Source organism: Nonomuraea sp. NEAU-A123 (assembly GCF_018603905.1).
GTDB lineage: Bacteria > Actinomycetota > Actinomycetes > Streptosporangiales > Streptosporangiaceae > Nonomuraea.
The window spans coordinates 112,872-228,214 of record NZ_JAHFZZ010000011.1 but is presented as its reverse complement, the minus strand read 5'-3'; the positions used below and the strand labels follow the sequence as shown (position 1 = coordinate 228,214).

At 70.4% G+C, this 115,343-nt stretch carries 98 protein-coding genes (1 of these 98 only partly in view); 45 read left to right on the top strand and 53 right to left on the bottom strand.

Annotated elements, in window-relative coordinates; all coding sequences use genetic code 11:
• The first annotated feature begins 33 nt into the window (after window positions 1-33).
• Window positions 34-1,971, top strand: a complete 1,938-nt coding sequence (locus KLK06_RS61790) for an AAA family ATPase (protein WP_214639545.1) — start codon at window positions 34-36, stop codon at window positions 1,969-1,971.
• Here the strand turns inward: KLK06_RS61790 and KLK06_RS32775 are convergent.
• From KLK06_RS32775 to KLK06_RS32740, 8 genes are all read right to left on the bottom strand, one after another.
• Entirely contained in the window at window positions 1,931-3,844 is a 1,914-nt protein-coding gene (locus KLK06_RS32775; protein WP_214639544.1) for an ABC transporter ATP-binding protein, read from the bottom strand. The genes KLK06_RS61790 and KLK06_RS32775 overlap by 41 nt on opposite strands.
• On the bottom strand, window positions 3,841-6,738 hold the full coding sequence (locus KLK06_RS32770; protein WP_214639543.1) for a type 2 lanthipeptide synthetase LanM family protein: 2,898 nt from the start codon (window positions 6,736-6,738) through the stop codon (window positions 3,841-3,843). Before KLK06_RS32770 ends, KLK06_RS32775 begins: the two co-directional genes overlap by 4 nt.
• A 6-nt stretch (window positions 6,739-6,744) precedes the next feature.
• Window positions 6,745-6,987: a DUF6229 family protein gene (locus KLK06_RS32765; protein WP_214639542.1), complete on the bottom strand. Its 243-nt coding sequence runs from the start codon at window positions 6,985-6,987 to the stop codon at window positions 6,745-6,747.
• A gap of 79 nt (window positions 6,988-7,066) precedes the next feature.
• Window positions 7,067-8,254 (bottom strand): 4-carboxymuconolactone decarboxylase, encoded by a 1,188-nt coding sequence (gene pcaC / locus KLK06_RS32760; RefSeq protein WP_214639541.1) that lies wholly within the window; start codon window positions 8,252-8,254, stop codon window positions 7,067-7,069.
• A complete protein-coding gene (locus tag KLK06_RS32755; protein ID WP_250906356.1) occupies window positions 8,251-9,579 on the bottom strand; it encodes a lyase family protein in 1,329 nt (442 codons plus the stop codon). The genes pcaC and KLK06_RS32755 overlap by 4 nt, the downstream gene beginning before the upstream one ends.
• The gene (gene pcaG / locus KLK06_RS32750; RefSeq protein WP_214639539.1) at window positions 9,569-10,060 is read right to left on the bottom strand and encodes a protocatechuate 3,4-dioxygenase subunit alpha; all 492 of its coding nucleotides are present in this window, start codon (window positions 10,058-10,060) and stop codon (window positions 9,569-9,571) included. The genes KLK06_RS32755 and pcaG overlap by 11 nt, the downstream gene beginning before the upstream one ends.
• Complete coding sequence (gene pcaH / locus KLK06_RS32745) at window positions 10,057-10,725, bottom strand: protocatechuate 3,4-dioxygenase subunit beta (protein ID WP_214639538.1); 669 nt, start codon at window positions 10,723-10,725, stop codon at window positions 10,057-10,059. Before pcaH ends, pcaG begins: the two co-directional genes overlap by 4 nt.
• A gap of 19 nt (window positions 10,726-10,744) precedes the next feature.
• Window positions 10,745-11,899 carry a 4-hydroxybenzoate 3-monooxygenase gene (locus KLK06_RS32740; RefSeq protein ID WP_214639537.1) on the bottom strand — a complete coding sequence of 385 codons (1,155 nt, stop codon included), beginning with the start codon at window positions 11,897-11,899 and terminating at the stop codon, window positions 10,745-10,747.
• Between the two features lie 79 nt (window positions 11,900-11,978).
• Between KLK06_RS32740 and KLK06_RS32735 the strand changes: the two genes are divergently transcribed.
• The 4 genes from KLK06_RS32735 (at window position 11,979) to KLK06_RS32720 (ending at window position 15,738) form a co-directional block, all read left to right on the top strand.
• The gene (locus KLK06_RS32735; RefSeq protein ID WP_214639536.1) at window positions 11,979-12,734 is read left to right on the top strand and encodes an IclR family transcriptional regulator; all 756 of its coding nucleotides are present in this window, start codon (window positions 11,979-11,981) and stop codon (window positions 12,732-12,734) included.
• 66 nt (window positions 12,735-12,800) lie between these two features.
• Complete coding sequence (locus KLK06_RS32730) at window positions 12,801-13,883, top strand: Gfo/Idh/MocA family protein (RefSeq protein ID WP_214639535.1); 1,083 nt, start codon at window positions 12,801-12,803, stop codon at window positions 13,881-13,883.
• Complete coding sequence (locus KLK06_RS32725) at window positions 13,880-14,749, top strand: PmoA family protein (RefSeq protein WP_214639534.1); 870 nt, start codon at window positions 13,880-13,882, stop codon at window positions 14,747-14,749. The genes KLK06_RS32730 and KLK06_RS32725 overlap by 4 nt, the downstream gene beginning before the upstream one ends.
• A 92-nt stretch (window positions 14,750-14,841) precedes the next feature.
• Window positions 14,842-15,738 carry an SDR family oxidoreductase gene (locus KLK06_RS32720; RefSeq protein ID WP_214639533.1) on the top strand — a complete coding sequence of 299 codons (897 nt, stop codon included), beginning with the start codon at window positions 14,842-14,844 and terminating at the stop codon, window positions 15,736-15,738.
• Here the strand turns inward: KLK06_RS32720 and KLK06_RS32715 are convergent.
• A complete protein-coding gene (locus KLK06_RS32715) occupies window positions 15,735-16,892 on the bottom strand; it encodes a DNA polymerase domain-containing protein (RefSeq protein WP_214639532.1) in 1,158 nt (385 codons plus the stop codon). The two genes, KLK06_RS32720 and KLK06_RS32715, sit on opposite strands and share 4 nt — an antisense overlap.
• Window positions 16,893-16,922: 30 nt before the next feature.
• Entirely contained in the window at window positions 16,923-20,186 is a 3,264-nt protein-coding gene (locus tag KLK06_RS32710) for a BTAD domain-containing putative transcriptional regulator (RefSeq protein ID WP_308168550.1), read from the bottom strand.
• Between the two features lie 55 nt (window positions 20,187-20,241).
• Here KLK06_RS32710 and KLK06_RS32705 point away from each other — a divergent pair, with 55 nt between their 5' ends.
• A complete protein-coding gene (locus KLK06_RS32705; protein WP_214639530.1) occupies window positions 20,242-21,513 on the top strand; it encodes an FAD-binding oxidoreductase in 1,272 nt (423 codons plus the stop codon).
• A 14-nt stretch (window positions 21,514-21,527) separates the two neighbouring features.
• Here KLK06_RS32705 and KLK06_RS32700 read toward each other — a convergent pair whose 3' ends face one another.
• Together KLK06_RS32700 and KLK06_RS32695 are read right to left on the bottom strand one after the other, a co-directional pair.
• The gene (locus KLK06_RS32700; protein ID WP_214639529.1) at window positions 21,528-22,268 is read right to left on the bottom strand and encodes a crotonase/enoyl-CoA hydratase family protein; all 741 of its coding nucleotides are present in this window, start codon (window positions 22,266-22,268) and stop codon (window positions 21,528-21,530) included.
• Between the two features lie 55 nt (window positions 22,269-22,323).
• Window positions 22,324-23,976: an acyl-CoA dehydrogenase family protein gene (locus KLK06_RS32695; RefSeq protein WP_214639528.1), complete on the bottom strand. Its 1,653-nt coding sequence runs from the start codon at window positions 23,974-23,976 to the stop codon at window positions 22,324-22,326.
• Window positions 23,977-24,006: 30 nt separating this feature from the next.
• Between KLK06_RS32695 and KLK06_RS32690 the strand changes: the two genes are divergently transcribed.
• Window positions 24,007-24,723: a PaaX family transcriptional regulator C-terminal domain-containing protein gene (locus tag KLK06_RS32690; RefSeq protein WP_214639527.1), complete on the top strand. Its 717-nt coding sequence runs from the start codon at window positions 24,007-24,009 to the stop codon at window positions 24,721-24,723.
• Here the strand turns inward: KLK06_RS32690 and KLK06_RS32685 are convergent.
• The 3 genes from KLK06_RS32685 to KLK06_RS32675 form a co-directional block, all read right to left on the bottom strand.
• Window positions 24,713-25,729 carry a hypothetical protein gene (locus tag KLK06_RS32685; RefSeq protein WP_214639526.1) on the bottom strand — a complete coding sequence of 339 codons (1,017 nt, stop codon included), beginning with the start codon at window positions 25,727-25,729 and terminating at the stop codon, window positions 24,713-24,715. The two genes, KLK06_RS32690 and KLK06_RS32685, sit on opposite strands and share 11 nt — an antisense overlap.
• 78 nt (window positions 25,730-25,807) lie before the next feature.
• On the bottom strand, window positions 25,808-27,205 hold the full coding sequence (locus tag KLK06_RS32680) for a glutamate--cysteine ligase (protein WP_250906354.1): 1,398 nt from the start codon (window positions 27,203-27,205) through the stop codon (window positions 25,808-25,810).
• 35 nt (window positions 27,206-27,240) lie between these two features.
• Window positions 27,241-27,951, bottom strand: coding sequence for an SDR family oxidoreductase (locus KLK06_RS32675; protein ID WP_214639525.1), 711 nt, complete (start codon window positions 27,949-27,951; stop codon window positions 27,241-27,243).
• A 112-nt stretch (window positions 27,952-28,063) separates the two neighbouring features.
• On the opposite strand from KLK06_RS32675, the gene KLK06_RS32670 reads away from it, so the two are divergent.
• From KLK06_RS32670 to KLK06_RS32660, 3 genes are all read left to right on the top strand, one after another.
• Window positions 28,064-28,894 (top strand): helix-turn-helix transcriptional regulator, encoded by an 831-nt coding sequence (locus KLK06_RS32670; protein ID WP_214639524.1) that lies wholly within the window; start codon window positions 28,064-28,066, stop codon window positions 28,892-28,894.
• 1 nt (window position 28,895) lies between these two features.
• A complete protein-coding gene (locus KLK06_RS32665; RefSeq protein WP_214639523.1) occupies window positions 28,896-29,933 on the top strand; it encodes a zinc-dependent alcohol dehydrogenase family protein in 1,038 nt (345 codons plus the stop codon).
• Window positions 29,934-30,065: 132 nt separating this feature from the next.
• Window positions 30,066-30,683, top strand: coding sequence for a DNA-binding response regulator (locus KLK06_RS32660; protein ID WP_374197167.1), 618 nt, complete (start codon window positions 30,066-30,068; stop codon window positions 30,681-30,683).
• A gap of 8 nt (window positions 30,684-30,691) precedes the next feature.
• On the opposite strand, the gene KLK06_RS32655 is transcribed toward KLK06_RS32660, so the two are convergent.
• From KLK06_RS32655 to KLK06_RS32630, 6 genes are all read right to left on the bottom strand, one after another.
• Complete coding sequence (locus KLK06_RS32655; RefSeq protein WP_214639521.1) at window positions 30,692-32,692, bottom strand: prolyl oligopeptidase family protein; 2,001 nt, start codon at window positions 32,690-32,692, stop codon at window positions 30,692-30,694.
• Window positions 32,689-34,401 carry an ABC transporter ATP-binding protein gene (locus tag KLK06_RS32650; RefSeq protein ID WP_214639520.1) on the bottom strand — a complete coding sequence of 571 codons (1,713 nt, stop codon included), beginning with the start codon at window positions 34,399-34,401 and terminating at the stop codon, window positions 32,689-32,691. The genes KLK06_RS32655 and KLK06_RS32650 overlap by 4 nt, the downstream gene beginning before the upstream one ends.
• On the bottom strand, window positions 34,398-36,164 hold the full coding sequence (locus KLK06_RS32645; protein WP_250906352.1) for an ABC transporter ATP-binding protein: 1,767 nt from the start codon (window positions 36,162-36,164) through the stop codon (window positions 34,398-34,400). The genes KLK06_RS32650 and KLK06_RS32645 overlap by 4 nt, the downstream gene beginning before the upstream one ends.
• Before the next feature lie 91 nt (window positions 36,165-36,255).
• Entirely contained in the window at window positions 36,256-36,387 is a 132-nt protein-coding gene (locus KLK06_RS32640; RefSeq protein ID WP_214639519.1) for a SapB/AmfS family lanthipeptide, read from the bottom strand.
• Window positions 36,388-36,390: 3 nt separating this feature from the next.
• On the bottom strand, window positions 36,391-38,949 hold the full coding sequence (lanKC, locus tag KLK06_RS32635; RefSeq protein ID WP_214639518.1) for a class III lanthionine synthetase LanKC: 2,559 nt from the start codon (window positions 38,947-38,949) through the stop codon (window positions 36,391-36,393).
• Window positions 38,950-39,022: 73 nt separating this feature from the next.
• A complete protein-coding gene (locus tag KLK06_RS32630; protein WP_214639517.1) occupies window positions 39,023-40,126 on the bottom strand; it encodes a sensor histidine kinase in 1,104 nt (367 codons plus the stop codon).
• A gap of 212 nt (window positions 40,127-40,338) precedes the next feature.
• Between KLK06_RS32630 and KLK06_RS32625 the strand changes: the two genes are divergently transcribed.
• Window positions 40,339-41,334: an aldo/keto reductase gene (locus KLK06_RS32625; RefSeq protein WP_214639516.1), complete on the top strand. Its 996-nt coding sequence runs from the start codon at window positions 40,339-40,341 to the stop codon at window positions 41,332-41,334.
• A 338-nt stretch (window positions 41,335-41,672) separates the two neighbouring features.
• Window positions 41,673-43,355 (top strand): DNA polymerase/3'-5' exonuclease PolX, encoded by a 1,683-nt coding sequence (polX, locus tag KLK06_RS32620; protein ID WP_214639515.1) that lies wholly within the window; start codon window positions 41,673-41,675, stop codon window positions 43,353-43,355.
• A gap of 60 nt (window positions 43,356-43,415) precedes the next feature.
• On the opposite strand, the gene KLK06_RS32615 is transcribed toward polX, so the two are convergent.
• Window positions 43,416-44,009, bottom strand: coding sequence for a dihydrofolate reductase family protein (locus KLK06_RS32615; RefSeq protein WP_214639514.1), 594 nt, complete (start codon window positions 44,007-44,009; stop codon window positions 43,416-43,418).
• Window positions 44,010-44,474: 465 nt separating this feature from the next.
• On the opposite strand from KLK06_RS32615, the gene KLK06_RS32610 reads away from it, so the two are divergent.
• Window positions 44,475-45,215, top strand: coding sequence for a hypothetical protein (locus KLK06_RS32610; protein ID WP_214639513.1), 741 nt, complete (start codon window positions 44,475-44,477; stop codon window positions 45,213-45,215).
• Between the two features lie 870 nt (window positions 45,216-46,085).
• Complete coding sequence (locus tag KLK06_RS32605) at window positions 46,086-46,721, top strand: hypothetical protein (RefSeq protein WP_214639512.1); 636 nt, start codon at window positions 46,086-46,088, stop codon at window positions 46,719-46,721.
• A 73-nt stretch (window positions 46,722-46,794) separates the two neighbouring features.
• On the opposite strand, the gene KLK06_RS32600 is transcribed toward KLK06_RS32605, so the two are convergent.
• Window positions 46,795-47,412: a hypothetical protein gene (locus KLK06_RS32600; RefSeq protein WP_214639511.1), complete on the bottom strand. Its 618-nt coding sequence runs from the start codon at window positions 47,410-47,412 to the stop codon at window positions 46,795-46,797.
• A gap of 535 nt (window positions 47,413-47,947) precedes the next feature.
• Here KLK06_RS32600 and KLK06_RS32595 point away from each other — a divergent pair.
• On the top strand, window positions 47,948-48,994 hold the full coding sequence (locus KLK06_RS32595; protein WP_214639510.1) for a sulfite oxidase: 1,047 nt from the start codon (window positions 47,948-47,950) through the stop codon (window positions 48,992-48,994).
• Between the two features lie 142 nt (window positions 48,995-49,136).
• On the top strand, window positions 49,137-50,705 hold the full coding sequence (locus KLK06_RS32590; RefSeq protein WP_214639509.1) for a wax ester/triacylglycerol synthase family O-acyltransferase: 1,569 nt from the start codon (window positions 49,137-49,139) through the stop codon (window positions 50,703-50,705).
• Here the strand turns inward: KLK06_RS32590 and KLK06_RS32585 are convergent.
• Both KLK06_RS32585 and KLK06_RS32580 read right to left on the bottom strand, forming a co-directional pair.
• The gene (locus KLK06_RS32585) at window positions 50,643-51,188 is read right to left on the bottom strand and encodes a TetR/AcrR family transcriptional regulator (protein ID WP_214639508.1); all 546 of its coding nucleotides are present in this window, start codon (window positions 51,186-51,188) and stop codon (window positions 50,643-50,645) included. The two genes, KLK06_RS32590 and KLK06_RS32585, sit on opposite strands and share 63 nt — an antisense overlap.
• Before the next feature lie 70 nt (window positions 51,189-51,258).
• Entirely contained in the window at window positions 51,259-52,221 is a 963-nt protein-coding gene (locus tag KLK06_RS32580) for an alpha/beta hydrolase family protein (protein WP_214639507.1), read from the bottom strand.
• A 37-nt stretch (window positions 52,222-52,258) separates the two neighbouring features.
• On the opposite strand from KLK06_RS32580, the gene KLK06_RS32575 reads away from it, so the two are divergent.
• From KLK06_RS32575 to KLK06_RS32565, 3 genes are all read left to right on the top strand, one after another.
• The gene (locus tag KLK06_RS32575) at window positions 52,259-53,188 is read left to right on the top strand and encodes an aldo/keto reductase (RefSeq protein WP_214639506.1); all 930 of its coding nucleotides are present in this window, start codon (window positions 52,259-52,261) and stop codon (window positions 53,186-53,188) included.
• A 142-nt stretch (window positions 53,189-53,330) separates the two neighbouring features.
• Window positions 53,331-54,704, top strand: coding sequence for a cytochrome P450 (locus KLK06_RS32570; RefSeq protein WP_214639505.1), 1,374 nt, complete (start codon window positions 53,331-53,333; stop codon window positions 54,702-54,704).
• Window positions 54,701-56,203, top strand: coding sequence for a prenyltransferase/squalene oxidase repeat-containing protein (locus KLK06_RS32565; RefSeq protein WP_308168549.1), 1,503 nt, complete (start codon window positions 54,701-54,703; stop codon window positions 56,201-56,203). The genes KLK06_RS32570 and KLK06_RS32565 overlap by 4 nt, the downstream gene beginning before the upstream one ends.
• Here KLK06_RS32565 and KLK06_RS32560 read toward each other — a convergent pair.
• The gene (locus KLK06_RS32560; protein WP_214639504.1) at window positions 56,200-57,240 is read right to left on the bottom strand and encodes a terpene synthase family protein; all 1,041 of its coding nucleotides are present in this window, start codon (window positions 57,238-57,240) and stop codon (window positions 56,200-56,202) included. The two genes, KLK06_RS32565 and KLK06_RS32560, sit on opposite strands and share 4 nt — an antisense overlap.
• A 274-nt stretch (window positions 57,241-57,514) precedes the next feature.
• Between KLK06_RS32560 and KLK06_RS32555 the strand changes: the two genes are divergently transcribed.
• From KLK06_RS32555 to KLK06_RS32535, 5 genes are read left to right on the top strand one after another with little or no spacing between them, the layout of a single operon-like run.
• Window positions 57,515-59,740 carry a nitrate- and nitrite sensing domain-containing protein gene (locus KLK06_RS32555; protein ID WP_308168548.1) on the top strand — a complete coding sequence of 742 codons (2,226 nt, stop codon included), beginning with the start codon at window positions 57,515-57,517 and terminating at the stop codon, window positions 59,738-59,740.
• Window positions 59,737-60,153 carry a roadblock/LC7 domain-containing protein gene (locus tag KLK06_RS32550; RefSeq protein WP_214639503.1) on the top strand — a complete coding sequence of 139 codons (417 nt, stop codon included), beginning with the start codon at window positions 59,737-59,739 and terminating at the stop codon, window positions 60,151-60,153. The genes KLK06_RS32555 and KLK06_RS32550 overlap by 4 nt, the downstream gene beginning before the upstream one ends.
• Window positions 60,150-60,542, top strand: coding sequence for a DUF742 domain-containing protein (locus tag KLK06_RS32545; RefSeq protein WP_308168547.1), 393 nt, complete (start codon window positions 60,150-60,152; stop codon window positions 60,540-60,542). The genes KLK06_RS32550 and KLK06_RS32545 overlap by 4 nt, the downstream gene beginning before the upstream one ends.
• Window positions 60,523-61,110 (top strand): ATP/GTP-binding protein, encoded by a 588-nt coding sequence (locus tag KLK06_RS32540; protein WP_214639502.1) that lies wholly within the window; start codon window positions 60,523-60,525, stop codon window positions 61,108-61,110. The genes KLK06_RS32545 and KLK06_RS32540 overlap by 20 nt, the downstream gene beginning before the upstream one ends.
• 55 nt (window positions 61,111-61,165) lie before the next feature.
• Entirely contained in the window at window positions 61,166-62,665 is a 1,500-nt protein-coding gene (locus tag KLK06_RS32535) for an APC family permease (RefSeq protein ID WP_214639501.1), read from the top strand.
• 24 nt (window positions 62,666-62,689) lie between these two features.
• Here the strand turns inward: KLK06_RS32535 and KLK06_RS32530 are convergent, their stop codons facing one another.
• Both KLK06_RS32530 and KLK06_RS32525 read right to left on the bottom strand, forming a co-directional pair.
• Window positions 62,690-64,300, bottom strand: coding sequence for a cation acetate symporter (locus KLK06_RS32530; RefSeq protein WP_214639500.1), 1,611 nt, complete (start codon window positions 64,298-64,300; stop codon window positions 62,690-62,692).
• Entirely contained in the window at window positions 64,297-64,626 is a 330-nt protein-coding gene (locus KLK06_RS32525) for a DUF485 domain-containing protein (protein WP_214639499.1), read from the bottom strand. Before KLK06_RS32525 ends, KLK06_RS32530 begins: the two co-directional genes overlap by 4 nt.
• Before the next feature lie 259 nt (window positions 64,627-64,885).
• On the opposite strand from KLK06_RS32525, the gene KLK06_RS62560 reads away from it, so the two are divergent.
• Window positions 64,886-65,983, top strand: a complete 1,098-nt coding sequence (locus tag KLK06_RS62560; RefSeq protein ID WP_214639498.1) for a helix-turn-helix transcriptional regulator — start codon at window positions 64,886-64,888, stop codon at window positions 65,981-65,983.
• Here the strand turns inward: KLK06_RS62560 and KLK06_RS32515 are convergent, their stop codons facing one another.
• Genes KLK06_RS32515 through KLK06_RS32500 form a run of 4 tightly spaced genes read right to left on the bottom strand, consistent with a single transcriptional unit; the run spans window position 65,984 to window position 70,146 of the window.
• A complete protein-coding gene (locus KLK06_RS32515) occupies window positions 65,984-66,799 on the bottom strand; it encodes a carbohydrate ABC transporter permease (RefSeq protein WP_214639497.1) in 816 nt (271 codons plus the stop codon).
• On the bottom strand, window positions 66,796-67,698 hold the full coding sequence (locus KLK06_RS32510; RefSeq protein WP_214639496.1) for a carbohydrate ABC transporter permease: 903 nt from the start codon (window positions 67,696-67,698) through the stop codon (window positions 66,796-66,798). Before KLK06_RS32510 ends, KLK06_RS32515 begins: the two co-directional genes overlap by 4 nt.
• Complete coding sequence (locus KLK06_RS32505; protein WP_214639495.1) at window positions 67,695-68,948, bottom strand: sugar ABC transporter substrate-binding protein; 1,254 nt, start codon at window positions 68,946-68,948, stop codon at window positions 67,695-67,697. The genes KLK06_RS32510 and KLK06_RS32505 overlap by 4 nt, the downstream gene beginning before the upstream one ends.
• 34 nt (window positions 68,949-68,982) lie before the next feature.
• Window positions 68,983-70,146 (bottom strand): PLP-dependent aspartate aminotransferase family protein, encoded by a 1,164-nt coding sequence (locus KLK06_RS32500; protein WP_214639494.1) that lies wholly within the window; start codon window positions 70,144-70,146, stop codon window positions 68,983-68,985.
• A 161-nt stretch (window positions 70,147-70,307) separates the two neighbouring features.
• Between KLK06_RS32500 and KLK06_RS32495 the strand changes: the two genes are divergently transcribed.
• The gene (locus tag KLK06_RS32495) at window positions 70,308-71,276 is read left to right on the top strand and encodes a LacI family DNA-binding transcriptional regulator (RefSeq protein ID WP_214639493.1); all 969 of its coding nucleotides are present in this window, start codon (window positions 70,308-70,310) and stop codon (window positions 71,274-71,276) included.
• A 9-nt stretch (window positions 71,277-71,285) separates the two neighbouring features.
• On the opposite strand, the gene KLK06_RS32490 is transcribed toward KLK06_RS32495, so the two are convergent.
• Genes KLK06_RS32490 through KLK06_RS32475 form a run of 4 tightly spaced genes read right to left on the bottom strand, consistent with a single transcriptional unit; the run spans window position 71,286 to window position 75,141 of the window.
• Complete coding sequence (locus KLK06_RS32490; RefSeq protein WP_214639492.1) at window positions 71,286-72,773, bottom strand: cation acetate symporter; 1,488 nt, start codon at window positions 72,771-72,773, stop codon at window positions 71,286-71,288.
• Window positions 72,770-73,183 (bottom strand): hypothetical protein, encoded by a 414-nt coding sequence (locus KLK06_RS32485; RefSeq protein ID WP_250906351.1) that lies wholly within the window; start codon window positions 73,181-73,183, stop codon window positions 72,770-72,772. Before KLK06_RS32485 ends, KLK06_RS32490 begins: the two co-directional genes overlap by 4 nt.
• Complete coding sequence (locus tag KLK06_RS32480) at window positions 73,180-73,929, bottom strand: LytTR family DNA-binding domain-containing protein (protein WP_214639491.1); 750 nt, start codon at window positions 73,927-73,929, stop codon at window positions 73,180-73,182. Before KLK06_RS32480 ends, KLK06_RS32485 begins: the two co-directional genes overlap by 4 nt.
• Window positions 73,930-73,962: 33 nt before the next feature.
• Complete coding sequence (locus KLK06_RS32475; protein ID WP_214639490.1) at window positions 73,963-75,141, bottom strand: sensor histidine kinase; 1,179 nt, start codon at window positions 75,139-75,141, stop codon at window positions 73,963-73,965.
• A gap of 77 nt (window positions 75,142-75,218) precedes the next feature.
• On the opposite strand from KLK06_RS32475, the gene KLK06_RS32470 reads away from it, so the two are divergent.
• Both KLK06_RS32470 and KLK06_RS32465 read left to right on the top strand, forming a co-directional pair.
• Window positions 75,219-77,408: an FdhF/YdeP family oxidoreductase gene (locus KLK06_RS32470; protein WP_214639489.1), complete on the top strand. Its 2,190-nt coding sequence runs from the start codon at window positions 75,219-75,221 to the stop codon at window positions 77,406-77,408.
• Window positions 77,405-78,628 carry an OFA family MFS transporter gene (locus tag KLK06_RS32465; protein ID WP_214639488.1) on the top strand — a complete coding sequence of 408 codons (1,224 nt, stop codon included), beginning with the start codon at window positions 77,405-77,407 and terminating at the stop codon, window positions 78,626-78,628. Before KLK06_RS32470 ends, KLK06_RS32465 begins: the two co-directional genes overlap by 4 nt.
• On the opposite strand, the gene KLK06_RS32460 is transcribed toward KLK06_RS32465, so the two are convergent.
• The 6 genes from KLK06_RS32460 to KLK06_RS32435 all read right to left on the bottom strand — a co-directional run bounded on the left by KLK06_RS32460 (window position 78,606) and on the right by KLK06_RS32435 (window position 82,252).
• Window positions 78,606-79,019, bottom strand: coding sequence for an HIT family protein (locus tag KLK06_RS32460; protein ID WP_214639487.1), 414 nt, complete (start codon window positions 79,017-79,019; stop codon window positions 78,606-78,608). The genes KLK06_RS32465 and KLK06_RS32460 overlap by 23 nt on opposite strands.
• Before the next feature lie 31 nt (window positions 79,020-79,050).
• Entirely contained in the window at window positions 79,051-79,749 is a 699-nt protein-coding gene (locus KLK06_RS32455) for a DUF1838 family protein (protein ID WP_250906389.1), read from the bottom strand.
• 29 nt (window positions 79,750-79,778) lie between these two features.
• Window positions 79,779-80,225 (bottom strand): protease inhibitor I42 family protein, encoded by a 447-nt coding sequence (locus tag KLK06_RS32450; RefSeq protein ID WP_308168546.1) that lies wholly within the window; start codon window positions 80,223-80,225, stop codon window positions 79,779-79,781.
• A gap of 26 nt (window positions 80,226-80,251) precedes the next feature.
• A complete protein-coding gene (locus KLK06_RS32445; protein WP_214639485.1) occupies window positions 80,252-81,004 on the bottom strand; it encodes a DUF3618 domain-containing protein in 753 nt (250 codons plus the stop codon).
• On the bottom strand, window positions 81,001-81,381 hold the full coding sequence (locus KLK06_RS32440; RefSeq protein ID WP_214639484.1) for a phage holin family protein: 381 nt from the start codon (window positions 81,379-81,381) through the stop codon (window positions 81,001-81,003). Before KLK06_RS32440 ends, KLK06_RS32445 begins: the two co-directional genes overlap by 4 nt.
• A gap of 304 nt (window positions 81,382-81,685) precedes the next feature.
• The gene (locus KLK06_RS32435) at window positions 81,686-82,252 is read right to left on the bottom strand and encodes an LUD domain-containing protein (protein WP_308168545.1); all 567 of its coding nucleotides are present in this window, start codon (window positions 82,250-82,252) and stop codon (window positions 81,686-81,688) included.
• A 209-nt stretch (window positions 82,253-82,461) separates the two neighbouring features.
• Here KLK06_RS32435 and sigJ point away from each other — a divergent pair, with 209 nt between their 5' ends.
• Window positions 82,462-83,400: an RNA polymerase sigma factor SigJ gene (gene sigJ, locus KLK06_RS32430; RefSeq protein ID WP_214639482.1), complete on the top strand. Its 939-nt coding sequence runs from the start codon at window positions 82,462-82,464 to the stop codon at window positions 83,398-83,400.
• A gap of 40 nt (window positions 83,401-83,440) precedes the next feature.
• On the opposite strand, the gene KLK06_RS32425 is transcribed toward sigJ, so the two are convergent.
• On the bottom strand, window positions 83,441-84,208 hold the full coding sequence (locus KLK06_RS32425; RefSeq protein ID WP_214639481.1) for a bifunctional 2-polyprenyl-6-hydroxyphenol methylase/3-demethylubiquinol 3-O-methyltransferase UbiG: 768 nt from the start codon (window positions 84,206-84,208) through the stop codon (window positions 83,441-83,443).
• A gap of 66 nt (window positions 84,209-84,274) precedes the next feature.
• Between KLK06_RS32425 and KLK06_RS32420 the strand changes: the two genes are divergently transcribed.
• The 4 genes from KLK06_RS32420 (at window position 84,275) to KLK06_RS32405 (ending at window position 89,637) form a co-directional block, all read left to right on the top strand.
• The gene (locus KLK06_RS32420; RefSeq protein WP_214639480.1) at window positions 84,275-84,949 is read left to right on the top strand and encodes a Uma2 family endonuclease; all 675 of its coding nucleotides are present in this window, start codon (window positions 84,275-84,277) and stop codon (window positions 84,947-84,949) included.
• Window positions 84,950-85,017: 68 nt separating this feature from the next.
• Entirely contained in the window at window positions 85,018-85,671 is a 654-nt protein-coding gene (locus KLK06_RS32415; RefSeq protein ID WP_214639479.1) for a Uma2 family endonuclease, read from the top strand.
• Between the two features lie 18 nt (window positions 85,672-85,689).
• Entirely contained in the window at window positions 85,690-88,875 is a 3,186-nt protein-coding gene (locus KLK06_RS32410; protein ID WP_214639478.1) for a DEAD/DEAH box helicase, read from the top strand.
• Window positions 88,876-89,637, top strand: coding sequence for an SWIM zinc finger family protein (locus tag KLK06_RS32405; protein WP_214639477.1), 762 nt, complete (start codon window positions 88,876-88,878; stop codon window positions 89,635-89,637).
• A 261-nt stretch (window positions 89,638-89,898) separates the two neighbouring features.
• Here KLK06_RS32405 and KLK06_RS32400 read toward each other — a convergent pair whose 3' ends face one another.
• From KLK06_RS32400 to ctaD, 8 genes are all read right to left on the bottom strand, one after another.
• Window positions 89,899-90,837 (bottom strand): diacylglycerol kinase family protein, encoded by a 939-nt coding sequence (locus KLK06_RS32400; protein WP_214639476.1) that lies wholly within the window; start codon window positions 90,835-90,837, stop codon window positions 89,899-89,901.
• Window positions 90,838-90,914: 77 nt separating this feature from the next.
• Window positions 90,915-93,659 (bottom strand): immune inhibitor A domain-containing protein, encoded by a 2,745-nt coding sequence (locus tag KLK06_RS32395; RefSeq protein ID WP_214639475.1) that lies wholly within the window; start codon window positions 93,657-93,659, stop codon window positions 90,915-90,917.
• A 110-nt stretch (window positions 93,660-93,769) separates the two neighbouring features.
• Entirely contained in the window at window positions 93,770-94,111 is a 342-nt protein-coding gene (frdD, locus tag KLK06_RS32390) for a fumarate reductase subunit FrdD (RefSeq protein WP_214639474.1), read from the bottom strand.
• Window positions 94,108-94,491 carry a hypothetical protein gene (locus tag KLK06_RS32385; protein ID WP_214639473.1) on the bottom strand — a complete coding sequence of 128 codons (384 nt, stop codon included), beginning with the start codon at window positions 94,489-94,491 and terminating at the stop codon, window positions 94,108-94,110. The genes frdD and KLK06_RS32385 overlap by 4 nt, the downstream gene beginning before the upstream one ends.
• A gap of 22 nt (window positions 94,492-94,513) precedes the next feature.
• On the bottom strand, window positions 94,514-95,275 hold the full coding sequence (gene sdhB / locus KLK06_RS32380) for a succinate dehydrogenase iron-sulfur subunit (protein ID WP_214639472.1): 762 nt from the start codon (window positions 95,273-95,275) through the stop codon (window positions 94,514-94,516).
• Complete coding sequence (gene frdA / locus KLK06_RS32375; RefSeq protein ID WP_214639471.1) at window positions 95,268-97,004, bottom strand: fumarate reductase (quinol) flavoprotein subunit; 1,737 nt, start codon at window positions 97,002-97,004, stop codon at window positions 95,268-95,270. Before frdA ends, sdhB begins: the two co-directional genes overlap by 8 nt.
• 6 nt (window positions 97,005-97,010) lie before the next feature.
• Window positions 97,011-97,244 (bottom strand): hypothetical protein, encoded by a 234-nt coding sequence (locus KLK06_RS32370; protein ID WP_214639470.1) that lies wholly within the window; start codon window positions 97,242-97,244, stop codon window positions 97,011-97,013.
• A gap of 94 nt (window positions 97,245-97,338) precedes the next feature.
• Window positions 97,339-99,039: a cytochrome c oxidase subunit I gene (gene ctaD, locus KLK06_RS32365; protein ID WP_214639469.1), complete on the bottom strand. Its 1,701-nt coding sequence runs from the start codon at window positions 99,037-99,039 to the stop codon at window positions 97,339-97,341.
• A gap of 210 nt (window positions 99,040-99,249) precedes the next feature.
• Here ctaD and KLK06_RS32360 point away from each other — a divergent pair, with 210 nt between their 5' ends.
• From KLK06_RS32360 to KLK06_RS32350, 3 genes are read left to right on the top strand one after another with little or no spacing between them, the layout of a single operon-like run.
• Window positions 99,250-100,077 carry a TIGR03619 family F420-dependent LLM class oxidoreductase gene (locus KLK06_RS32360; protein WP_214639468.1) on the top strand — a complete coding sequence of 276 codons (828 nt, stop codon included), beginning with the start codon at window positions 99,250-99,252 and terminating at the stop codon, window positions 100,075-100,077.
• Between the two features lie 60 nt (window positions 100,078-100,137).
• Window positions 100,138-100,737: a hypothetical protein gene (locus KLK06_RS32355; protein ID WP_214639467.1), complete on the top strand. Its 600-nt coding sequence runs from the start codon at window positions 100,138-100,140 to the stop codon at window positions 100,735-100,737.
• A gap of 45 nt (window positions 100,738-100,782) precedes the next feature.
• Complete coding sequence (locus tag KLK06_RS32350; protein ID WP_214639466.1) at window positions 100,783-101,988, top strand: aminotransferase class I/II-fold pyridoxal phosphate-dependent enzyme; 1,206 nt, start codon at window positions 100,783-100,785, stop codon at window positions 101,986-101,988.
• 42 nt (window positions 101,989-102,030) lie between these two features.
• Here the strand turns inward: KLK06_RS32350 and KLK06_RS32345 are convergent, their stop codons facing one another.
• A complete protein-coding gene (locus KLK06_RS32345) occupies window positions 102,031-102,552 on the bottom strand; it encodes a hypothetical protein (protein ID WP_214639571.1) in 522 nt (173 codons plus the stop codon).
• Between the two features lie 112 nt (window positions 102,553-102,664).
• Between KLK06_RS32345 and KLK06_RS32340 the strand changes: the two genes are divergently transcribed.
• From KLK06_RS32340 to KLK06_RS32305, 9 genes are all read left to right on the top strand, one after another.
• Entirely contained in the window at window positions 102,665-104,026 is a 1,362-nt protein-coding gene (locus KLK06_RS32340; protein WP_308168544.1) for an FAD-linked oxidase C-terminal domain-containing protein, read from the top strand.
• A 173-nt stretch (window positions 104,027-104,199) separates the two neighbouring features.
• Window positions 104,200-106,497 (top strand): protein kinase, encoded by a 2,298-nt coding sequence (locus KLK06_RS32335; protein ID WP_308168543.1) that lies wholly within the window; start codon window positions 104,200-104,202, stop codon window positions 106,495-106,497.
• 84 nt (window positions 106,498-106,581) lie between these two features.
• Window positions 106,582-107,214, top strand: a complete 633-nt coding sequence (locus KLK06_RS32330) for a TetR/AcrR family transcriptional regulator (RefSeq protein WP_214639464.1) — start codon at window positions 106,582-106,584, stop codon at window positions 107,212-107,214.
• A gap of 53 nt (window positions 107,215-107,267) precedes the next feature.
• Entirely contained in the window at window positions 107,268-108,800 is a 1,533-nt protein-coding gene (locus KLK06_RS32325) for an acyl-CoA carboxylase subunit beta (RefSeq protein ID WP_214639561.1), read from the top strand.
• Window positions 108,797-110,653 (top strand): biotin carboxylase N-terminal domain-containing protein, encoded by a 1,857-nt coding sequence (locus KLK06_RS32320; protein ID WP_214639463.1) that lies wholly within the window; start codon window positions 108,797-108,799, stop codon window positions 110,651-110,653. Before KLK06_RS32325 ends, KLK06_RS32320 begins: the two co-directional genes overlap by 4 nt.
• Complete coding sequence (locus KLK06_RS32315) at window positions 110,650-111,429, top strand: enoyl-CoA hydratase-related protein (protein ID WP_214639462.1); 780 nt, start codon at window positions 110,650-110,652, stop codon at window positions 111,427-111,429. Before KLK06_RS32320 ends, KLK06_RS32315 begins: the two co-directional genes overlap by 4 nt.
• Window positions 111,426-113,198 (top strand): acyclic terpene utilization AtuA family protein, encoded by a 1,773-nt coding sequence (locus KLK06_RS32310; RefSeq protein WP_214639461.1) that lies wholly within the window; start codon window positions 111,426-111,428, stop codon window positions 113,196-113,198. Before KLK06_RS32315 ends, KLK06_RS32310 begins: the two co-directional genes overlap by 4 nt.
• Before the next feature lie 80 nt (window positions 113,199-113,278).
• Window positions 113,279-113,407: a hypothetical protein gene (locus KLK06_RS61785; protein WP_284735196.1), complete on the top strand. Its 129-nt coding sequence runs from the start codon at window positions 113,279-113,281 to the stop codon at window positions 113,405-113,407.
• Window positions 113,404-114,531 (top strand): methyltransferase domain-containing protein, encoded by a 1,128-nt coding sequence (locus KLK06_RS32305; protein WP_214639460.1) that lies wholly within the window; start codon window positions 113,404-113,406, stop codon window positions 114,529-114,531. The genes KLK06_RS61785 and KLK06_RS32305 overlap by 4 nt, the downstream gene beginning before the upstream one ends.
• Before the next feature lie 66 nt (window positions 114,532-114,597).
• Here KLK06_RS32305 and KLK06_RS32300 read toward each other — a convergent pair whose 3' ends face one another.
• Window positions 114,598-115,343 carry the 3' portion of an ROK family protein gene (locus tag KLK06_RS32300; protein WP_214639459.1) on the bottom strand. 217 nt of this gene lie beyond the right edge of the window, so the window shows 746 of its 963 coding nt (coding positions 218-963); the start codon falls outside the window, past its right edge — the gene reads right to left on this strand; its stop codon occupies window positions 114,598-114,600.

Below are 115,343 nucleotides of genomic sequence, written 5' to 3'. Positions count from 1 at the left end.
CTAGGTGGGGGGACGGGAGGCGGCGGGAACACCATGATCGATGGGACAGGCGGACGCGAGAGCAGAGTGCTGATCCGGCTGGTGGGGTCGTTCGCGGTTGAGCGGGATGGCCTGCGCGGGACGGTCGGCGGCCGGGCCAGGACGCTGCTGAAACTGCTCGCGGTCGAGCGCGGCCACGCCGTGCCCACCGACCGCGTCGTGGAGGCGCTGTGGGGCGACCGCCCACCGAAGCGGCCGGTGGAGAACGTCGCCACGCTGGTGAGCCGGCTGCGCAGGACACTCGGCCCGGAGGCCGTGACGGGCGGCAGGCGGTGCTACCGGCTCGGCGATCCGCCGGCGGTGAGCGTGGACCTCGACGAGGCCACCGCGCTGGTCGCGGAGGCGGAGGGCCGGCTGGCGGTGGACGAGGCGGCCGTGGCCGTCGCCGCGGCGACGCGGGCGATCGAACTGCTCGACGGCGGTGCCGTACTGGATGGGGAATCCGACGCGCCTTGGGCGGCGGCGGCGCGGGGCGAGGCGGCCGGGCTGCTCCGGCAGGCGCGCCACGCGGCGGCCACGGCGGCGCTCCGGATCGCCGAGCCGGGGCGGGCGCGGCGGGCGGCCGAGGCGGCGGTGGCCGCGGACCCGTTCGACGAGGCCGCGCAGCGCCTGCTGATGCGGGCGCATGCCACGGCGGGCGAGCCCGCGCGGGCGTTGCTGGCCTACGAGCGGCTGCGCGACATCCTGGCGGCCGAGCTGGGCACGGATCCGGCGGCCGAGACGCGGGCGGTGCACCTGGCGATCCTGCGCGAGCAGCCGGTCGCTCCCCTGAACGGGGCCGCGAGGGAAGGGGGCTCTACGCTGCCGGGGCGGGCGGCGGAGGTGGCCGGGATCTCCCGGTCCTGGGCGGCGTCCGTGGCGGGGCGGAGCGCCGTGCTGCTGATCGTGGGCGAGGCGGGCATCGGCAAGTCCCGGCTGGCCGACGAGGCGGTACGGGTCGCGCGGGCCACCGGCGGGATCGTCCTGTGGGCGCAGTGCCACGAGATCGAGCGTTCGCTCTTCCTCCAGCCGTTCGCCGACGCGTTGGCGCCGCAGGTCGCCCGGCTCGCCGGGCCGGTGCTCCGCGACATGGTGGGTGATGGGGCGGAGGCGCTGGCCAGGCTGATCCCGGAGGCGGCGCCGGCGCTGCGGCAGGGACGCGACGGGCCGGGCGGGGAGGCCGGGCGCCGGTCCGCGTACGAGGCGGTGGTCGCGTTCCTGCGGGCCCTGGCGGCCCGTAAGCCAGTCCTGCTGGTGCTGGAGGACCTGCATCTCGCCGGAACGGCGACCGTCGAGCTCGTGCACTACCTGGCCCGCCGGGTCTCCGGCGCCCGCCTGCTGGTCGTCGCGACGGCGCGCCCAACAGAGGGCACAGCGGAGGGCACAGAGGAGGGCACGGCGGCGATGGACGCGCTCGGGCGCGCGGCCGTCCGGCTGGAGCTGGGGCCGCTGCCCGCGCAGGCGGTCGCGCGGCTGGCCGCGGAGGCCGGCCAGGGTGGCTGGGCCGACGAGGTCTTCCAGCGGACGCGCGGCCATCCGCTGTTCGTCGTCGAGATGCTGCGCGGCCTGGCGGCGGGCGAGCGCGGGGTGCCGGAGGCGCTGCGCGCGGCGGTGCTCGCGCGGGTCCGCCGGATGGGCCCGCTGGTGGAGCGGCTGCTGCGGGCCGCCTCCGTGCTCCACTGCGCCTTCGATCCGGCGCTGCTGGGCGAACTGCTCGGCCTCCCGCCGCAGGTGGCGGCCGAGCAGTGCGAGCGCGCGCTGAGGGTGGGGCTGCTCGTAGTGGTGGGCAGCAGGTACGAGTTCGCCAACGAGCTGACGCGGGAGGCCCTGTACTCCGCCACACCCGCCCCGACCCGGCTGGTCTACCGCCGCCGGGCCACCGAGCTGCTCGGCGGGCGCGCTCGGCCGGCGTTCAACGGCCGGAGCCGCCGCCCCGAGCCCGACCGGCGCTGAGGGGGAGTTCGTCGGCGTACATCCGGGCCTGCAGCTCGTACAGCTCGGCGTACCGGCCGGATCGGGCGATCAGCTCGTCGTGCGTCCCCTGCTCCGCCACCTCGCCTTCGTGCAGGAGGTAGATCCGGTCGGAGTTGCGCACGCTGGCCAGCCGGTGCGTGATCAGGATGACGATCCGGCCGGTGGCCAGGCGGCGCAGCGACTCGTACACGGCGAACTCGGCCTTGGCGTCCAGCGGCGCGGTCGGCTCGTCCCAGATCAGCACGGGCGCGTCGCGGAAGACGCCGCGGGCGACGGCCAGCCGCTGCCACTGCCCGCCCGACAGTTCCCGGCCGCCGCGGAAGTACTTCGACAGCAGCGTTTCCCAGCCGTGGGGCAGGTCCGCCACCACGGTGTCGGCGCCCGCCAGCTCGGCGGCGGCACGCAGCGCCAGGTCGCCGGGGTCGTCGCGGTCGTGCCGACCGGCTCTGACGTTGGCGCGGGCGGTGTGCGGCCAGCGGATCGGGTCCTGGAGCACCATCATGATCCGGTCGCCGACGCTGTGCGGGTCCAGCTCGCGGATGTCCACGCCGTCCCAGCTCACCTGCCCGCCCGTGGGCTCGTAGAGGCCCGCCATGATCTTGGCGAGCGTGGTCTTGCCGGAGCCGTTCTCGCCGACCAGGGCGATGGTCTGGCCCGCGCGTACGGTGAGGTCGATGCCGCGCAGCGCGTCGCCGGTGCCGCCCGGGTAGCCGAACTCGACGCCGCTCAGCGTGATCACCTGCGGCGCGGCGGGCGCCGGCCGGGTGGTCGCCGCGGGGCTCCTGGAGGCGGCGTCGTCGACGAACTCCTGGTAGTCCGCCACGTACATGCCCTGCTCCAGCAGTTGGTGCGCCGAGTGGACCAGCCGGCTGAGCGCGGCGTTCGCGGTCCGCACGGCGATCACCGCCCCGCCGGCCACCGCCAGCGGGATCCAGCCCGCCTGGAGCAGCAGGCCGAGCACGGTGAACGTGATGCCGGCCATGAGCCCGGTCAGCGCCCGGCCGACGGTGCCGACGCGCACCTGGCCGGTCTGCACGCGTACCTCCTGGTCGCGCAGGGGGTCGGCCACCTCGGCGTACTCCCGCAGCAGGAAGTCCTGGGCCTGGCAGGCGCGGATCTCCGGGGCGGGCTCGCGCTGCGTGCCCAGCTCGGTGATCATCTGGACCCGGCGGTTCAGGGTCACCGTGCGGGTCATGTGCGCGTACGCCAGCCGGGCCGAGCGCTGCACCGTCCAGGCGGCCGGGAACACGCCCAGCACCAGCACCGGGAGCAGGGCGGCGTGCAGGACGGCCAGGCCGGTGAACGCGGCGGCGAACGCCAGCGCCGCGCCGATGAGGTCGACCAGGTTGTCCACGGCCCGCGCGAGATGGAACAGGCCGCGGTCGCGGGCCCGCTGCATCCGGTCGTAGAAACCGGCGTCGTCGTAGGCGGCCAGCTCCACGCGGAGTCCGGCCGCGAACAGCTCACCCTCCGCCATCCGGCGCACCGCGGGCGTCAGCCGGGCGTATGCGGCCGCGATGGCCGTCTCGACCGCGCCCCGCAGCACGTACGCGCCCGCGACGAGCACGAGCATGGGCAGCGCGGCCGCCACCACATCCACGGTGGGGCCGGCGGCGAGCAGCCGTTCCAGCGCCCCCGTGGTGGCGAGCAGGCCGAAGGCCGTGGCGGCGCCCGACACGAGCTGGAGCAGCACGACCGTGACGGCCTGCCGGGGCGCCGCCCGCGCCACGATCGCGAGCACCGCCCGGCTGGTGGCCGGCAGCCGCCGGCACATCCGCCAGACGCCCATGTCGCCGGCGTCGTCGAGCTGCCAGTACGGCGACACCATCTGGACATCGGCGGATGCGCTCAAGACGCTTTCACCGGACCGGGATCGGGCAGCAGCACCGATGGCAGCGTGCATTCGGGATTCATGCGGAGCAACTGGTACGCGACCCCGCCGAGGCCCGGCATCAGCCCCGGGACGAAGGCGTCCCGGGCGAACCCGCTGACCGGCCCGTGCTCCTCGACGCTGCCGAGCAGGTGGGCCTCCAGCCGGGGCCGGTCCAGCCCGCCCGCGCCGAGCCCGGCGGTGACGGCGAGGTCCAGCACCTCCCAGGCCCCGAAGTCGCCGTGGCACAGGGTGTGGTTCCAGCCGATGCCGTCGGCCTGGCTGGCCTGCGCCGCGCGCCGCAGCAGGTCACGCAGCGACTCGGGGTCGCCGCGGCCCGCCATGAGCCGGTCGGCCGCGACGGCCGCGATCCCGACGGAGCCGTGGCACCACGCCGCCCCGATCTGGTCCGGCCCGCGCAGGTCGCGCCAGCTTCCGGTCTCCGGGACGTACAGGGTCTCCTCGTAGGCGAAGGCGGCCTCGGCGACGGTGGCGCAGTCGGTGTCGCCGGTGGCCGCTGCCAGCCGGTCCAGCGCCCAGCCGATGCCGGTCGCCCCGTGCGCCAGGCCGCCGATCCCGTCCGGGAAGCCGTCGATCGTCCAGCACGCGGTGTCGCCGCGTACTCGTGCCGCCGACACCAGTTCGCGGCCGATCTTCCCGGCCAGTTCCCCCGCGTCGGCGTCGCCCGCGCTCTCGTGCAGCCGCAGCAGCGGCACCACCGCTCCGGCCATGCCGCGTACCAGGTCGAGTGACGGGTCGGAGTCCAGTGCCGCGGGCAGCTCGCGGACCAGGTCGGCCGACCGCGTGAACGCCTCGGCCGGCTCGATCACGCCGAGCCGGACCAGCAGCAGCCAGCCCCAGATCCGCGACGCGAGGCCGAGGTAGCCGCCGGCGGGCGCGGGCCGTCGCGTCCGGATCTTCGCCCGGTCCTTCGCCCACTGCTCCTCAGCCATCCGTATCGTCCGCAGCACGTCGGCCAGCAGCGGCCCGGCCTCCGGCACCGGGTCGGCCCGGCCCGCCCCCATCTCGCGCAGGTAGCCCGCCAGCAGCACGGCGATGCCCGCCGCGCCGCCGTACATGTCGAGGCCGAGCGGCATCACGGCCCATCCGGTCGGGTTGAGCACCGGCGCAATCCACGTGACCGTGCCGTCCTCGGCGCGTACGGCGGCGTCGGACAGCGAGCGCATGATGTCGGCCGCCAGCGCCCGCCGCCTGCGGTCCAGGTTCTCGGTGTCCAGGCGGGCCGGGAGCAGGCGCCGCTGGTCGGGTACGCCGCCTTCGTTCAGGTACGCGCTGACCAGGGCGGACTGGATCACCTGCCGCTCCAGCGCGAGGTCGGCCGACCGCCACCGGCGCAGCGTCCCGGCGATCAGGTCCTGGGCGGGGCCCCACAGGGTGCCGCGGGGCCCGGCGAGCCGGCCGCGGCGCGGCGTGGTGGCGAAGAACGGCACGTCGCCGTCCAGCAGCTCCTCGACCTCCGCCTCGATCACCACGGAGTCGTCCGGCCGGCCGGGCGCGTTGGCCGCCTGCTTGGCGAGCAGGTCCGCCGCGCGCCTCCGGGCGGCGGGCTCGTCGTGCAGCGCCTGCGGGTGCCAGAGCATCCGCTGCAGCTCGGCGTAGCTCTCGGTGGACCTGAGCACCACCCGGATCGGCAGGTCGGCGAACTCCGCGAGCTGCCCCTCCAGCTCGCCGCCTTCGTCGATCTTCCTGAGCCGCCCGGTCAGTTGCGCGAACCCGTCCACCACCAGGTCCCAGTGCTTGCTCAGCACGGGTTCCGGGCTCGGGTGGTTGAGCGCCAGCGGGACGCGTACGGGCGCGAGGCCGATCCGCGCCTCGTCGGTGCCGACGCCGAGGATGACGGGCAGCTCCGTGACCGGTTGCTGGCCGGGCAGCGAGCCGATGGCCGACATGTCGACGCCGCGCCAGCCGAGCGCCAGCCCCCGGCCCGGCAGCAGCCCGGTGCCCAGCACCGAACCGCCGATCAGCGCCCCCGCGTGGTCCGGCGCGAGCCCGTACCCGGAGACGCGCGTCGGCGGCTGGGGCGTGAACAGCGTCTCGCAGTCCACGACGGTCGGGATCGGGCCCACGGCGATCAGGTTCTCGGCGTGCAGGTCGGTGCCGCCGACCAACCGCATCACGGCCAGCCAGTGCCCCAGGTTGCGGTAGAAGCAGCGCATCTCCTCGTCGTCGGCGCAGTACCGGTGGGCGACGTGCTCGGTCCAGCCGTAACCGTCGCCGTTCACCACGTCGGGGACCCTGATCCGCGTGTCGGCGGGCTCGTCGGCCAGCAGCCGGTTCAGCAGCCGCGCCGCGGCCAGGTCCACGGCGACGGACCGCGGCTTGTAGACGACCTTGCCCGCGGCGCAGCTCAGGATCGCCACGCTCTGCCCGCCGCGATGGCTGTCCCCCGCGCCGAACTCGACGCTCACCAGCTCCCCCGGCTCATCCCCCTCGAACGGCCGGAGCAGTGTCGTGAGCAGCGGCCGGTCGGCGGCGAAGCGGCGGGCCAGGCTCATCGCCGCGGCGCACCTGTTGCCGATCAGCCGGCGCAGACGCGGGAGCAGGGTCGGATAGTGGCGGCCCAGCGACTCCCAGAACTCCTGGTTCGCCGCCTGGGACTCCCAGTCCCGCCACCTGGCCTCCGGGTCGTCGCCCGTGAGCCTGCCGGTGATCCTGGCCGCGTTCAGCTCCAGGAGCAGCACCCGGTTGGTCCTCAGGCGGACGGTGTCCAGCAGCGCCTTGGCGGCGCCCGCGTGCACGGCCCGGCGTTCCGTCTCCGCCAGGCCCGCGACTGACCCGAGCCGGGCCGCCAGCCGCTCCAGGGATGGTTCGAGCAGGCGGTCCAGCACGGTGTCGCTTACGGTGTACTCCCCCATGTCAGGTCAGCAGCACAAACGCCCGGCGGATGCGCTGCACGCCGTACCGCAGCCGCCCTCGGTGAGCGGAGGGGGAGGCGGGTTGCAGCCCGACGCGGCGAGGATGGATTCGAGGGTGATGTCCGCTTCCGCGTACTCACCGCTGGCGAACAGCGGGCCCGCCGGGTTATCCCAGCCTTCGACGAGCTCGGTGCCGCTTCGCCAGCCGGCCACGATCCGGTCGGCCTGTTCCTGGGTCAGTTTGGGCATGAGATCGATCCTTTTCTTGAGCCGGACAATTCGCTCAAGATGCTGCCAAGCGGCATTGCAAATCCGTTGCAGCCGGGGATCAGCCTTGGGAGAGGACGCGCTGGGCGACGGCGAAGGCGGCGTTGGCGGCCGGGACCCCACAGTAGATCGCCGTCTGCAGCAGCACCTCGCCGATCTCGTCGGGCGTCAGGCCGTTGCGCAGAGCCGCGCGTACGTGCATGGCCAGCTCGTCGAGCTGGCCGCGGGCGACCAGCGCGGTGAGGGTGACGCAGCTACGGGTACGGCGGTCGAGGCCGGGCCGGTTCCAGATCTCGTCCCAGGCGTAGCGGGTGATGAGGTGCTGGAAGTCGCGGGTGAAGCCGGTGGTGGCGGCGACGGCGCGGTCGACGTGGGCGTCGCCGAGCACCTCACGCCGGGTACGCATCCCGGCCGCGTGACTCGAATCGCCGCCCAGGTGCTGGACGATCGCGGGCGTGACGGCGTCGGCCCGCTCCACGCTGGCCAGGTGCGCCGCCCCGGGCACCACGCGCAGCAGCGCCCCCGGGATGCCTTGGGCCAGCGTGAGAGCCTGGTCGAGCGGGGTGGCCGGGTCGTCGGCCCCGGCGACGATCAGGGTGGGGGCGGTGATGGCGGGCAGGCGTCCGGTCAGGTCGCAGGACGCGATGGCCTCGCAGCAGGCGGCGTACGACTCGGCGTCCACGCCTTCCAGCATGTCCGTCACCCAGCGGCCGTCGTAGCCGGCGGTGAACCAGCGGGCCGCCAGAGCTGGGGCGAGCTGGGCCACGCCGGAGGCACGCACCAGCGCCGCCCGCTCCAGCCACGGCCCCGGCTCACCGAACCGGGCCGACGTACAGCACAGCACCAGACTGCGCACCCGGCGTCGCGCTCCCGCCGCCTGCTGTCCTGCTTGCTGTCCTGCTTGCTGTCCTGCTTGCTGTCCTGCTTGCTGTCCTTGCTGTCCTGCGGCGATTGCGGTGGCGATCGCGCCGCCGAGCGAGATCCCGCCGACCGCGAACTCGTCGTCGTCCATCGGGTCGTCGTCCACCAGATCGAGTACGGCCTGCGCCAGGTCGTCGATCGTCAGCCCGGAGGCGGCGGGGGCCGAGCCACCATGGCCCGGCAGGTCGTACCGCAGCACCCGCCACGACTCGGTGAGCGCGCTCAGCTGCGGCTCCCAGATGTCGAGCGTGGTGCCGAGCGACGGCCCGAGCACCAGCAGCGGCGCTCCGGCGGGACCGTCGACGCGGTGATGCAGCTTCATGCTCATGATCGCTTCCGGTAGTCGGCGAGGATGCGGTCGACGAGTTCCGGCGCGGCGCCCAGATAACCCTCGGGGTCGAGGAGCTCGTCCGGCCCCTCCAGCGGGCCCGGACGGCTCAGCGCCTCGTCGAGGGCGGCGCGGCCGAGGTGGACCGCGAGCCGTTCCGACACGATGCGCCCGCCGGTCAGGCCGGCGTTGTCCCGCATCCTCTCGGGGAACACCTGGAGCCCGGCGACCAGCTCGGCCGCCGTCTCCGCCGCGCCTCCGGTCAGCCGGAGACATTCGCGCAGCGGCAGCCACTCCGCCTGCCACGCGCCCGCCGCCCGCTCGTGCTCCCCCGCCTGTCCCAGGAGCTGGGCGTAGGCGGGCACCTGGAGCGCCGCCGACCGGATCAGCACCGACAGGGCGGGGTTGCGCTTCTGCGGCATGGCCGAGGAGTTGCCTCGAGACGACTCGGCCACCTCGCCGACCTCGGTCTGAGCCATGAGGATCACGTCGGTCGCCACCTTGCCGAGCGCACCCGCCGTACCGGCCAGGGCCGCACCCAGCTCGGCGACCACGGACCGCTCGGCATGCCACGGCACGAGCGGGGCGACCAGCCCGAGCTCCTCGGCATACAACTCGACCAGCCGAAGCACCCGCACCTGCGCACTCTCACCCTCGACAACCACCTCACCCCCAACCGATCCGGCGGGCTTGGCGTCGGTGGAGCGGGCGGTTTCGACGAGGGCGGCGAGAGTGCCTGCCGCGCCGCCGAGTTGGGCGGGGAGTCGCAGGGCGCGCAGGCGGTCGCGGGCCCGCAGGAGGCCGGACAGCCAGCCGGCCGCCTTCAGCCCGAACGTCGTCGGCACCGCCTGCTGGCCCAGCGTGCGAGCCGCCATCAGCGTGTCGCGATGCCGCTCCGCCAGCCCCGCCAGCACGCCCATGACCGTGTCCAGATCGGCGGTGATCAGGCTGACGGCACGCGCGGCGACCAGCATGGCCGCCGTGTCGAAGATGTCCTGGCTGGTGGCTCCACGATGGACGAATTCGGCGGTGGCTCCGGGAGCGGCGGCGGTGACGGCCTTTCGTAGGTCGGCGACCAGCGGGACGACGGGGTTGGCGGCTTGCCGGGCGCGCTGGGCCAGGTCCGGTAGGTCGGCGGTGAAGCCCGAGGCCACCCGGTCGATCAGCGCGGCCGCCGCGCCGGGGATCAGCCCGGCGCGGCCCTGCGCGCGGGCCAGCGCCGCCTCGGCGTCCACCATGGCCCGCAGCCAGGCCGCGTCCGAGGTCGCCGCCTCCACCCGGGTGCCCGCCCGCACCGGCGCCAGCAGCCCGCTGTCAGAAGTCAAGGAACACCGTCTCCCCATCCCCCTGCAGCCGCACGTCGAACTCGTACCGCTCCCCCGACCCGGTCGCGATCAGTGTCCCCCGTCGTGCCGGCTCCAAGCCGTCCAGCAGCGGATCAGGCCGATCCTCCAGGTAGACGCGGGTCAGCAACGACCGCAGCAACCCCCGGGCGAACACCTGCAACGACAGGTAAGCCCCCTCAGGCCGCACCGTACGAAAGGTAAACGAACCATCCGGAGCCGTGGCGCAGCGTCCGAAGCCGGACACCTGCCCGTCGCCGCGCAGCAGCGCGCCGCGGTCGCCGGCGCGCCCCAGCCAGAGCTCCAGCAGCGCGTCCGGCACCGGCTCGCCGGCGCCGTCCAGGACGCGCCCGGTCAGCGTGATCGCGCCCGGGTGCCCGGGAGGAACCAGTTCCCAGTCGTGCGGGTACGGCAGCGCGTGGCTGAAGAACGGCCCCACGGTCTGTGAGGGGGTGAGCTTCATGATGACTCCATCGGGGTGCTGCCGAGCACGATGTCGAAGGAGTAGCCCAGCGCCCATTCGGGTTCGGTCAGCTCCATGGAGAAGGCCGAGACGAGCCGTTGCCTGGCCGACTCGTTGGGGACCGACTGAAGGATCGGGTCGAAGGGCATCAGCGGGTCGCCGGGGAAGTACATCTGGGTGACGAGCCGCTCGGTGAACGCCCGCCCGAACACGGAGAAATGCAGGTGCGCCGGCCGCCACGCGTTGTGGTGGTTGCGCCAGGGGTAGGCGCCGGGCTTGATCGTGACGAACCGGTAGCGGCCGTCCTCGTCGGTGAGGCAGCGGCCGGCGCCGGTGAAGTTCGGGTCGAGGGGGGCGGGGTGCTGGTCGCGTTCGTGGGCGTAGCGGCCGGCGGCGTTGGCCTGCCAGAGCTCCACCAGCGTGTCGCGGATCGGCCTGCCGGAGGAGTCCAGGATGCGGCCCGTGACGGAGATGCGTTCGCCGAGCGGCTCCCCGGCGTGCTGCCTGGTCAGGTCGGCGTCGAGCGCGCCGACCTCGTGGTGGCCGAAGACCGGGCCGGTCAGCTCGATCGCGTCGGGATCGGTCTTGAACGCCACCGGCGGCTGCGCGGGCGCGCGCAGGACCGTGCTGCGGTAGCCGGGGCTCAGGTAGGGAGGATGGGTCATGGCCGTCCTTCGAAGTTGATCATTGCAGTCCCACGTAGTTCTCCGCCAGCGTCGTCGCGGCCGCCTCAGAGGAGGTCACGTAGTCCAGGTAGGACAGCTGCAGCCGCCTGCCGTACGCGTCGTCGGAGTCGAACGTGTGCAGCAGGGTCGTCATCCACCAGGAGAAGTGCTGAGCCCGCCAGACCCGCTTCAGGCAGGACTCGGAGTAGGAGTCGAGCAGGTCGGCCGCGCCGGTGGAGAAGAACCGGTCCAGCGCCTCGGTCAGGACGCGCACGTCGGCCACGGCCAGGTTCAGCCCTTTGGCTCCGGTGGGCGGGACGATGTGGGCGGCGTCGCCGGCGAGGTAGAGGCGGCCGTACTGCATGGGCTCGGCGACGAAGGCCCGCATCGGCGTGACGCCCTTCTCGAAGATCTCGCCGGTCTCCAGCGTGAAGCCGGGGACGGTCTCCAGCCGCGCCTTCAGCTCGGCCCAGATCCGCTCGTCGGGCCACTCGTCCGCACTGGCGTCGGGCGGGACCTGCAAGTAGAAGCGGCTGACCGTGGGCGAGCGCATGCTGTGCAGCGCGAAGCCGCGCTCGGTCCTGGCGTAGATGAGCTCCTCGGACGAGGGCGCCACCCTGGCCAGGACGCCGAGCCAGGCGAAGGGATAATCCCGCTCGAACACCTGCAGCACGCCCGGCGGGATCGACGGCCTGGACACGCCGTGGAAGCCGTCGCAACCGGCGATCACGTCGCAGTCGAGCCGTTCGCCGCCGAACGTCAGGTACGGCTCGGCCTCCAGCGAGTGCGCGGCCACGTCCTCGATCTCGAACCGCACGTCACCGCCCGCCTCCAGCCTGGCGGCGATCAGGTCCTTGACCACCTCCTGCTGGCCGTACACGGTGATGGACCGGCCGGGCACCAGCTTCTCGAAGGCGATGCGGTGGCTCTGCCCGTCGTACCTGAGCTCGATGCCCTGGTGCGGCAGGCCCTCGCGCAGCAGCCTCGCACCCACGCCGGCCTCGACCAGCGTGTCCACCGTCCCTTGCTCCAGCACACCGGCGCGCACGCGGCGCTCCACGTAGGCGCGGCTGCGTCTCTCCAGCACCACCGAGGAGATGCCGCGCAGATGGAGCAGATGGGACAGGAGCAAGCCGGCGGGGCCCGCCCCGATGATCCCTACCTGAGTGCGCATGACGGAAGCATCCTGCTTAGGCGGCCGATTATCCGAGCTATCCCTTCCACTCAGCGGAAGAATTATGCAAGATTGCGGCATGGCAGGCGGATCCCGCGAGGCGGGACGAACGGTGACGTCCAAGGTGCTCGCCATCCTGGGCGCGTTCGACGCCGGGCACCAGCAGCTCACGCTGACCGACCTGGCCAGGCGCAGCGGCGTGCCCCTGAGCACGGTGCACCGGCTGGTCGGCGAGCTGGAGGAGTGGCAGGCGCTGAGCCGCGCGCCCGACGGGCGGCTCCGCATCGGGCTGCGGCTGTGGGAGCTCGGCCAGCTCGCCCCCGCCAAGCTCCAGGACCTGGCCCATCCCTGGCTGCAGGAGCTGTTCGCGAGCACCGGCGAGAACGTCCACCTGGCCGTCCGCGACGGCCTGGAGGTCCTGTACGTGGACAAGGTGGCCGGCCGGCGGGCCGTGCCGATCGTGTCCAGGACGGGCGGGCGGCTGCCCATGCATCCGACGGGCGTCGGCAAGGCCCTGCTCGCCTTCGAGCCGGACTGGTTCGTCCGCTCCTACCTGGACCGCGTGCTCGAACGGCCGACCCCGCACACGATCACCGAGCCGGGACGGCTGGCCCGCGAGCTGGCCACCGTACGCGCTCAGGGGTACGCGCTGACGTACGAGGAGATGACCCTCGGCTCCTGCTCGGCCGCGGCCCCGATCCTGGTCGGCGGCCGGGCCGTCGCCGCACTCGGTATCGTGCTGGCCGCGAGGCGCGCCCGCGAGCTCCCCCGGCTGGTCGAGCCCCTGCTCAACGCCGCGAACGGGATCGGCAGGGCCTGCGCCGCGGCGGCGTAGCCCTTGCCCAAGGGTAGCCTCGCACCATAACGTGCTCCGGTAAGCGCTTTCCAAAGGAGGCAGTCCGTGCCGTCCCCCCTCCGCGTCGCCGTCGTCGGCGGTGGCGCGATCGCGAGCTCCGCGCACATGCCCGCGTTCCAGGCGCTGCCTGACGAGATCGAGGTGGTCGCCGTCGTGGACGGGACCGCCGAGCTGGCCCAGGCGTTCGCCGACCGGTTCGGCCTGGCGTACGCCTCGGACGATCTCGAAGGCATGCTCGCCGAGGTACGCCCCGACCTGGTCGCCGTCTGCAGCCCGCCCTCGCTGCACGCCGCCCAGGTGGCGGCCGCGCTGCGCGCGGGCGCGTGGGTGTGGTGCGAGAAGCCGCCGTGCCTGTCGCTGGCCGAGTACGACGCCATGACCGCGGCCGAGCGGGAGGGCGGGCCGTACGCGGCGATCGTGTTCCAGCAGCGCTTCGGCTCCGGCGCGCAGCACCTGCGGCAACTGATCGCCAAGGGCGCGCTGGGCACACCGTACGTCGCGCACTGCCAGACCACCTGGTTCCGCGACGACGCCTACTACGCCGTGCCCTGGCGCGGCCGCTGGGAGACCGAGGGCGGCGGACCCGCCATGGGCCACGGCATCCACCAGATCGACCTGCTGCTGGAGCTGCTCGGCGAGTGGAGCGAGGTACGCGCCATGGCGGCCAGGCTGGCCCGGGACGTCGAGACCGACGACGTCACGACCGCGCTGGTCCGCTTCGAGTCGGGCGCCCTGGCCACGGTGGTCAACAGCGTGCTGTCGCCGCGGCAGGTCAGCCACCTGCGCATCGACCTCGCCGACGCCACGCTGGAGCTGACCCACCTGTACGGCTACGCCAACGACGACTGGACCTGCACCCCGGCCGAGCACGCCGGCGAGATCGACTGGCCGCCCGCCGAGGACGTGCCCACCTCGCACCTGAAGCAGCTACGCGACCTGGTCGCGGACCGGCGGGCCGGCCGGCGGCCCCGGGCCAGCGGGCGGGACGGGCGCCGGTCGCTGGAGCTGATCACCGCCATGTACAAGGCGGCGCTGACCGGCGGCACGGTACGCGCGGGCGAGGTGGCCCCCGGCGATCCCTTCTACCGCAGCCTGCACGGCGACACCCCCGGCTGGAGCCCCTCATGAGCGCGATCACCTTCGAGGCGCACGGCGTGGAGCTGATGCGCTACGTCCACGAGCCCGACCCGCAGCCGTTCGAGGCGCCCAAGCCGTACATCCACCCGCTGCGTACGCTGGCCGGTGACGTGGTGACCTCCTACCGGCCGCACGACCACCGCTGGCACAAGGGCCTGCAACTGACCGCCTCACACGTGTCCGGCCAGAACTTCTGGGGCGGCGGCACGTACGTCCGCGAAGAGCAGCGCTACATCGACCTCGACAACAACGGCACGATGCGCCACGACACCCTGGACGTCCGCCACGACGGCCTGTCGGGGAAGCTGACCTGGCGCAGCTCGCGTGGCGAGCCCTGGGTGGAGGAGCGGCGCGAGCTCACCGTCGAGGCGGTCGATCCGGCGAACGGCTCCTGGGAGCTGGTCTGGCACACGACGCTCACCGGCCTGCGTGACGAACCCCTGCGCTTCGGCAGCCCCACCACGCACGGCCGTCCCCTCGCCGGCTACAGCGGCCTGTTCTGGCGCGGCCCGCGCTCGTTCACCGGCGGTGAGGTGGTCGGCCCCGATGGGCTCGGCGGCGAGGAGATGATGGGCCAGCGGGCCCGCTGGCTGGCCTTCCAGGGGCGGCACGACGAGGTGGACCGGTCCTCCACGCTGGTGTTCGTGCCGGAGCCGGGGCCGGAGTCGCACTGGTTCGTGCGCAGTGGCCCGTTCGCGGCCGTCAACCCGTCATGGGCGTTCCACCGGGAGTTCGAGCTGGCGCGCGGCGAGACGATCGCCCGCAGGTACCGGATCGTGCTGGCGACCGGCTGGTGGGGCACCGAGCGGATCGAGGAGCACCTGGCCAGTCGCCGAGCCGCTGAATCCGGTTCTTGAACAGGGTGACGGAGACAGACCCTTTGACCAAGCATGCGATGAATTTCATTGTCAATTCGGGAGAATGCCCAGGCTGAGGGTATGGGCCGGGAATGCACATTCTGGTCACGGGGGCGACCGGCACTCTGGGCAGAGCCGTGGTGCCCACACTCGTCAGGACAGGGCACTCGGTGCGCGCGTTCAGCCGCGAATCGCACCCAGGCCAGGACGTCGAATGGGTGTGGGGCGACCTGGCCTGGGGTAAAGGCGTGCACGGCGCCGTGCGGGGCGTCGATGCGATCATCCACCTCGCCACGTTCGCCCGCAAGAGCCACCGGACTGATTCCGTCGACATCACGGGCACCCAGTGGCTGCTCGACGCGGCCGCGGACGCCGGCGTGCCGCACCTCGTGTACGTCTCGATCGTCGGCGTCGACCAGGCCGCGACCGGATACCTGGAGGACAAGCTCGAAGCCGAGCGGCTGGTCAGGGAGAGCGGGATCGGCTGGACGATCCTCCGCTCCACGACGTTCCACCAGCACCTCGACGAGCTGCTCCAGGAACTGGCCTCCTTCCCCGCGATCCCGGTGGACCGCTCCATCCCCTGGCAGCCGGTCTGCACCTCCGAGGTCGCCGCGTACCTGACCGACCTGGTCGCCGCGGGTCCGGAGCGGGGCGTGCTCGAGTATGGGGGGCCCGAGGTGATCGGCATGGACGACGTGATCAAGCCCTGGCTGCAAGCCAGGCACCTGCGCCGCATGCTGCTGCCGGTGCGTTATCCGGGCGGCAGGTGGGCCGCCCAGCGGGCCGGCTGGCACACCACGGACGCCACGCCGCTGGGGCGGATCAGCTGGCGCAAGCACCTCTTCCCCGACCCGCCCGAGCCGTCGGACGACTTCGCCATCGAGCACACCGCCTCGCCGACCAGCCCGGCCACCCAGCCGGACCTCGACCCGAACTCGCACGTGTACGGAGGCGACGAGGGCTACGAACGCCCCACCCGCCTCTAGGTCCAGGGGTCGTAGTCGACCTCCAGCGGCTCCTGGCCGGGCCGCTGGGCCTCCGGGACGTGCTGAAGGTTGACCCGGATGCGGTACCACACACTGCTGCGCCCGCGCATGCCGTCGACCAGCACGTCAGCGGGCTGGAGACAGGCGGCCACCTCGGGATGCCGGGCCTTCCACCGCTCGAACCCCGCCTGCGCCTCCTCCTTGTGCTGCGCCCTGGCGATCTCGACGACGGGCAGGTCTTCGCGCTCGGGGGCGGGCCCCTGCGACTCGGCCAGCTCCAGCAGCGACTCCAGGCCGCCCACGTGCAGGTCCATGTCCTCCCACGGGTCGCCGAGCTCGGCGAACCGCTTGGGCACCGTGTCGATCGTATGGTCGGCCGGCCGGCAGCCCGGCACCTCGTCCCAGGTCAGCGGCGTGGAGACGCGCGCGTCGGCGACCGGCCTGACCGAGTAGGCGGAGGCGACCGTACGGTCATAGGCATTCTGGTTGTAGTCGACGAAAACGCCGTGCCGCTGCTCCTTCCACCACCGGCTGGTGGCCACCTCGGGGGCACGCCGCTCGACCTCGCGGGCCACGGCCTCGGCCGCCCGGCGCACCTCGGCGAACGTCCAGCGCGGCTCGATGCGGGCGTACACATGGAAGCCCCGTGATCCCGACGTCTTCGGCCAGGCGGTCAGGCCGTGGTCGGCCAGCACCTCGCGGGAGACCTGCGCCGTGCGCAGCACGTCGCCCCATCGCACGCCCGGCACCGGGTCGAGGTCGATGCGCAGCTCGTCGGGGTGGGCCAGGTCGGTGGCCCGCACCGGGTGCGGGTTGAGGTCGACGCACCCCAGGTTGACCGCCCACACGACGTGGGCCAGCTCGGTCGCGACGACCTCCTCGGCGCTGCTCCCGGAGCGGTAGCGGAGCTCGGCCACCTCGATCCAGTCGGGTCGCTTGGCCGGGGCGCGCTTCTGGAAGAACGCCTCCTCCTCGATGCCGTGCACGAACCGCTTGAGCACCATCGGCCGCCCGAGGACGCCGCGCAGCGCGCCCGCGCCGACCGCCTGGTAATAGCGGATCAGGTCGAGCTTGGTGTGCCCGCTGCCGGGGAACACCACCTTGTCAGGGTTGGTGATGCGCACGTCGCGCCCCGCGACCTCGATATCAGGCATGAGGTCACGATACGCGGGGCCTCCGACACTTCACGTGAGGCTCCTGGCCTCCCAAAAGGCCAGGCCGAGCCGCCGGTACGTGGCGATCGCCACCCGCCGGTGCTCGTCCGCCTCCCCGGTACGGCCCAGCCGGGCGGCCAGCGCCGCGAGGACGTCGCGGACCGAGCCCCAGGCGCCGCTGCCCATGCCCATGACGATGAACTGGTCGGCTACCGGCAGCAGCCGCTCGTACAGCTCTTCCGGGTCCGGTGTGCCGAGCCGGGCGGCGATGAGGCCCCAGATCGGGAACAGGAAGCCCCCCGACCAGTCGTCCCGCGGCTCCGTGCCCCAGCGCGCGATCAGCGCCCTGGCCAGTTCCTCCTTGCCCACGTCGAGGGCGGCCAGGATGGCGAGCGGCCGCATCGGGAGCATCTGCGGGAGGTCGCTCGCGGCGATGAGGTCGTCGACGATCTCGGCCACCCGGCCCTGGCCGCGTCTGCAGGTGTAGAGCGTGGTCAGTCTGCGGGCCTCCGCGCCCCACGGGCTGGCGCCGTACTTGAGGTCGGGGAAGTCGGCGACCAGCGCCTCCGCCTCGGCCCAGCGGCCGTGCAGGGTGTGTCCGCCCGTCTGCGCGACCCGGATCATGGCTTCCAGCTCGGGGCGGCGTGCCTCCTCCAGGACCCGCTCGCAGCGGGCGAGCTCACGCTCCCACTCGGCCAGGTCTCCCGCGCGGAGCAGGCAGGACATCCGCAGCCCCCCTGCCACCAGCCGGGCCTCCCTGGTCAGCCCCGGTATGGCCAGCATCTCGTCGGCGGCACGCAGCCGCTCGGGGTTGCGGCTCATGACGAACCCGGCGATCAGGTAGTTGTTCAGCGTCCTGGCCAGCAGCGCCGGGTCGCCCAGCGCGCGGGCCAGCTCCACGGCGTCCGCGGCGAGCAGCTCGCCCTCGGCGCGGCGGGGGCCGTAGTGGAGCTCGACGCCGAGCGTACCCAGCAGCGTGGCCCTGGCGTGGTCGTCGAGCGGGCCCGCCAGCAGGTCCTCCAGGACGGACACCATCTCCTCATCCACCACGCCGTACGGCCGCCAGTTCCACACCGCCAGCCCGCCGAACGCCGAGACCGCCGTCACCAGCGCGTCGCGGTCGCCGAGCCGCTTGGCCGCCGCGATCGCCTCCGTCAGGTCGTGCAGGGCGCCGTCGGCGTCGCCCACGGTACGGCGGGCCTGGCCGAGCTCGGTCAGCAGGTGGCAGCGGTCGGCCGAGTCGCCGGGCGGCAGGTGCGCGACCGCCAGCTCCCAGAACGTGACCGACTCGGTGTAGCCGTGACGGGCGACCGCCTCCCGAGCCGCGGCGACGGCGTAGGCCGCCGCCCGGTCCGCGCCGCCCAGCTTCGCGGCCGCGGCGAAATGGCCGGCGAGCAGGGCGGGGTCGGTGCCCGGAACCGTCTCCAGATACGTGCCGGCCCGCAGGTGCAGCCTGGCCCTGGCCAGCTGGGTGAGCCCCGCGTCCAGCGCCTGCCGTACGAGGGCGTGCGAGAACCGGTAGTCGCCGAGCCGGCCGGTTTCGGTCAGCAGGCCGACGGCCAGGGCGGGCTCGGTCAGGACCATGACCTCCTCGACCGGCCGCTCGGTCAGCGCGGCCAGCAGGTCCAGCGCCACCTCCCTGCCCGCCACCGCGGCGGCTCGGAGCAGGTCCTGCGTGGCGGCGGGCAGCCGGGCGAGCCGCCGGTCGATGACGTCGCGGGCGCCGGCCGGGACCAGGTCGCGCTCGCTGTCCGGCAGGCGGAGCAGCTCGGTCAGGTAGAACGGGTTACCGCCCGAGCGGTCGAGCATCGCCAGCGGATCCGCGTTCACCTGGCGCAGGCGCAGGTAGTCGCGCACCTCGGCGGCGTCGAACGGGGCCAGCGGCACCCGGTGGCTCTCCCGGGCCAGCGCGCCCATCGTCTCGCGCAGTTGCTCGGGGTGTTCGCCCGGCTCGGGCCGGAGCGTGACGACGACGAGCGCGGACGTACGGGCGAGCTCACCGGCGACGTGGCCGAGCAGCTTCAGCGACGAGACGTCGGCCCAGTGCACGTCCTCCAGCACCAGCAGGAGCGGGCCGCCGCGCAGCCGCGACACCACGCCGTCGTACAGGTCGAACAGCTCGGCCTGCGGTTGCGCGGGGATCAGCCCCGCCTGGGTCCAGGGCCAGAAGGACGGGGCCGTCTCGCCGTCCAGGCAGCGTCCCCAGGCGGTCTGGAAGCCGCGCGCGGCGGCCACCTCGGCGGCGGCCCGCGCCAGGCTCGTCTTGCCGATGCCCGCCTCACCGGTCACCAGCAGCAGGCCGCCGCTCCCCCGGCGGGCCGCGGACAACAGCTCCTCGACCAGCCGCAACTGACCGTCCCGCGCGACGAGCCGCTCACCCGTACCGTGACCGCCTAACGACCCATCCGCTGATGTACCGGTTCGAGCGGCGGCGAGTGCCGAGCCCGATGTGTCACTTCGAGCGGCGGCGCCCCATGAGTCGGGTGCCGGGGTGGTGAAGGCGGTCGGAGCGGTGAGGCCGGGTGCAGTAAGAGTCATCAGGTCGGGCGACTGGTCGAACACCGCCTGTTCCAGCCGCTTCAGCTCCGGCCCCGGCTCGATGCCCAGCTCGCCGTCCAGCAGCGACCGTACCCGGCGCAGCGCCCCGAGCGCGTCCGCCTGCCGGCCCGCCCGATAGAGCGCCAGCACCAGCAGCCCCCACGCCCGCTCGCGGTAGGGATAGGCCTCGACCAGCGCCTCCAGGTCCGTCAGCCCGGCCTCGCCGAGCGCCAGCCGCGCCTCGAACCGGTCCTCGGCCGCCCCCAGCCGCAGCTCCTCCAGCCGGTGTACGGCCCGCCGCGCGAAGTCCAGGTCGGCGAACTCCCCCAGCAGCTCCCCCCGCCACAGCCCGAGCCCCCGGTCGAGCACCTCCAGCGCCTCGGCGTACCTGCCGCCCTTCAGCACCCGCCGCCCGTCCTCGGCCAGCGCGGCGAAGCGGCCCGCGTCGACCTGTCCCGGCACGATGTCGAGCAGGTAACCGGGCTCGCGGGTGAGCAGCAGCCGGGGCGGCGTGCGCGGCTTCCTGCCGGGTTCCAGCACCCGGCGCAGGTGGGAGACGTACGCCTGGAGGGTCGCCGTCGCCTTGGCCGGCGCCTCCCCGGCCCACAGCTCCTCGATAAGCCGGTCGAGCGGCACCACGCGCCCCGGCGACAGAGCCAGCACGGCGAGCACGGCCCGCTGCTTGCGTGTGCCGAGATCGAGCCCAACACCATCGGCGGAGTCAACCTCAAGCCGACCGAACAGACGTACTTCCACAAACCCCAAGTCAACCCCAACTCCCCCTCAAATGGGAAAACGCACACTTGACCCCATGAACACCACCAAGTTGCACGGCAAAGTCCTTCTCCCCGGCGACGCGGGCTTCGACGAGGCCCGCAGGCCCTGGAACCTGGCCGTGGACCAGCCGGTACGCGCGGTGATCGAGGCCGCCGACGCCGACGACGTGGCCGCCGCGGTGAGCTACGCCCGGCTCAACGGGCTGGCGGTCACCGCCCAGCCGAGCGGCCACGGCGCCTCCGGCGACACCGACGGGACGATCCTCCTCAAGACCGCACGAATGGCCGACCTGACCGTCGAGGACGGGATCGCGAGGGCCGGCGCGGGCGTGAAGTGGGGCGAGGTCCTGGCCGCCGCGAGCCAGCTCGGCCTCACCGGTCTGGCGGGCAGTTCGCCGGTGGTGAGCGTGACCGGCTACACGCTCGGCGGCGGTTTGAGCTGGTTCGGGCGTAAGTACGGTTTCGCGGCCGACAGTGTGCGGGCCTTCGAAGCGGTCGACGCCACCGGTGACCGCGTCAGGGTGACGGCGGAGTCGGACCCGGAGCTGTTCTGGGGCCTGCGGGGCGGCGGCGGCGACTTCGCGCTGGTCACCTCGGTGGAGTTCGACCTGCGTCCGGCCCCTTTTCTGTACGGCGGGCGGATGATGTGGCCGGTCGAGCGGGCCCCGGAGGTGTTCGGCGCCTTCGTGGAGACCACCGCCGAGGCGCCGGAGGAGTTGACGGTCTGGTTCGACCTGCTGAAGTTCCCCGGCGGACCGGGGTACGTCGCCATCGACTCCACCTTCCTCGGCGAGCACCCCGGCGACCTGCTGCGCCGCTTCGACCGGATCGGCGGGATGATCAGCGACACCCGGCGGCCGATGCCGGTGGCCGAGCTGGGGTCGATCTGCGCCGAGCCCACCGATCCCAGTGCGGGGATGGGGCGGTTCGAGCTGCTCACGGGGCTGGACGGCGTGGCGGACGTGCTGCTCGGCGCGCCGATCGACCCGCTGATCAGCGTCCAGGTCAGGCACCTGGGCGGGGCGCTGGCCCGGCCCGCCGAGGGTGGCGGGGCCGCGGGGTGGCTGGCCGAGCCGTACTCCGTCTATATGTTCGGATTGCCGTCGCGGGAGACGGCCGAGCGCATCGCGGGCCTGACGAGGGCGCTGGTGCCGTACACGAGCGGGCGCAAGCCGTACACGATGCTGGCCCAGGGCGAGCAGGCCGCGTCGGCCTTCCCCGCGAGCACGCTGGCCCGGCTCCGCGACCTCAAGCGGAGCCGCGACCCGCAGGGCGTGATCCGCGCGAACTTCCCCGTGCTGGCATGAAAAGGCGCGGGCCGTCAGAACTCGCCGTGCCGGCCCGCGCCCTCCGCGAAGCGGGCGGCGCCGCTGACGGCGTCGGGCAGCGACACCAGCCCGTGGCGCAGCTCGTTCCTGATCGCGTCCCGCTCCGGCAGCCCGTCCTGCTCCAGCGCCGACAGCCGGTCGCCGCGCAGGCAGGTCTGCGGGAAGCGGGCGATGTCGCCGGCCAGTTCCTCGGCCTGCCGCCTGGCCGCACCGGTCGGGACGACGCGATTGGCCAGGCCCATCTCGTACGCCTCGCGGGCGCCGACCGGACGCCCGGTGAGGATCATGTCCATCGCCCGGGAGGCGCCGATGAGCCGTGGCAGCCGCACGGTGCCGCCGTCGATGAGCGGCACGCCCCAGCGCCGGCAGAACACGCCGAACACCGCGTCCTCCTCGGCCACCCGCAGATCGCACCAGAGCGCCAGCTCCAGCCCACCCGCGACGGCGTGCCCGGCGACGGCGGCGATGACCGGCTTGGACAGGCGCAGCCGGGTCGGGCCCATCGGCCCGTCGCCGTCCTCGCCGACGTGGTTGTCGAGCGTCTTGAGATCGGCGCCCGAACAGAACGTGCCGCCCTCGCCCCAGAGCACCGCCACCGCGGCATCGGACTCCTCGAAAGCCCTGAACGCGTCGATCAGGGCGTCGGCGGTCTTGCGGTCAACCGCGTTGCGGACCTCCGGCCTGCTCAGCACGACGGTCGTGACCTGGCCTGCTCGCTCCATGCGTACGGTCATGTCTGCCTCCGTGATGCGTCGTCGGCGCACCGCGAGCGTACGGCGGCATCGGGGGTCACGCCAGCGTGCCCGCCAGCAGCGTGTCGAAGTGATCACCCGGAGCGGCGTCGATCCCGCGCAGCGGCCCATGGTCGGCCAGGTGCGCCTCGGCGTACAGCCGGGCGACGAGCGACTTGCGTCCGTCGTCGAGCCCCCACGACGCCTGCTCCTCCAGCAGCGCCGCGGCGTAGACATCGGCCATGAACTGGGCCAGCGGATACAGTCGCGCCTCCGCGGTCTCCCGGTCGAGCGCCTGCCAGGCGGCGAGGGCCTTCTCCAGGTCGTCGATGCCGCGCGCGACCAGGTCCGACGTGGCCACCCCGCGGAGCCGGTCGAGGAAGGGCAGGTGGGCCTGCTCCTTCAGCATGGCCCGCCGTACGTCGAGGCAGAGGATGTTGTCGCCACCCTCCCAGATCGGGTTGACCTGGGCGTCGCGCAGCAGCCTGGCCACCGGCCACTGCTCGATGTAGCCGTTGCCGCCGTGCACCTCGATCGCGTCGCTGGCCGCCGTGACGCCGAGCCGGGCCGCCCGTAGCTTGATCAGCGCGGGTGCGATGCGCAGGCGCGGGCCGACGAGGCCGTCGAAGACGAGTGCCTGGGCCGCCTCGACCTCGACGATGAGCTCGGCCAGCTTGCGGCGCATCAGCGGCTGCTCGATGAGCGGCCGGCCGAACGCCTCGCGGGCCCTGGCGTAGCAGAGCGACTCGACCAGCGCGCGTCTGGCCACGCCGACACCCATCATCGCCACGCCGAGCCGGGAGGAGTTGGTGAGCTTCATCATTGTGCCGAGCCCCGAGCCGGAGCCGCTCCCGGCCAGCAGGAACGCCTCCGCGTCGGCGAACTCCACCTCGGCCGACGCGACAGAACGGGTGCCCAGCTTGTCCTTCAGCCGCCTGATCCGCACCCCGTTGCGCGAGCCGTCCCGGCGCTCCCACAGGACCAGCAGCGGCGCGACGGCGCCGTCGGGGAGCCGCGCGAGCACCACGAAGGCAGAGCCGTTGGCGTTCGAGGCGAACCACTTGAACCCGGACACCAGCCAGGAGTCGCCGTCGGGCACGGCCGTCGCCTCCAGCGCGGCCAGGTCGGAGCCGCCGGTCCGCTCGGTGAACATCTGAGCGGCCTCGCCGGAGTAATAACCGTTGGCGAAGATCGCCCGCACCCGTTCGCGTACGTCCTCGGGCGCGTGCCGCTCGGCCAGGGAGACCACCATGTCGCCGCCGGTGCCGAGCGCGCAGCCCATCCCGATGTCGGCCTGGTCGAGCAGGTACGTCCAGGCCGCGGCGAGGGCGGCGGGGTTCGCGCCGTTCGCCCGGGCTTCGTCGGCGAAGGCCGGGGAGGTGAAGTTGTTCGCCATGAGCGCGTCGCGGGCCGTGTGGAAGGAGGGGGGCATGACGACCTCGCTGACGTCCCTGCCCCACTTGTCGTACTTCTCCAGCCGCGGCGGGTTGCGGTCGGTCGCCTCCGCGCATTCGGCGACCGTGCCGCCCATCAGCGCGCCCAGCTTCTCCAGGTACGGCGTGGCCCAGGCGAAGCCGTCGCCCAGGTGGCGCCGCATGAGCAGGTGCAGCGTCGGATCGCAGCTCCACCAGTTACGCCCCGCCGCGCCCTGATAGCGCTCGGTCGCGTAACGGTCACTGCTGTCGAACGATTCGATGAGATAGCGCCCCATGCTTCGGACATTACATATACTCGACACGCGATGGAAGAGCGTAACAACCTCAGTGCTCGGTCGGCCGTGCTGAGCGCGCTGCTCGGCAGCCATCCGCCGCAACTGGCCGCCCGCCATCTGGTGCGCATCGGCGCGCTGTTCGGCATCGCCGAGGGCACCGTGCGGGTGGCGCTGTCGCGCATGGTGGCGGCGGGCGACCTGATCCAGTCGAGCGGCCGCTACACGCTGTCCGAGCGGCTCGTCGAGCGCCAGGGCAGGCAGGACGAGAGCCGCGACCCGCACACCAGGCCGTGGGACGGCACCTGGGAGATCGCCATCGTCACCGCCGAGCGCCGCGCCCCCGCCGACCGGGCCGCGTTCCGGCACACGATGACCGCGCTGCGCCTGGCCGAGCTCCGCGAGGGCAGCTGGCTGCGCCCGGCCAACCTGCTGCGGGAGTGGCCGGAGAGCGTGACCGCGCAGTGCACGCTGATCGACGGCCGCCCGCACGGCGACCCCACGCCGCTGCTGTGGGACCTCGACGGCTGGGCGGCCGAGGCGCGCCGGCTGGAGAGCGCGCTCGACCGGGCCGGGGATCTGAGAGAGGGGTTCCTGCTGTCGGCGGCGGTGGTGCGCCACCTGCTGGCCGACCCGCTGCTGCCCCAGGAGCTGCTGCCCGGCGACTGGCCGGGGGGCCGGCTCCGCGCCCGGTACGACGACTTCGACCGCCGCTACCGCGAACTGCTCTACCAGCACCTCACAGACTGACGGCGAAGATCACCCGCTTGTTCCTGAACTCGGTGACGCTCCACAGCCTGCCGCCCTGGATGGTCAGGTCCTCCGGCCCGATGGGATAGGGCCGGGTGACGAGCTTTCCCGGGGTGCTGACGTGCAGCTTGCCGTTGGTGTTGCCGTCGGCCGCCTGGCTGAGGTACCACGTGTCGCCGGCCGAGACCGCGCCCTGGATCTTCGGCTGGCCCATGACGTAGGCGTCCCTGGGCACGCCGCTGAGCTCCAGGTCCCATCGGGCCACCCGGCCGTTGGGGTCGTTCTCCCGGTATTCGCCGGAGATGAGGGTGTGCGGGGTGGTGCCGCGGTCGATGGAGACGAACGAGAAGGTGGGCCCGCTCGTGACGACCCGCCACGAGTCGCTCTGCGGGATGACGTAGCGGTAGCCGAACGCGTGGTACTTGCCGCCCTGGCGGCCGATACGCTTCGGATCACCCAGGTCGTTCTGGGCGGTGCGCAGGTCGAGCAGGTGCTTGAGGTCGAAGACCCGCAGTCCCTTGGACGTGTCGGCCACGTAGAGCAGGTCGCCGTGCCAGCCCACCCCGCCCGCGTGGATGTTGATCGCCCCGTAGGACCCGTCCGGCTTGGCCTCGACGAGCAGCGCGTGCTGGTACTTGAGCGTCCGCGGGCTGAGGAAGCTCACCCTGATCCCGCGTTCGACCACGGGCGGCTCCGGCTTGAAGTACCAGGTGGCCACGAACACCGGCACCCCCACGGAGCCGGACTCCTCGCCGCAGGTCAGGCCCTGCGGATACCAGTCGGTCGTGTCCTCGTCCTTGGCGTCGAAGGCGTACCAGTCGAGCGGCTTGGGGTTCATCGAGCCCAGCGCCCCCGACGCCCCCTTGCGCACCCCGGTCCTGTTGGCCTGGGCCAGCACCGCCTCCACGGAGACGGCGCCGATGCCGCTGGCCAGCTTGGCCGCCCCCTCGGCTAAGGTGCCCGTGGCCCTGCGTAAGGTGAAGGGCGTCTTGTCGATCGGAACCATCCCCGCTGCAGCCATACCTTCCTCGCTTCTCCGTCTACACGTGGTGTGTTCGACGGACAGGGGGGCGAGAAAGTTTGGCTAACTCCAGGTATGAACGGGTTGCCCCGATAGGGCGAGCTCGCGATAGCGCTGTACGAGTTTCTCCCTATCTCCACCGAACTTGGCCAGCGTTTCACGTTGCCAGACCGATCCGGTACGCCGCAGCCGGGTTCGCTGCCGGATGATGTCGAGCGCGTTGTCGGCGTCGGACGGCGTCACCCCGGCCCCGAGCAGCCCCTCCCTGGCCTCGGGCAGCAGCTCGAGCACCAGGTCGGCGGCCTCGAACTCGCCGTCCCTGCCCGGCCAGGACAGCTTGGCGTCGAGCCCGTGCATGGCGGCGCGGTAGAAGTTCTGGTACGCCTCGCCGAACCGGTATGAGGTGAGATCCCGCTCCGACTGCGCCAGCGTCAGCCCGATGAGGAACGCCGTGTTGGCCGCCATGTCCGCCGACGACGGACCTGCCGGCAGGGCGCGCATCTCGATCCGCAGGTGGCCGCCGTCGGACGGGTCGTAGACGGGCCGGTTCCAGTGCCAGACCGTGCCCTGGTGCAGCCGGAGCTCGGGCACGTCGAGCGGGTCGGTGTTGTCCGTCAGCTCGGGCAGGACCGGGTCGTAGTCCCGTACGTACTGCTCGAACAGCTCGTAGGCCCCCTCGCGCACCCAATCCGACCCGAAGGTGACCCGGCCGTCCTTCCGATAGCGCCGTTCCACGTCCCGGTCGTCGGCCGCCTCCTCCATCAACGCGATCCTGGTCTCCTCCCGCAACTGCCTGCCGAGGAAGAACGGCGAGTTGCCGCAGGCCGCCAGCACGGGCCCGGTGGCCAGCTGCGCCGCGTTGAACAGCCGGGCGAACCGGTCCGGCGGCGTGCGGATGTGCACCTGCCACGAGGTGTTGGCGCTCTCCAGGATGACGTCCTCGACCGCCAGCTCCAGATCGTCGATCTTGACCACGAACGGCTCCAGCCGCAGCCGCCGGAGCCCCCTGCTCATCGCCCGGTAGCGGTTCTGGTCGCTGATGGCCTCTTTGGTGAAGTCGTCGGGGCTCAGCGTGGGCAGGATGCCGATGGGCACCGCGCCGCCGCCCTCGACCGCCCGGTCCACGCTGGTCAGGGTCTCTTGCACCTCCGCCGCCAGCCGCTCGAACGGGCGCCCCGCCAGCGGCAGCGGGGTCAGGTTGACCTCCAGGTTGAAGCGACCGAGCTCCAGCACCACGCGGGGGTCGCCGAGCGCCTCGCGCACCTCCGCGTTGCGCGGCAGCGGGCGGCCCGCCTCGTCGACGAGGAACAGCTCCAGCTCCGCGCCGATCGTCGTCGGCCCCTCACCGAAGCCCGGTCTAGCGAGCAGCTCGCGCAGCACGCCGAGTTGCTCATGGAGACGTTCTCCGAAGCGGGTGTACTCCGCCTCAGAGAATCGCTCTTTGTCCAGATCTTGTCCCATGCCTCCCTACTGACCGGAGACACCCCGTCCACACCTCACCAGCTCAGCGGACCTTCATCATCCAGGTAGGCGCCGGTCGGGCCGTCGGCGTCGAGGGTGGCCAGCCGGACGGCGATCGCCGCGCCCTGCTCGGCCGTACGGTGGCCGGAGTGGCCGTTGAGGTCGGTGGCGCAGTAGCCGGGGTTGGCGGCGTTCACCTTGATGGGCGTGTCCCAGAGCTCCTTGGCGTAGGACACGGTGACCATGTTGAGGGCGCTTTTGGAGGAGTTGTAGGGCATGTAGATGTGCGGCCACATGGGGCCGTCCGGGTCCATCGCCATGGACAGGGAGCCGAGCTCGCTCGACATGTTCACGATCCTGGCCGCCTCGGCCCGGCGCAGCAGGGGCAGCATCGCGTTGGTCACGGTGACCACGCCGAACACGTTGGTCTCGTACACCTCCCTGAGCGTCTCCGCCCCGGTGGCGCTGGGGCGACCGTCCTCCTGCCAGATCACGATCCCCGCGTTGTTGACCAGGATGTCGAGCTTGCCGTACTCCTGCTCGATCCACTTGGCCGCGGCCTGCACGCTGTCGGCGTCGGTCACGTCGATCCGCACGTACGGCTGACCGAGCTTCTCGGCGGCGGCCTTGCCGCGCTCCTCGTCGCGCGCTCCCACGATGGCGGTGACGCCGCGCTCGCCGAGCAGCCGCGCGATCTCGAAGCCGATTCCCTTGTTGGCACCTGTGATGAGGGCTGTTGTCGTCATGCCTCAACCCTCACGCGGGCCGGGCCGGAACGTGAGAGACCTCCCTAACCTGGGATCGGCGGTACCACCCACGGCTCCCGGAGCATGCGGGAACCTGACGGAAGATGAACATATGAACCGCACCGAACTCGCCGAATACCTTCGCAGCAGGCGCGCCCGCGTCACGCCGCAGGACGTCGCGCTGCCGAGTGGCGGTCAGCGCCGTACGCCGGGCCTGCGCAGGCAGGAGGTCGCGCAGCTCGCGGGCATGTCGATCGACTACTACATCCGGCTGGAGCAGGGCCGCGGCCCGCACCCGTCACGTCAGGTGCTGAACGCGCTGGCCAGGGCCCTCATGCTCAGCCACGACGAACGCGTCCACCTGTTCAACCTGGCGGGCCAGGCGCTGGAGACGCCGCGGACGAGGGGCGACGTGCCCGCCGGCGTCCGGCACCTGATCGCCTTCCTGGAGGAGCTGCCCGCCTATGTGGTCGACGTCAAATACGAAATCCTGGTCTGGAACCCGCTCGCGGGCCTGCTCCTGGGCGACCTCGACTCGCGGTCGCGCGACGACCTCAACGTCATCCGCTGGCTGTTCCGCGACCCCGACATCGCCGAGCGCATCATCGATGAGGAGCGAGGCCGTTTCGCCCGCGGCTCCGTGGCCGACCTGCGCGTCGCGGCGGGCCGCTACCCGGACGACCCGGGCATCCAGGCGCTGGTCGCGGAGATGCTGGCGCTGAGCCCCGAGTTCGCCGACCTGTGGGCCAAGCACGAGGTGCAGATCCGCAGGGAACATCGCAAGCGCATCTCCCATCCCGCGGTCGGCGTCATCGAGACGACCTGCCAGGTCCTCTCCATCCCCGACCGCGAGGACCTGCGGCTGATCCTCTACACGACCGAACCCGGTTCCGCCGCCCACCAGGCCTTGCGCGAGTTGCGGCAGTTCACCCTAAGCTCATGAGATGCGAGCCGTTGCGTTTGACCTGTTCGGTGGGGAACTCGACCTACGCGAACTGCCCGACCCGTCGCCGGCGCCGCACGGGGCGGTGATCAGGGTCGAGGCGACGGGCCTGTGCCGCAGCGACTGGCACGGCTGGCAAGGTCACGACCCCGACATCCGCGTCCTGCCCCACGTACCCGGACACGAGCTCGCGGGCGTCGTGGAGGCGGTCGGCGCCGACGTGCGCGACTGGCTGCCCGGCGCCAGGATCACCGTCCCGTTCGTCTGCGCCTGCGGATCCTGTACGGCCTGCGCCGCCGGCGAGCAACAGGTATGCGAGCGGCAGACCCAGCCCGGCTTCACCCACTGGGGCTCCTACGCCGAATACGTGGCGATCGACCACGCCGACGTGAACCTCATCCCGGTCCCCGAGGAGATGGCCTACGTGACCGCGGCCGGTCTCGGCTGCCGCTTCGCCACCGCCTTCCGGGCCGTCACGCAGGTGGGCGCGGTGCGACCGGGCGAATGGGTGGCCGTGCACGGCTGCGGCGGCGTCGGCCTGTCCGCCATCATGATCGCCACCGCGGCCGGGGCGCGCGTGGTGGCCGTCGACATCAGCACCGACGCGCTCCAGCTCGCCGAGCAGGCGGGCGCCACGCACTTCGTCGACGGCTCGGCCGGTGACGCGGGCGCCCAGGTCAGGGAGCTGACCAGGGGTGGGGCGCACCTGTCGCTCGACGCGCTGGGCAGCGCCCAGACCTGCGTGGCCTCGGTCGAGAGCCTGCGCCGCCGCGGCCGGCACGTACAGGTCGGACTGCTGCCCGGCGGGGCGACGCCGGTGCCGATGGACCGGGTGATCGGGTACGAGTTGCGGCTGCTCGGCAGCCACGGCATGGCCGCGCACGCCTACGCGCCGATGATGGAGATGATCAGGGCCGGGATCCTGCACCCCGACCAGCTCATCACCAGGACCATCGGGCTCGCCGACGCGGGCAAGGCCCTAGCCTCGATCGGCACCGTGCCCGGCGTGACGATGATCACCCCCCGCTTCCCCCTCTAGGCCCTATAGGCGGTGCGCGGGACGGCCGTGCTTCGGCATCCCCGTCCGACCGGCCGCTTGGTACGTCGCCAGCCGCTTTGCAGCGAGTGCCGGATAGGTCAGACTTGTGACTCACAGGCTTGCTGGCTGACCGTGAGGACAACGGTGATCCGAACCTTGCTCGCTGAAGACATGCATCTGGTGCGAGGAGCGATCGTGGCGTTGCTGGCCTATGAGGAGGATATCGAGATCGTCGCGGAGGTCGACCGGGGTGATCACATCCTCCGCACCGCCAAGACGGTCCGGCCCGACGTGGCGGTGCTCGACATCGCGCTGCCCGGCAAGGACGGGCTGGAGGCCGCCGGCGAACTGCACGACAATCTGCCGGAGTGCGGCGTGCTCATCCTCACCGGCGTCGGCACTCCCGGGCTGCTGAAGCGGGCCCTGGACGTGCACGTGCGGGGGTTCATGGCCAAGGACGCGCCGCCCGGTCAGCTCGCCGACGCCATCAGGAGGGTGGCCGACGGGGAGCGGGTCATCGACTCCGAGCTGGCGATCGCCGCGATGAGCCCGCCGGAGGCGCCGCTGACGGAGCGCGAGCTGCACGTGATCGAGGCCGCGGCCGAGGGGGCCACGGTGTCCGAGATCGCCGCTTCGCTGTTCCTCGCGGAAGGAACGGTCCGAAACTACCTCTACCGCAGTACGGCGAAGCTGGGGGCGCGCAGCCGGATCGACGCGATCCGCATCGCCCGCGAGTCCGGCTGGATCTGACCGGGGCTTTACCGCGTTGGTTTCAGGCCCGTGTGGGTGGCGGCGAAGGCGAGCACGTCGGCGGCCAGGCTGATCGACCTGCTGACCGACCTGGCGCCATGGCCGACGTCGCGCTCGTGGCGCAGCAGGATCGGCCGTTCTCCCGCCGTCGCCCACTGCAGGGCCGCGCACATCTTGCGGGCGTGCATCGGGTCCACCCGCGAGTCGGCGCCGGAGACGGTGAACAGCGTCGCCGGGTAGCCGACCCCCTGGCGGACGTGGTGATAGGGCGAGTAGCCGAGCAGCCAGCCCAGCTCCCCGGGATGATCGGCGGAACCGTACTCACCGGCCCAGGTCGCCCCGAGCCCGGATCTCTCGTACCGCACCATGTCCAGCAGCCCCGCGGAGCACACGACGGCGGCGAACAGCCCAGGCCGCTGCGTCATGGCGGCCCCGACGAGCAGCCCGCCGTTCGACTCGCCCCAGACGGCCAGTTGGCCGGGCGTCGTCCATCCGTCGGCGATCAGCTTCTCGGCGGCGGCGATGAAGTCCTGGAAGACGTTCTGCTTGCGGTCCAGCATGCCGTCGCGGTGCCACGCCTCGCCTTCCTCCCCGCCCCCGCGCAGGTTGGCCACGGCCAGCACACCGCCGGACTCGACCCAGGCGAGGGAGTCGGCCGCGTACCCGGGGGTGAGCGACATCCCGAAACCGCCGTAACCGGTCAGGATCGTGGGCCGGGGGCCGCCGGAGTGCGGGCCCGCTACGACCACCATGCGGACCCGGGTCCCGTCGGCGGAGTCGTACTCGAGCTGGTGACTCTCCATCCGAGAGCCCTTCCGCACCACACCGCTCACGACCGGCGCCTCGCTGGTGGCGGCCGATGACCAGAGGGTGGTCGTTCCCTCGCGGGCGTCGTAGCGCCAGACCTCCACCGGGGTGGCCGCGTCCGTGTAGGCGAACCACGCCTCGTGACCGCCGCCGGGGCGGGAGGTCAGCGAGGCGATGGAGCCGCTGCCGGGCAGCGGGACCGTGCCCAGGCGTTCGCCGGTGGCGGCGTCGTGCAGCGCGATCTCGCCGACCGCGTGGCGGGTCCTGGCGACGAGCAGCCGGCCTCCGTCGAGCAGCGTGAACGCCCCGAGCACGGCCGCGGGATCCTCGGGAACGAGCTCCTCCCACGCGGCGGGCGTGGCCGGGTCGGCGACGCAGAGCCGGCGCCGGGGCGCGTCGTGGTCCGTGACGATGTACAGGCGGTCGTCCGGCCCCACCGCCGCCGCGCTGCGCGCCGCCACTCCTTCCTGGATCACCTTCTGGTCGAGGTGCTCGGGCGGGCCGGTGGAGAGGTCGGCGAGGTAGAGGTCGTTCCGGGCGGGGGTGCCCGCCGAGATCACCAGCCAGCGCCCGTCCGCGCTGATCTGCAGGCCGTACGAGAGCGCGCCGCGGGTGAAGACCTGGACGTCGCCGTCGGGCCCGCGCAGGTGTACGCCCTGGTGGAAGCGGACGTAGAAGAACTCCCTGCCACCGGGCAGCCAGGCGACCGGTGAGTAGCGGCAGCCGCCGATCGGGCCGTCGACGATCTCGCGGGTGGCGACGTCCATGACGTACAGGTCCGCCCGCTCGTCCCCGCTCCTCGACAACTGGTACGCCAGCAGGCGTCCCTCCCAGTCGGGCTGCCAGTCGTCCAGCGTGGTGAGGCCGGTGGCGTCGAGCTCCATGGGATCGAGCAGGGGCCGGTCGTCGCAGTACAGCACCGGGTGCTCCTGCCCCGCGGACTGGGACAGGTGGAAGCGCCTGTCGCCGCGCCACACCGGCGGGGTGCTCATTCCGGTGACGCTGAGCTCGGTCAGGCGCTTCCGGAAGTGTTCGCGGAGGGGGAGGCGAGTGGCGTGGTGCCGCCAGAGCCGGTCCTGTCCGGCCAGCCAGGTACGGGTGGCGGGATCGGCGGCGTCCTCCAGCCAGCGGTAGGGGTCGGTGACGAGGTGGCCGTGGAGCTCCTCGACGAACGACAGACGCGCTGCGTCCGGATATTTCATGACACGGGCTCCGGTTGCCAGTGGCCGGACAGGTCGGCGTACGTGGATGAGCGACGGACGAGCTCGTCGTGCGTGCCGACCACGGCCTGGCCGGCGTCCATGAGCAGGATGCGGCGGGCGCGCGTGGCCGAGGTGAGGCGGTGGGCGACGACGATCAGCGTGCCACCTCGGCGCGCGAACGCGGCCTCCACCCGCGCCTCGGCCGCGGGGTCGAGATGACAGGTGGCCTCGTCCAGGATGACCAGGCGCGCCGGGGCGAGGTAGGCGCGCACGAGGGCGATCAGCTGCCGCTGCCCGGCGGACAGGGCGCCGGGGTCGAGCTCCGCCGGGCCCGCCATCAGGCCGGTGGCGCCGAGCGCGGTGATGGCGGCCTCGACCTGGTGTGGTGGCGCGTCGCTCAGGTACGTGAGGTTCTCGTGCAGCGAGCCGCGGAAGACGTACGCCTCCTGGGGGATCAGCACCCGCGCGGCGGGAGACACGTCGGCGGCGGGGACTCCGCCGATGCGGACGTCACCGGTGTCCGGCTGGAGAAGGCCGCTGATCAGGGCCGCCAGGGTGGACTTACCGGCCCCGCTCGGCCCGACGACCGCCAGATGGTCACCCTCGGGGATGTCAAGATCGAGACCGTCGACCACCGCCTCGGAGTGCGGTCCGTAGGCGAACGTAACCCCCCTCAACCGCACACCGCCCGCAGCCGACCACCCCTCTCCCGCCGTCCGGGCCTCAGTCGACCGCCCCGAGCCAGCCGAGAGGACCGCTCTCGGGACCGAAGGGCCGGAGGTGGTGATGCGGCGGAGGGTGGCCACCAGGCTGACGCCGCTGACGCCGAGGCCCTGGACGAGGCCGTTCAGGGCGGGGGCCAGGGACTGCGTGACGTAGGCCAGGGCGCCCACCACGACCCCGGCGCCGGCGCCGCCGCTGAGCAGCCAGGGCGTGCCGCCCAGGACGAGCACCACGGGCAGCCAGGCGCCGACGGCGAGCGCGATCGTGCGCGCGGCGGTCACGCGGGCCAGGCCGCGTGCCGCCGACGCCTGCGCCTCGACCCGGTCGGCCAACGCGGCGCCCACGCGGTCCTCGGCGCCGCAGGCCACGATGTCCCGCAGCCCGCCGGCCATGCCCGTCATCGACTCGGCGAGCCGTTCGTCGGCCATCAGGAACGCCCGCTGCCGCCGCGCCAGAGCGGGCAGTGACACCAGGAACAGCCCCAGCCCGGCGGCGAACGGCGGCAACACCAGCAGCGCCGCCTGCGGAGCCAGCGTGAGCAGCCCCAGCACCACGCTCACCACCGTGAACGCGAACCCCCGCACGGTGGTGACCACCGCCGCGAAGGCGTCCCTGGCCAGCTCGACCTGGAGCCCGGCCCGGGTGACGGCGGCGGTGTCCGGGCGGCCGGACATCGAGTGGGCGGCGCGGCGCATGGCCCCGCCGACGACGTGGGCGAGCAGATCGTCCCGGAACGGCTCGGCGACCGCCGCCACGGCGAGGATGACCTGACGGGCGGCGACCGCGGCGACCAGCCACGTACAGCCGAGCGCCGCCAGCCAGGCCAGCCCCACGGAGGGGCGGGCCACCGCGAAGCCGTCCTCGATGGCGCGGGCGATGGCTTGCCCGATGAGGAACGCGGGCCCCGCCTCCAGCACCGACCACAGACAGATGCGCACCAGCGCGTACGGCCGGCGCCGCAACGCCCGCCACAGCAGCGGCCTCATGAGACGTCTCCCTGGAACACGGCCCGGTAGCGCGGGTCCCGCCACAGCTCGTGATGCGGAGCGTGGCCGAGCACCGTGCCGTCCTCCAGCCAGACGACCCGGTCGGCGCGGGACGCCGTGGTCAGCCGGTGGGCCACGATGAGCCGGGTACGTCCCCGGGACTCAGCGGTGAGGGCGTTGCCGACCTGGCGTTCGGTGACGGTGTCGAGGCTGGAGGTGGCGTCGTCGAGCACCAGGAGGCGTTCTCCTTGCGCGAACGCCCTGGCCAGGCCGATCCGCTGCCGTTCGCCGCCCGAAAGCGGGGTGTCCGCGATGGGGGTCGCGTATCCGCCGGGCAGGCGGCGGATGAACCCGTCCGCGCACGCCGCCGTCGCCGCCGCGCTCACGGCCCCGTGGTCGTCCGTGCCGAGTCCGATGGCCTTGCCGACCGTGTCGCCGACCAGGACCGGCCGTTCGAAGGCGTACCCGATGGCCCGCCGCAGCTCGGCGCGGTCCAGTTCCGGCAGCGGTACGCCGTCCAGCAGCACCGTTCCCGCGACGGGGTCGGCCAGGCGCGCCGCTAGGGCGGCGAGCAGCGACTTGCCGGACCCGGAGCGCCCCACCACGGCAGTGACCGAGCCCCCGGCGATCACCAGCTCATCCACGACCAGACCGGCCGCCGTGACCCCCCGAAGCTCCAGAGCGCCTGGCCGCGCATCGGCGACCGGAGCTGCGTGGGGGGCTGAGGTTGCATGGAGGGCCGGAGCTGCGTGGGAGGCGGGGGCCGCGTGGGAGGGCGGGAGGTGGCGGGTGCCGTAGTAGGTGGTGGGCAGGGCGAGGAGTTCGGCGACGCGGGCGGCTGCCGCGCGTGCCCTGGCCAGGCCGCCGATGTGGCCGAGTGAGGTGCTCAGCGCCGCGCCCAGTACCGCGTACCTCGCCGCCGCGTACAGTTCGCCGATCGTGAGGTCGCCAGCGGCCAGCCGGAGCCCGCCCACGGCGAGTACGGCCACCTCCACCAGCGGCACGATGAGGCCCGCCTGGATGCCGGCGGAGGCGTTCGCCCGCCACAGCTCCATGCCGTGGGCCCGCAACCGGTCCAAGGGTCCCAGGACCCGGCGCGTCTCGCGGTCGGCGGTCCCGGCGGCGGCGATCGTACGGGCGCCGCCGAGCGCGTCCACCAGCCGGGCGGCGATCTCGCCCTGGACCTCCTGGTAGCCGCCCGCGATCGTGGTCGTGGCACGCAGGAAGGCCCGCAGCACGAGCAGGATGAGCGCGATCCCGGCGACCAGCGTCGCGGTCAGCGCGGGGTCGATGAGCGTGAGCGCCACCAGCGCGCCCACCGTAGGGACGAGCAGCGCCAGCGCGCCGGTCACGGACTCGGGCGCCCGGCCGGCCTCCTCGGCGTTCAGGCCGGTGCGGGTGACCAGCTCGCCTTCGGGGAAGCGGCGGGTCGCGGCGGGACCGACGCCCAGCACGTGGCGCAGGACCGACAGACGCAGCCGGGCGGCCGCGTACGCGCTGCTCGCGCCGCGTGCCCAGACCCCGGCGCTCTCGCAGAGAATGATCCCGGCGACGATCACCGCGCAGGCCGCCAGCCAGGACGTGGCCTCGGGCCGCGCGGAGACGAAGCCGTCGACGGTCCGGCCGGCCGCGTAGGGCAGTGCCAGCTCTCCGGCCGCTCCCGTGATCGCCGTGACCGCCAGAACGGCGGGCCACGGGCCGCTTCGGCGTACCGCGTCCATCACCAGCCGGTCTCCGGCCCGCACGAGGGTCTCCCTCCACATGAAAAACACCGCATTGGACCGCCAAAGCGATCCCCGCGCCGCAGTGGGCGGCGCGGGGATCGGCGCCTCTGTATCAGTGACAACCTGTGGATCAGTGACAAAGTGCGACACTGAGGTTGCTCGGGTGGCCTGACTGACACGTCAGAGCGGTCAGGGTGCTGCCGCCGCTGGCGACGTCGCTGCTGGCCGGGGTCTCGAGACCCTGCAGGTCGAGAAGTACCATGTTTTACACCTCCTTCTGGGACTGGTTGGAGACAGGCCGCCGTTCGGCGACGGCCTCGAGGAAGGGCAGGCGTCCCGGCTGTTCGCCCATCACTGTGCCGAGGGCGAACAGGACGCCTGCCGTTCCGGTCGCGAAATCCATGGAGAAGCGGAGCAGTTGGTCGCCGGGGAAGGCCAGACCGCCGCCGTACGGCAACGCGTGCCAGCGCATGCCCTTGACCTGGGCGTCGGCCGGGCCGCCAAGCCCGCAGCCGAGCGCGGCGACGATGCCCGCGCGCCCGGTGAACAGCCCCGGCTGGACGAAGAACCCGGAACGCGCGACCAGCCGCAGATCGCGTAGCGCGGTCGCGAACGTCTCGTCCTCCCGGTGCGCCAGGTAGCGGGCGAGCACCAGGCCGATCCCGACGGACCCCTCGTCCAGGTACGGCAGCAGCCGCCAGCCCTGGTTCACCTGGAGTGAGCCGTCCTCGGCCGCGCGGCAGCGGCGCAGGTCCTGCCGGAGCGCGACGGCGGCCAGGTCGAGCAGCGCCGTGTCACCGGTGCGTTCGTAGGCGTGCAGGAACAGGAGGGCGGGTCCGGAAGAGCCGTACATGAGCCCGGCCCGTGGATTCGTGCCGCCGCTGATCTCGGGGACGTCGTCGACGCCGCCGAGCCGGTCCGCGCAGATGTCGACGGCCCGGAGGGCGCTCCGTTCCAGTTCGGGGTCGTTCAGGTGGAAGAGGTTCAGCCCGATGCCGGACAGGCCGGAGAAGAGCGCCGATTCCAGGCGGTCCCACTTCTCGCGCAGGCTGATCTCGATCACGTCGAGCGCGTCCTGCCGGTGGCCGAGCAGGTCGAGTACGTGGGCGATGCCGTGCAGGCCGTCGTAGAAGCCGAGGCCGGAGCCCGGCGCCGGCCGCTTGGCCCGCGAGAGCAGCCAGTTCTCGTACTCGGGTAAGCGGCCGGCTCCGGTCGTCTCCAGGGCGTACAGGACGCCGGCGGCGCCGTAGGCGAGGTTCAGTCCGCCGCCCGGCTGGAACTGGGACACGTCGCCGGGGAAGAGCCGGTCGTCGCGTTCGGGTGTCGCGGACGCCCGGACGGCCCGCCACATGGCGGCACGCAGTTCGGGCCAGGGGGCGCTCCCGGGCAACGGCAGGGCGCGCATCTCGCCGTCGTCGCGCTCGTCGCCCGCGATCGTGGACACCGCCGGCGCGATCTCGGGGGTGAACGTGTCGCCCACGATCTCGCCGAGGTGCCGGACCTTGGCCCGGTGTAACGGCAGCATGATGGTGCACTGCGGGGCGAACAGCCCAAGCCGCAGGCAGGCCATCGCGTACCTGTCGACGTCGACGCCCTGCCGGTCGGCCGGCGCCACGTACGCGGGGTGGGCCAGCGCGGCGCGACTGCCCTCCTCGGCGAGCGTGGCGACCTCATAGTCGATGAGCACGACGCGGCCGCTGTCGGTCAGCAGGATGTTGTCGGGGTGCAGGTCGCCGAAGACCACGCCGCGCTCGTGCAGCGACCCGAGCGCCCGCTCGACCCGGTCCAGGGTGTCGAGGGCCCAGTCCGTGTAGCCGGCGATGTCGTCCGGGGCGCAGGTCGCCCGGGTCATGGGGTACCTGTGCACCAGGCGCCGTTGCAGCGTGGTCCCGTCGACGAACTCCTGCACCAGGAAGTGATGCTCGCCGAGGGTGAAGTAGCCGAGCAGGTCCGGCGCCGCGGGCAGCCCGGCCAGACGGTGCAGTATGTCGCGCTCGTGCGTCAGCCGCGCCACCGCGTCGCGTCCCGCCGTGTCGAGCCCGGCGTGCGGCCTGGCCTCCTTCAGCACGACCCGGTCGCCGGTCCGCTGGTCACGGCCGAGGTAGACGCCGCCGCCGTTGGAGAAGTGCAGCACCTTCTCGATCTCGTACGGCAGGCCGGTCGTGGTCACGGCGTTGCGCGCGGCGAGATGGGGTTCCAGGAACTCGGGCAGCGTCGCCCAGGGCGGCACCGAGAACGTGGCGCCCCGCACGTCGGGCACGAGCTGCCCGTCGCCGTCCTCGACGGCCAGCACCCGCTCGCCGCCGCCGGACAGACAGTGCCGCTCGGCGAAGCCGCCGTAGCGGACGAACAGCGGTCCCTCGCCGTAGCGCAGGTCGCTGAGGATGTACGGGCCGCGCACGTCGCGCAGCAGCTCGTCCAGCTCTTTGAGGACGAGTTCGAGCTGGCCCTCGTCGCGGGGGTAGATCGTGATCAGTTTGCCGCTCGACGCCCGCGAGGCCGCCTTGGAGTTGAGCATGACGTGGACCGGGACACCGCGCAGGAACTTGAACGCGATCCCGCGTGGCATGCAATAGTCCCAGACGGTCTCCACGGCCCGTTCGGCGTCGTCCACACGGGCCGACACGTGGATCTTCCAGCCCTGGGAGGGCAGGGGCGCCACTCCGCCCGGTGCGTAGTAGCACCAGGTCTCGGTCGCCTCGTGCAGCCATCCTTCGGGAACCGGCCGGCGCACGATGGGAAATTCGGCGTCCTCGGCGGTGCTGTGCTCGAGGGTGTCGTAGAAACGACCGTCCGCGAGGCAGTACAGCTCATACTGGTCCATCCGACGCGACCTCCCGTGCGTTGTCAATTAGAGAATGACAACCAGCGAGGAAGGCGTCTAGTAACACACAACATTACTGAGGCGTGCTTATCTCATACGCATTTGTGAGTTTTACATATTTGTTTATCTGCGGGACATAAACCGAAAAGGTGAATTGGTCGCTGCGGACCGCGGTGATCTCCAGCCACCCGCCCAGGCCGGACACCCGTTCGGTGAGGTTCATCAACCCTTGGCCGGACTCTCCCGCCCTGCGTACCGGGCGGACGCCGTCATTCTTGATCGACAGCTGGACGAGCTGGTCGCCTTCGAGCAACTGGATGGCGCAGTGCCGCGCCTCCGCGTGCCGCAGCACGTTGGTCACGCCTTCGCGCAGGGCGTGGGTGAGCGTGTCGGCGACGTCCCCGGGCAGCTCCCGGCACGTCACCCGGATCTGGCACCGGACCCCGACCGACTCCAGCAGGGCGCGGGCCGAGTTCATCTCCCGTTCCAGCGAGGAGCGCCGCTCGCCGTGGGCGACGGCCCGCACGTCCCCGGCCAGGGTGCGCAGCAGTTCCAGCGTCTCACCCACCTCCAGCTTCGCCTTCTCGTTGTCCTCCTCGACCAGCCGCTCGATGAGCTGCGTCTTCAGCACCAGGGCGGTGAGCCGGTGGCCTACCAGGTCGTGCAGGTCCCTGCTGAAGCGGCGTCGTTCCAGCGCCACGGTCGTACGGATGGCGTCGGTCCTGGCGCCGGCCAGTTGCTGCGCCCGCGCGGCCAGACTCACCAGCGCGAACTCCATCAGGCCGAGCACCGGACCGGCCAGCGCCCACCCCCTGTCCGTGAGCGCCTCGCGGGGAGCCGCGAGCAGGACGGGCCCGCAGCACACGGCCAGCGCCACCAGCGCCGTCGACCTGATCCGCTCGGCCACCAGCAGCAGCGCGCCGGCCAGCAGCCCGCACATCGGCGTCCACGCCGCGCCGAACAACGCCAGCGGCAGGTACGTCAGCCACGCCTGCACACCGACCAGCCACCACCCCGCGGACCCGCGCGCCAGAGTCCCCAACACGAACTGGGCGTGGACGGCCAGCAGGACGAGCAATGTCACCGAGGCCGTCAGCGAGAACCCGGAACCGGCCAACCCCCACTGCACCGGAACCGTCAGGGCGAGGAGCCCGGCCGTGAAGGCCAGCCAGGCCATGTTCAGGGGTGACGAGGGAACGATTCCGAGTAAGCGCAGCCGGGGAACCGGCTGACTGCCTGATCCATTCACTCGTCCCCCGATACGCTGCGTCGCGAGCATCTTCTCTTTTCCCACGTGGATTCTGTAAAGCTCCTTGTCTACATCGAGCACCACTCCCTGCCCGCCCCCGCCTGACTTAGGCCGCGCAACGTGGTCCTAGGGTTACCGCTATGGATTACAGACGACTTGGTGACACCGGCTTGCGGGTCTCGCGCATCTGCCTGGGCATGATGAGTTACGGCGATCCGGCCAGGCAGGAATGGGCGCTGCCCGAGGACGAGGCCGAGCCACTCGTCCGCCGGGCCGCCGACGGCGGTGTCACGTTCTTCGACACGGCCGACGTCTACAGCGTCGGCGCGAGTGAGGTCGTGACGGGGAACATCCTGCGCAAGATCTTCCCCAGGCGCGAGGACTATGTGCTGGCCACCAAGGTCTATTTCCCGATGAGCAGGGGAGCCAACGACCGGGGCCTGTCGCGCAAGCACATCCTCGACTCGATCGACGCCTCGCTGCGCCGGCTGGGCACCGACTATGTGGACCTCTACCAGATCCATCGCTGGGACGACGAGACGCCCATCGAGGAGACGATGGAGGCACTGCACGACGTGGTCAGATCGGGCAAAGCCCGCTACATCGGCGCCTCGTCCATGTGGGCGTGGCAGTTCGCCAAGGCGCAGCACGTGGCGCGGGACAACGGGTGGACCAGGTTCGTGTCCATGCAGAACCACTACAACCTGCTGTACCGCGAGGAGGAGCGGGAGATGCTCCCGCTCTGCGCGGACCAGGGCGTGGGCGTGATCCCGTGGAGCCCGCTGGCGCGCGGCGTACTGGCCCGCGCGGGCGCGTCCAAGTCGACGACCGGCGCGGGCGCGCCGGAGTCGACGACGAGGGCGGGCTCCGACGCGCGCATCGACGCCCTCTACGATCCCGAGAACGACGGGCTCATCCTGGACCGGGTGGCGGAGGTCGCGCGTGAGCACGGGCTGCCGGCGGCCCAGATCGCGCTGGCCTGGGTGCTGCGCCAGCCGACCGTCACCGCTCCGATCGTCGGGGCCACCAAGCCGGGCCACGTGGACGACGCGCTCGCCGCGCTGTCCGTGTCGCTCTCCGACAAGAACCTGGCCTCCCTCGCCGACCCATATCGGCCGCGCGAAGTGCGTATGTGAACAGCTTGAGTCTTCTTTACGGCCGGCACGGGAGGGCCCACCCACCCTCCGGTGCTGGGGTCTCTCCAGGGGAACGCTCCTCCGGTGGAGGTGGCCGGGCGCCGTTACGTGCGTGTTCTTGACCATCTGGGTGGTCACTTCGTGGCCACCTGGACGGTCGGTCCAGCGTCCGGTTCCGATGGGCTTCACTGGACACTGTACGCGTCCGATCCGTCACTGTCGCGTATCGCCGCTAATGCCATGAAGAGGGTGAAGGCTTGGACTTCTTGTACGGCTCCGGGACCTCGCGCTGTCTCCCGAGCTCGCCGTTTGTCGGAGTGGATCCCTAAGCTGAGCCCATGGCTAGGGCTAACGATGATGCGGCGGCGGCGCTTACCGAGTACGCGGAGCTGTTCGCGTTGACCGGCGGTGACGCCTTCCGGGTGCGGAGCTATCAGAAGGCCGCCAAGGCGATCGCCGGGTTCCCCGAGGACATCTCGGTGGCCGACGTACGCGGTGTGCCGGGCGTGGGCGAGGCGATCGCCAAGAAGATGGAGGAGTTCCTGCAGCGCGGGAGCTTCCGCCAGCTCGACGACCTGCGCGGCCGGGTGCCCGAAGGGGTGCGGCGGCTGACCCGCGTGCCCACCTTGGGGCCGAAGACGGCGATCATGCTGTTCGAGGACTACGGCATCGACTCCCCCGCCGCACTCGGCGAGGCGATCACCTCCGGGCGGCTCGACGGCGTCAAGGGGCTCGGCCCGAAAACCCTCGCCAACCTGCTCAAGGGCATCGAGCAGCTCGAACAGTCGGGCCGCAGGGTGCACATCGGCGTCGCCATGTCCCTGGCCGAGCAGGTGATGACGTCGCTGAAGGCCGAGCGCATCGCCTACGCCGGGTCGCTGCGGCGGATGAAGGACACGATCGGCGACATCGACATCCTGGCCGTGGCGCCCGAGTCCATCATGACGGAGTTCCGCGCCCAGCCATATGTCGCGGAGATCATCGCGGCGGGCGACAAGAAGACGTCGATACGCACCACGTCCGGCCTCCAGGTGGACCTGCGCGTGGTGCCCGCCGAGTCGTGGGGCGCGGCGATGCAGTACTTCACCGGCTCGAAGGAGCACAACGTCGCCATCCGGGAGATGGCGGTGAAGAAGGGGTGGAAGCTCTCGGAATACGGGCTGTTCGAGGGCGAGAGGGTGATCGCCTCGGAGTCCGAGGAGGACATCTACGCCGCGCTCGGCATGCAGTTCGTACCCCCGCCCATGCGCGAGGACGGCGGCGAGGTGAAGGCGGCGCTCCGCGGCGAGCTGCCGACCCTCGTACAACTCGCCGACCTCAAGGGCGACCTGCACACGCACACCAACCTGACGGACGGCATCGCCTCGCTGGAGGACATGGTGGCGGCGGGCCACGCCCGCGGCTACGTCTACTATGCGGTCACCGACCACGCCCCTGATCTGGCCATGCAGCGGATGACCCTGGACAAGGCGCTGGAGCAGCGGCAGCAGGTGGCGGACCTGCAACAGAAATATCCCGACATGCGGCTCCTGCACGGCACCGAACTCAACATCGCCCCCGACGGCTCCGTCGACTGGCCCGGCGAGATCCTCCGCGAGTTCGACGTGTGCGTGGCCTCGGTCCATTCGCACTTCAGCATGTCCCGGGATGAAATGACCCGCCGCTTCATCGCTGCCTGCGAAAACCCCTACGTCGACATCATCGGCCACCCGACCACCCGCAAGATCGGCAAACGCCCGCAGGTGGACGCCGACTGGGAAGCCGTCTTCCGCGCGGCCGGCCGCACCGGGACGGCCATGGAGATCGACTCCTTCCCAGACAGATCGGACCTGCCCGCCGACCTGGTACGGCTGGCGAAGCACCATGGGGTGAAGTTCTCGATCGACAGCGATTCACACGCCATCCCCCACCTGACGAACCAGCGGTTCGGCGTCGGGATCGCCCAGCGCGCGTGGCTGACCACGGAGGACGTCATCAACACCTGGCCGTTGGAGCGACTGCTCGCATTCCTCGGCCGGTAGGCGCGGCCATCGCCCCGCACGGAATTGACGCGCTTCCCGGGATTCATCCCGGGGAGCGCGTCAATCCTTCGCCACCTCAAACCTCAGGTGCGTGGCGAACGGCGACTCCAGCACCCGGGTCCGCCGCAACCGGACCTGCTCACTCCCGATCTCGAACAACCTGATCCCTGCCCCCAGCAGCACGGGCGCCAGATGGATCTGCAGGTCGTCGACGAGCCCGGCACGGAGAAACTGCCGCCCCACATCGGCCCCGCCACCGATCGCGACGCCCCGATCTCCCGCCACCGCCCGAGCCTGCGCCAACGCGCTCTCAACTCCGTCGGTGACGAACGTGAACGGCGAGCCCTCCCTGACCCACTCCTCCGGCGGCCGATGAGTCATCACGAAACAGGGCAGCCCACCCGGCGAATGACCACCCCAAGCCCCCGACACCTCGAACGTCCTCCGCCCCACGATGATCGCCCCCACCTCAGCGACCAGCTCGCCCAGGACCTCCGCGTCGATCCCCTTCGCCCCGAAGCTGCCCCACTCGCCACCATGCACCCAGTCGTGCAGAACCTCCCCGCCCTCCCCGAGCCCCCACCCAGGCTCGTCGTTCGGCGCGGTGATGAAGCCGTCGAGCGACATCGAAATCGAGAAGATGACCTTTCCCATCAAGCCCCTCCAACCACTCGTGGTCGCGTTCTGTCCGATCGTGTACGTCCGGCTCACGCGCCGGACGCGAAGCCTTCGCCTGGCGCGCCAGCGAACCCAGCCGGTGGCGCGCCGGCGATCCTCGCGCCACCCTGAACGGCCGCCCACACCCTCTGGCTATGAAGACCGCCCGGCGCCTAAGAACTCATCACACGAGGGCCCATCCAGCTACCCACGACGGCGATCCCCCCGAAGGCGATCTCTGAACGACATGCCACCCCGGCCCAACCCACCCGCAGATCATCCCTGGGGATGACCACCCCTGTACGCCGAGATCCAGGCGGCCTACCAGGCGGCCTTCCCTTCCTCACCGAACCGGGTGGTGGGTGGTCATCCCCCAGTATGACCACCCACAGGTTGATGTGGCCGCCAGCGGAATACGAGAAAGTAATCCCCAGCCACCACCCCCACGGAAGGACGGCGATCATGTCACCGGCGCCCAAGCGATCGAGAGCCCGCACGATCTGGACCCGGGCTCTCGCAGCGCTGGCCGTGCTGCTCGTCGCCGCCGTCGCCGGCGTGGCGGTGGCCTACCCGTCCGTGGCCGCCACGACATGCCCCGGCTGCTATGGCCTGACAGAGCTGCGCCCAGGCGTCTACATCGAGCACGACCTATCGCCCCAGCAACGATCACACGTCAGCCAGACGGTCGACGCCGCCACGAAGAGAGTCGACACCTTCTACGGCGGCAGAAAGAGCTCGCCCAGCCTGCTCATCTGCACCACCGAGGAGTGCTACCAGCACATCGGCGGCCACAAGGAGCGTGGCATCGCCGTTCTGGACCGCTCGGTGATGCTGTCGCCCCGCGGCCTCGACACGGTCATCGCTTCACACGAGATGTCCCACGTCGAGCTCCACACCCGCCTCACCTCCGGGGCGGAGGTCCCGCAGTGGTTCGACGAGGGCCTCGCCGTAGTCGTCTCCGACGACTCCCGCTACCTCGCCCCGCGAACGACCGGCGACCGCTGCCTGGTCCCACCGACCGCTCCACTGCCGGTCTCCTTGGACGAGTGGCTGAGTACGGCCAGCAAGGAGGCGGACACGTATGCCAAGGCCGCCTGCCAAGTAGACCGCTGGCTCCGTGCCAACGGGCACCGGCAGGGCTTGGAGTCCCTCATCCAACACCTCAACGCCGGCCAGCCCTTCGACTCACTCGTCCCCAACTGAGCACCCCCGGCTCCTTCGCCCACAACGGAGGACTTCCAGCAACTCGAGGAGCCTCCCGTCGCTCGTCCCCAATCGAGCACCCCCTCCTCCACCCACACCTCGACCTCACCCATCAGCCGACAGCCGCGTGCTGCCAGCCACCTGGGCGAACTTCCCGCCGTCAACGAGCAAATGCGTGTTCTACATGCCACGGACACCCACGCAGCACCCCGCACTTCGGCTTTCGCCCGCTCATGACCGCACTGTCAGCGAACTGACACCTCAGCCACAGAGCCGCACACCGGGAGTCCGCGACACCAGGACATCAGGACATCGGGGCATCGGGGCATCGGGGCATCGGGGCATCGGGGCATCGGGAGCCTGAGCCCGGGGAGCCCGGGACACCAACAGGAACATCCACGGCCTTCGTGCGGACCAGCGGGGCATGATCACCGCACCCGCGACGGCAGCACCGACGACAGCGACCCCCCTAGCCCCCGACCCCAGTCGCAGTCCCAGCTACGTATTGCCGCTGGTCATCACCGAGCACACCAGCTCTAACGAATTAGTCGCACCAGTCGCCCAGGACCGTATGCAGCACCAACCCCTCTCCGCCAGAAAGACATCCTAGAGACCGTTGGATGTGGTTGGATATGCGCATGCTTGACTGGCTCGAGAACCTATCCACCTCGAAAGAACTAGCAGATCTGGGATTTCGCTTTCTCGCCAGACAAAAAATAACAACCCGCCAACAACCAGAATCAAGAATCGCCGACATCGGCGGATCCGACGCCGCACCGTATTACGGAATAAGTCTCATCCACCGCAAGACCGAACCCAACCTCCTCTACGCCAGATTCGCCGAAGACTACGGAGACACGGTCGAAGCAATTGCCGCTCGGCGTGATCCCGGCCGACGACCCCGACAACCCCGAGGAGACCATCGACGACGTGGTGGAGATCGAACGCGGCCTGATCTTCAACCGCTTCCTCACCACCTACCAATGGACGCTGCACAGCGGCAACTACACCACCAACGATGGCGAACCGTTCACCACCCCGTACACCTCCATGGAAACCATCTACTCCCGGTCGTTGATCTCCCTTGACTGCCGCTATTCCCCGGCAGGCTGCCATCTGACCCTGGAGGTCGATTATCCTCCGGAGGAGGACACGGAATCCGTACGCGCGCTCCTGGATTCCCTTTCCGACCACTGGCCGGACAATGACCTCCTGACCGACGACCTGCCATTCGACGTGATCGGCGCCATCGCCGGGCTGGGTATTCAGCTACAGCCCGAGCACAGATTGCGCGGCTGGATCGAAGAGGGTGACGCGAGCACCCTGATAAGCCTGTACTACGTCGTCGCCAACAATGACGCGAACACCCCACAAGAGGCCGACGAACGGGTCCGGGCACTCCTGTCCCCCTACAGCCGCAGCCCCCACGAAGACATCCGGTACATCGTGAAACTGCTCGCCGAACGTCATGACCTCCTCGACCTGGCGGAGGCCACCGAAGCCTGACCGAGAGGGGCGGAATGAAGCCAGGGTCACTTCGGGGACGGGTTCGTCCACGACCAAGAGGATGGCTTCAACCTCAGGCGGTCTGACGAGGCGAGTACAACCACGGGTCGCGCAGGTCGAAGTAGGCGGGCTCGCCCTCGAACAGCCCCTTCCACGCCTCGAAGAGCTCCCGCATCTCGGCCGGGAGCGGCTTGCCCTCGCCTTCTCTGGCCGCCTGCTCGGAGGTGAAGTACGCGACCTCGGTGTATCCGCCGTCCCCGTGCAGGGCGGCGAACCCGCCGATGAGGTCGGGCCGGAACCCGGCCAGGCCCTGCTCGCCCCGGGCGATGACCTCGTGCATCCGCTCCGGATCCCGGATCCGCCCCTGCATCACCTGGACGAATCCCGCCGAATCCGACCCGCCCTCCAGATACGTGTACACCTCGGTGCAGTCGTGAAAGGCCACCTCACCGCTGAAGAGCTTCGCAGTCTCGGCCCACCACTGACCCTGCTCGGGCCGCTCGCTGTTGCGCCATGCGACCTCTTGCGACTCGAACCGCGCCGTGTTCACGAACATGCCGTCGTCCGTCACACCGGCGGTCGTGCCAAGCCAGCCATCCACTCCCGGCGCGAGCTCGGCATGCCAACGGTCCAACGCCGCCCGCATCTCGCCGGCGTCCGTGATCTGTCCCTGAATGACCTGGATGAACATCGCGGCCCCCTCGCTGTGTACCTCAGCACCACGCTAGGAGCCTGCCCGTGAAGGTCGAGATGTCAGGGCCCCATGCCATGTCCAAAACTTGCTGTCGCCCCTTGACCATGGCAATCAGACACCACCCGCCACCCCTTCCTACCGACCACTCAAGAGCCACCCACCGACCAGTCACCTCTTACGGCCTCGCCGACATGCCTCCATGACCCCGCTGTCGTGGCCCCGCTGTCTCGCCGTCATGGCCTCGCCGTCATGGACCCGCCGCCCCCTGTCATGGACCCGCCGTCATGGCGCCGCCGCCCCGCCGTCCGTCGCCTCCCTGTCATGGCCCCGCCGTCATGGCGCCGCCGCCCCGCCGTCCGTCGCCTCCCTGTCATGGCCCCGCCGCCATGGACCCACCGTCATGTGCCGCCGTCGTCATGTGCCGTCGTCTCAAATCTCGGGCATGTTCTCACGGGGACTAGCTGGAGAGAAGCCCCCAGTCGCGATTAAATGGTTTCCCTGTAGGAAATACGGACTATGGAGGTGACGCCCCATGGAGCAAGCCCTGGCGACGATCGTCAAACCGCTGCCCGCCCACCTGTTCAGGGTCCACGACGGCAGCGCCGAGATGCGGTGGGAAGCCATGGCTGGGCAGGGGTACCACACCCCAATAGACCGATTTTTCGTGCGAAATCATACGTACACTCCCAACATCAACCCCACCACCTGGCGGCTCCGGCTCCACGGCCCCGGGCTGCGATGTCCCGGCGAGTACGACTACGACCAGCTTCGTGCCATGCCGTCACGGACCATCAACGCCGCGATCGAGTGCGCCGGAAACGGGCGTCGGCTGTACAGGACGCAGCAGCACAATCCGGCCCCGGGCACGCAGTGGGGACTGGGCGGGATCGGGGTCGCGCGGTGGCGCGGGGTGCCGCTCAGCTACCTGCTCCAGCACGCGGGCCTGCGGCGGGACGCCGTGGATCTGCTGCCGAGCGGCCTCGACGCGCCGTTCGAGGACCACGGGCACGTACGCAGGCCGCTCCCCGTCGGCAAGGCCATGGACGACGTGCTCGTCGCCTACGAGATGAACGGCCGGCCGCTCCCGCTCGACCACGGATTTCCGGCACGCCTGGTGGTGCCGGGATGGGTGGGAATAGCGTCCATCAAATGGCTGGGTGACATCGAAGTAGCAACCCGCGAGCTCACTTCACCGTGGAACACCGTCTTTTACCGCGACGTAACGACCCAGCCGGTGAAGAGCGCTTTCGAGCTCGCCTGGAATGCGCGACTGATGGCCGGGCGGCCGTACATCCTGCACGGCAGGTCGTGGTCGGGACAGGGACGGATCGTCCGGGTCGATGTCAGCAGCGACGGCGGGCGGAGCTGGCACCAGGCCGAACACCACGGCCGGCACCTGGTCAGCGCCTGGTTGCCGTGGCACATCGAGTGGGCGCCCAAGCCGGCGGGGGCGTACGAGCTGATGGCGCGGGCGACCGACGAGACGGGGGTGACGCAGCCGCTGACGACGCCGCACCACCCGTTCGGATATCACTTCGGCGCCGTCGTGCGACACCCTATTTCCGTTGTCCACGGATAGATAATTGTCACCGATCCGGTGTGAGCTGCGCATTGACTAAAGGGTTGTACGGCGCACCTGAATTCATCTGAAAGACTCTCGCGGAAACTTCACGGCAATCCTCGCGTGTGATGGTAGCCACATTCCGAGAAAGGGAGAGCAGATGCGCCAGCTCACCGCCCTCGACGCCCAGTTCCTCAATGTCGAGTCCGCGACCACCGCCGCTCACGTGGCGGGCCTGGCGATCCTTGATCCCGCCGACGGCTACGTGACCCGCGACAACCTCGCGGCCCTGCTACTGGAGCGGCTGCACCTGTCGCCCGCGCTCAGCCTGCGACTGGCGGAGGTGCCGCTCGGGCTCGACCGGCCTTACTGGGTGCCCGACCCCGATTTCGAGATCGGCAACCACCTGTTCGAGATGACGCTGCCCGCGCCCGGCGGTGACCGGCAACTGGCCGAGGCGGTGGCCGCCATCCACGCCCGCCGGCTCGACCGGGCTCATCCGCTGTGGGAGATGCACCTGATCAACGGGTTGGCCGACGGTCTGGTCGGTGTCTACACCAAGGTGCATCACGCGGCCATCGACGGCGTCTCGGGCGCGGAGACACTCGCCACGCTGCTCGACCTCTCCCCCAACACCCGCCATGCGCTCCCGCCCACCTGCAAGTCGAGTCAGACACCAAGCCAGATAAGCCGGATCGGCGAGACGGGCCGGACGAACAAGGTCAAGGCACCGGAGGACGAGGCCCGCCAGACCGCGAAAGACCAGGCCCCCAGCCTGGTGAGCATGCTGGCGGGCGCCGCCGTACAGACCGCCACCCACCCCGTACGCGCCCTCCGCTCGGCCGTCAAGGCGGCCGGTGACCTCGACGCGATCCCCCTGGCCGCCACCATCCCCGGCTCGCGGCTGATCGCCAAGGCGGCCAGGTTCGTCGCCCGCGACGAACAGCGCCGCCCCGAACTCCCCGGCCTGGCCGTCCCGCGCACGCCGTTCAACGGGCCGATCAGCGGGCGCCGGCACCTGTCGTTCGGTTCGGTCTCGCTCAAGGACGTCAAGAGCGTGGCCAAGGCCAACGGGATGAGCGTCAACGACATCGTCATGGCGCTGTGCACGTCGGCGCTGCGGTCGTGGCTGGAGGAGCGTGACGCGCTGCCCGACGAGCCGCTGATCGTCGCGGTCCCCGTCGCGGTCCGTACGTCCGGCGCCGGGGAGGTGGTGGGCAACCAGATCTCCGCCATGATCACCCCGATCCCCACGAACGTCGCCGATCCGGTGCAGCGGCTGCGGACCGTCGGCGCCACCATGAGCACCGCCAAGCGGCGCTTCGCGCTGGCGCCGCCCGCCTGGCTGAACGAGCTCTGCTCACTGCTGCCCGCTCCCATCACCAGCCTGGCGACCCCGGCGATCTTCCGGCTGGCGTCGGTGACGTTCCCGCCGATCAACCTGATCATCAGTAACGTGCCCGGACCGCAGTTCCCGTTGTACCTGTGCGGGGGACGGATCCTGTCGTACTACCCGCTGTCGGTGCTGACCGACCTGAGCGGCGGCGTGAACATCACCTGCTTCTCCTACGACGGCATGCTCGACTTCGGCGTGGTGGCCTGCCCCGAGCGGATGGACGACGTGTGGGGGCTGCTCTCCCACCTGCAGTCGGCCCTCGACGAGCTGTCAGATGAGCGAGTGGGCGATGAGTTCCGCGACCGCGTCGGGATCGATCTGGTGGCCGGTTAGCTGGCAGAGGTTCTCCTGGTAGAGCAGTACGGCCGCGAACGTGGCCGCCGCCACCTCCAGCCGGGCCGCGCCGCCCCGCGCGCCCGGCAGCGCCAGTTCGAGCGCGAACCTGGCCCGGCTGATCAGCTCGCCGTTGAGGCGGCCGAGCCGCTCCTTGACCGAGCCGTGCGTGTCGGCCTCGCGGAACAGGATGCGCCGCATCGCCGGTGAGGCGTGCAGCGGCAGCCTGCGGGCCAGCCGCGACAGCGTGCCCGCCGGGTCTCCGGGCACGGCGTCGACCTCGTGCCCCTCTTCGACCAGTGTGCGCTCGTCAATCAGCGCGACCAGGACGTCGATCTTGCGCGGGAAGTAGTGGAAGATGAGCCCTTTGGGCACGGCGGCCAGCCTGGCGATGAGCGCGGTCGGCGTGGCCTCGTAGCCGCCACCGGCGAAGAGCTCCTCCGCCGCGTCCAGGATGCGCGTCCGCGCGTCGCCGACCTCCACAGCCGCACCCTAGCGTCACCCATAACCCCCCGGTAATGCCGTGAAGGCGAGAGCCTCGTACGCGCGGATCTCATTGAACGCCGATGGCCCGGGTGAGCATGGGGTAGGCCCGGTGCAGCTCCCGCTGCCAGGAGGCGTGGTTGTGCCCGCCGCGGTGGAAGTGCGTACGTACCGGAATCCCCAACCCCGCGAGCCGCCCCGCGAACGCCCGCGCGGCCCGGTTGGCGAGGTCCTCGACCAGGTCGCCTGCGCCCGCGGCCACGTAGAGCTCGACCCCCTTGAGCCTCCCGGCCTGGTCGTAGGGGTTGTGGGCGCGCCACACGGCGCGCTGCTCGGCCGGATCTCCCCAGACGCGCTTCCAGTCGGTGCCGAAGCAGCCGATCGTGGTGCCCGCCATCACGGCCTGCGGCACGCCGGGTTCGAGGATGTGCACGGCTCCGCTGAACGAGGCCGCCGCCTTGAAGTAGCCCTTGGCGGCGTACAGCATGGCGCCCTGGCCGCCCATCGAATAGCCCGCGACGGCCCGCTCCCGCCCGGCGCGGTAGCGGGATTCGAGCAGCGGCAGCAGCTCCTTGAGGTGGTACGTCTCCCAGCGTGGCGGGCCGCCGTCGCCACCGTTCCACCAGTCGGAGTAGCTGCCGCACTTGCCGCCGTCGGGCATCACCACCATCAGCCCGGAGTCCCGGGTGAGCGCGTCGACGTCGGTCTTGGCGGTCCACGTGGCGTAGTCGTCGAGGCCGCCGTGCAGCAGCCAGAGCACCGGCCAGTCACGGCGCGCCTCCCAGCCCGCGGGGAGCAGCAGGCGGACCTTCGTGGTGCCGGCCAGCGCCCGCGACCTGATCGTCAGCTCCATCCTGCGCTCGTCGAGCCGCTTCTCCTCGACCACCTCGGCCGCTCGCGTGCTCCTCGACGGAACCGGCTGAGGGGCGGGCTCGCCGTCACGATGGAGCAGGAGTACGGCCGTCGTGCCCAAGGCGAAAAGGCCGCCGGCGACGACCGCGCCGACCAGGCAGCCGCTTAATCGGGATGCCACCAGAGCCTCCCTTTTCGATGCGCGGATAATAGCGAAGATGAGATCAATCGCCACCACGGATCTGACCGTGTTCCCGATATGCCTTGGCACCAACGTCTTCGGCTGGACCGCCGACAGGGCGGCGTCCTTCGAGGTGCTCGACGCGTACGTCGAGGGCGGCGGCAACTTCATCGACACGGCCGACGTCTACCCGTACTGGGCCACCGGCGAGTCCACCTCCGAGATGATCATCGGTGACTGGCTGGCGGAGCGCGGCAACCGCGACTCGCTCGTGCTGGCCACCAAGGTCGGCATGCTGGCGGGTCTGGAGGGCCTGGCGCCCGCGACCATCCGCACCGCCGTCGAGAACTCTCTGCGCCGGCTGCGTACCGACCGGATCGACCTCTACTGGGCGCACGTCGACGACCGCGACACCCCGCTCGCGGACACGCTGGCCACGTTCGGGGCGCTGGTCGAGGAGGGCAAGATCCGCCACATCGGCGCCTCCAACTACGGCGCCGACCGGCTGGCGGAGGCGTTGCGGGTGGCCGACGACGAGGGCCTGCCCAGGTACGTCGCGCTCCAGCAGCCGTACAACCTGGTCGACCGCGCCTATGAGGGTGAGCTGCGGGACGTGGTGGCCAGGGAGGGGCTGTCCAGCACACCGTACTTCTCGCTGGCCCGCGGCTTCCTGACCGGCAAGTACACCCCGGGGACCACGATCGACAGCCCCCGGGCAGGGCAGGCGGCCTCATACCTGGAGACGGAGCACGGGCCGCGGACGATCGAGGCCCTCGCCAAGGTGGCCGCGGAGCACGACGCCGAACCGGCGGCGGTGGCGCTGGCCTGGCTGGCCGCCCAGCCCACGATCACCGCGCCGATCGCCAGCGCCCGCGACGTCAGGCAGCTCCAGCCGCTCCTCACGGCGGCCGCGCTCACCCTGACCGCCGACGAACTACACCTCCTGGACACGGCCTCCCGCCCCTGACCACGGAGAACTGCGGGATCCAATGGGAGCTCCTACCCAGGTGCGATCTTGAATCCCTACCAAAGATCATGTGATACTCCACAAGAGTTCTTACTCTTGTCAGGAAATGTCCGTCAGGTGAGACGGGCTGTTGGAGGATCGCGTGGCACCCGGACTTCCAACCGACGAACAAGAACCCCAAGTCCTGCCCTTCCACCAAGCCCTCCCCAGGCTGCTGCGAGACCCGGTCACCGAGCTGGCCAAGATGGGCACCGACGCCGGCGGGCGGATCGTCCGGCTGCACATCGGCCCGTTCCGGCCCTACCTGGTCTCCCATCCCGACCACGTCCAGCAGGTGCTCAAGACCGACTGGTCCACCTTCGTACGCGAAGGCATGTTCTGGCGGCCGCTGCGGCGCGTGACCGGCCAGAGCATCCTGGGTGAGGGCGCGGGCTGGGAGTCCAGCAGGAAGGTCCTCCAGCCGCTGTTCACCGCGAGGTACACGGCTTCGCTGGGCGAGGACCTGGCCGACATCATCGCCGGCCGCGTCGCCGAGCTGGACGAGCACGCGCGGACCGGCCGGCCGATCGACGCCGGGCACCAGATGACGGCGATCGTCAACGAGAGCGTCATCAAGGTGCTGTTCGGCGGGCGGATCCCCCGGGATGTCGCCGAGCGGCTGCTGCCCGAGTTCGCCACGTGCGCCACGTCGATCGGCTTCCGGCTGCTCTTCCCCTTCGTGCCCTACTCCGTCAGGGTGCCGGGAGACCGGGCCTTCCTGGCGGCCACGAAGAAGATCGACGAGATCGTCCACCCCTTGATCGAACGGGCTCTCAAGGAGGGCACCGACACCAACGAAGTGGTCTCGGCGCTGCTCAGGGCCAGGATCCGGGAGACGGGCACGGCCGATCTGCGGCAGGTCCGCGACGACCTGGTCAGCGTCTACGGCGCGGCGTCGGAGACCACGGCGGTGTCGCTGACCTGGCTGTGGTCGGTGCTGCACGACTATCCCGACGTGTACGCCAAGCTGCGGGAGGAGATCGGCCAGGTGGTCGGCGACGGCCCGGTCCGGCCGGCCCACGTGGCGAGGCTCAGGTATCTCCGCATGGTCCTGCAAGAGGTGGTGCGCTTGTACCCGCCGGGCTGGATCATCCCCCGCCAGGCCGTGGCGGACACCGAGATCGGCGGTGTCCGGATCAAGGCCGGCTCGCAGGTGCTGGTCAGCCCGTACACGACCCATCGGTTAGCGGAGTTCTGGGACCGGCCGCTGGCGTTCGACCCGGAGCGCTGGGCGCCCGAGCAGACCGAGCGCCGGCATCGCTACGCCTCGATCCCGTTCGGCGCCGGCCCGCACGTGTGCCTGGGCCGGCACCTGTTCTTTCTCAAGGCCCCGCTCGTGATCGCCAACCTGCTGAGCAGGTACCAGCTGACGCTGGCCAACCCGCAGCGGCTCACCCCCGTGCCGGGAGCGTCGGTACGGCCGAAGGAGAAACTCATGCTGAACCTGCTGCCGATCGAGCGGAGCCGTCAGGCGTGAGCGGCGGGGAGGCGGCGGCGTTGCTGACGGATCTCATGTTCCGGCCCTGGGGTCAGGTCTCGTCCTCGGTCTACGAGACGGGCCGGCTGGTCACGCTCGTTCCCTGGCTGGTCGGCCACCAGGAGCGGATCGATTACCTGGTCGCCGCCCAGCGGCAGGACGGCGCCTGGGGGGCGCCCGACGGATACGGGCTGGTGCCGACCCTGAGCGCCACCGAGGCGATCCTGTCCGCGCTGCTGCGCGGGGAGTCCGGCACCGACGGGCAGAGCCTCGGGGAGGCCGCCGAGCACGGCCTGCGCGTGCTGGCCGGCTGGCTGGACGGCCCCCTGGAACTGCCCGACATGCCGGCGATCGAGCACATCGTGCCCTCGCTGGTCGCTCTGATCAATCGGCACCTGGAGAGCCTGGCCGGCCACGGCCCGCTGTCACTGCCCGACGGGATGAGCTACGACGCGCTCGACCGGGTCAGATCGTGGATCGAGTCGGGGGCCGAGGTGCCGGAGAAGCTGCTGCACGCTCTGGAGATCGGCGGCCCGGCGGCCAACGGGGCGCCCGTGGGCCGGCCGACGGCGATCGGCACCGTCGGGGCCTCACCCGCGGCCACCGCCGCCTGGCTCGGCGAGCGGGGCGCGCGCGACGTGCACGACCCGGCCCGCGGGCACCTTGAGGCGGTGGCCAGGCGCCACGGCGGTCCGGTGCCCGTCGGGCTGCCCATCACGGTGTTCGAGCGGGGCTGGGTGCTGAGCTGGTTGATCCGCGCGGGCGTGCCCGTCGAGGTGCCGCCGGAGATGGTGGCCGACCTCAGGGCGGCGATCGGTCCCGCCGGCGCCCCCGCCGGCCCCGGGCTGCCCGCCGACGCCGACACGACCTCTGTGGCGCTGTACGCCCTGGCGCTGCTCGGCATGCCGTACGAGCCGGATTGCCTATGGGCCTTCCGCTCCGGCACGCGCTTCTCCACCTGGCAGGGAGAGCAGGGCACCTCGGTCAGCGTCAACGCGCACGTGCTCGACGCCCTCGGCCAGTACGTCGCCTGCCTGCCCGCCGCCGCCGTCCGCTACCGCGAGACCATCGCCGAGGTGGCCGCCTGGATCCGCGAGCGGCAGGAGCCGGACGGGAGCTGGACCGACAGATGGCATGCTTCGCGCTACTACGCCACGGCGGCCTGCGCGCTGGCGCTGGAGGAGTTCGGCGGCGACCTGTCGGCGGGCGCGGTGGACGCGGCCGTCGGCTGGGTGCTGGGGACCCAGCGGCCGGACGGATCGTGGGGCCGCTGGGCGGGCACCGCGGAGGAGACCGCCTACGCGATGCAGATCCTGCTGCTGACCCGGTGGCGGGCGGACCCGCGATGCGAGCGGGCCGTGGACCGCGGTCACGCGTATCTGACCCGGTCGTCAGGCGAGGAGCATCCTCCCCTGTGGCATGACAAGGACCTTTACACGCCGGTCGCCGTGGTCCGCGCCGCCGTCATCGCCTCGTCGCATCTCGCCCGCCGGATCTAACCCTCATGGGACTCCAGATCTCCGGCCAGTTCCTGAACGGTGTACGCGTGCGTGTCCCTGGCCAGGTACCAGCGGCCGTTGAACGACACGCTCCTGCGCTGCCCCTCCGCGATCTCCGCCAGTTCGGCGGGCAGGTCGGCGAGCGCGGCGCCGAACTCCGTGTCGAGCTCGCCGATGTGCGCCGAGACCTTCGTGAGCGCCCGCGCCGTGCCCGTGCCCGCGTTCTCCAGGATGCTGATGGAGTTGGGCTTGCCCTCGGCCTTCTCCCGCTCGAACGTCCTGATGTCGTTGGCCAGCCGCATGCAGGCCGCGCCGAGATGGGTGGCCGGCTCGATCGACGTCCAGTGGGCGGCCTCGGCGGGGACGGGACCGCGGATCGCCAGGGCGGCGGCCCACCAGGTGGGGTAGAGGATCGTGAGCAGGCCGTTCGCCAGGTAGTCCGCGTACTCCGGCCAGGGAGCCCGGCCCGCCGCCCAGGCGCGCTCGCGGACCATGGCCGCGCCGGCCAGCTCCAGCCGTCGCCCCAGGTTCGGCGCGTGGACCGCCGCGCCTGCGTGCCCGTGGAAGCGGGCGCACCACGCCTGCCAGGCGCCCAGGACCTGCTCGATCGGCCCTTCGGCAGCGGGCGTGGCGGCGAAGGACGTGCCGGTGACCGTGGCGCGGAGCCGGGCGATGAAGGCGGTGAAGTCGCGGTCGGACCACTCTCCGGAGATGCCGTCGGCGATGTCGTCGAGGCCGAACAGGATCGCGGTCAGCGCCCCGAGCTCGGCGATCTGGTCCCGGCGCGCGAGCGGGAACGTGGCCGCGGCGGACAGGCAACTGAAGGCCAGCCGGCTCGCCGAGCTCTCGCCATCGGCGAACAGGACGGGAAAGGGGCGCAGCAGCCCGGCCGCTTCGGGAACGGCATCGAGCGCGGCCCGCAGGACGGCGCCCCGGTCCCCCTCGGGCACGCCCGCCAGTTGATGCGATCCCTTGAGCAACCGGTCCGCGAGATCGTTGCGGATGCCGAAGTACGCGCGGCCGCCCGGGTCACTCACCCGCCGAGGATATCCATTAATACGATATTTGACTAATCGAGTCAGAAAAACGGATATTTCACCGCAAATGAATACGGCCGGTTGAGTCAAGATCGCTCTCTTTGCTAGGGTGCCCACGTCTTCAGCGCCGGTATGCCACTGCATGTCCTGGTGGTCAGCCATTTCAAATGACTTTCACAGGGTAGGTATGATGCGCTTCCGCAATTCACGACTGCGGACCAAGATCATTGCTCTACTGCTCTCCCTTGCGGCGCTTTGGGTGTTCGCCGCCTGGGTGACCCTCCGCGAGGGCGTCAACCTGCTCTGGGTCTCGCAGCTCGACAACGCCGTGGTCAGTCCGAGCGAGCCGCTGCTCGTCGAGCTGCAACGCGAACGCCGGCTGTCGATCATCCAGCTCGGCGACGGGACGTTCCGCTCCCGCAAGGATCTGGAGGCCCAGCGCAAGCAGGCCGACCGAGCGATCGCCACCTTCGAGGAGGCGGCGAGTTCGAGCGTGGTCGACTGGGCGACGGACGACGACGGCGCCAAACGGGTCACCGACGTCTTCCGGCGGCTCGACACGCTCAAGACCACCCGGCAGGCCGTCGACGCGGGCCGCATGAACCGGGTGCAGGCGACCGATGCCTACGCCGACGTCATCGACTCCATCTACCGGCTCTACGGCTCGGTGGCCACCCTCGATGACAAGATCGTCGCCAAGGACATCCGCACGCTCCTCGCGCTGAGCAGGGCGCGCGAGGTTCTCGCCCGGGAGGACGCCCTGCTCGCCGGCGCCCTGGCCGAGGGCCGGCTGACCGCCGCGGAACACACGCAGTTCGCCGAGACCGTGGGCGCCTGGCGCATCCTCGCCGAGCAGGCCGCGGCCGAACTGCCCGACTCCGAGAAGGCCGCCTACGACAAGCTGGCCGCGAGCACCACGTTCAACCGCCTGCGCGAGCTCGAAACCCGGCTCGTCGAGCAGGACGCCAGCATGGAGAGCGTCCCGTTCGGCGCCGACCAGTGGAAGACCGCCTCTGAACGTGCCCTCGCCGACTTCAACGCCCTCGTGCTCAGCGCGGGTGACCGCCTCGTGGACCGCGCGGTGCCGGTCGCGGTCGGCGTGGTCGTACGGCTGCTCCTGGCCGGTGGCCTGGGGCTCATCGCGGTCATCGCGTCGATCGTCCTGTCCATCACCACGGCCCGTACGCTCCTCGCCCAGTTGCAGAAGCTGCGGGACGCCGCGCACGAGCTGTCCAACGAGCGGCTGCCCCGTCTGGTGGAGCGGATCGGTCACGGTGAGGAGGTGGACCTGGCGCGGGAGGCCCCGTCGCTGGACTTCGGCGACGACGAGATCGGGCAGGTCGGCCAGGCGTTCAACACCATGCAGCGCACCGCGGTCAGCGTCGCCGCCGAGCAGGCCGAGCTGCGCCGCAGCATCCGCGACATCCTGCTCAGCCTGGCCCGCAGGACCCAGGGCCTGGTGCACCGGCAGTTGACCGTGCTCGACGTGATGGAGCGGCGTGAGACCGATCCCGAGGAGCTGAAGGAGCTCTTCCGGCTGGACCACCTGGCCATCCGGATGCGGCGCAACGCCGAGAACCTCATCGTGCTCTCCGGCTCCTCACCCGCCCGCACGTGGCGGCGCTCGGTGCCGATGGTCGACGTGGTGCGCGGCGCGCTGGCCGAGGTGGAGGACTACACCCGGGTGACGCTCATGCCGATGGGCGACGTCGTGCTGCTGGGCCGCGCCGTGGGTGACGTCGTCCACCTGCTGGCCGAGCTGATCGAGAACGCGGTCTCCTTCTCCCCGCCCTACACCACCGTCGAGGTCCGCGGGCAACTGGTGGCCAACGGCTACGTGGTCGAGATCGAGGACCGCGGCCTCGGCATGAAGCCGGAGGACCTGGTGGCCGCCAACGAGCGCATCGCCGACCCCCCGGAGTTCCGCATCACCGGCACCGCGCGCCTGGGCCTGTACGTGGTCAGCCGCCTGGCCGGGCGCCATGGGATCCAGGTCGTGCTCAAGTCCTCGCCGTACGGAGGGACCACGGTCGTGGCCCTGCTCCCCCAGCAGCTCGTCCAGCTCGGCGACCAGCCGGAGGAGGGTGATGAGCCGACGCGGCTGCCCCGCAGGAAGGCCGTCGCCACGGCGACGCGGCCGGCCGCGTCGACGACCGTGCGCCGGCTGACCGTGGCCCCGCCCCGCAGGTCCGCCGAACAGGCGCCGGAACGCGAGCGCGTCCTGCCGGAGCCAAGGCGCGCGCGCCCGGAGCCCGCGCCCGCCCCCGAGTACACCCCTTCCGGCCTGCCCTTGCGGGTGCCGCAGGCCAACCTTGCCCCCGCCCTGCGTGACGAGGCGCCCGCCGCGCGGCCGAACCCCGAGGAGGACGATGACGAACGCTCGCCGGAGGAGATCCGCGCGATGATGGGATCTCTGCAGTCGGGCACCAATCTGGGCAGGACCGAAGCGGCCAAAATCATGGACGGGCTCAAGGGCGAGCAACCGGGAGGCGACACGTGACACCTGGTTCCGGCACGGATCTCAACTGGCTGCTCGACGATCTGATCGGCCGGGTCAAGGAGGCCGAGCACGCCATTGTGCTGTCCTCCGACGGATTGCTGATGGGCTCGTCCGCGGCGTTGCAGCGGACCGACGGCGAGCACCTGTCGGCGGTGGCCTCCGGGCTGCAGAGCCTGGCCAAGGGCCTGTCCGAGCACGTGGGCGGCGGCCCGGTCAAGCAGACGGTGGTGGAGTGGCGCTCGCGGTTCCTCATCGTGACCGTGGCGGGTGAGCGGGCGTGCCTGGCCGTGCTGTGCGCGCAGAACGCGGACATCGGCCTGATCGCGTACGAGATGGCCATGCTCGTCGCCCGAGTCGGCCAGTACCTCACCACGGGCGTCCGCGCCGAGGGCGTGGCCAGGGGTGATCGGTGAACACCCCTGACCACGACCCCATGGGCGAGCCTTTGGACGAGCACTGGGTCGATCCGGAGATCATCCGGCCCTACGTGGTGACGCGGGGGCGGACCCAGCCCGCGCACGGCAAGTTCGACCTGATCTCCATGGCCCTGGCCATCGGCCCGCCGCCCGGCCCCGAGGCCGGGCTCGACCCCGAACATCTGTCGATCCTGCGGCTCTGCCGCGAGCCCAAGTCCGTCGCCGAGATCGCCGCCTACCTGGATCTGCCCGCGGGCACGATCCGGGTGCTGCTCGGCGACCTGTTCGACAGGGAACTCGTCTCGGCCCAGGAACCGCAATCCGAGGTGGACATGCACGACATGAACATGTACAGGGCGGTGCTCGATGGCCTTCGATCGCTCTGAACGCCCGCGCCTGCCTACGGCGATCAAGATCCTGGTGGCCGGTGGTTTCGGCGCGGGCAAGACCACGCTGGTCGGCGCGGTCTCCGAGACCCGTCCGCTGCGGACCGAGGAGATCCTGAGCGACCGCGGCGTCGGCATCGACGACATCTCGTCGGTGGAGGCCAAGCGCACGACGACCGTGGCGATGGACTTCGGCCGCATCACGCTCGGCAGCGACTACGTGCTGTACCTGTTCGGCACGCCGGGACAGGAGCGGTTCTGGTTCGTCTGGGACGAGCTGGCCGAGGGCTCGCTGGGCGCGGTCGTCCTGGCCGACACCCGCCGCCTGGCCGACTGCTTCCCTTCGATCGACTACTTCGAGCGCCGCGGCACGCCGTTCGTGGTGGCGGTCAACTGCTTCGAGGGCGCGCGGACGTTCGAGCTCGACGAGGTACGGCTGGCTCTCCAGCTGAACCCGTCGATCCCGATCGTCCTGTGCGATGCCAGGAAGCGCGATTCGAGCAGGGAGGTGCTGATCACCCTGGTAAAGCATTCCGCCAAACTCCGCGTGGAGCCCGTGGCTCCTTGACGCCGGTCGGGGCGCGGCGGATCTTGGCAGGTAGATGCTGCTGAGGGGGCGCCCCATGACGACGTCCGGCGACGACCTGCTGTCCGAGCGGGTGGCGGGCGGGATCCTGCCGAAGGTGCTCACCACGTTCGACATGGTCGCCATCTTCGTGGCGATCGTGCTGTTCATCACGAACGCCGCGGTGATCCAGAGCGCCGGTCCGGCCGCGTTCGGCTGGTGGATCATCGCGTTCGCGCTGTTCCTCATCCCGTGCGCGATCGTGACCGGGCAGCTCGGCGCCATGTTCCCCGGCGAGGGCTCGATCTACCTATGGACCAGCAAGGCTTTCGGACCGTTCTGGGGGTTCTTCGCCGGGTTCTGCGCGTGGTGGCCGGGCGTGCTGGTGATGGTGGCCACGGGCACGCTGACGATCTCGTTCCTCGGCTTCGTCTTCCCCGCCGTGGGCGGCCTGTCGGTGCAGGCACAGGGCGGGCTGATCGTGGCGATCCTGGTGCTGGCCGCCGTGCTGGCCGTGCTGCGGTTCCGGCTGACGCAGAACGTGGTCAACGTCGTCTTCCTCGCGTACGGCCTGGCCATCCTGCTGATCTTCGCGGCCGGAGTCGCCCACCTGCTGAAGGGGAACGCGGCGGCGACGAACCCGTGGGACTTCGCGACCTGGAGCCCGTCGGCCGAGCACGGGATCAACTTCGCCAACTGGAGCTTCTTCGGCCTGGCGGTGCTGGCCCTGCTCGGCGTCGAGGTGCCGCTGAACATGGGCGTGGAGATCCGGCAGGACCGTGCGGTCACCCGCTACCTGCTGTGGGGCTCGCTCGCCGTGATGATCGCCTACCTCGCCGCCACCTGGGGCGTGATGGTCTCGGTCCCGGCGGACAAGTCCGCGCAGATCACCTCGGTGGCGGCCGCGGTCGGCATCGGGCTGGGCGACTGGGCGGGCAAGCTGGTGGCGCTGCTGCTGGCGGCGATGTTCTTCATCATCACGGTCGTCTACAACTACTCCTTCGCCCGCCTGATCTTCGTCTCGGGCCTCGACCGGCGGCTCCCCCAGGCCGTCTCGCACGTCAACGCGCAGAAGGTGCCGGACGTGGCGGTGTGGATCCAGACGGTGCTGGCCGCGCTCTTCACCGTGGTGGCGTTCGTCGTGGTGCCCTTCGCGGCGGCCGCACCGGCCGACGCGCAGACCGAGGTCTACAACGTGCTGCAGGCGGCGGTCACGGTCATCTGGTGCCTGTCGATCGTGGTGCTCTTCATCGACGTGCTCATCATCGTGCGCCGCTACCGGACCCAGTTCGAGGCGCGGCGGCTGGCCTCGCCCGCCGTCTTCTGGGTGGCCTCGATCATCGGCGCCCTGGCCTCGCTCGTGGGGGTGATCTCCACGCTGTCGGGCTCGTGGACGCCGCTGATCTCCAACGAGGCCGGCTCGTTCGTCCTGTTCGGGGCGAGGATCGCCTACGGCACGTGGTTCTGGCTGGTGGGCGGCATCGCCCTGGCCTCGCTCCTGGTGGGCGCCCTGCTGTACCTGCTCGGCGCGGGTGGCAGGCAAAAGGGCCCGGCCTGAGCCGGGCCCCTCGACCTGCGCGTGTCAGTGCTTGGTCGCCTGCTCAGCGCCGACGCCGGTGAGCGAGCGGACCTCGATCTCGGCGTACTTGGCCGCGTTGTACTCCTTGCTCATGATCGTGCCGAGGTAGCCGAACAGGAAGCCCAACGGGATCGAGATGATGCCCGGGTTGCTCAGCGGGAACCAGTTGAAGGCGGCGTCCTTGATCAGGGCAGTCTCCGACCCGGACACCACCGGCGAGAAGATGACCAGCAGGAGGGCGGAGACCAGGCCGCCATAGATGGCGCTGACCGCTCCCGCGGTGTTGAACCTCTTCCAGAACAGGCTGTAGAGGATCGCCGGCAGGTTGCCCGAGGCGGCCACCGCGAACGCCAGCGCCACCAGGAACGCGACGTTCTGCCCCTGGGCCAGGATGCCGAGGCCGATCGCCACCGCGCCGATGACGAACGCCGAGATGCGGGCCACCAGCACCTCTTCGCGCTCGGTGGCGTTGCCGCGCCGAAAGACGTGCGCGTACAGGTCGTGCGCGAAGCTGGAGGAGGAGGCCAGCGTGAGCCCGGCCACCACGGCCAGGATCGTGGCGAAGGCCACCGCGCCGATCAGCGCCAGCAGGATCGTGCCGCCCGCCGAGCCGAGGAAGATCTCGCCGACGGCCTTGGCCAGCAGCGGTGCGGCCGTGTTGCCCGCCTTGTCCGAGGCGGCGATCACCTTGCCGCCGACCAGGGCCGCCGCGCCGAAGCCGAGGACCAGGGTGAGCAGGTAGAACACGCCGATGATGCCGATGCCCCAGAGCACCGACTTGCGGGCGTCCTTGGCGGTCGGGACCGTGTAGAAGCGGATCAGGATGTGCGGCAGTCCCGCCGTGCCGAGGACCAGGGCGAGGCCGAGGCTGATCAGGTCGATCTTGCCGGCCAGGCCCTGTGCCGCCGTGCCGTACTTGAGGCCGGGGATGAGGAAGTTGGCGCCCTTGCCGCTCTTCGCCGCCGCTTCGCCCAGCAGGGACGACAGGTTGAAGCCGTAGTGCGACAGGACCAGGATCGTGATCAGGGCGGCGCCGGTCATCAGCAGCACGGCCTTGACGATCTGCACCCAGGTGGTGCCCTTCATGCCGCCGAACACCACGTACACGATCATCAGGGCGCCCACCCCGACGATCGTCCACGCCTTGCCCGAGGGGCTGGTGATGCCGAGCAGCAGGCCGACCAGCGCGCCCGCGCCGACCATCTGGGCCAGCAGGTAGAAGATGCTGACCGTGATCGTGGACACGCCCGCGGCGGTCCTGACCGGGCGCGGGCTCATCCGGAAGGCCAGCACGTCGGCCATGGTGAACTTGCCGGAGTTACGCATCAGCTCAGCGACCAGCAGCAGCGCGACCAGCCACGCCACCAGGAAGCCGATGGAGTAGAGGAACCCGTCGTAGCCGGACAGGGCGATGATGCCGGCGATGCCGAGGAAGGACGCGGCCGACATGTAGTCGCCGCCGATCGCCAAGCCGTTCTGCACGCCGCTGAACGACCGGCCGCCCGCGTAGTAGTCGGCGGCCGTCTTGGTCTGCCTGCTGGCCCAGAACGTGATGCCCAGCGTCAGCGCGACGAAGGACAGGAACAGGATGGTGGCCAGGGTCTCCGACTTCACTTGATCTTCTCCTCGACCTCGTGGCGGAGCTTGTCGGCGATCGGGTCGAACCGCTTCTCCGCGTGCCTGGAGTAGGCCCACGCGATCGCGAACGTCGACACGAACTGGAGCAGGCCGAAGACCAGCGCCACGTTGATGTTGCCGAACAGCTTGATCCCCATGAAGTCACGTGCCCAGCCGGACAGCACCACATAGAGCAGGTACCACGCCAGGAAGGCCGCGGTCATCGGGAACGTCCACCGCCGGAAGCGCCGCTTCAGGTCCTGGAACTCAGCGCTTGCTTGGATGTCTTCATAGACGGATGCGTCATGTTCTTTAGTCGTCACGAGCCCTCCACTGTGATGCGGATCACGCACAAGATAGGAGCGCAACCTACCCCGCGTGGAGGCCCGGGGACGTGTGGTTCGACGAGCCGCCGCAGCTCAGCGCCTAGTTGGGGCGGGGATGCGATGAAAGGTCCTTTCCACGCGATGAACGGTTCAGGGCTGCGCTGAACCGGGAAATTCTCGCCTTACTCTGCGTACTCAAATGACTACCCTGAGCGGCGATTGTCGTGAGACCTTCCGGCATGCTGATCTGATCCGCGTGATTCCATCGCAGGATCGGCTGGCCCGCGAGCTCTACGCGGCGATGGAGCAGGGAGCAAAGCCGGACGAACTGGGCGAGGCGATCTCGCGCGCCATCTCGAAGTGGGTGAGCCACGACGCGCTGCGGCTGGTGGGCACCAGCCCAGCGACCGGGCTGGGACTCGGGTCCTTCAGCTTCTGGCACCGCTACGACCCAGCGCTCATCGGCGCGCTCGCGATGCACCGCTACCTCGACGGCGATCCGTGCCGCCCGGCCGCGCTCGCCCGCCAGCCGGTGCCGGTGGGCCTGGTGGGCACCGGACACCGCGGCAGTCCCTGCAAGCAGCACGGCGACGGGCCCTGCGACCTGCACGGCGACCGGCTGATCCGGGAGGTGCTGCTGGCGCACGGTGCGGGCTGCGAGCTCCGGCTGCTGCTGCGTGACTCCCACGGCGTATGGGGCCTGCTCGGGCTGATCCGCTCGGAGGGCGGCCGGCCGTTCGGCCTCGAGGACGCCGACCGGGCGCTACGGCTCGGCCCGGCGCTGCTGGCCGCGCTGCGCCGCTACGTGACCGGCGCGCCGCTGACGCCGTCGTTCCCGGCGCTGCCCGCAGGACTGATCGTGGTGGGCCCCGACCACACCGTCCGCGCCGTCTCGCCGCAGGCCCGCGCCTGGCTGGCGCAGATGTGGCGACCCGGCCGGTGCTCCCTGCCCGACTGGCTGGCCGACATGTCGTCGATCGGGCTGTCGCTCGACACGCGGACGTACGCCCGCGACCCGCAGTCCTGGCGGCCGCTCATCTGCGCGCCCCCGGCCAGCTTCGGCCGCTGGACGGCGATCGAGGGCCAGCCCCTCGACCCCGACGGCAGCGGCGACGTGGCCATCGTCATCCAGGCGGCCACCGGCCCGCTGCTGATCCCTTCGTTCTGCGACTGGTACGGCATCACGCCCCGCGAACGGAGCGTCGTCGAGCTCCTGCACGACGGCGCGGCCCCCAAGCAGATCGCCCGCCGCCTGGACCTGTCGGTGCACACGGTCAACGACCACCTGAAGGCGGTCTTCCGCAAGACCGGCGCGAGCGGCAGGGACGAGCTCATGGCCGCGCTCACCGGCTAGTCACCCCTTGACTGCGCCCGCGGTGAGCCCTTCTACGATGTAGCGGCGGATCGCGGCGAACAGCACGAGCGTCGGCAGCACCGAGACCACGGTGGCGGCGGCCATCGAGCCCCAGTCGATGTCGTACTGGGTGATGAAGGAGTTCATGGCGACCGGGATCGTCTTGGCGTCCTCGCTGTCGATGAACGTGATCGCCAGGAACAGCTCGTTCCAGCACTGCACGAACGCGAAGATGAACGTCGCGGCGATGCCCGGCAGCATGACCGGGATCACCACCCGGACCATGGCGACCAGCCGGGACGCGCCGTCGACCTGCGCGGCTTCCTCAAGCGCCACGGGGATGCGCTCGTAGAAGCCGCGCATGATGATCGTGGCGAACGGCACCAGCATGGCGACGTACACCAGCATGAGCCCGGCGAGCCGGTTGAGCAGGTCGAGGTCGGACATCAGCAGATAGAGCGGGCCGAGCGCGATGAACAGCGGGATCATCTGGGTGACCAGGAACGCCAGCATGAGCGCTCCGCGCCCGGGAAAGGTGAAGCGGGCCAGCGTGTAGCCGCCGAGCACGCCGATCATGGTCACCGCCCCGGCGGCCACCAGCGAGACGAGCAGGCTGTTGAGCAGGTACACACCGAAGTCGGCGAAGGAGAACAGGTCCGCGTAGTGCTCGAACGTCACCTTGCCCGGCCAGTACCTGATCGGCAACGAGAAGATCTCGGCCTTGGGCTTGAGCGAGGTGATGACGATCCAGTAGAGGGGGAAGAGCGTGATCAGCAGCCAGACGCCGAGCACGATCGCTTTGGCCAGGCGTCTCATCGGGCCTTCTCGAATCGGGTGGCGTTGAGGTAGAAGACGGTGAAGGCGAGCAGCAGACCGAGGATGAGCATGCCGACCGCGCCCCCTCGGCCGTAGTCGCCGCCGATCACCTGCTGGATGAGGAACGTGGTGATGATGTCGGTGCTCCCCGCGGGCCCGCCGCCGGTCATGGAGTAGATCAGGTCGGGGAAGTTCAGGATCCAGATGATCCGCAGCAGCACGATCAGCGCCAGCGTCGGCCGGATGTGCGGCAGCGTCACGTGCCAGAACTGCCGGATCCGTGACGCCCCGTCCACGTCCGCCGCCTCGTAGAGCTCACGCGGCACCGACTGCAGCGCCGCCATGATCATGATGGCGAAGAACGTCACGCCGTACCAGACGTTGGCGACGATCACCGAGGTCATCGCCCAGCCGGGCGTCGCGAGGAAGCCGATGCGGTGCTCGATGATCCCGGTCCTGAGCAGCAGGTCGTTGATCACGCCGAACTGCCCGTTGAACATCCACCGCCACAGCAGCCCGATCAGGAACCCGGACATCGCCCAGGGGAAGAACACCCACGCCTGATAGAGCCCCCGGCCGCGGAAGTGCCGCCGCAGCAACAGCGCTAACCCGAAGCCGAGGACGAATTGGAAGAACAGCGATACGACCACCCACGTGCCGGTGTTGCGGAGCGCCATCCAGAACCGGTCCTCGGCCAGCACCGCCCGGAAGTTCGCCAGGCCCACGAACGGCGTCGAGGTCAGGTCGAACAGGTTGTACTGCTGGAAGGCGATCACCGCGCCGCGGATCATCGGGTAGTACGTGAAGAGCACCACGAACACCACACCGGGCAGCAGGCACAGCGCGATGAACCTGGCCTTGCGGACGGAGAACGCGGGTCTGGCCGATCCCAGGCTCACGAGACCTTCTTCGCCTGGTCCGTCCAGAACGCGTCCCACGACTTGAGCACCTCGGCCGTGGTCTTCTTTCCGGTGATCAGCGCCTGCACGTCACGGTCGGAGTCGACCAGGAACTGGCTCCAGCCCGGGTAGTCGACCGGCCGGATCGTGATCACCTGCTTGGGGTCCTGCTGCGCCTGGAGGTAGGCCTTCCAGGCGCCCTGGGAGAACTGCGGGTCACTCTGGGCCTGCTTGGAGATCGGGATGAGCGAGTTGCCCTTGGCGAAGGCGATGCTCTGCTTGGCCTCCGACAGGAACTGCACCAGCTTGACCGCCTCCTTCGGGTGCTCGCTGAAGGACGTCACGCCCCAGCCGGCATAGCCGACCGGCTGGAAGGCGTACCCCGACGGGCCCTTGGGTATCGGGGCCGTGGACCAGGCCTTGACCGAGCTCTCCTCGACCGTCTTGATCACCTCGGGGTCCTGGATGAGCATGCCGGTGACGCCCGCGGTGAAGCCCTGGACCATCTCCGGGTAGCCCCACGACACCGAGTCGGGCGGCGACGCCTCCTTGAAGATCTTCACGAACAGGTCCGTGGCCTGGACCGCCTCGGGGGTCGAGAAGATCGTCCGCTTGTCCTTGAGGAAGAAGGACTTCTCGGGGTTCAGGTCCTCGCCGTTGTAGGCGCTGATCATCTGGACCACGTAGTCGGCGCCGCCCTTGCCGCCCCTGAAGGAGTAGCCGAACCTGTCGCCCGAGGTCATCTTCTTGCCGGCCTCGTAGAGCTCCTGCCAGGTCGTGGGCGGCTGGGCCATGCCCCAGTCGGTCCGGTAGAACAGCGTGCGCTCATAGAAGCCGTACGGGATGAGGTACGGCTTGCCGCCGACCTCGACCGCCTTCTTCTGGGCCAGCTCCGTCAGGTCCGACCAGCCCGCCCAGTCCGTGGTCGGCAGCTCGGCCAGCCAGCCGTTGTTGGAGAAGGACTTGACCGTGTGGTCGCGGACCTCCAGCACGTCCAGACCCTTCTTCGTCTGCAGGATCTGGGTGATCTTCTGGTCGGCGCTGTCGAGCGGCGGCGAGATCAGCTCCACCTTGATCTTCGGGTTCGCCTTCTCGAAGTCCGCGATCAAGGTCTTGATCAGCTTCGTACGCTCGGGACTGGTCAGGCTTTCGATCATGCGCAGCCGTACCTCTCCCGAGGACGACCCGGAGCCGCAGCCCGCGAGCATCAGTGTCGCGGCAGCGAAGACCGCAAGCAGGGGGGTTCTCATCTGAGCCTCCAGAGAGGAAAGACAGCGCTGTCAATCACGCTAGGGGACCGACACCCTCCAGCGCTAGACCGAGGTCCTTGATCAACGTGTCGGCGGCCTCCAGCCCGACCGACAGGCGGACCAGCCCGATCGGGATGCCCATGGTCGCTCGTACGCTCTCCTCGGTCGAGAGCGCGGGCGCGTTGACCAGACTCTCAAAACCTCCCCAAGACACCCCGATCCTGAAATATCGCAGCAAATCGAGGAATGCTGCGACCACCGGCCGGGACTCGGTGGCCAGTTCCAGGCTGAACAGGCTTGAGAAGCCGGACATCTGGCGCAGTGCCAGCGCGTGGCCGGGATGTGAGGGCAGCCCCGGATAGTTGACCGTCCGCACCGCCGGATGCTCCGCCAGGAACCCGGCCACCGCCAGCCCCCGCTCCTGGTGCGCCGCCATCCGCACCGGCAGCGTCCGCAGCCCCTTGATCACCTTGGCCGCGTCGTGCGGCGACATGGCCGCCCCGTAGAGCTGGTACTCGGTCAGCGCCAGCGGCCTGATGAGCCGCGACGGCCCGACCACCACGCCGCCGACCAGGTCGCTATGGCCGCCGATGTACTTCGACAGTGAGTGCACGACCAGGTCCACGCCGAGCGTCAGCGGCTTCTGGAAGATCGGCGTGGACCAGGTGTTGTCCATCACGCTCACCAGCCCGCGCTCGCGCGCCCACGCGGTCACTTCGGCGATGTCCACGACCGCGTAGGCCATGTAGGAGGGAGACTCGAAGTAGAGTAGGCGGGTGCTCGCCCTGATAGCGCTGTCACAGCCTTCGAGATCATCGACGTGCGTATGCGTGACGCCGAACTTCTCCAGGTAACGCAGAAACTGCGTGGTGGGCCCATAGACCGCGCCCAGCACCAGCACGTGGTCACCGGCCTTGACCAGCGAGGAGATCGTCGCGGCGATCGCGCCCATGCCGGAGGCGAAGCACTTGGCCCGCTCCCCCCGCTCCAGCGCGGCGAGCTTGCGCTGCGCCAGATCGACCGTCGGGTTGGTGCCCCGCCAGTAGACGTAGCGCTCGTCCTCGTTCTTGATGGCCTCACCCAGCTCACCGGCCGTCTCGAAGGTGAACAGGGAGTTCTCGAACACCGGCGGGTTGACCGCGCCCAGCATCCACGGTTCGTCCTCGCCCAGCCGGCCACAGATCCATTCATCATCCATGGGGGCACCATATGACAGCAGCGAGGGAGCGCCGTCGCCTGGAGGAGGAGCGCCGGGAGCGTAGCGACCAGAGCGACGGGGGAAGGCGGCGGCGTGAGGCGACCGAGCCCGCCTCACGAAGTGAGGCCATAAGCACGGAGCGTAGCCGCCGCCTGCCGACCATGGCAGACGTGGCCAGGCACGCGGGTGTGAGCCTGAAGACCGTCTCGCGGGTGGTCAACCAGGAGCCCCACGTGAGCGCCCCGGTGCAGCAGCGGGTGCAGGCGGCGATCAGCGCGCTCGGCTTCCGCCGCAACGAGGCGGCCAGCCGCCTGGCCCGGCGTGCCACCATGCTGACGCTCGGCCTGATCATGGAGAACATCTCCAACGAGTTCTACTCCCGCCTGGCCAAGGCGGTGGAGGCGGCGGCGGCCGAGCACGAGGCGCTGGTGGTCTTCGGCTCGTACGAGGAACGGCCGGAGCGGGAGCGGATGCTCGTGGAGTCCATGTACGCCCGGGGTGTCGACTCGCTGATCATCGTGCCGTCGGCCGCCGACCACGGCTGGCTCGCCGAGCACGGCGGCCTCACCACGGTGTTCGTGGACCGGGTGCCGCACGGCCTGGAGCAGGCGGACGTGGTGCTGCTGGACGACGTCAGGGGCGGGCGGATCGCGACAGAGCACCTGCTGGCGCGCGGGCACCGGCGCATCGGGCTGATCTCCGACGACGAAGCGTTCAGCTCGGTCCACGACCGCGCCTGCGGCTACCGCGCGGCGCTGCGGGAGGCGGGGGTGCCGGTGGACGAGTCGCTGGTGGTGCGGGGGGTGTTCGACCCATGGCGGGCCGGGCAGGAGGTGACCCGGCTGCTGTCGCTGGCCGACCCGCCGACGGCGTTCTTCGCCACCAACAACCGGGCCGCGATCGGCATCCTCCAGGCGCTGCGCGAGCGGCCCGAACGCCCCGCGTACGTGGGGTTCGACGACTTCGCCCTGGCGGACGTGTTCAACCCGGGGGTGACGGTGGTGCGCTACGACGTGACGCGGCTGGGGCGGAGCGCGGTGGACCTGCTCCTGGACCGCTCGGACACACCGCGGCGGGTCGAGGTCCCGGTCGAGCTGGTCGCCCGCGGCTCCGGCGAGCTGCCCCCTTGAAACGAACCCCTAGGCCGAGCGGGGCCGCCAGTCGCCGCGGTCGAGGTCGAGGTCCTCGGGCGTGTGCAGCCGGACCATGGTCCGCGCCACGCCCGCCGGGACCCGGTGCGGCGTCAGGAACGACACCGACACCATCACCGCGAACGCGATCGGCACCGTCCAGGCGGCCGGCTGGGCCAGCAGCGCGCCGGCGATCCCGTCGTACGGGCCGCCGGTGATCGTGGCCAGCACCGCCGCGCTGGCCAGGCCGCCGCCCACGAACAGTCCGGCCAGCGCGCCCGTGGTGCTGAGCCGGCGCCACCAGATGCCGAGCACGAGCAGCGGGCAGAACGACGAGGCCGCCACCGCGAACGCCAGCCCCACCACGTCCGCCACCGGCAGCGCTCGCGCCCACAGCGCCAGGACCAGCGGCACGGCGACCGCCATCAGCGTCGCGGCCCTGAACGAGCGGACGCCGCCCTTCAGCAGGTCCTGGGCGATCACCCCGGCCACCGACACGGTCAGCCCCGACGAGGTGGACAGGAACGCCGCGAACGCCCCCGCCGTGACCAGCGCGGTCAGCACATCGCCCAGGGTGCCGCCGATCATCCGGCCCGGCAGGGTCAGCACGACCGCGTCGGTCCGCACCAGGTCGGGCGCGTACATCCGGCCCAGCCAGCCGTACAGCGCGGGCAGCAGGTAGAAGGCGCCGAGCAGCGACAGCACCACGAGCGTGGTGCGGCGGGCGGCCCGGCCGTCCGGGTTGGTGTAGAAGCGGACGAGCACGTGCGGCAGGCCCATCGTGCCCAGGAACGTGGCCAGGATCAGCGAGTAGGTCGAGTACAGGCCGTACTCCTTGCCGCCGGCGAGCGGCACCTGCCAGGTCACCGCGTCGGCCACGCTCACCGCGGGCCGCCCGTCGGTGTGCCAGGCCATGAGCAGGAACACCAGCGGCACGGCCAGCGCCGTCAGCTTGAGCCAGTACTGGAAGGCCTGCACGAACGTGATCGACCGCATGCCGCCCGACAGCACGTTGACCGCGACCACGACCGCCACCAGCAGCCCGCCCACCCACACCGGCGCCCCCGTGACCGTCCGCAGCACCAGGCCCGCGCTCTGGAACTGCGGCATCAGGTAGAGCCAGCCGATGAGCACCACCAGCACGCTGGCCGTGCGGCGCACGGTCATCGACTCCAGCCTGGCCTCGGCGAAGTCGGGCAGCGTGTACGCCCCCGAGCGGCGCAGCGGCGCGGACACCAGCACGAGCAGCACGAGGTAGCCGCCGGTCCAGCCGACGGGCAGCCACAGCATGTCGGCGCCGTACGACAGGATCAGCCCCGCCACCCCGAGGAACGACGCCGCCGACAGATACTCGCCGCCGATCGCCGAGGCGTTCCACAACGGGCTGACCGAGCGGGAGGCGACGTAGAAGTCGGAGGTCGTCCGGGAGAACCGGATGCCGAACGCCCCGATGAGCACGGCCGCCACCACCACGACGACGACCGCGATCAGGCTCATGGGCGTTCGACCAGGTCGGCGAAGTGGCGCTCGTTGCGTTCGGCCTGCCGTACGTAGAGCCAGGCGCCCACGACGAAGGCGGGATAGATGAGGCCGGCGAGCACCGCCCACGGGAACGGGATGCCCAGCAGGTCCACCTCGCGCAGCTCCGGGATGGCCAGGAACAGCAGCGGCAGGCCACACACCACGCACCCCAGCACGGTGCAGACGAACAGCGCGAGGCGGAACTGGGTCCGCAGCAGCGAGCGCATGTACACCTCGCCGAGATGCGTCTGCTCGTCGATCTCGCGAGTGGCCGGGAAGCGCGGGCGGCGGGCGGCGGCGGTTCTGGGGCTGGTCACCGTGACCCGGCGGGCCGTGTCGTGGCGGGCGAGCGGCACCCGGCGGGCGGGGCGGGGTTCCGGGCTCACTCCAGCCGTCCTCTCTTGGCTCTGCGGACGAGCAGGTCGCGCAGCTCGCGGGTGTGGCGGCGGCTGACCGGGATCTCGGTGTCGCCCACCCGGACCATGCACTTGCCCGAGTCGATGTGCAGCTCCTCGATGTGCTTGACCGCGACCAGATGGCTGCGGTGCACCCGGACGAACCCGGCCGAGGCCCAGCGCTCCTCCAGCGTGGCCAGCGGGATGCGTACCAGGTGGTTGCCCGTGGCGGTGTGCAGGCGGGCGTAGTCGCCGTGCGCCTCGACGTACACGACGTCGGCGCTGGACACGAACCGGGTCACCCCGCCCAGCTCGACCGGGATCGTGTCGGACTCGCCGAGTTCGACCGGCACGTCGACCGAGACGGCCACCCGCCTGATCGCCTCGGCCAGCCGTTCCGGGCGCACCGGTTTGAGGAGGTAGTCCTCGGCCTTGATCTCGAAGGCGTCGACCGCGTGCTCCTCGTACGCGGTGACGAACACGACCCGCGGCGGGTTGGCGAACTGCGACAGCAGCCGCCCGAGCACCACCCCGTCCAGCCCGCGCATCCGAATGTCGAGGAAGACGGCGTCGATCGGCCGGCCGTCGGCGATGGCACGGTCGAGCAGCCTCAGCGCCGCGGCACCGTCCCTGGCGGTGGCCACCTCCCCGATGCGGGGGTCGGCGCGGAGTAAGTACGACAGGTCTTCCAGAGCGGGTAGCTCGTCGTCAACGGCGAGGACCCGGAGTTGTGCCATAGACAGTGATAAAACAGACAACAAAGATCGAGGTCAACGGGCTGAGACGCCGGGGTGATATTTCGGCAACCTGATGTTGACCTTCGTGCCCGCGCCGGGGCCCGTCTCGACGACCAGCCCGTACTCGTCTCCGTACACCTGGCGGAGCCGCTCGTCCACGTTGGCCAGCCCCACCCCGCCCGTGGGGGCCACCTCACCTGCGAGGATGCGGCGCAGCCGGTCGGGCTCCATGCCGAGGCCGTCGTCCTCGACGCCGATGCGGCACTCGGCTCCGGCGTCCTCGGCGACGATCGTGATGCGGCCGACGCCGTTCTTGCTCTCCAGGCCGTGGCGGACGGCGTTCTCCACCAGCGGCTGCAGGCAGAGGAACGGCACCGCCACGGGCAGCACCTCGGGGGCGATGCGGAGCGTCACCTGGAGCTGGTCGCCGAAGCGGGCGCGCTCGAGGATCAGGTAGCGGTCGATCGAGCGCAGCTCCTCGGCCAGCGTGGTGAACTCACCGTGCCGGCGGAAGGAGTAGCGGGTGAAGTCGGCGAACTCCAGCAGCAGCTCGCGGGCGCGTTCCGGGTCGGTGCGGACGAACGACGCGATCGTGGTGAGCGAGTTGTAGATGAAGTGCGGCGAGATCTGCGCCCGCAGCGCCCGTACCTCCGCCTCCATCAGGAGCGTGCGGGAGCGGTCCAGCTCGGCCAGCTCGAGCTGCGAGTCCACCCAGCCGGCCACCTCCTGGGCGGCCTTGACCAGCCCCGCCGAGGCGTGCGGGCCGTAGGCCGCCAGCGCGCCGACGACCCGGTCGTCGGTGCTGAGCGGCACGACCACGGCGTTCCTGATCGGGCATTCGAGCAGCTCGCACTCGATGGCGAGCACCTGGATGCGGCCGTCCTTCAGCGTCGCTCCCGCGTGCTCGAACGCCTGCCTCGCGTGGTGCTCGCCCGCGCCGTCGTAGACGAGCAGCCGCTCGCCGTCGGTGATCGCCAGCGCCGACGAGCCGAGCAGCGTACGCAGGTGCCGCGAGGCCTTCTGCGCGCCCTCCTCGGTCAGCCCGGCGCGCAGCGGCGGCCCCGCCAGGGACGCGGTGTGCAGGGTCTCGAACGTGGCCCGCTCCGCCGGGCTGGTGCCCAGCTCGCGCCGGCCGCGCAGGACCCGCCAGAGCACGATCGCGGGCACGCCCACGAGCACGGTCACCACGGCGAATCCGACCAGGTATTCCACGCCGCCGGAGCTTAGTGGGCACCTTGACGCTTTCACAGTCCGGATCTACGTTCCGACAAACGGCAAGGAGTTCTGTCATGGGCCTCGATCCGAAGAACTGGGCCGGCCTGAAACCGTTCGGGCTCGGCGAGCAGAAGCCCAACAACTACCTCGAGATCTGGAAGGCCGTCCGCGAGAACCGCGGTCAACGGCGGTATGCCTGGCGGATCCTGCGTGACGGCGCCTGTGACGGCTGCGCGCTCGGCACCACCGGCATGCGCGACTGGACGATGGACGAGGTCCATCTGTGCAACATCCGCCTGCGGCTGCTGCGGCTCAACACGATGCCGCCGCTGGACGGCGGGCTGCTGTCCGACGTGTCGAAGCTGTCGGCCATGAGCAGCGCCGAGTTACGCGACCTGGGCCGGCTGCCGTACCCGATGCTGCGGGAGAGCGGCGAGGCCGGGTTCCGGCGGATCGGCTGGGACGAGGCCCTGGACCTGGCCGCCGACCGGCTCCGGCAGGCCGGCCCGGACAGGTTCGGCCTCTACATGACCAGCCGCGGCGAACCCAACGAGAACTACTTCGCCGCGCAGAAGGCCGTGCGCGCGCTGGGCGGCAACTCGATCGACAACGCGGCCAGGGTCTGCCACTCGCCGTCGACCGTGGCGCTGAAGGGGTCGCTCGGCGTGGCGGCCACCACCTGCTCCTACACGGACTGGATCGGCAGCGACCTGATCGTCTTCATCGGCTCGAACGTGGCCAACAACCAGCCCGTCGCGATGAAGTACCTCTACCACGCCAAGAAGGAGGGCACGAAGGTCGCGGTGGTCAACACCTATCGCGAGCCCGGCATGGACAAGTACTGGGTGCCGTCGAACATCGAGAGCGCCGTCTTCGGCACCAGGATCGCCGACCGGTTCTTCCTGGTGAACGTGGGCGGCGACATCGCGTTCCTGAGCGGCGTGCTCAAGATGATGATCGAGAACAACTGGGTGGACCACGAGTTCGTCGACTCGCACACCGCGGGTTATCCGGAGCTGGCCGAGTCTCTCAGCAAGCGCTCGTTCGAGGAGCTGAGCGCGATCTCCGGGGCGTCGGAAGACGACATGCGCGAGCTGGCCCGGATGCTCTTCGAGGCGAAGACCGCCGTGCTGGTGTGGTCGATGGGCATCACCCAGCACGAGTTCGGCGAGGACAACGTCCGGTCGATCATCAACCTGGGGCTCAGCAAGGGCTTCGTGGGCCGCGAGAAGTCCGGGCTGATGCCGATTCGCGGTCACAGCGGCGTGCAGGGCGGCGCCGAGATGGGCGCCTACAGCACGGCACTGCCGGGCGGCTTGGCCGTCACCCCGGAGAACGCCGCCACGTTCGCGGCACTGTGGGGCTTCGAGGTGCCCTCGTCGCCCGGCCGTACCGCGCCCGAGATGCTGGAGGCCGACCTGGACGTGCTGATCTCCAGCGGCGGCAACTTCCTGGAGGTCCTGCCCGACCCGGCCTCCTGCCGCCAGGCGCTGGCCCGGATCCCGCTGCGGGTGCACATCGACATCTGCCTGTCGAGCCAGATGCTGGTGGAGCCCGGCGCCGCGGTGCTCCTGCTGCCCGCCCAGACCCGGTACGAGATGATCGGCGGGGTCACGGCCACCTCCACGGAGCGGCGGATCATCTTCTCCCCCGAGATCCCCGGCCCGCGCGTCCCGGAAGCGTGGCCGGAGTGGAAGATCACCACCGAACTGGCCGCCCGCACACGTCCCGAAATTTCAGGACAGGTGCGCTATACCGGCACGCCGCAGATCCGCGAGGACATCGCCCGCTCCGTCCCCTCCTACGCCGGCATCGAAGGCCTCAAGGCCAAGGGCGACAACCTCCAGTACGGCGGCCCACTGCTCTGCGTCGGCTGGAAGTTCCCCACCCCCGACGGCCGGGCGCACTTCTCGGTGGTCGAGGTGCCACCGCTGACCCGCCCCGACGGCTCGTTCCTGCTCACCACCCGCAGGGGCAAGCAGTTCAACTCCATGGTGTACGAGAAGCGCGACGCCCTCACCGGCGCCACCCGCGAGGCCGTGCTCATGAACCCGCTCGACGCCGACCGGCTCGGCCTGAAGAACGGCGACCCCGTACGGCTGAGGAGCGAGACCGGCGAGCTGACCGGGCGCGTCGTGCACGCCCCCGTCGCACCGGGCAACCTGCAGGTCCACTGGCCGGAGGGCGAAGTGCTCATCGACCGGCACAAGCGCTCGCCCCAGGCGGGCATCCCCGACTACAACGCGGTGGTGACGGTCGAATGAATCGCTGGTTACTCGCGGGCGCCGCGGTGCTCTTCCAGCTCGCGCTCGGCGCCGTCTACTCCTGGAGCGTGTTCTCCAAGGCGCTCCAGGCCAAGGTGAGCGACTTCGACCTCACCAAGGCCGAGGCCGCGCTGCCGTTCTCGGTGACGATCGGCATGATCTTCCTGGGCACCTACATCGGCGGCCGGATCCAGGACGTACGCGGTCCGCGGCCGGTGGCCATGGCGGGCGGCGTGCTCTACTCGATCGGCATCCTGCTGGCCGGCTTCGCCACCGATCACGCGCGGCTGTGGCTGCTCATCCTCGGCTACGGCGTCATCGCGGGCTTCGGCCTCGGGCTCGGCTACATCGTGCCGATCGCCATGCTGCAGAAGTGGTTCCCGGACAAGCGCGGCCTGATCACCGGGATCGCGGTGGGCGGCTTCGGCTTCGGCGCCGTGGTGACCTCGCCCGTCGCGCAGCGGCTGGTCGAGGCCAACGCGGCGGTGCCGACCAGGGCGTTCCTCACGCTGGGTGTCGCGTACCTGGTGATGACGCTGGTGGGCTCGTTCTTCTTCCGCAATCCGCCGGCCGATTACCAGGTCGCCGCGACCGGGCGGATCGCCGCCAGCGGGCGCGAGTACACGCAGGGTGAGGCGCTGCGTACGCCGCAGTGGTACCTGCTGGCCGCCATCCTCTGCCTCAACGTGACGGCGGGCATCGCGCTCATCTCGGTGATCAGCTCGGCCGCCACGTCCGTCGCCGGCTACACGGCGGCCGCCGCGGCCACGCTGACCGGCGTCATGGGGCTGTTCAACGGCGCCGGGCGGATCTTCTGGGGCTGGCTCTCGGAACGGACCGGGCGGATGCTCGCCTTCGCCGGAATGCTCGGCCTGCAGGGCGTCTGCTTCCTGCTGCTCGGCCACGCCTCGCAGGTGGCCGTGTTCGCTATCCTGTCGGCGGTGGTCTATCTCTGCTACGGCGGCGGGTTCGGCACCATGCCCGCCACCGCGGGCGACTTCTTCGGCCTGCGCAACGCGGGGGCCATCTACGGGCTGATGATCGTGGCGTGGAGCGTCGGCGGGATCGTCGGGCCGCTGCTCGCGGCCACGCTGATCTCGGGCGACAACTACACGACGGCGTTCACCGTGATCGGGATCATGGCGCTGGTGGCCATCGTGCTGCCGCTCGTCACCCGGCCGCCGAAGGCCGAGCAGGTCATCCCGCAGGAAGCGCTTTAGAGATCAGCTCGGCGTAGGAGCCGGCCTCCTCCTCCGAGGCGTACTTGGTGCGTGGCCAGAAGAAACCGCGCAACCCGTCCTTCGGGTTGCGCGGCACCACGTGGACATGCAGATGCGCCACGCTCTGGCTGATCCGGTTGTTCATCGCGACGAACGTGCCCGCCGCCTCCAGCCCCTCCTCGACCGCGCGGGTCACCAACTGGACCCGCTCGAAGAACGGGCCGACGTCGCCGAGGTCGCCGAACGTCTCGACATGGAGCCTCGGTACGACCAGCACGTGGCCCTTGAAGACCGGGCGGGTGTCAAGGAAGGCGACCACAACCTCGTCGGAGTGGACGATGTGGGCGGGCCGCTCGCCCGCGACGATCTCGCAGAACAGGTCGTTGCTCACCGGCCGACCCTATCGGGCCGCCTTCTTCGCTCTATTGGGCGGCCTTCGCGGCGAAAGCGGTCCAGCTCGTCACGTTGGGCGCCGACCACTCCGTGGGTGCGTGCAGGAAGTGCTCGCCCACGTGCGCGCGGAGCCGGTCGGGCACCTCGGCCGTCTTGTGGCCCCGGCAGTGGTACACCAGGCCGCCCTGGCGCTGCCCCATGGCCATCCACGGCAGCCACGGCGAGACCCGGCACCACGAGAACACGCACGGCACGCTCGGCAGATCGGAGTCGAGATCCTTGGCCGAGGCGAAGAACTGGAACAGCTCCAGCGCCCGGTAGGTGTCACTGGCCGAGTTGTCGGGATAGTCGGCGACCTTGAGCGGCGACGGGTAGGCCAGCCGGATGTCGGCGTTGAAGACGACCTGGTCGCCGAGCCTGGTGGTGGGCACGGGGTAGGCGCCGAAGCGCTGGTTGACCGGGTCGTTGAAGACGTGCTGGACCTCGACGGACGCTCCGGTGAACGGGTTGTCCCAGGTGGTGAGGATCTCGCGCGACTTGGGGTCGAGGTAGGCCGCCGCCTCCCTGGTCAGCATCTGCCAGCCGCCGTCGGTCTCGACCGCCCTGGCCACGTTGACGCCCTCGAAGCCGAACAGGTGGTGGGGGCCGTCGTCCTGCTGCCAGCCGTAGACGTCGCCGGTCCACCACGAGATCGTCTCCGCGCCATCGGTGGAGGCGCGTACTCGCATGAATTCCACAGCTCTCCCCAGCGGGTGCCCTATTTGACGATCACTGAGAATATCGCCTCGCCCGACTGCGCCTTGCTCTGGGCGTCGACCGGAGTGGGGCTCGGCGTGGCACTCGGACAGCGCCAGCAGTTGTGCAGCCTGATCTCGGTGCTGCCCGGCTGCTTGCCGTTGAACACGAAGTAGCTGGTGCCGCCCGAGCCCGGCCCGCCGCCCTCGCTGACGTACTCCTTGCTGATGAACGAGGCCACCTTGGCGTCGGGCACCGCCAGGAGGCGCCACTGGTCGCCGGTGGACGGGTTGTCGGCGACGGCCAGCGAGAACCGCTGGCCCGTGCCGACCTCCACGTTGACGGTCGAGCCCTTGGCGCCTTTGAAGATCTGGCCGTAGTCGTTGACGGCCGACCCCGCGCCGCAGCTCGTGCCGATCCCCATCATGAGCAGGGCGAGCAGGGCGGTGGCGGCCGTTCGACGAATCACTGAGGCAGGCTATCGGGCTCTGGGGCTCACTTGGCCCTGTTGCGCCTCATGATCCGGCGCAGGAGCAGGGCCACGATGCCGGCCGCGGCGGCCATGGCCAGCACGGGGCGCTTCCTGGCCTCCGTGGCGACCTTGTCGGCGGCGTCCTTGACCTGGTCGGGCGTGACCTCTCGTACCTTGTCGGCCACTTCGGTGGCCTTGTCCTTCGCGACGTCCACCACCACGGCGGCCTTGTCCTTCGCGACATCCGCCACCACGGCGGCCTTGTCCTTGGCGACCTCGGCCACTTCGGCGGCCTTGTCCTTCGCCAGCTCGGCCACTTCAACCGCCCTGTCCTTGGCGACCTCGGCCACTTCGGCGGCCTTGCCCTTCGCCGCCTCCGCCGCGTCGTTCGCCCGTCCCTTCACGTCCGTCTTGTCGGCCAGAGCCGCCACGGTGTTGCCGAGCTCCTCGCGGGTGTCCCTGATGTTTTTTCGCACGTCGTCCTCTTCCTCGTCGTCGTTGCCCGACCCCGCCCCCAGCGACTCCGCCTCGCCTTCCCGGGCCTGCGTCGCCTCGGTCCGGTCGTCCGCCATGGGAGGTTCGGGGATGAATGTTTCGTGTTCCTGGCGGGCGGCCTCCGCCTTCAGCGCGTTCTCCGCCGCGCCCGGTCTGGTGGGAGGCACGTTGACGGACTCGTGGTCCGTCGGCATGCCGACCGTCGTCCGGCGAGCGCCCACGTCCCCCGCGTGCTGCTCGCTATATCCCTGGTCTCTGTATTCAGGGTTCGTCTCGCTCATCGCCGAGCCCTTTCCTTGACCACGTCGATATCGGCCTTGACGCTGGCGATCGCTTCTTCCGGCAATGGCGGCGTGGCCTGTTTCACCTGGTTTTTGCCGAGGAAACCCAGAAGGGCGGCAACGATGAACAGAACTCCCGCCACGAGAGCGGCAGCCGCCCATGCGGGCATCACCAGAGCGAGAAGCAGAATGACGGTGGCCACCAGGGCTGCGCCACCGAAGAACGCGGCCATTCCCGCCGCCCCGAACAGGCCCGCGCCGAATCCCGCCCGCTTGCTCTTCCGCGTGAGCTCCAGCCGGGCCAGCCGCAATTCGTCCCTGACGAGCCGGGAGACCTGCTCGGAGAGATCATTGACCAGCTTGTGGGTGTCGTTCACGTCGCCTCCTCTGCCGAGGAGGCGACTACCCAGCGAACTGGCTTTCTATCACCGCTTGGCGGCCCGCAGCAGGAAGTCGACGACCGACAGAACCGGAGACTTAGGAACCTCGCACCAGTTATCGGGCTTCTTCGACTTGCTCCACGGGGAGGGCAGCTCACACGAAGGAGCCTGCGGCTTAGGCCGCTCGCACCACGATCCGGGAGGATTCATATTTTTACTCTACAACTTCACCTACGGCTTAGGAGCGCGCGCAGATTGGTGGGCGCGAGGATCATCTGGGCCGGCTGCCCGACGGGTGGGGTCAGAATCCGATGGCTTCGCGGAGCAGCAGGACGGTGCCGCGTCCGGGGTGGGGTTCCGCGTTGAGGACGAGCATGCGGTTGAGGGCACTGGGCACCCCATAGGCCTTCATGGCGCGCTCGTTTTCCAGCGGGAGGCAATGGTCTTCGATGCGGCGCAGCGCGGCGCTCAGGTCAGGGACCACCTTCTGCGCTCCGACGACCCAGATCGCGCGGGCCGCGGCGCCCGCGTAGCCGGCGAGCTGGCTTCCGCTGGCCGAGGCGGCCACAAGGGAGCCGGTCTCGGTGACCGCGGCGACGCTGCCCACAATGACGTCGGGGCAGGCGATCATCCGCCAGATCTCGGCCATTTGGGTGGCGCGGTCCATGGTCACGCTGCGTGCCTTGACGGACTTGTATCGCCCGCTGCGGTTGATGTCCTCATCGATGCCGGACAGGCGGAGGGTCTCGCTGGCCCCGGTGAACACGCTGGCGCCCGCGGGAATCAGCTCTTTGACGCGGGTACGCGCGGCGGCGGCGTCATCGAGGATCTCGACGGCGAAATTGTTCTCCCTCAACGCGGCGGCCACCCGCTCCAAGGTCTGCGCGGGCGCCGGGTCAGTGAGTGATGTCGCTGGAACCGAAGTCGTCATGGTGTCTCCTGGCTGGTGTGTTCGTCTCTTCGGGTACGACAAGACCGCCCCGCGGAATGTGAGGCGGGGCGCCGACCTCACATTCCGGTGCGGTGTCTTGTCGAAGTGGTGAGGGAAGATGAGATCGAGGAGGGTCGGCAACACCCATGACCAACCAGTCCAGGCCAGGACACGGCCGGTCCGATCCAGCTCTGAGCATGATCATCAGTGAGCGGCGGCGGCTGATCAATCTCGCCTACCGGCTGCTCAGCTCGCTGGCCGAGGCCGAGGATGTCGTCCAGGAGACCTACGCTCGCTGGTACGCCATGTCCTGCCAGCAGCGGGACGCCATCGCGTCTCCCGCCGCGTGGCTGACGACGGTCACCAGCCGTATCTGCCTCAACTTGCTCAACTCGGCACGGGCCCGGCGAGAGACCTACGTGGGCGAATGGATCCCCGAGCCGCTGCCCGAGCGTACGGAGTGGGTCACCGGGCAACCGGACGGGACGGCCGTCGACCCGGCCGACCGGGTCACCCTGGATGAGTCGGTCAACCTGGCCTTCCTGGTCGTGCTCGAATCGATGACCCCGGCTGAGCGCGTCGCGTTCATCCTCCACGACGTCTTCCGCTACCCCTTCGCCGAAGTGGCCGACATCGTCGGCCGTACCCCGGCGGCCTGCCGCCAGCTGGCAACCTCCGCCCGCCGCCGCATCCACGCCTCGCAGGCTCCCGCGACTCCCGTGGCCCAGCAGGCCGGCGTCGTCCGGGCCTTCAAAGCGGCGTGGGAGGCCAAGGACATCGATGCCCTGATCGGCCTGCTCGACCCCGACGCCACGGCGATCGCCGACGGCGGCGGCCTCGCCGTCACCTTCCTGCACCCCATCGAAGGCGGCGAGCAGATCGCGCACGCCTGGGTCGAGATCGCCCTCCGGAGGCCCGGCGACATGACGTTCCTGGAGCGTACGGTCAACGGCCGGCCCGGCCTGGTGGCCCAGCAAGACGGCGTCACCGTGACGGTGTTCGCGTTCGACGTCGCGGACGACCGGATCAAGCACATCTGGGTAGTACGCAACCCCGAGAAACTCCGTCACTGGACGACGGGCTGACGCGCGTCTCCCTACCATCGGGTCCGCTCACAGAGGCAAGTTATCCGCCATCCCTGGCATGACCGGCCTGCGCGATGATGTGGGCCAACGGAGCGACCCGCCGATAGGGATCGCTCGCGCCAGCCCGCTCCTCACACTCCAGCAGCAGGTCCAGGTCATCGGGAAGAGGCGCGTCGTCGGCCGCGAGGTCCGTGAACACCCGCACGCCGTACCACTCCAGAACCCCCAGCTCCTGTACGGCCAGGCGCCGCGTCAGGTCGTCGAGCCGGTCCGCCCGCGCCACCACGCCCAGGCGGTTGGTGTAGCCGCTCCCGTCGAACGCCTCCCGGGCCGCCGCCCAGTCCCCCATCAGCCCGGCCCGCATGGCCAGCGCGTCGCCGTTGCGCACAAGCAGTGACAGCAGCCCCCCGGGCGCGAGCAGACCCGCCATGGCCGCCAGGAGCGGGTCGGGGTCGTCGAAGTACATGAGCACGCCGTGACAGAGGACCACGTCGAAGCTCCCCGGCTCGAACAACTCGCTCAGCCGCTCGGCGGGCGCTTGCACGACCTCGATGGCCATCCCCGGCTCGACCTGGTCTTTCAGCAGCCCGAGCAGATCGCCGGAGGCGTCGAGCGCGGTCACGCGATGCCCTAGGGCGGCGACCCTGAGCGCCTGGGTGCCCTGCCCGCAGCCCACGTCCAGCACGCCGGCCGGGGCAGGCGGGAGATGGGCCGCCAGCTGACGGCTCACCAGCTCCTGTCTGACCACGTCACGCAGGCTGCCCAGCCGCTCCCGCCACCTTTTCTCGCCTGCTGAGAACCCCATCATGAGCCCCTTTCATACAGTCAATGAACGGTCACGCAGTGTAGTATTTTCGATGACGCGAGCGAAAGGATGACCGCCGTGGCCACCAGCACGACGCGCAGAAAGTCACGTAGGCGTGCACCCGCGCCTGAGCCCACATGCGACCCCCGACCTTCGTCTCCATGGGGTCCAGGCTGGGGACAGTCCGGACCGACCCAGACCGAGCTCAAGCGCGAACGGCTCTGGCAATCCCTCATCGAAGAGGGTTGGAGAGCCGAGATCATCAGTGGAAGGATTCTAGTGAGCCCCTGGACGAAGAGGCGCCATGCGCAGCTGGTCCATCGCGTTCAGCTGCAGCTCTTCGAGTTCGCGATCGACAAGGGCTGGGAGTTCTATCAGAACTGGGCCGTTCACATCCCACCCCATCGAGGCGACAAACGGATACCCGATCTGCTGATCGCGCCACCGGACAGCCCCGAGTTCGACGACAACCAGGCCTACGGCGACGGCACACTCCTGATCGTCGAGATCACCTCCTCCGACAACCGGGACGACGATCTGAAGGTCAAGCCCGCCGAATACGCCCGGGCGGGCGTACCCATCATGCTGATCGTCGACGAATTCTCCGACCCTCGCACAGTCACCCTGCTGTCGGATCCGCGCGACGGCGAATATCGCAGCATGACCAAGGTGGATGAGGGCGAGCAGGTGAAGCTGCCGGAGCCGTTCGGGATCGCCCTCGACACCGGCCCGATCTTCCTCTAGGCGAGGCGGCCCCCTGCCGGGCCTGAGCAGGAAACGCATTCGATGACGCGAGCGAAAGGATGACCGTTATGGCCACCGGCATCACGCCCGGGCACGGCGCCGCCCTGGGTCCCGAGCACCCGGCGGCCGCCGCACCCACGTGGGGGCCGGGATGGGGGGCTTTGGGACCCACGGACGACGAGCTCCATCGCGAACAGGTGTGGGAGAAACTCGTCGGTCAGGGCCTGAGGCCGGAGATCGTCGGTGGACGGATCTATGTAAGTCCCCGGGCGAAAATGCGGCATTGCGTCTTGGTGGACCGCTTGTCGGACCAGCTCTACGACGTCAAGCGGAAGAACGGCTGGGAGTTCTACCAGACCTGGGCGGTTCACATCCCGCCCCATCGAGGCGACAAACGGCTGCCCGATCTGCTGATCACACCACCGGACAGCCCCGAGTTCGACGACAACCAGGCCTACGGATACGGCACGCTGATGGCCGTCGAAGTGGTGTCGTCCGACAGCCGGGACGACGATCTGGACGTCAAGCCGGCCGAGTATGCCCGGGCGGGCGTCCCGATGATGTTGGTCCTCGACGACTTCTCCACCCCTCCGTCGGTCAGGTTGCTCTACGGACTCGCCGAGGGCGAATACCGGGCCTCGATCGTCGTCAATGCCGGGCTGCCGCTGCTGCTACCGGAGCCGTTCGAGGTCACGCTCGACACCAACCTGATCTTCCGCTAGGCGAGGTACTCTGCCGAGATGCTGGTCGTACACGGGGTCTGGGCAGGAGACGCACTCGCCTTCTGGGCAGAGGACACCGACGGCACCCCGCAGCCTGCCGAAGTCCCGATCACCCCTCCGGTCGTCGGCACGGGTGCTGGAGTCGCACGCCCACATCCGTTCGCGGCTACTGTCGCCGTGCTCATCGACCTGCTCGACCTCGCGCCTGCCTCCGCCGCCGCGCTCGGTGGCCTCGCGCTCTTCTCCGAGGGCATTGTGCGTGACCTGCGGTTGCTGTTGCCCGGCTCTGTCAAGGAGCCTCTGGCCTCGCCTGAGGCTGGGCGTCTGTCCGGGGTTGCCCGGCCGCGTCTGCATCTGTGGCAGGTGCCCGCTGTCGTTCCTGCCACCGGTGACGCGCTGCGGGTGCTCGCCGAACATTCCGGGGCTGCCACCGTCCGGCACTGGGCCGTGGTCTCCGAGTTCGCCCGTGATCTGGTTCGGCGGGGCCGCGTCATCCCTCAGCTCATCTCCCGGGGCGAGCAACCCGTACAGGCCGTGGCCGGTGGGCGTGCGGTGTGGCGGGCGGTGCTGAGCGGGGCTGATGCCGCCTACTTCCGGGACCTCGCTCTCGCCATGCCGCCCGCCTGCCGTACGTCCGAGGTCGAGCGCCCATCGGTGGAGGTGCTCGGGGCGGCGCTCGACGCGTTCACCGACGCGCTCGTCAGGGCGGCGCTCAGTGAGCCGCTCGTCACCAACCCCCGCACCGGCCAGGAGCGGTGGCTGGCGGCGTTGACCGGTGACGACGACACCTGCCCCGACAGCCCGGAGCTGCGCCGCGAGCTGGAGGAGTGGCGGGCTTCCGTGGCCGCCGCAGACGGGGCCGCCCGAGTGTGCTTCCGGCTGCTCGAACCCATCGACGACCTCGCCCGCCCAGACAGCACCGATCTTGCTGACACCCCCCTCGCTGGCACCGACCTTCCCGTCGGCACTGACCTCGATGACGGCCCAGACGGCACTGACCGCACCGGCCACGCTCACAGCCCGGACAGCGCTGACCGCTCCGGCCGCGCGGGGAGCGCGGGGAGCGCCGACAGTGGCGGCAGTGGCGGCAGCGGCCGTGGCTGGCGGGTTGAGCTCGCGTTGCAGGCCGCCGACGACCCCAGCCTCTACGTGACCGCCGAACGGGTGTGGAGCGGCGAGCCGGTGACCGGGCTGCCCAGGAGGCCGGAGCGTGAGCTGCTGGCCGGGCTGGGACGTGCCGTGCGCCTGTACCCAGACCTCGATCGGGCTCTTCGTGTTGCCGAGCCGACCGGGCTGGAGCTCGACACGGCGGGCGCGTTCGGGTTCCTGCGGCAGGCGGCGCCGCTGTTGCAGGCGGCCGGGTTCGGGGTGCAGTTGCCGCGCTGGGCCGGCCGTACCAAGCTGGGGCTGAAGCTGACCACCCGCACCAAGACGCAGAGCGCGGCGACCGCCCAGGGGTTCGGGCTGCGTGAACTGGTGGATTTCCGGATCGACCTGGCGGTGGGCGGGGAGACGATCAGCGAGGAGGAGCTGGCCGAGCTGGCCCGGCTGAAGGTGCCGCTGGTGCGGGTCCGCGGGCAGTGGGTGGAGCTCGACGACCGCCAGTTGAAGGCCGCGCTGAAGGCCGTCGGGGGCGAGCGCAGCGGCGAGTTGCCCGCGGCCGAGCTGCTGCGTCACGTGGTCCAGGGTGACGACGAGCTGCCGCTGCTGGAGGTCGACGCCGACGGCGTGCTCGGCGACCTGCTGTCCGGGCAGGCCGAACGGCGGCTCCAGCCGATGGCCACGCCTGCCGGCCTCGACGCGACGCTCCGGCCGTACCAGGAGCGCGGGCTGGCCTGGCTGAGCTTCCTGTCGGAGCTGGGGCTGGGCGGGGTGCTGGCCGACGACATGGGGCTGGGCAAGACGGTCACCACGCTGGCGCTGCTGGTCCACGAGCGGTCCGAGACGCCGACGCTGCTGGTGTGCCCGATGTCGCTGGTGGGCAACTGGCAGCGGGAGGCGGCCAGGTTCGCGCCGGGGCTGCGGGTTTACGTACACCATGGCAGTGGTCGCGACGCCCAGGCGATCGGCGAGGCCGACCTGGTGATCACCACGTACGGCACGGCCCAGCGGGACCTGGAGACGCTGCGCGGGGTCGAGTGGCGGCGGGTCGTCTGCGACGAGGCTCAGGCGATCAAGAACAGTGGCACCCTGCAGTCCCAGGCGGTTCGGGCGATCCCCACGGGCACGAGGCTGGCCCTGACCGGCACGCCGGTCGAGAACCATCTTGCCGAGCTCTGGTCGATCATGGAGTTCGCCAATCCGGGGCTGCTCGGGTCGCGATCGAGGTTCAGGACCCGGTTCCAGGAGCCGATCGAGGCCCGCCAGGACGAGCAGGCCATGCATGCGCTCAAACGGGCAACCGGCCCGTTCGTACTGCGGCGCGTCAAGACCGACAAGTCCATCATCTCCGACCTGCCGGAGAAGATGGAGGTCAAGGAGTGGTGCGTGCTCACGCCCGAGCAGGCCAGCCTCTATCAGGCCGTCGTCGACGACATGCTGGGCAAGATCGACGACAGTGAGGGCATCGAGCGCCGCGGCCTGGTGCTGGCGGCCATGGCCAAGCTCAAGCAGGTCTGCAACCACCCCGCCCACCTGCTCAAGGACGGCTCGCTCCTGTCGGGCAGGTCGGGCAAGCTGGCCCGGCTGGAGCAGCTCGCGGAGGAGATCGTGGCCGAGGGTGAGAAGGCGCTGGTGTTCACCCAATACGCCGAGTTCGGGACGATGCTCCAGCCCTATCTTGCCCAGCGGCTCGACCGGCCGGTCCTCTGGCTGCACGGCGGGCTGCCCAAGAAGACGCGCGACCGCCTGGTCGACCGGTTCCAGCATGATGACGAGCCGATGCTGTTCCTGCTGTCGCTCAAGGCCGCGGGCGTCGGACTCAACCTGACGGCGGCCAACCACGTGATCCACGTGGACCGCTGGTGGAACCCCGCCGTCGAGGACCAGGCCACCGACCGCGCCTTCCGCATCGGCCAGCGCAAGAACGTACAGGTGCGCAAGCTCATCTGCGCGGGCACGCTGGAGGAACGCGTGGACGAGATGATCGAACGCAAGAAGTCGCTGGCCGAACGCGTGGTCGGCACCGGCGAGGACTGGCTGACCGACCTGTCCACCGGTGAGTTGCGTGAGGTGTTCCGCCTGACCGCCGAGGCGGTGAGCTGAATGGCGTGGTTCGAGGCCGGTAAGCCGATCAGGGTCGAGGGCGGCCTGCGGGCGCGCACGCAGCGCGGCTCGATCGGCTCCACCTGGTGGTCGCGGCGGTTCATCGACATCCTGGAGCGCGTCTGCGACAAGGGCCGCCTCTCTCGGGGCCGCGCCTACGCCCGCGCGGGCCAGGTCCTGTCGATCGACCTCGCCTCCGGCGTGGTGAGGGCGGCCGTTCAGGGCTCGCGGCGGAAGCCGTACTCGATCACGATCGAGATTGAGGCGTACGACGAGGAGCGCTGGACCGCCATCGAGGAGGCGATCGCGGCGCAGGCCGTCTACCGGGCCAAGCTGCTGGCCGGGGAGATGCCGACGGAGATCGAGGAACTGTTCGCCGCGCTGGGCATCGATCTGTTCCCCCGCGACCTGGACATGGAGTGCTCGTGCCCCGACTGGGGGCTGCCGTGCAAGCACCTGTCGGCGGTGCTGTACCTGCTGGCGGAGTCGTTCGACGACGATCCGTTCCTGGTGCTGGCCTGGCGCGGGCGCAGCCGCGACCGGCTGCTCGGGTCCTTGGCCGAGCCGGAGCCGGAGCCGGTTCTGGTGCGGGATGTGCCGTTCGCCGACCGGCTGGCCGACTTCTACGCCCCGGGGGCCACCGCTCATCGGCCCGAACGCCGTTCCGCCGCGGTGGCGTCCGACCTCCTGCCGCGCGTCTTCCCGCCGCCGCGCGACCTGGCGGACCCGCTGCGCGCCGCGTACCGCCGCCTCGGCGAGTGACGGTCGCGGCTCCGCTGGGGCGTGCGATCGTCGGCGTCGGTGCGCTTCCGCACGTCATCACGACTGGCCCATGTTTCCGCGCTCCCCGCCGTACTTCGGCTGGGGTCCTTCTGGGGAGCGGGCGCGCTGGGGTCCTTCGCGGGAGCGCTGGGGTCCTTCTGAGGAGCGGGGGCGCTGGGGGCCTGCTGGGGAGTGGGAGCGGCGATGGCTCGTGGTGTCGGTGATGGGGCGAGGCGTGCGGAGAACGGGGCTGGCTGGGGGCTAGCGGTCGTCGAAGTCGCCGGGGACCATGACGCGGACGCCGTTCGGCACCACGCGGAGGCGGATCGGGGTGAGCAGGCGTACCTCTCCGTCGACGTCGGCCGCCATCGGCGGGTCGGTCTCCAGGAGCATCTCCCTGCCCACCACGAACGGCCCGCCTGCCAGGCTGCGCCAGCGGCCGGTCGTGGCGCGCACCAGCGTCTCGCCGAGCAGCCGCAGCTTCTTGCCCGAGCCGAGCTGGTAGGCGACCAGCATGCCGTTGTCGATGCTGACGTCCTTGGCGAGCTGCCAGCCGCCGTGGAAGCGGCCGTTGGCGATGTTGAGCTGGTGGGTGAACAGCTCGTGGCGCTTGCCGTCGACCGTGATGTAGGCGCGGAACGGCCGGTGGCCGGGCAGAACGCGGAGGGCGGTCAGCGGGTAGGCGGGACGGCCGAGGATGCGCTTGAGCCACGGCTTGACCGTGCCCGCCACCTCGACGGACACGCCGAAGCTGGCCAGGTTGGCGAACGGCCGGTCACCGGCCATGCCGAGGTCGATGTCGGCCACCTTGCCGGTGGCGAACACCCCGATCGCCCCGGCCAGGTCGAGCGGCAGGCCGAGGCTGCGGGCGAAGTTGTTGGTGGTGCCGAGTGGCAGCACGCCGAGCGCCACGTCGCGGTGGGCGACATGGCGGACGGCCGATGACAGAGTGCCGTCGCCGCCGCCGACGATCAACAGATCGGGCTGGGTTTCGAGGGCCTGGTCGAGCAGGTTGCGCAGGCGCTTGGGATTGGAGACCGACAGCTCGGCCATCGGCTCGAAGCCGAGGGCGTGGATCTGGTCGATCACCTCGAAGTAGTGTCGGCGGCCCCGGCGTGAGCGAGTGTTGACCACCACCGCCACCCGGCGGTCCTGGCGGATCGCCTCCGTGTGTGCGGCCTTGGTACGCAGTTCGCTCATGGTCACCAATGTTAGGTGCAGACGACGCTACCTGTGGTCGGCCAAAGGGCCGCCGGGTGGACCGGCGGCCCCTCGGTTCACTTCTTCGGCGGGATCACCTGGACGATGGCGCCCAGGTTGCCGGGCAGCGGCGAGACCAGCTTGAACTGGACGCCGAGCGCCTTGCCCTCGTCACCCGGGTTGCCGGAGCCGGCCACGTGGCCGCCACCCAGGTCCGTGCCGTACAGCTCGGTGGCGGGGGTGCCGTCGAGGTTCACGACGCGGGTGCTGTAGGGCTGGTCGCCCTTGGACGGCACGACCGTCGACGCGTCGAAGTCCCGGTAGAACAGGCTGCCGTTCTGCAGCTCCAGGCCCGGGTACCAGGTCTTGGCGTCGGTGAAGTTCGGCACGCCCTTCAGCGCCGGGATGTCCGTGCAGTACTCGCTGAACGGCTCGTCCGCCGCCTCCAGGCACTCCTTGAGCGGATAGGTCTTGCCGAAGGAGAACGCCGCGTTGGACGTCTGGGTGCGGCCGTCGAGGTTCTTGTGCCTCGACGGGTCCTTCTGCGCGGCGGCGCCGGTGCGGCGCAGCGGATCGAAGTGCGAGTCCACGATCAGCAGGCTGCCCTTCGAGCCGATGCTCGGCGGGAGGCTGAGGTTGTTCGCCAGCGAGTTGTTGGTGAACGTCGAGTCGCGGTACCACACCAGCAGGCCGGGGGCGTTGTACTTGACCTTCTCCACCTTCCACGCCCCGTCACGGGAGTAGTTGGTGTCGTAGGCGTACTGCAGGCCCTTGTCGAAGCCGTCGAAGTTGCGCCACTCGGCCAGGTAGAACCGGGACACCTCGCGCGAGCCGTTGTTGATCGTCCAGCCCTGGCCGCTCGTGTTGGTGAACGTGCCGCCGGTGGCCTTCCAGCCGTTGTCGCCGCCCTCGACGTCGTCGCTCCACACGGCGGTGCCGCCGTTGGTGAGCTGGAAGTCGTCGGCGTGCCAGCCGCGCGGGGTGAAGGCCGCGTCGGTGTTGTACGTGAGCCGCAGCTTGACCGTCTTACCGGCGAACGCGGTCAGGTTGACGTAGTCGTGCCGCCAGCCGTCGGTGTTGCCGGTGAGCCCGTACTTCTTGTCGCCGAACGTCTTGAGGTTCTTGTTCGGGTCCGGGTAGCCGTCGGGGGTCGAGACCTCGTTGCCGGCCTCGTCGTAGACCTTCTGCTGGGCCCAGGTCTCGCCGCCGTCGGTCGACACCTCGACGAAGCCGAAGTCCCAGTCCTGCTCGATCTCGTAGTTGTTCCACATCCAGAACCGCAGGTCGGTCCCGGCGGGCACGGCCACGTCACGGGCCAGGTGGACGTTGGCCCATTCCTGGTCCAGCCCGGTCCACCAGGCGTTGGCGCCGCTGTGCGGGTCGACCATCTTCAGGGGCGTGGAGGCCAGGTTCACCCGGACGCCGTCCTGGGTGAGCTTGGGCGTCCGCGACGACTGGCCGACCGTGACCAGCTTGGCGGCGTCGCCGGGTTCGAACACCTTCGGGTTCGCCCAGCCGAGCACCCACTTGTCCCACAGGCCCATGTGGGTCGGCATGGACTGGAAGATCGGCCCGGAGTGCGAGCCGCTCGACATCAGGTCCCAGAAGTCGACGGCGGAGCTGGCCGCGCCCGAGGTGTCGTACAGGTCGGGCAGACCGAGGTCGTGGCCGTACTCGTGGGCGAAGACGCCGACGCCGGAGTCCTCCGGCTGCACGATGTAGTTGGAGATCTTCTTGTCGCTGCCGGGGATCTTGTAGCCGCCGGCCACGGCGCTGGAGTGCGCCCAGATCGCGTACGTGCTCTCGGCGCCGCCGCCGGAGGACTTGTCCTTGCCTCCGTGCACCAGGACCAGGTGGTCGATGACGCCGTCGGGCTCGCTGAAGTTGCCGTCGCCGTCGGCGTCGGAGACGTCTTCGACGTCGTAGTCGGCCCACGGGAAGTTCGGCTGGCTCTTGGCGAGCGCGTCCACCGTGTCGATGGCGAGCTGGCCCGCGCCGAGCGGGTTGTCCGGGTGGCCGGTCATGTCCTGGGGCGCGCCGCCGCAGGCCGCCGCGCCGTACCAGGCCTCGGAGTGGGGCGCCTTGATCCAGCCGACCGCGGAGCCGGTGACCGAGTAGGCGCCCTTGGACATCTCCTCGTACATCTTCTTCATCGTGAAGCCGGAGATGTCGATGCCGGCGCGGCCGTCGCGCGGGTCCTTCAGGTCGGGACGTACGCGCTCGGTGATGCCCTTGTCGGTGTAGAGCATCGTGTTGAAGTGCGAGGTGCTGAAGTCCTTGACCCAGAAGCTGTTGTTGTCCTTGTGCGGCAACGTCGCGGGGTTGGGGATGTTGTTGTGCAGCGGCCCGTTCTTGACCGTGCCCGCCGGCTCGACCACGCAGTCGTCGGGGGCGCCGTTGACCGTGCGCAGGCGGTTGTAGCCGGAGAAGTCGTCGTTGGCCTGCTCGTTGAACTCGACCAGGACGGTCAGCAGCTTGGCCACGCGGGTCTGCTTGGACTTCTTGAAGATGAAGTCGGCGGGGTTGCGGCCGGTCTTGATCGCCTCGTTCTCGCGGGCCGCCAGCACACGGGCGGCGGCCGGGTTGCCGCTGACGAACTTCCGGTCCGTCTTCTGCGCCGGGTTGAGCGAGCGGGCCTTCTGGTTGGGCAGGAGGGGCTCGTCGGGCGTCTCCTCGACGCTGGGCGGCGCGTAGTTGATGTAGAAGTCGGACGCGCCCGGCTCGTACCTGGCGGCGGAGGCGGGGGCGGCGGGACCGGTCAGCGCGGCGCTGAGAAGGGCGACCGCGGGGAATGCTGCTAACAGGCGCTTTCTGCTGGGCACTGATAACCCTCTCTGCCCGGGATCGCCGGGCGCATTGCCACAGGGTGCAATGCGCGAATTTAGAGGGTGAGTAAAGCCAACGTAAAGAGCCCTGTTGAAATGTGATGAAACTAGAACAAAAGCAATGCGCCGGTAACGCCGCCCACGATCGCCCCGCCATAGCAGAGCACCGCGATGATCAAGTCGTACCTGGCGATGCCGAACAGCTCCTCACTGGTGAAGCGGATCCGGTGCGCCGCGTGGAACAGGCAGAGCACGATGACCACCAGCAGCGCCAGCCGTACCAGGACGTTGTCCAGGAGCGCGCGCAGGTGCCCGACGGTCGGCCAGTCGATCACGCCGAGCGGCATGAGCACGCCGAACAGCAGGACCAGCACGGGCAGCACCAGCGCGGCGGCCACTCCGCCGCCGCTGAAGAGCAGCCACAGGTACGGCTCTATCGTCCGCTTCACGGTGACCTCATGATGAAGTAGGCGATCAGGACGGACAGCGCCAGCCACGCCGAATGGTTGCCGCCCTGGATCATCCAGGCGGGCACCCGCCAGCCGTCGAGCCGCACCACCGTGGCCTTCGGGGCGAGGTTCAGGAACGTGATGGCATGGAAGGCGGTCGCGACCAGGGCGACCACGTTGACGGCGATCATCCAGGGCTGGGCGGCCAGGGCGGTGAAGTCCTGGAAGGTGCCGCCCAGCAGGGCGCCGACCAGCAGGAGCAGGAAGACGATCGTCCACGCGACCAGCACGCTGGTCAGCTCGCGCAGCACGAAGATCGTGTAGTTGCGGGTACGGGCGAACCAGAACGCGTCCCGCGGCGGGCGATATGTGCTCGTCATCGCTGGCTCCAGGGCGGTCTTGTCATCGTTTGCTCCAGGGCAGCACCGAGCGCAGCGCCGCGGTCAGCTTGTAGCGCTGGATGGCCTCGGCCGGGTCCACGTGCTTGGGGCAGGCCCGCGTGCACTCCCCGACGAACGTGCAGCCCCAGACCGCATCCTCCAGGTTGAGCACGTCGAACCGGTCGCCCATGTCCCGGGAGTCGAGGTTGTAGCGCTGCGCCAGCGCGATCGCGGCCGGGCCGAGGAAGTCGGGGTTGAGCACGTAGACCGGGCACGCCGAGTAGCAGAGCATGCAGTTGATGCACATGCTGTACTGCTTGTAGGCCTCGAGCTGCTCGGGCGTCTGCGCGTACTCCGTGGTCAGCGGCAGTTCCTCGCCCTCCCTGATGAGCCACGGCCGCACCGACGACAGCTTGGCCAGGAAGTCGTCGATGTCCACGACCAGGTCCCTGATCACCGGGAAGCCCTTGAGCGGCTCGATCCTGATCGGGCCGTCGCCGTACTCGGTGAGGAAGGTCCCGCAGGTCAGCCGGGGCTCGCCGTTGACGGTCATGCCGCACGAGCCGCAGACGCCCATCCGGCACGACCAGCGGAACGACAGGCTGCCGTCGAGCTGGTCCTTGACGTAGTTCAGGCCGTCGAGCACGGCCCAGTCGGTCGTCAGCGGCACGTCGTAGCCCTGGAACACCGGCTCGCCGTCCTGCCCCGGCCGGTAACGGGCGATCTCCAGCCGGATCGTGCGGGTGACCGCCGCCTGCCGTACGGACTCTTCGGTGTCAGTCACGTCCATAGACCCTTTCCCCCGGAGGCCAGCGGGTGATCGTCACGGGCAGCAGGCCGACCGACGGCGTGCCGTCGGGCGCGCGGTGCACCAGCGAGTGCGCGAGATAGGCCGAGTCGTCCCTGACGGAGAAGTCGGTGCGCTGGTGCGCGCCGCGCGACTCCTTCCGGTTGAGCGCGCAGGCGATGATGGTCTGCGCGACGTCGAGCATGGTGTGCAGTTCCTGCAGGTTGATCAGCTCGGTGTTGAACGTCGTGCTGGAGTCGTCGACGCGCGCCTCTTCCGCGCGTTCGCGCAGGTCGGCGAGGGTGTCGACGGCCGCGGCGAGCACGCCGCCCGTCCGGTAGATCCCGGCCGCGCCCTCCAGCGTGTGCTGCATCTCCTCACGCAGGTCGGCGATCCGTTCGCCCTTGCCCGATCCGTCCCGCACGCGTTCCAGCCGCCGCCGCTCGTCATCACCTTGTGCCTGTACGGCCTGGTGCTCGCTCCGCTCGTGATGCTCTTTCGCGAAGCTCGCGGCGGCCAGGCCCGCCCTTCGGCCGAAGACGAGGATCTCCGGGAGCGAGTTCGAGCCGAGCCGGTTGGCCCCGTTGATGCTGACGCACGCCGTCTCACCGGCCGCGAACAGCCCGGCGACCGGAGTGGCGCCGTCGAGGTCGGTGTGGACGCCGCCCATCATGTAGTGCACGACCGGGCGGACCGGGATGAGGTCAGTGGCCGGGTCGAGGTTCTGGTAGCTCTTGCACAGCTCGCGGACGAACGGGATGCGGGCGTCGATCTTCCGCTCGCCGAGGTGGCGCAGGTCCAGGTACACGACCGGGCCGTAGGGGGTGTCGACCGTGCGGCCCAGCTCCTGCTCGTGCACGAACGCCTGGGAGAGGCGGTCGCGCGGGCCGAGCTCCATGCTGCGTAGCTTGGGCGTCGGGGTGGGCTTGCCCAGGTCGTAGTCCTGAAGGTAGCGGTAGCCGTCCTTGTTGATCAGCCAGCCGCCCTCCGCCCTGGCCGCCTCGGTGATGAGGATGCCGGTGAACGGCAGGCCGGTCGGGTGGTACTGGACGAACTCCATGTCCTTCAGCGGCGCGCCCGCCCGGTAGGCCAGGGCCATGCCGTCGCCGGTCTTGATCGCGGCGTTCGTGGTGAAGGGGAAGACCCGGCCGCAGCCGCCGGTGGCCAGGATGACGGTCCTGGCGGCGATGGTCTCGATGCGGCCGGTCCTGAGCTCGACGGCCACGACGCCGTGGACGCGGCCGTCGTCGACGATGAGCTTGGTGACGTACCACTCGTCGTACCGCACTATGTCCCGATATTTCAGGGTTGTTTGGAACAAGGTGTGGAGAAGGTGGAAACCGGTTTTGTCGGCCGCGTACCAGGTGCGCATCCGCTTCATACCGCCGAACGGACGGACGGCCACCCGGCCGTCGTCCTCGCGGCTCCACGGGCAGCCCCAGTGCTCCAGTTGGATCAGCTCGCGTGGCGCCTCCTCGACGAACGCCTCGACCGCGTCCTGGTCGCAGAGCCAGTCACCGCCGGAGATCGTGTCGTAGCAGTGCTCGTCGAGCGTGTCGCCGACGCCGATCACCGCGGCGGCGCCGCCTTCGGCGGAGACCGTGTGGCTGCGCATCGGGTAGACCTTCGACACGACCGCCACCGTGAGCTCGGGGTCCGTCTCGGCGACCGCGATGGCCGCGCGCAGACCCGCTCCGCCTCCTCCGACGATGAGCACGTCGATCATGTGCGATCAGCTCCCGTGGTCGGGTTGTATCGGGTCCTTCACCCGCTTGCCGTCATGGCGGATGGCGGAGAGATGGATGCTGCCGTCGTGGTACTCGTGGCGGATCCTGCGGCAACCGCAGTCGAAAAGCTGGTCGCGGATCACCAGGCCGTAGCCGTCGTCGTCGACGAAGCGCTCGCCGCCGGACTTCTTGCCGCACGGGGCCGTCTCGGGGGTGAAGGGGGTCTTCGTGCCTGTCATCGCCGATCTCCTTAGATAGGCGAAACGTCATCTCCACACAAGCACCGCGACCTGCTTCGGAGAAGGCCCGCTTTCGGACCTTCGGAGCGGCCGATCAGCCGGGCTCCTCCTCGATCTCCTTCGAGCCCCCTTCTCCGGACTCCTCCTTCTCCAGTTCTTCCCTGGGCACGGGGGGATAGTGCAGATCGAACGCGGGCCGTTCCGACCGGATGGGCGGCAGGAAGGTGAAGTTGTGCCGGGGCGGCGGGCAGGAGGTGGCCCACTCCAGCGAGTTGCCGTAGCCCCACGGGTCGTCGAGCGTCACCTTGGGCGCCCGCCTGGCGGTCTTCCAGACGTTGTAGAGGAACGGCAGCGTGGAAGCGCCGAGCAGGAACGCCCCGATGGACGAGATCTCGTTCATCCGGGTGAAGCCGTCAGCCGCGCTGTAGTCGGCGTACCTCCTGGGCATGCCGATCGCCCCCAGCCAGTGCTGGATCAGGAACGTCATGTGGAACCCGATGAACAGCGTCCAGAAATGCACCTTCCCCAGCCGGTCGTCGAGCATCCGCCCGGTCATCTTCGGCCACCAGAAGTAGAACCCGGAGAACATGGCGAACACCACGGTCCCGAAGACCACGTAGTGGAAGTGCGCGACGACGAAATACGTGTCGCTGATGTGGAAGTCGAGCGGCGGCGACGCCAGGATGACCCCCGTCAGGCCGCCCAGCAGGAACGTCACGAGAAACCCGATCGCGAACAGCATCGGCGTCTCGAAGCTGAGATGGCCGCGCCACATCGTGCCGATCCAGTTGAAGAACTTCACGCCGGTCGGCACCGCGATGAGGAACGTCATGAACGAGAAGAACGGCAGCAACACCTGACCCGTGGGGAACATGTGGTGCGCCCACACGGTCATCGACAACCCGGCGATGGCGATCGTCGCCCCGACCAGCCCCCCGTACCCGAAAATCGGCTTGCGGCTGAACACCGGGATCACCTCGGTGATGATCCCGAAGAACGGCAGCGCGATGATGTACACCTCGGGATGCCCGAAGAACCAGAACAGGTGCTGCCAGATCAACGCCCCGCCGTTGGCGGGGTCGAAGACGTGCGTGCCGAACTTGCGATCCGATTCGAGCACGAGCAGCGCGGCGGCCAGCACGGGGAACGCCATGAGCACGAGCATGCTGGTCAGCAGCGTGTTCCAGGTGAACAGCGGCATCCGGAACATCGTCATGCCCGGCGCCCGCAGCCCGATGATCGTGGTGATGAAGTTGACGGAGCCGAGAATCGTCCCGAGTCCCGACAGCGCGAGCCCCATGATCCACAGATCGCCGCCCATGTGCGGCGTATAAGTGGCGGTGGACAACGGCGTATAGGCGAACCAGCCGAACTCGGCGGCCCCACCCGGCGTGATGAATCCGGCCAGCACGATCAGCCCGCCGAACAGGAACATCCAGTACGCGACCGCATTGAGCCGGGGAAACGCGACGTCAGGCGCGCCGATCTGCAGGGGCATCACCACGTTGGCGAATCCCGCGAACAGCGGCGTGGCGAACAACAACAGCATGATCGTGCCGTGCATGGTGAACAGCTGGTTGTAGAACTGCTGGCTCACCAGTTGCATCTCCGGCTGCGCCAATTCGGCCCTGATCACCATGGCCATGACACCCGCGACGAGGAAGAACCCGAACGAGGTGATCAGATAGAGATACCCGATGACTTTGTGGTCGGTCGTCGTCAGCCAGGACACGATGACGGTCCCGGTCCGCCGGCGTCTGACCTGCTCGATCGAGGTCTCGCGAACAGTCGTCACGAGTGCTCCCTCCTATGCGGAGTGTGGCCTGCCCCCGATCCTCCAATTCCACGCCAACGATTGCCATACGGGAAGCAATTCTTCAACATTTGTCGCACACATCTTTGCCTGGCGCGCTATTTCCGGCCCGTACGGCATGCACGTCACGCATGGAACCCATGCGAGATCGTCGGTGGCGGATCGAGCCCCACTCCCCTACCGTTTCGCAATATGTCCCCCTCTATCGGCCTGCACATGCCGAACGGTTTCGCCGCCGCCGACCGCCAGGGCGCCGCCCGCGTGGCGAAGCTGGCCGAAAGCCTCGGCTACGAGTCGTTGTGGACCGCCGACCACATCGTCCTGCCCAGCCCCCGCGTGGCCGCCTCCCCTCTCGAACCGGACGCCCCGCTCCTGGACGCCGTGGTCTCGCTGGCCTTCCTGGCCGCCCACACCGAGCGCATCCTGCTGGCCACGGGCTGCGTCGTCCTTCCCCAGCGAGACCCGCTGGTCCTGGCCAAGCAACTCGCCAGCGTGGACGTCCTCAGCGGCGGACGGCTGATCTTCGGCGTGGGCGCGGGCTACCTGGAGCCCGAACTGCGCGCCCTGGGCGTCCCCATGCCCGACCGGGGCTCCCGCACCGAGGAGTACCTGGCCGCCATCCGTTCCCTCTGGCAGGACGACAAGCCCGCCTTCGACGGCCGGCACGTCTCCTTCAAGGACGTGGACGCCCACCCCCGCCCCCTCCAGCGCCCGGTCCCCGTCGTCATCGGCGGCCACACCCCGGCCGCCCACCGCCGCGCCGCCGCACTGGCCGACGGCTGGTACGGCTGGATGCTGGGCCTGCGCGCCACGGCCGCCCAACTGGAGTCACTCAGGGCCGTCTCGACCCGACCCCTGCATATCTCGGTGACCCCGGCCCGCCGCCTCGACCCGGCCACCGTCCGGGCGTACGCCGACCTGGGCGTGCACCGCCTCATCGTGGCCACCCCTCCGGGCCTGTCCTTGCCCGAGCTGGAAACCTTCGTCCAGCAAAACGCCCCAGCCGAATTCCTGACATAAGTCCCGAACCTTTCCCCGCGCGCCGCCATCCAACTCCGCATGACCATAAAGAAGATCACCTTGCTGACCGGCGGCGCACTGGTCACGGCCCTGCTGTTTCCGCCGGCGGCGGCACTGGCCGCGCCGTCGATCCCGAAGAACTTCCTCCTGTACGAAAAGGAGGCCCGTAAGGACATCAAGAACGAGCACTGGCTCCTCAACGAGGGCAGCGACCTGATCGAGGTGGAAAACATCGCGTGCTCGAACGCCAAGCTGAAGAAGGACTGGATCGCCCGCCGCGACCTCACCTATGACCCGCGAATGGACGGTGACGAGAAGCACAACGCCGAACGCGGCGAACAGGTCTTCCTCTTCGCGAAGGCTGCCGCCGCCGAGAAACTGATGACCGAGTTCCGCACCCGCCTGACCAGGTGCGGCAAACTCGTCAAGGTAATCGACCCGAAAATCGGTGACGGCTCGGTGGGCGCCTCGAGGGCCGTCAAGTCGACGAAGAGCAATCCCGTGCCCCAGACCCTGCAGTTCGTCGCGGTACGCAAGGGCGCGGCCGTGGCCATTTATTGGGACCGGCACAACGACGCCCCAGCCATCACAACCATGGCCAGGCACAAGTCGGACGCCACCAAGATGGCCGCGAAACTCTGCCGCATCGGCGGCTGCTGACTGCGGCTATCCTTCGTATCGACCCGATCGGAGGAGCAGATACCAGTGAACGCTCAGCGCGACTACGCCGACCTCGTCCAGCGTGGCCTTTCGCTCGACCTGACCCGGGGGAAGCCGTCGCCGCGACAGCTGGATCTCGCCAACGACATGCTCAAACTGCCGACGTCCTACCGGGCGGCCGACGGGACCGACGGGCGTAACTACGGCAACCTGCAGGGGCTGACGGAGCTGCGGGAGCTGTTCGGGCCGCTGCTGCAGGTGCCCGCCGAGCAGCTGGTCGTGGGCGGCAACTCGAGTCTGGCGGTGATGCACGACACGATCGTGCACGCGCTGCTCACCAAGGTCCCCGGGGCTGAGCGGCGGTGGGTGGAGGAGCCGGAGATCACGTTCCTGTGCCCGGTGCCGGGATATGACCGGCATTTCACGATCTGTGAGCGGTTCGGGATCAAGATGGTGCCCGTGCCGATGAACGGCGAAGGACCCGACATGGACGTCGTCGAGCGACTGGTCGCCGAGGACGCGAGTGTCAAGGGCATCTGGTGCGTGCCGAAGTACAGCAACCCGTCCGGTGTCACCTACAGCGACGAGACCGTCCGACGGCTGGCCGCCATGTCCACTGCGGCGCCTGATTTCCGGATTTTCTGGGACAACGCCTATGCGGTCCACCACCTCACCGACGCGCAGGCCGAGCTCGCCGACCTCCTGTCCCTGTGCGCTGAGCACGGCAACACCGACCGGACCTTCGTGTACGGCTCCACGTCCAAGGTCACGATGGCGGGCAGCGGGGTGTCGTTCTTCGGCTCCTCGCCGGCGAACGTCAAGTGGTTCCTGGCCAACACCGCCAAGCAGTCCATCGGGCCCGACAAGCTCAACCAGTTGCGGCACGTGGAGTTCCTGCGCGACGCCGAGGGTGTGGCCGCGCACATGCGCAAGCACGCCGAGCTGGTGTGGCCGAAGTTCGAGCTCGTCGACCGGGTGCTGGCCAAGGAGCTGGGCGACCTCGGCACCTGGACGAGCCCGCAGGGCGGCTACTTCATCAGCCTCGAGGTGTCGCATGCCGGCGAGGTGGTGGCCAGGGCCAAGGCGGCCGGGATCGCGCTGACCCCGGCGGGCGCCACCCACCCCTACGGCCAGGACCCCGACGACCGGACGATCCGGATCGCCCCCACCTATCCCGATCTGGAAGAGCTGGAGCAGGCCATCATCGGCCTGGCCGTCTGCGTCCGCGCCGTGGCCGAAGAGCGCGCCTGACACACCGGCGGATTCCGGTACGGCTGTCGGCCGTACCGGAAGTCACCTGGGGGCGGTGCGGCTCTGGCGGAAGCCGAAGATGTACTCGCGGGTCTCGCTGGGGTGGAACGACACCCCGACCCCCGGCTCGTAGGCCACGTTGTCCCGCGCGCAGTAACACAGGCTCTCCCACACGGCGAGCGCCTGGACCCGGGCCGGGGCCTCCGACATGTCCCGCTTCCGCGCCCCGTACGACCCCAGCACGAACAGCAGCCCGAACCCCCAGAACAACCCGGTCAGGCAGAACGGCGCGAGCAGCACCTCGGTCCAGTTCGCGTCCTTGCCCATCGCGATCACCAGCGCGACCACCAGGTGGACCAGGGCCGCGACGCCGAGCAGGATGTACCCCTGGTTCCTGGTCCACGCCGTGTAGTGGCGGCTGGGGAACGACAGCCAGACCGCCAGCTGCGAACGGCTCATGAGATGTTTCGAGGCGCCGAGCGAGGCCGCCATCGGCAGGTCCACGATGTCGCGGGTGCCGGCCATCCGGACGCGGCCGATCCGGTACATGGTGCCCGCCGCCACCACTCCAGGGACTGCGGAGACCTGGTCAGATTGGCTGCATACCGGGCACATCACTTCCACCTGGGCAGTCTGGCCGTTAGCCGCCGTAGGTGCAAACCGTAAGGTTTCCCATGTGAGACCTATCGATGCCTTGGTGGACGCCCTGCCTGAGGGCCGTGTCCTGACCGACCCCGATGTGATCGACTCCTACGCCCGCGACCGTACGTTCCTGGAACCCGGCAAGCCGCTGGCCGTGGTGCTCGCCACCTCGCGTGACGACGTGGTCACGACGCTCACGTGGGCGACCGAGCACCGGGTCCCCGTGGTACCGCGCGGCGGGGGCACGGGGCTGGCGGGCGCCGCTACCGCCGGCGATGGGTCGGTGATCCTCTCGCTGGCCAGGATGACGGCGATCAGGGAGCTCTCCCCTGCTGACGAGATCGCCGTGGTCGAGCCCGGTGTGATCACCGCCGACCTCGACCGGGCGGCCAGGGAGCACGGGCTGATGTACGCGCCCGACCCGTCGTCGTACGAGATCTCCACGATCGGCGGCAACCTGGCGACCAACGCCGGCGGGCTGCGCTGCGTGAAGTACGGCGTCACCCGCGACTCCACGCTCGGTCTGGAGGTGGTGCTGGCCGACGGCCGGATACTCGAGACGGGCCGGCGCACGATGAAGGGCGTCACCGGGTACGACCTGACCGGGCTGTTCGTCGGCTCGGAAGGCACGCTCGGCGTGATCACCGCGGCGACGGTACGGCTGCGCAGGGCGCCCGCGGCGCCGCCGGCCACGTTCGCGGCGGAGTTCGGCTCGCTGCGCGAGGCGGGTGCGGCCGTGTCGGCGATCATGGCCGCCGGATGCCAGCCGTCGCTGATGGAGCTGCTCGACCGGGCGACGCTGGAGGCGATCGACGACTGGCGCAACATCGGCCTGGAGCCGGGCACGATGGCCATGCTGATCGGCCAGTCCGACGCGTCGGACGGCGCGGCCGTCGTCAAGCGTATGGAGCAGTTGTGCGTCGACAACGGCTCGCCGTTCGTGGCGGTCTCCTCCAGCCCGCAGGAGACCGAGGAGCTCATCGGCCTGCGCAGGATGGCCTACGACGCCAAGGAGCGCCTCGGCGCGTGCCTGGTGGAGGACGTGTGCGTGCCGCGTTCGGTGCTGCCCGACATGATCGAGGCGATCGAGGCGGCCGCCGTACGGCATGGCGTGAAGATCGCCACGGTCGCGCACGCGGGTGACGGGAACCTGCACCCGGTCTTCATCTTCGAGCACGGTATGGCCGAGCCGCCGCCCGAGGTGTGGGCCGCGGCGGACGACGTGTTCAAGCACGCTCTGCGGCTCGGCGGCACGCTGACCGGCGAACACGGGGTCGGCCTGCTCAAGCGGCGCTGGCTCGCACTGGAGACCGGACCGGTGGCCCAGGAGATGCAGCAGGGCATCAAGGCCGTGTTCGATCCGCTCGGCCTGCTCAATCCGGGCAAGGCGATCTGAGTTCACCAAGCCGTGACCTAGAAGGGACAATGTGGACACGACCTGCCCGAAAACACTGACATGTTGCGTCAAAAGGCGAAACATCTGACAGGTCTGGGCCACGCCCCAAGGGTCACGCTGGTAGCTTTTGCCCCATCTATCGTTTTGTTATGCGAGGTCTTTGGGGGTTCGGCGTGAATCAGCACCAGCCGTTGGCGGCGGACGACCCGCGGCGGCTGGGGGCCTATGACCTCGTCGCCCGGCTTGGTGAGGGCGGCCAGGGAATCGTGTACCTCGGCCAAAGCGACAGCGGCGAGCAGGTGGCGGTCAAGCTGCTGCACAACGCGCTGGTGGCCGACGCCGAGGCCAGGACCAGGTTCCTGCGCGAGGTGTCGGTCGCGCAGCGGGTGGCCAGGTTCTGCACGGCTCCGGTGCTGCACGCCGACCTCGAGGGCAGCCGGCCGTACATCGTGAGCGAGTACGTGCCGGGGCCGTCCCTGCGGGAGATGGTCATCAACGAAGGCCCGCGCCGGGGAGCGGCGCTGGAGCGGCTCGCGATCAGTACGGCGACCGCGCTGGCGGCCATTCACCGGGCCGGCATCCTGCACCGCGACTTCAAGCCCGCGAACGTCCTCATGGGGCCCGAGGGTCCGGTCGTGATCGACTTCGGCATCGCAAGGGCACTGGACTCGCCCGGGGCGACGGCGACGGGCATGGCCATGGGGACGCCGTCGTACCTGGCGCCCGAGCAGCTCAGCGGGGCCGCCGTGTCCGAGGCGGCGGACGTGTTCGCCTGGGGCGTCACGATGGTGTTCGCGGCGACGGGCAAGCCCGCCTTCGGCGCCGACTCGATTCCCGTGGTGATGAACCGGATCCTGAACGAGGAGCCGGAGCTGGGCGCGATGGAGGGGGCGCTCGGCGAGCTGGTGGCGGCGTGCCTGTCCAAGGACCCGTCGCAGCGGCCCACCGCGGACGAGCTGATCGTGCGCCTCACGGGGCAGCCGGCGCCTCGGGCGGCCGTGGACCCGCTGACCACGGGTGCCCAGATGGGCGCCGTCGCGGGCACGGGGCCGCAGCCGGGCGCGAACCCGCAGGACTCCTACCCCGGCCCTTGGATGACCGGCGCCACGGCCCAGCCCGGTCAGACGGGTCAGACCGGCCATTTCGGCCACCCCGGCGCGACGAAGAGCGGTGCCCCCGCCCCCATGGCGGCGGCAGGAGGCCCCTCAGCGACCGGTCCCGCCGCTGCGCCTGGAACGCCCCACGGCAACACCCCGGGCAGCCCTGGGATGCCCTTCGGCGGCCCGGGCATGCCCGCTGGTCAGGCTGGGATGCCCGGCAACCCGCCGAGCGGTCAAAGCGGCCCCTACGGTAATGCGCCGAGCGGTCAGAGCGGCCCGCACAGCAACATGCCGGGCGGCCAGGGCATGCCTGTCGGAGGCCAGGGAGCACCCGGCGGTCCGACGATGCGGCAGGGCCCCATGCCCCAGGGAGCGGGCGCTCCGGGGCAGCCCATGGGCGGCGTACCGGCACAGAGCGGCGCTCCGGGGTTCGGCGCGGGCGGCCCGGCATACGGCCCCGGTGGCCCAGGCGGTCGCGGGCCAGGCGCGGGCGGGCCGGGGCAGGGGCCGCAGGCGGGTGACGCCGGTTCGGCGAAGCAGCGCCGTACCCTGACCTTCGCTCTGACCGGCGCAGCCGCAGCGGCCCTGCTGGTCGTGGGTGGCGCGGTGGTGGTGCAGGCCAACAGCGGATCCCCACAAAAAGTGATCAACGTGGACAGCGCATCCCAAGCCACCTCCACCGACGGCGCAGGCGCGGGCCAGCCCGTCGACCCGCCCCTGACGGAGGACAGCCCTGTCGTCTCCCAGCCGGTCCCGAGCGTCGAGGAGCCGAAGCCCACCAAGACCAAGGAGCAGGTGATCCAGGACCCGAGCACCCAGGTCCCGGTCACCGTCCCCACAGTCCCGCAGACGTCGCAGCCTACGACCCACAAGCCGGCGTCGGAGCCCACGACCAAGCCCACCAAGACCAAGCGCACCGACATGGTGGACCCGGACCCCGATCCCTCGAGCGGGCCCACAGAGGACCCGTCCACGAACGCCCCGGTTCCCACGGCCACCAAGACGAAGACCACCCCCAAGCCGACGGTGAAGCCGACCGTCCAGCCCAAGCCCAACCCCTACAGCGCGGCGACGGTGTGCGGCGCCGGCTACAAGGTGATCGACAGCCACGCGCTGGGCGGCAACGCGACGATCTACCTGCTGTACGGCAACGGCAAGAACTGCGTGGTGACGATGTCCAAGCTGGTGTATCCCGCCAAGGTTTCGATGAACGCCACCCTCCAGGTCCAGAACGGCGGCAGCGGCGGCAACCCGGGCAAGTTCACCGCCTACGCGGGCCCGGTCAGGGTCGCGGCCGTCAAGAAGTGCGTGATCTGGGGCGGCTCATGGGGGACCATGTCCTGGAAGTCCGGCTGGAGCCACTGCACCTGATATAGCCCGATCAAGCCCCCCACGACGGAAACCAGCGTCGTGGGGGGCTTTTCGCATGCCAGGCAGCAGGTTAGGCTAGTTGACGTGATCGTCAAGTCCGAGCTCACCGCGCGGGGCCGGCGTACGAGGGACGCGCTCGTGCGGGCGGGCCGGGACGCCTTCGACGAGCACGGCTACGAAACCGTGCGCATCGATGACGTCTGCGTGCGGGCCGGGGTCTCGCATGGCACGTTCTACACCTACTTTGACTCCAAGGAAGCGCTGTTCGGCGAGGTGGCGGCGGCGGTGGTCGGGGAGATGTTCACGGCGAGCGTCGTGGGTCCCGGCGTGCCCGGCGACCCGTACGCGCGGATCGAGGCGGCCAACCGGCTCTACCTGCGCGCCTGGGCGGCCAATTCGCGGCTGGTCAGGATGCTCGAGCAGGCCGCCACCGCCGAGGAGGGCCTGCGCGGGCTGCTTCTGGAGCTGCGCGAGGTGTTCGTCCGGCGCGGCGCCGAGGGGCTCAGGCGGCTGCAGGAGCAGGGTCTGGCCGACCCGGCGCTCGATCCCCGGCTGACGGCCGTCATGCTCGGCGGGATGGTGGAGCACTTCGCCCACGTCTGGCTTGACCTGGGCGAACGCGCGGACGAGCGGACGGCCGTGGAGCTGCTCACCAAGCTCTGGGCCAGGGCCATCGGGTTGACGTCGGCGTCAAGTTGGCAACAGGAGGGCGTGTGATCCGGAGCAGGCTCGATCCCAGCGGCGCCGATTACCAGGAGCGGCGCGCGGCGATGCTGGGCAAGCTGGAAAAGCTCGACGCCGAGCAGGCCAAGGCGGTCGCGGGCGGCGGCGACAAGTATGTGGAACGGCACCGGAAACGGGGCAAGCTGCTGGCCCGCGAGCGGATCGAGCTGCTCGTCGATCCCGACTCGCCGTTCCTGGAGCTGTCACCGCTGGCCGCGTGGGGCAGCGAGTTCCCGGTGGGCGCCAGCGTGGTCACCGGGATCGGGGTGATCGAGGGCGTCGAGTGTGTGATCACCGCGAACGATCCCACCGTCAGAGGTGGCGCGTCGAACCCGTGGACGCTCAAGAAGTCGCTCAGGGCCGCCGACATCGCGCTGAGCAACCGCCTGCCGTACGTCAATCTGGTGGAGAGCGGCGGCGCGGACCTGCCGACGCAAAAGGAGATCTTCATCCCGGGTGGGCGGATATTTCGGGACCTGACGCGCATGTCGGCGGCGGGGGTTCCGACGATCGCGCTCGTGTTCGGCAACTCCACGGCCGGTGGGGCCTATGTGCCCGGGATGAGCGACTACGTGGTGATGGTGAAGGAGCGGGCCAAGGTGTTCCTCGGTGGGCCACCGCTGGTCAAGATGGCGACCGGCGAGGAGTCCGACGACGAGTCGCTCGGCGGGGCCGGCATGCACGCCCGCACCAGCGGCCTGGCCGACTACCTGGCCCTCGACGAGCACGACGCGCTGCGGATCGGGCGGCAGATCATCCGGTCGCTCAACTGGCGCAAGCTCGGCACCGCCCCGCTGACCGTGCAAGAGCCCGGATATCCGGCGGAGGAGCTCCTCGGGATCGTGCCGCAAGACCTGAAGGTGCCGTTCGATCCGCGCGAGGTGATCGCGCGGATCGTGGACGGGAGCGCGTTCGAGGAGTTCAAGCCGCTGTACGGGGCCTCGCTGGTGACGGGGTGGGCGCGGCTGCACGGCTATCCGGTGGGGATTCTGGCCAACGCGCGAGGTGTGCTGTTCAGTGAGGAATCGCAGAAGGCGACCCAGTTCATCCAGCTCGCGAACCAGTCGCGTACTCCGCTGCTGTTCCTCCAGAACACCACCGGTTACATGGTCGGCAAGGACTACGAGCAGGGCGGCATCATCAAGCACGGCGCGATGATGATCAACGCGGTGTCCAACTCGACCGTGCCGCACCTCACCGTGGTGATGGGCGCCTCGTACGGAGCCGGAAACTACGGGATGTGCGGCCGGGCCTACGATCCGCGGTTCCTGTTCGCGTGGCCGAGCGCCAAGTCCGCGGTGATGGGGCCCGCGCAGCTCGCCGGGGTGCTGTCGATCGTCGGGCGGGCCTCCGCCGCGGCCCGCGGTCAGGTGTACGACGAGGAGGGCGACGCGGCCATGCGGGCCATGGTGGAGGCGCAGATCGAGGCCGAGTCGCTGCCGTTCTTCCTGTCGGGGCGGCTCTACGACGACGGGGTGATCGATCCGCGCGACACCAGGACCGTGCTGGGGCTGTGCCTGTCGGCGATCAACAGTGCCGCGGTGCCCGAGGCGGCGGGATTCGGGGTGTTCCGCCCATGATCACCCGCCTGCTCGTCGCGAACCGGGGCGAGATCGCCCGGCGCGTCTTCCGCACCTGCCGGTCGCTCGGCATCGAGACCGTGGCCGTCTTCTCCGACCCCGACGCCGGGTCACCGCACGTGGCCGAGGCCGACTTCGCGGTACGGCTGAGCGGCGCCAAACCCGCGGATACCTACCTGGACATCGAGCGGATCGTGGCGGCCTGCCGGGCGGCGGGCGCCGACGCCGTACACCCGGGATATGGGTTCCTGTCCGAGAACGCGGACTTCGCCCGAGCCGTGCTGGATGCCGGGTTGGTGTGGGTCGGCCCGTCGCCGGAGTCCATCGCGGCCATGGGGTCGAAGATCGAGGCCAAGCGGCTGATGGGCGAGGCCGGGGTGCCGGTGCTGCCGTCGCTCTCGGCGGCCGTCACGGAGTTCCCCGTGCTGGTGAAGGCGTCCGCCGGTGGCGGTGGGCGGGGCATGCGGGTGGTGCGCGACGCCGGCGCGCTTGAGCGGGAGATCGCGTCGGCGCGGCGTGAGTCCGAGGCGGCGTTCGGTGACGGGACCGTGTTCGTCGAGCCGCTGCTCGAAGGGGCCAGGCACGTCGAGGTACAGGTCCTGGCCGACCGCCACGGGACCGTGTGGGCGCTCGGCGAGCGGGAGTGCAGCATCCAGCGGCGGCACCAGAAGGTCGTGGAGGAGTGCCCCTCACCGGGCATCACCCAGCGGATCAGGGACGAGCTCTGCGCGGCGGCGGTCAGGGCGGCCAGGAAGATCGGGTACGTCGGGGCCGGGACCGTGGAGTTCCTGGTCAAGGGGGATCAGGTGGCCTTCCTGGAGATGAACACCCGACTCCAGGTCGAGCATCCGGTCACCGAGCTGGTGTACGGGGTTGATCTGGTGCGGCTGCAGATCGAGGTGGCCGAGGGGTCGGCGCTGCCCGCCTCCGCGCCGGCACCTCAGGGGCATGCGGTCGAAGTGCGGTTGTACGCGGAGGACGGGGACTATCTGCCTCAGACGGGGACACTGCGCCGCTTCGAGGTGCCCGGGGACGTACGGGTTGATTCCGGGGTGGCGGCCGGGTCGGTCGTCTCCCCTCATTACGACGCGATGCTCGCCAAGGTGGTCGCTCATGGCTCGTCTCGGGAGGAGGCGGTACGGAAGCTGACGAAGGCGCTACGACGCGCACGGATCCACGGCCTCACCACCAACCGGGATTTGCTGCTGAACGTACTGAAAAATCGGGATTTCAGGGCGGGTGACACGCATACCGGATTCCTCGACGAGCACGACCTGAGCGGCACCGGCCCCGCCGATGAGCTGGCCGTGCTGGCCGCCGCCCTGGCGCAGGCCGCCGCCAACCGGGCCGCCGCGCCGGTCCTGCGCAGTCTGCCGTCCGGTTGGCGGAATGTCCGGTCGCAGCCCCTGCGGGCCGTCTTCGACGAGGCCGAGGTCGTCTACCAGCCACTCCCCGACGGCATCGAGCTGATCGCCGCAGAGCCGTACCGGATCGTCCTGGAACGTGGTGGCGTACGGCATGCCTTTGACATCGCCCACTACGACGGGAAGGTCTGCGTCGACTCCCCCAGCGGCTCCGTCGAGCTGACGCCCGCTCCCCGCCTGCCCGAGCCCGTCGAGCAGGTCGCCCCCGGCTCTCTCCTCGCTCCCATGCCGGGTAGCGTGCTGCGGGTCGAGGTCGAGCCGGGTGACCGCGTGGCGAAGGGCCAGGCGGTGCTGGTGCTGGAGGCGATGAAGATGGAGCATCAGATCGCCGCGCCCGCCGACGGGGTCGTCTCCGGCGTACACGTCGAGAAGGGACAGCAGGTCGAGGCGGGAGCCGTGCTGGCGATCATCCAGGAAGGAAGCTCATGACGAGCCTGGTCCACAAGGAGCTGGCCGGCGGCATCGCGACGATCACGCTGGACTCACCGCCCAACAGGAACGCGCTGTCCGTACGCCTGCTCGGCGACCTCGAACGCCGGCTGAACTGGGCGCTGACCGAGCCGGACGTGCGGGTGATCGTGCTGACCGGCGCGGGCCCGGTGTTCTGCTCGGGCGCCGACCTGAAGGAGCAGCGCGTCGAGCCTGCCTCCGGGGTCGGCGACGCGCCGGTGACGGCGTCGTTCCCGGAGATCCTCGCGCTGATCTGGGAGAGCCCGAAGCCGGTCATCTGCCGCCTGAACGGCACGGCGCGCGCGGGCGGGCTCGGCCTGGTGGCCGCGTGCGACTTCGCGATCGCGCCGGTGACGGCCTCCTTCGCGTTCACGGAGGTACGGCTCGGCGTCGTGCCCGCCATGATCTCCGTGCCGGTCCTGCGCCGACTCGATCCTCGGGCGGCGGCCGAGTACTTCCTGACCGGCGAGGTGTTCGACGCGGCCAGGGCGGTGGAGATCGGGCTGCTGACGCGGGCCGTGCCCGCCGAGGAGCTCGACGCGGCGGTCCGGCACTACGCCGGCATGCTGCTCAAGGGCGGTCCCGAGGCGCTGGCCATCACGAAGCGGCTGGTCAGGGAGCTGCCGGGAGTGTCGTTCGAGGAGGGGCTGCGGCAGATGACCGCGCTCTCCGCCCAGCGTTTCACCTCCGAGGAGGGTCAGGAGGGCATCGCGGCCTTCATGGAGAAGCGTCCGGCCAAGTGGGTTCCTTCATGACCTTGCGCATCGCCAACTGCAGCGGCTTCTACGGTGACCGGCTGTCGGCCGCGCGGGAGATGGTCGAGGGCGGCCCGATCGACGTGCTCACGGGTGACTGGCTGGCGGAGCTGACCATGCTCATCCTGGCCGGGAACCGCCTCAAGGGCCGCCCCGGCTACGCGCCGACGTTCCTGTCGCAGCTCGAAGAGGTCATGGCCACGTGTCTCGATAAAGGCATAAAAATCGTGACAAATGCGGGCGGGTTGGATCCGGCCGGGTGCGCCGCCGCCGTACAAGAGCTCGCCGCCCGCCTAGGCCTCTCCCCCAGGGTCGCCCACGTCACCGGCGACGACCTCATCGGCCGCGACCTGGACCTGACCAACGCCGACACCGGCGAGCAGCCGCCTGCCCCGCCTCTGACCGCCAACGCCTACCTGGGCGGGCGCCCGATCGCGGCGGCCCTGTCGGCGGGCGCCGACGTCGTGGTGACGGGCCGCGTCACGGACGCCGCCCTGGTGACGGGCCCCGGCATCTGGCGGTACGGCTGGCAGCCCGACGACCTCGATCCTCTGGCGGGCTCGGTGGTCGCGGGCCACATCATCGAATGCGGCTGCCAGGCCACGGGCGGCAACTACGCGTTCTTTCAGGACGTACCGGATCTGGCGCACTGCGGTTTCCCCATCGCCGAGCTGCACGCCGACGGCTCCTCCGTGATCACCAAGCACCCGGGGACGGGCGGCCTGGTCTCGATCGGCACGGTGACGGCCCAGCTCGTCTACGAGATCGCCGGGCCCCGCTACCTCGGGCCGGACGTGGTGGCCCGCTTCGACACCATCACGCTGTCGGACGACGGCCCCGACCGGGTCCGCGTCTCGGGCGTACGCGGTGAGCCGCCGCCCGGCACGCTCAAGGTCGCGGTGAACTACCTGGCCGGATACCGCAACACGATGACGCTGGTGCTGACCGGCCTGGACCTCGAGGCCAAGGCCCGCCTGGCGGAGGAGGCGCTCTGGGCCAGGATCCCCCGGGAGTCGTTCGACTCGGTGGACGTCACGCTCACGGATGGGGGGCTGCTGCGGATCACGGTGATGGACGCCGACCAGCGCCGGGCCGGTCGCGCCTTCTCCTCGGCCGTGGTGGAGACGGGGCTGGCCAGCTACCCCGGCTTCTACGGGCTCACGCCGCCGGGCAACGCGTCGCCGTACGGGGTGTACTGGCCGGTCCTGGTACCGGCCGCGGAGGTGCGTCCCCGAGTCTTTCTGGACGGCGAGGAGGTGTCACCGTCCGTGGACGGCGCGCCGGTGCCGCCGCATGCGAACGACGAGCAGGCGCCCTCGTTCGCGGACCGTGAGGGGATGCCGTCACCAGCTCCCACCGCCGCTTCTTCACTCGCGCGACCGCTGCGGGCCGACGACGCGGGGCGGCTCCCCGCGCTCGCCTCAGCCGACCAGCCCACTGTCCGCACCCCGCTGGGCCGCGTAGCGGGCGCCCGCTCGGGAGACAAGGGCGGCAACGCCAACCTGGGCGTCTGGGTCGACACGGCGGAGCGGTACGACTGGCTGGCGACGCACCTGACGACGGACCGCCTCAAGGAGCTCCTCCCCGACCTGGCCGCCTACCGGATCACCCGCTACGAGCTCCCGAATCTCCACGCGCTCAACTTCGTCGTCCACGGCCTGCTGGGCAGGGGCGTGGCGGCGAGCCCCCGGATGGATCCCCAGGCCAAGGCCCTCGGCGAGCAGCTACGCGCCCAGCCGATCGACGTGCCGGCGACGCTGCTGCCCTGAGGGCCGAATCCGCTTGCCCAGTCTCATTCTGTAGTCGTACCGTTACAACGGGGTGGCTGGGCGAGACGACGGAGATCGACATGGGCAAGCACGAAGGCGATGCCAAGAAGCACAAGCCATACATTCCCCCTAAACCCAAGGGCGGTGACACGTTGGGTGGCGGAGACGGCAAACACAGCGGCAAGGGGGACAACGGGGGCAAGAAGTGAACAACCCCGGCCGAATCGAGCGGATGATCGACGAGATCAGGGCCGTTTCCGCACGCAGCGAGTGGGTGCTCGGCGCGCTGCGCGCCGTTCCCCGCCACCTGTTCATCCCATCGATCGCGCAGGCGTTCGTGGGGCTGGGCGAGCGTGAGAGCATCATCGACCGCGATGCTGACCCCGACACCTGGTGGGAGGTCGTCTACTCCGACAGCACGCTCGTCACCCAACTCGACGACGGTGCTACCGAGATCCGGCTCGGTGCCACCGGCGCCACCTCGGCGGGTTCCGCGCCCAGCACCGTAGCCGACCTGCTCCAATGGCTGGACCCCGAACCCGGCCACCGGGTGCTCGAGGTGGGCACCGGCACCGGCTGGACCGCCGCCCTGCTCTCTCATGTGGTCGGCGAGACCAACGTCACCTCGATCGAGATCGACACGGCGACTGCGGAGCAGGCGGTCAAGAACCTCACCGCCGCCGGAGCGCAGCCGTACCTGGTCGTCGGCGATGGCGCGGACGGCCTAACCGAGCGAGCCCCCTTCGATCGGGTGCATGTCACGTGCGGCATCCACACCGTGCCCTACGCCTGGATCGAGCAGTCCCGGCCCGGCGCGGTGATCGTCGCCCCATACTGTCCCGGCTTCGGCCTCAACCACGCGCTACGGCTCGTGGTCAGGCCGGACGGCACGGCGATCGGCCGCTTCCCCGGCTTCGCCTCGTACATGATGATGCGCTCCCAGCGGCCGGTCGAAGTCGGCGACACGGACCCCGACCAGGCACGCCCGTTCACCACCAGGATCGACCCGCGCACCCTCGCCTACGCCCCGGCGGGGGCCGACCTGGCGATCTCCGCGCTGACCGGCCTGCACTCTCATACCTACCGCGAGGATGATTTCCATCGCATGTGGGTCATGGGCGGCAGCGACCAGTGGGCGGCGGCGACCTGGGAGCCGAAGCGTGAGCAGTACGAGGCCTTCCAGATCGGCGACCGTGCCGTCTGGCAGGAGGCCGTGGACGCTTACTTCCAGTGGGTGAGCTGGGGTGAGCCCGGTCGTGACCGCTTCGGGATGACGGTCACCGCCGAGGGCCAGCGCATCTGGCTGGACACACCAGAGCGTGTCGTGGGCTGACCGAGCACGCTTCCCGGACGCTCGTGGTGACCGGTAGCGCGGTGTTCGCCGACCGCACTCAGTAGCTCATGGGCGGGCCTCCTGGGCACGCCAGCCCAGGAGGCCCGCGCCCATGAGGCCCGCGTGGACGCCGAGGGCGGAGACGCGCAGGGCGGGCGGATGGCGGAAGGTGAGCAAGGCCGACAGGCGGTCGCATAGGGGCTCGATCAGGACGTCGCCAGCCAGCGAGAGGCCGCCGCCGATGACGACCAGGGCGGGGTCGAGCAGCAAGGTGTACGTCGCCAGGGCCAGGGCCAGCGCCTCCACCGCCTCGTTCCACACCTCTGTCGCCTGGACGTCTCCCGTCGCGACGCGGGCGACCACGTCGGCGGCGGAGTCCTCACCGCAGCGGGCCGCGATGGCCGAGGCCGAGGCGTACGCCGCCAGGCAGCCGCGCTGGCCACAGCCACAGAGGACTCCGTCGGGCCATACCGGGATGTGGCCGATCTGGCCCGCCCAGCCGGCCGCCCCGCCGTACAGACTCCCGGACAGGACCACCGCGCCCGCGATACCCGTGCCAATGGGGAGATACAGCACATCTCCGGCACCGACACCGGAGCTGGAGGGGGTGCCGCTGCTGGTGGTCGAGCCCGTGCGGACGTCGGCGTCCGTGCCCGTTCCGGAGCCGTACGCCAGTTCGGCCTCTCCCGCCGAACGGACGTCGTGGCCGAGTGCGACCGGCAGGCTCACCTGGGTGAACGCCTCCATGGGGACGTCACGCCAGCCGAAGGCGGCGGAGAACACCGCGTGCGTCGCCGTCACCAGCCCCGGCA

Bases quoted from the DNA above. Each gene is read 5' to 3' on its own strand.
- lanKC (WP_214639518.1), bottom strand. From the start codon at position 38,949: ATGGACCAGTATGAGCTGTACTGCCTCGCGGACGGTCGTTTCTACGAC.
- pcaG (WP_214639539.1), bottom strand. From the start codon at position 10,060: ATGAAGCTCACCCCCTCACAGACCGTGGGGCCGTTCTTCAGCCACGCG.
- KLK06_RS32540 (WP_214639502.1), top strand. From the start codon at position 60,523: ATGGCCTTCGATCGCTCTGAACGCCCGCGCCTGCCTACGGCGATCAAG.
- KLK06_RS32675 (WP_214639525.1), bottom strand. From the start codon at position 27,951: ATGACGACAACAGCCCTCATCACAGGTGCCAACAAGGGAATCGGCTTC.
- KLK06_RS32515 (WP_214639497.1), bottom strand. From the start codon at position 66,799: ATGAGACGCCTGGCCAAAGCGATCGTGCTCGGCGTCTGGCTGCTGATC.
- KLK06_RS32360 (WP_214639468.1), top strand. From the start codon at position 99,250: ATGTCCCCCTCTATCGGCCTGCACATGCCGAACGGTTTCGCCGCCGCC.
- KLK06_RS32415 (WP_214639479.1), top strand. From the start codon at position 85,018: ATGGCCACCGGCATCACGCCCGGGCACGGCGCCGCCCTGGGTCCCGAG.
- KLK06_RS32465 (WP_214639488.1), top strand. From the start codon at position 77,405: ATGAATCGCTGGTTACTCGCGGGCGCCGCGGTGCTCTTCCAGCTCGCG.
- sigJ (WP_214639482.1), top strand. From the start codon at position 82,462: ATGACCAACCAGTCCAGGCCAGGACACGGCCGGTCCGATCCAGCTCTG.
- KLK06_RS32625 (WP_214639516.1), top strand. From the start codon at position 40,339: ATGGATTACAGACGACTTGGTGACACCGGCTTGCGGGTCTCGCGCATC.
- KLK06_RS32590 (WP_214639509.1), top strand. From the start codon at position 49,137: ATGCGCCAGCTCACCGCCCTCGACGCCCAGTTCCTCAATGTCGAGTCC.
- KLK06_RS32720 (WP_214639533.1), top strand. From the start codon at position 14,842: ATGCACATTCTGGTCACGGGGGCGACCGGCACTCTGGGCAGAGCCGTG.
- KLK06_RS32735 (WP_214639536.1), top strand. From the start codon at position 11,979: ATGGCAGGCGGATCCCGCGAGGCGGGACGAACGGTGACGTCCAAGGTG.
- frdA (WP_214639471.1), bottom strand. From the start codon at position 97,004: ATGATCGACGTGCTCATCGTCGGAGGAGGCGGAGCGGGTCTGCGCGCG.
- KLK06_RS32315 (WP_214639462.1), top strand. From the start codon at position 110,650: ATGACGAGCCTGGTCCACAAGGAGCTGGCCGGCGGCATCGCGACGATC.
- KLK06_RS32765 (WP_214639542.1), bottom strand. From the start codon at position 6,987: ATGCCCAAACTGACCCAGGAACAGGCCGACCGGATCGTGGCCGGCTGG.
- KLK06_RS32610 (WP_214639513.1), top strand. From the start codon at position 44,475: ATGTCACCGGCGCCCAAGCGATCGAGAGCCCGCACGATCTGGACCCGG.
- KLK06_RS32410 (WP_214639478.1), top strand. From the start codon at position 85,690: ATGCTGGTCGTACACGGGGTCTGGGCAGGAGACGCACTCGCCTTCTGG.
- KLK06_RS32695 (WP_214639528.1), bottom strand. From the start codon at position 23,976: ATGGGGCGCTATCTCATCGAATCGTTCGACAGCAGTGACCGTTACGCG.
- KLK06_RS32690 (WP_214639527.1), top strand. From the start codon at position 24,007: ATGGAAGAGCGTAACAACCTCAGTGCTCGGTCGGCCGTGCTGAGCGCG.
- KLK06_RS32575 (WP_214639506.1), top strand. From the start codon at position 52,259: ATGAGATCAATCGCCACCACGGATCTGACCGTGTTCCCGATATGCCTT.
- KLK06_RS32705 (WP_214639530.1), top strand. From the start codon at position 20,242: ATGAACACCACCAAGTTGCACGGCAAAGTCCTTCTCCCCGGCGACGCG.
- KLK06_RS32325 (WP_214639561.1), top strand. From the start codon at position 107,268: ATGCTGGGCAAGCTGGAAAAGCTCGACGCCGAGCAGGCCAAGGCGGTC.
- KLK06_RS32685 (WP_214639526.1), bottom strand. From the start codon at position 25,729: ATGGTTCCGATCGACAAGACGCCCTTCACCTTACGCAGGGCCACGGGC.
- KLK06_RS61790 (WP_214639545.1), top strand. From the start codon at position 34: ATGATCGATGGGACAGGCGGACGCGAGAGCAGAGTGCTGATCCGGCTG.
- KLK06_RS61785 (WP_284735196.1), top strand. From the start codon at position 113,279: ATGGGCAAGCACGAAGGCGATGCCAAGAAGCACAAGCCATACATTCCC.
- KLK06_RS32615 (WP_214639514.1), bottom strand. From the start codon at position 44,009: ATGGGAAAGGTCATCTTCTCGATTTCGATGTCGCTCGACGGCTTCATC.
- KLK06_RS32630 (WP_214639517.1), bottom strand. From the start codon at position 40,126: ATGGCCTGGCTGGCCTTCACGGCCGGGCTCCTCGCCCTGACGGTTCCG.
- KLK06_RS32370 (WP_214639470.1), bottom strand. From the start codon at position 97,244: ATGACAGGCACGAAGACCCCCTTCACCCCCGAGACGGCCCCGTGCGGC.
- KLK06_RS32490 (WP_214639492.1), bottom strand. From the start codon at position 72,773: ATGAGCCTGATCGCGGTCGTCGTCGTGGTGGTGGCGGCCGTGCTCATC.
- KLK06_RS32700 (WP_214639529.1), bottom strand. From the start codon at position 22,268: ATGACCGTACGCATGGAGCGAGCAGGCCAGGTCACGACCGTCGTGCTG.
- pcaH (WP_214639538.1), bottom strand. From the start codon at position 10,725: ATGACCCATCCTCCCTACCTGAGCCCCGGCTACCGCAGCACGGTCCTG.
- KLK06_RS32445 (WP_214639485.1), bottom strand. From the start codon at position 81,004: ATGAGCGAGACGAACCCTGAATACAGAGACCAGGGATATAGCGAGCAG.
- KLK06_RS32600 (WP_214639511.1), bottom strand. From the start codon at position 47,412: ATGTTCATCCAGGTCATTCAGGGACAGATCACGGACGCCGGCGAGATG.
- KLK06_RS32320 (WP_214639463.1), top strand. From the start codon at position 108,797: ATGATCACCCGCCTGCTCGTCGCGAACCGGGGCGAGATCGCCCGGCGC.
- KLK06_RS32670 (WP_214639524.1), top strand. From the start codon at position 28,064: ATGAACCGCACCGAACTCGCCGAATACCTTCGCAGCAGGCGCGCCCGC.
- KLK06_RS32455 (WP_250906389.1), bottom strand. From the start codon at position 79,749: ATGCGAGTACGCGCCTCCACCGATGGCGCGGAGACGATCTCGTGGTGG.
- KLK06_RS32495 (WP_214639493.1), top strand. From the start codon at position 70,308: ATGGCAGACGTGGCCAGGCACGCGGGTGTGAGCCTGAAGACCGTCTCG.
- KLK06_RS32425 (WP_214639481.1), bottom strand. From the start codon at position 84,208: ATGATGGGGTTCTCAGCAGGCGAGAAAAGGTGGCGGGAGCGGCTGGGC.
- KLK06_RS32310 (WP_214639461.1), top strand. From the start codon at position 111,426: ATGACCTTGCGCATCGCCAACTGCAGCGGCTTCTACGGTGACCGGCTG.
- KLK06_RS32725 (WP_214639534.1), top strand. From the start codon at position 13,880: ATGAGCGCGATCACCTTCGAGGCGCACGGCGTGGAGCTGATGCGCTAC.
- KLK06_RS32740 (WP_214639537.1), bottom strand. From the start codon at position 11,899: ATGCGCACTCAGGTAGGGATCATCGGGGCGGGCCCCGCCGGCTTGCTC.
- KLK06_RS32650 (WP_214639520.1), bottom strand. From the start codon at position 34,401: ATGAGGCCGCTGCTGTGGCGGGCGTTGCGGCGCCGGCCGTACGCGCTG.
- KLK06_RS32480 (WP_214639491.1), bottom strand. From the start codon at position 73,929: ATGGCACAACTCCGGGTCCTCGCCGTTGACGACGAGCTACCCGCTCTG.
- KLK06_RS32680 (WP_250906354.1), bottom strand. From the start codon at position 27,205: ATGGGACAAGATCTGGACAAAGAGCGATTCTCTGAGGCGGAGTACACC.
- KLK06_RS32770 (WP_214639543.1), bottom strand. From the start codon at position 6,738: ATGGGGGAGTACACCGTAAGCGACACCGTGCTGGACCGCCTGCTCGAA.
- KLK06_RS32535 (WP_214639501.1), top strand. From the start codon at position 61,166: ATGACGACGTCCGGCGACGACCTGCTGTCCGAGCGGGTGGCGGGCGGG.
- KLK06_RS32400 (WP_214639476.1), bottom strand. From the start codon at position 90,837: ATGAGCGAACTGCGTACCAAGGCCGCACACACGGAGGCGATCCGCCAG.
- KLK06_RS32655 (WP_214639521.1), bottom strand. From the start codon at position 32,692: ATGAAATATCCGGACGCAGCGCGTCTGTCGTTCGTCGAGGAGCTCCAC.
- KLK06_RS32385 (WP_214639473.1), bottom strand. From the start codon at position 94,491: ATGACGAGCACATATCGCCCGCCGCGGGACGCGTTCTGGTTCGCCCGT.
- KLK06_RS32470 (WP_214639489.1), top strand. From the start codon at position 75,219: ATGGGCCTCGATCCGAAGAACTGGGCCGGCCTGAAACCGTTCGGGCTC.
- pcaC (WP_214639541.1), bottom strand. From the start codon at position 8,254: ATGAGCATGAAGCTGCATCACCGCGTCGACGGTCCCGCCGGAGCGCCG.
- KLK06_RS32715 (WP_214639532.1), bottom strand. From the start codon at position 16,892: ATGCCTGATATCGAGGTCGCGGGGCGCGACGTGCGCATCACCAACCCT.
- KLK06_RS32640 (WP_214639519.1), bottom strand. From the start codon at position 36,387: ATGGTACTTCTCGACCTGCAGGGTCTCGAGACCCCGGCCAGCAGCGAC.
- KLK06_RS32420 (WP_214639480.1), top strand. From the start codon at position 84,275: ATGACCGCCGTGGCCACCAGCACGACGCGCAGAAAGTCACGTAGGCGT.
- KLK06_RS32405 (WP_214639477.1), top strand. From the start codon at position 88,876: ATGGCGTGGTTCGAGGCCGGTAAGCCGATCAGGGTCGAGGGCGGCCTG.
- KLK06_RS32500 (WP_214639494.1), bottom strand. From the start codon at position 70,146: ATGGATGATGAATGGATCTGTGGCCGGCTGGGCGAGGACGAACCGTGG.
- KLK06_RS32645 (WP_250906352.1), bottom strand. From the start codon at position 36,164: ATGTGGAGGGAGACCCTCGTGCGGGCCGGAGACCGGCTGGTGATGGAC.
- KLK06_RS32665 (WP_214639523.1), top strand. From the start codon at position 28,896: ATGCGAGCCGTTGCGTTTGACCTGTTCGGTGGGGAACTCGACCTACGC.
- KLK06_RS32595 (WP_214639510.1), top strand. From the start codon at position 47,948: ATGGAGCAAGCCCTGGCGACGATCGTCAAACCGCTGCCCGCCCACCTG.
- polX (WP_214639515.1), top strand. From the start codon at position 41,673: ATGGCTAGGGCTAACGATGATGCGGCGGCGGCGCTTACCGAGTACGCG.
- KLK06_RS32505 (WP_214639495.1), bottom strand. From the start codon at position 68,948: ATGAGAACCCCCCTGCTTGCGGTCTTCGCTGCCGCGACACTGATGCTC.